The 109,581-nt window shown below is 63.2% G+C and carries 115 protein-coding genes, 1 tRNA gene and 4 pseudogenes (1 of these 120 only partly in view); 64 read left to right on the top strand and 56 right to left on the bottom strand.

What is annotated here, in order from left to right; all coding sequences use genetic code 11:
- Positions 1-99 precede the first annotated feature (99 nt).
- From ACM6UT_RS14705 to ACM6UT_RS14715, 3 genes and pseudogenes are all read left to right on the top strand, one after another.
- Positions 100-387, top strand: a pseudogene (locus ACM6UT_RS14705) (helix-turn-helix domain-containing protein); the annotation flags it as partial.
- Positions 388-466: 79 nt separating this feature from the next.
- Positions 467-733: a type II toxin-antitoxin system ParD family antitoxin gene (locus tag ACM6UT_RS14710; protein ID WP_416798092.1), complete on the top strand. Its 267-nt coding sequence runs from the start codon at positions 467-469 to the stop codon at positions 731-733.
- Positions 730-1,026, top strand: a complete 297-nt coding sequence (locus tag ACM6UT_RS14715) for a type II toxin-antitoxin system RelE/ParE family toxin (protein WP_416798093.1) — start codon at positions 730-732, stop codon at positions 1,024-1,026. The genes ACM6UT_RS14710 and ACM6UT_RS14715 overlap by 4 nt, the downstream gene beginning before the upstream one ends.
- Positions 1,027-1,106: 80 nt before the next feature.
- Here the strand turns inward: ACM6UT_RS14715 and ACM6UT_RS14720 are convergent, their stop codons facing one another.
- From ACM6UT_RS14720 to ACM6UT_RS14785, 14 genes and pseudogenes are all read right to left on the bottom strand, one after another.
- Positions 1,107-1,415 carry a HigA family addiction module antitoxin gene (locus ACM6UT_RS14720; protein ID WP_416798094.1) on the bottom strand — a complete coding sequence of 103 codons (309 nt, stop codon included), beginning with the start codon at positions 1,413-1,415 and terminating at the stop codon, positions 1,107-1,109.
- Positions 1,416-1,423: 8 nt separating this feature from the next.
- Positions 1,424-1,534: pseudogene (locus ACM6UT_RS14725) on the bottom strand (type II toxin-antitoxin system RelE/ParE family toxin); the annotation flags it as partial.
- 130 nt (positions 1,535-1,664) lie between these two features.
- Complete coding sequence (locus tag ACM6UT_RS14730; protein WP_416798095.1) at positions 1,665-2,501, bottom strand: universal stress protein; 837 nt, start codon at positions 2,499-2,501, stop codon at positions 1,665-1,667.
- 500 nt (positions 2,502-3,001) lie between these two features.
- Complete coding sequence (locus tag ACM6UT_RS14735; protein WP_416798096.1) at positions 3,002-3,340, bottom strand: hypothetical protein; 339 nt, start codon at positions 3,338-3,340, stop codon at positions 3,002-3,004.
- 88 nt (positions 3,341-3,428) lie between these two features.
- Positions 3,429-4,091 carry a L,D-transpeptidase gene (locus tag ACM6UT_RS14740; RefSeq protein ID WP_416798097.1) on the bottom strand — a complete coding sequence of 221 codons (663 nt, stop codon included), beginning with the start codon at positions 4,089-4,091 and terminating at the stop codon, positions 3,429-3,431.
- A gap of 27 nt (positions 4,092-4,118) precedes the next feature.
- Positions 4,119-5,156, bottom strand: a complete 1,038-nt coding sequence (locus ACM6UT_RS14745; RefSeq protein WP_416798098.1) for an EscU/YscU/HrcU family type III secretion system export apparatus switch protein — start codon at positions 5,154-5,156, stop codon at positions 4,119-4,121.
- The gene (locus tag ACM6UT_RS14750; protein ID WP_416798099.1) at positions 5,153-6,001 is read right to left on the bottom strand and encodes a tetratricopeptide repeat protein; all 849 of its coding nucleotides are present in this window, start codon (positions 5,999-6,001) and stop codon (positions 5,153-5,155) included. The genes ACM6UT_RS14745 and ACM6UT_RS14750 overlap by 4 nt, the downstream gene beginning before the upstream one ends.
- On the bottom strand, positions 5,998-6,438 hold the full coding sequence (locus ACM6UT_RS14755; protein ID WP_416798100.1) for a hypothetical protein: 441 nt from the start codon (positions 6,436-6,438) through the stop codon (positions 5,998-6,000). The genes ACM6UT_RS14750 and ACM6UT_RS14755 overlap by 4 nt, the downstream gene beginning before the upstream one ends.
- Positions 6,428-7,657, bottom strand: a complete 1,230-nt coding sequence (locus tag ACM6UT_RS14760; RefSeq protein ID WP_416798101.1) for a type II and III secretion system protein family protein — start codon at positions 7,655-7,657, stop codon at positions 6,428-6,430. The genes ACM6UT_RS14755 and ACM6UT_RS14760 overlap by 11 nt, the downstream gene beginning before the upstream one ends.
- A 199-nt stretch (positions 7,658-7,856) precedes the next feature.
- Positions 7,857-10,010 (bottom strand): type III secretion system export apparatus subunit SctV, encoded by a 2,154-nt coding sequence (gene sctV, locus ACM6UT_RS14765; RefSeq protein ID WP_416798102.1) that lies wholly within the window; start codon positions 10,008-10,010, stop codon positions 7,857-7,859.
- Positions 10,007-10,342 carry a tetratricopeptide repeat protein gene (locus ACM6UT_RS14770; protein WP_416798103.1) on the bottom strand — a complete coding sequence of 112 codons (336 nt, stop codon included), beginning with the start codon at positions 10,340-10,342 and terminating at the stop codon, positions 10,007-10,009. The genes sctV and ACM6UT_RS14770 overlap by 4 nt, the downstream gene beginning before the upstream one ends.
- Positions 10,339-10,713, bottom strand: coding sequence for a hypothetical protein (locus tag ACM6UT_RS14775; RefSeq protein WP_416798104.1), 375 nt, complete (start codon positions 10,711-10,713; stop codon positions 10,339-10,341). Before ACM6UT_RS14775 ends, ACM6UT_RS14770 begins: the two co-directional genes overlap by 4 nt.
- Positions 10,714-10,737: 24 nt before the next feature.
- A complete protein-coding gene (locus ACM6UT_RS14780) occupies positions 10,738-11,640 on the bottom strand; it encodes a SctD/MshK family protein (RefSeq protein WP_416798105.1) in 903 nt (300 codons plus the stop codon).
- 121 nt (positions 11,641-11,761) lie between these two features.
- Positions 11,762-11,923, bottom strand: coding sequence for a hypothetical protein (locus ACM6UT_RS14785; protein WP_416798106.1), 162 nt, complete (start codon positions 11,921-11,923; stop codon positions 11,762-11,764).
- 404 nt (positions 11,924-12,327) lie between these two features.
- Here ACM6UT_RS14785 and ACM6UT_RS14790 point away from each other — a divergent pair, with 404 nt between their 5' ends.
- The 13 genes from ACM6UT_RS14790 (at position 12,328) to ACM6UT_RS14850 (ending at position 23,596) form a co-directional block, all read left to right on the top strand.
- Complete coding sequence (locus tag ACM6UT_RS14790; RefSeq protein ID WP_416798107.1) at positions 12,328-12,948, top strand: type III secretion protein; 621 nt, start codon at positions 12,328-12,330, stop codon at positions 12,946-12,948.
- The gene (locus tag ACM6UT_RS14795; RefSeq protein ID WP_416798108.1) at positions 12,949-13,140 is read left to right on the top strand and encodes a hypothetical protein; all 192 of its coding nucleotides are present in this window, start codon (positions 12,949-12,951) and stop codon (positions 13,138-13,140) included.
- A gap of 29 nt (positions 13,141-13,169) precedes the next feature.
- Entirely contained in the window at positions 13,170-13,595 is a 426-nt protein-coding gene (locus tag ACM6UT_RS14800; RefSeq protein WP_416798109.1) for a hypothetical protein, read from the top strand.
- Complete coding sequence (gene sctJ / locus ACM6UT_RS14805; protein WP_416798110.1) at positions 13,592-14,392, top strand: type III secretion system inner membrane ring lipoprotein SctJ; 801 nt, start codon at positions 13,592-13,594, stop codon at positions 14,390-14,392. The genes ACM6UT_RS14800 and sctJ overlap by 4 nt, the downstream gene beginning before the upstream one ends.
- A complete protein-coding gene (locus ACM6UT_RS14810; RefSeq protein ID WP_416798111.1) occupies positions 14,389-15,060 on the top strand; it encodes a type III secretion protein in 672 nt (223 codons plus the stop codon). The genes sctJ and ACM6UT_RS14810 overlap by 4 nt, the downstream gene beginning before the upstream one ends.
- Positions 15,057-15,662, top strand: coding sequence for a type III secretion system stator protein SctL (gene sctL / locus ACM6UT_RS14815; protein WP_416798112.1), 606 nt, complete (start codon positions 15,057-15,059; stop codon positions 15,660-15,662). The genes ACM6UT_RS14810 and sctL overlap by 4 nt, the downstream gene beginning before the upstream one ends.
- Positions 15,659-17,005, top strand: coding sequence for a FliI/YscN family ATPase (locus ACM6UT_RS14820; protein ID WP_416798113.1), 1,347 nt, complete (start codon positions 15,659-15,661; stop codon positions 17,003-17,005). The genes sctL and ACM6UT_RS14820 overlap by 4 nt, the downstream gene beginning before the upstream one ends.
- 47 nt (positions 17,006-17,052) lie before the next feature.
- Complete coding sequence (locus ACM6UT_RS14825; RefSeq protein WP_416798114.1) at positions 17,053-17,484, top strand: type III secretion system stalk subunit SctO; 432 nt, start codon at positions 17,053-17,055, stop codon at positions 17,482-17,484.
- 1 nt (position 17,485) lies between these two features.
- Positions 17,486-18,538, top strand: a complete 1,053-nt coding sequence (sctQ, locus tag ACM6UT_RS14830; RefSeq protein WP_416798115.1) for a type III secretion system cytoplasmic ring protein SctQ — start codon at positions 17,486-17,488, stop codon at positions 18,536-18,538.
- Positions 18,531-19,184: a type III secretion system export apparatus subunit SctR gene (sctR, locus tag ACM6UT_RS14835; RefSeq protein ID WP_416798116.1), complete on the top strand. Its 654-nt coding sequence runs from the start codon at positions 18,531-18,533 to the stop codon at positions 19,182-19,184. Before sctQ ends, sctR begins: the two co-directional genes overlap by 8 nt.
- A 5-nt stretch (positions 19,185-19,189) precedes the next feature.
- The gene (locus ACM6UT_RS14840) at positions 19,190-19,459 is read left to right on the top strand and encodes an EscS/YscS/HrcS family type III secretion system export apparatus protein (protein ID WP_416798117.1); all 270 of its coding nucleotides are present in this window, start codon (positions 19,190-19,192) and stop codon (positions 19,457-19,459) included.
- An 8-nt stretch (positions 19,460-19,467) separates the two neighbouring features.
- A complete protein-coding gene (sctT, locus tag ACM6UT_RS14845) occupies positions 19,468-20,289 on the top strand; it encodes a type III secretion system export apparatus subunit SctT (protein ID WP_416798118.1) in 822 nt (273 codons plus the stop codon).
- A 187-nt stretch (positions 20,290-20,476) separates the two neighbouring features.
- The gene (locus tag ACM6UT_RS14850; RefSeq protein ID WP_416798119.1) at positions 20,477-23,596 is read left to right on the top strand and encodes a LysM peptidoglycan-binding domain-containing protein; all 3,120 of its coding nucleotides are present in this window, start codon (positions 20,477-20,479) and stop codon (positions 23,594-23,596) included.
- Positions 23,597-23,662: 66 nt separating this feature from the next.
- Here the strand turns inward: ACM6UT_RS14850 and ACM6UT_RS14855 are convergent, their stop codons facing one another.
- Together ACM6UT_RS14855 and ACM6UT_RS14860 are read right to left on the bottom strand one after the other, a co-directional pair.
- Positions 23,663-27,250 (bottom strand): hypothetical protein, encoded by a 3,588-nt coding sequence (locus ACM6UT_RS14855; protein WP_416798120.1) that lies wholly within the window; start codon positions 27,248-27,250, stop codon positions 23,663-23,665.
- 112 nt (positions 27,251-27,362) lie between these two features.
- Positions 27,363-28,073, bottom strand: coding sequence for a hypothetical protein (locus ACM6UT_RS14860; protein ID WP_416798121.1), 711 nt, complete (start codon positions 28,071-28,073; stop codon positions 27,363-27,365).
- Between the two features lie 326 nt (positions 28,074-28,399).
- Between ACM6UT_RS14860 and selD the strand changes: the two genes are divergently transcribed.
- Positions 28,400-29,449: a selenide, water dikinase SelD gene (gene selD / locus ACM6UT_RS14865; RefSeq protein ID WP_416798122.1), complete on the top strand. Its 1,050-nt coding sequence runs from the start codon at positions 28,400-28,402 to the stop codon at positions 29,447-29,449.
- Positions 29,450-29,928: 479 nt separating this feature from the next.
- Positions 29,929-30,984 (top strand): transglutaminase-like domain-containing protein, encoded by a 1,056-nt coding sequence (locus tag ACM6UT_RS14870; protein ID WP_416798123.1) that lies wholly within the window; start codon positions 29,929-29,931, stop codon positions 30,982-30,984.
- 28 nt (positions 30,985-31,012) lie between these two features.
- Here ACM6UT_RS14870 and ACM6UT_RS14875 read toward each other — a convergent pair.
- Both ACM6UT_RS14875 and ACM6UT_RS14880 read right to left on the bottom strand, forming a co-directional pair.
- A pseudogene (locus tag ACM6UT_RS14875) lies at positions 31,013-31,246 on the bottom strand (transposase); the annotation flags it as partial.
- A 61-nt stretch (positions 31,247-31,307) separates the two neighbouring features.
- Complete coding sequence (locus tag ACM6UT_RS14880; RefSeq protein ID WP_416798124.1) at positions 31,308-32,069, bottom strand: GntR family transcriptional regulator; 762 nt, start codon at positions 32,067-32,069, stop codon at positions 31,308-31,310.
- 107 nt (positions 32,070-32,176) lie between these two features.
- Here ACM6UT_RS14880 and ACM6UT_RS14885 point away from each other — a divergent pair, with 107 nt between their 5' ends.
- The 11 genes from ACM6UT_RS14885 to ACM6UT_RS14935 all read left to right on the top strand — a co-directional run bounded on the left by ACM6UT_RS14885 (position 32,177) and on the right by ACM6UT_RS14935 (position 41,092).
- Complete coding sequence (locus tag ACM6UT_RS14885) at positions 32,177-33,373, top strand: L-dopachrome tautomerase-related protein (RefSeq protein ID WP_416798125.1); 1,197 nt, start codon at positions 32,177-32,179, stop codon at positions 33,371-33,373.
- Positions 33,374-33,422: 49 nt separating this feature from the next.
- Complete coding sequence (locus ACM6UT_RS14890; RefSeq protein ID WP_416798126.1) at positions 33,423-33,962, top strand: TRAP transporter small permease; 540 nt, start codon at positions 33,423-33,425, stop codon at positions 33,960-33,962.
- Positions 33,959-35,248 carry a TRAP transporter large permease gene (locus tag ACM6UT_RS14895; protein ID WP_416798127.1) on the top strand — a complete coding sequence of 430 codons (1,290 nt, stop codon included), beginning with the start codon at positions 33,959-33,961 and terminating at the stop codon, positions 35,246-35,248. Before ACM6UT_RS14890 ends, ACM6UT_RS14895 begins: the two co-directional genes overlap by 4 nt.
- A gap of 28 nt (positions 35,249-35,276) precedes the next feature.
- Positions 35,277-36,290, top strand: a complete 1,014-nt coding sequence (locus ACM6UT_RS14900; RefSeq protein ID WP_416798128.1) for a DctP family TRAP transporter solute-binding subunit — start codon at positions 35,277-35,279, stop codon at positions 36,288-36,290.
- Between the two features lie 26 nt (positions 36,291-36,316).
- Positions 36,317-37,342, top strand: a complete 1,026-nt coding sequence (locus ACM6UT_RS14905; RefSeq protein WP_416798129.1) for a C-terminal binding protein — start codon at positions 36,317-36,319, stop codon at positions 37,340-37,342.
- A 1-nt stretch (position 37,343) separates the two neighbouring features.
- Positions 37,344-37,994 carry an RraA family protein gene (locus tag ACM6UT_RS14910; protein WP_416798130.1) on the top strand — a complete coding sequence of 217 codons (651 nt, stop codon included), beginning with the start codon at positions 37,344-37,346 and terminating at the stop codon, positions 37,992-37,994.
- 9 nt (positions 37,995-38,003) lie between these two features.
- The gene (locus tag ACM6UT_RS14915) at positions 38,004-38,933 is read left to right on the top strand and encodes a sugar kinase (RefSeq protein ID WP_416798131.1); all 930 of its coding nucleotides are present in this window, start codon (positions 38,004-38,006) and stop codon (positions 38,931-38,933) included.
- A 109-nt stretch (positions 38,934-39,042) separates the two neighbouring features.
- Positions 39,043-39,582 carry a 2,4'-dihydroxyacetophenone dioxygenase family protein gene (locus ACM6UT_RS14920; protein WP_416798132.1) on the top strand — a complete coding sequence of 180 codons (540 nt, stop codon included), beginning with the start codon at positions 39,043-39,045 and terminating at the stop codon, positions 39,580-39,582.
- A 7-nt stretch (positions 39,583-39,589) separates the two neighbouring features.
- Entirely contained in the window at positions 39,590-40,315 is a 726-nt protein-coding gene (locus ACM6UT_RS14925; RefSeq protein ID WP_416798133.1) for an SDR family NAD(P)-dependent oxidoreductase, read from the top strand.
- 84 nt (positions 40,316-40,399) lie between these two features.
- The gene (locus ACM6UT_RS14930; RefSeq protein WP_416798134.1) at positions 40,400-40,816 is read left to right on the top strand and encodes a Na+/H+ antiporter NhaA; all 417 of its coding nucleotides are present in this window, start codon (positions 40,400-40,402) and stop codon (positions 40,814-40,816) included.
- A 90-nt stretch (positions 40,817-40,906) separates the two neighbouring features.
- Entirely contained in the window at positions 40,907-41,092 is a 186-nt protein-coding gene (locus ACM6UT_RS14935; protein ID WP_416798260.1) for a hypothetical protein, read from the top strand.
- A 240-nt stretch (positions 41,093-41,332) separates the two neighbouring features.
- Here the strand turns inward: ACM6UT_RS14935 and ACM6UT_RS14940 are convergent, their stop codons facing one another.
- The 14 genes and pseudogenes from ACM6UT_RS14940 to ACM6UT_RS15005 form a co-directional block, all read right to left on the bottom strand.
- Positions 41,333-41,719, bottom strand: coding sequence for a hypothetical protein (locus ACM6UT_RS14940; RefSeq protein WP_416798135.1), 387 nt, complete (start codon positions 41,717-41,719; stop codon positions 41,333-41,335).
- Between the two features lie 14 nt (positions 41,720-41,733).
- Positions 41,734-41,829 (bottom strand) — tRNA-Sec (locus ACM6UT_RS14945).
- A 66-nt stretch (positions 41,830-41,895) separates the two neighbouring features.
- Positions 41,896-43,767, bottom strand: a pseudogene (gene selB, locus ACM6UT_RS14950) (selenocysteine-specific translation elongation factor); the annotation flags it as partial.
- Entirely contained in the window at positions 43,764-44,558 is a 795-nt protein-coding gene (locus ACM6UT_RS14955) for a tetratricopeptide repeat protein (protein ID WP_416798136.1), read from the bottom strand. The pseudogene selB and the gene ACM6UT_RS14955, both read right to left, overlap by 4 nt.
- On the bottom strand, positions 44,545-45,942 hold the full coding sequence (selA, locus tag ACM6UT_RS14960; RefSeq protein ID WP_416798137.1) for an L-seryl-tRNA(Sec) selenium transferase: 1,398 nt from the start codon (positions 45,940-45,942) through the stop codon (positions 44,545-44,547). Before selA ends, ACM6UT_RS14955 begins: the two co-directional genes overlap by 14 nt.
- A 4-nt stretch (positions 45,943-45,946) precedes the next feature.
- A complete protein-coding gene (gene fdhE / locus ACM6UT_RS14965) occupies positions 45,947-46,867 on the bottom strand; it encodes a formate dehydrogenase accessory protein FdhE (protein ID WP_416798138.1) in 921 nt (306 codons plus the stop codon).
- 37 nt (positions 46,868-46,904) lie between these two features.
- Positions 46,905-47,591 (bottom strand): formate dehydrogenase subunit gamma, encoded by a 687-nt coding sequence (locus ACM6UT_RS14970; RefSeq protein WP_416798139.1) that lies wholly within the window; start codon positions 47,589-47,591, stop codon positions 46,905-46,907.
- Positions 47,591-48,562 carry a formate dehydrogenase subunit beta gene (gene fdxH, locus ACM6UT_RS14975; protein ID WP_416798140.1) on the bottom strand — a complete coding sequence of 324 codons (972 nt, stop codon included), beginning with the start codon at positions 48,560-48,562 and terminating at the stop codon, positions 47,591-47,593. Before fdxH ends, ACM6UT_RS14970 begins: the two co-directional genes overlap by 1 nt.
- Positions 48,559-51,654, bottom strand: a complete 3,096-nt coding sequence (fdnG, locus tag ACM6UT_RS14980; protein ID WP_416798141.1) for a formate dehydrogenase-N subunit alpha — start codon at positions 51,652-51,654, stop codon at positions 48,559-48,561. The genes fdxH and fdnG overlap by 4 nt, the downstream gene beginning before the upstream one ends.
- A 306-nt stretch (positions 51,655-51,960) precedes the next feature.
- Complete coding sequence (dmpG, locus tag ACM6UT_RS14985) at positions 51,961-52,992, bottom strand: 4-hydroxy-2-oxovalerate aldolase (protein WP_416798142.1); 1,032 nt, start codon at positions 52,990-52,992, stop codon at positions 51,961-51,963.
- Positions 52,989-53,933, bottom strand: a complete 945-nt coding sequence (locus ACM6UT_RS14990) for an acetaldehyde dehydrogenase (acetylating) (protein ID WP_416798143.1) — start codon at positions 53,931-53,933, stop codon at positions 52,989-52,991. Before ACM6UT_RS14990 ends, dmpG begins: the two co-directional genes overlap by 4 nt.
- A 17-nt stretch (positions 53,934-53,950) precedes the next feature.
- Complete coding sequence (locus ACM6UT_RS14995; protein ID WP_416798144.1) at positions 53,951-55,234, bottom strand: TRAP transporter large permease; 1,284 nt, start codon at positions 55,232-55,234, stop codon at positions 53,951-53,953.
- The gene (locus tag ACM6UT_RS15000) at positions 55,231-55,713 is read right to left on the bottom strand and encodes a TRAP transporter small permease (protein WP_416798145.1); all 483 of its coding nucleotides are present in this window, start codon (positions 55,711-55,713) and stop codon (positions 55,231-55,233) included. Before ACM6UT_RS15000 ends, ACM6UT_RS14995 begins: the two co-directional genes overlap by 4 nt.
- A 116-nt stretch (positions 55,714-55,829) precedes the next feature.
- Complete coding sequence (locus tag ACM6UT_RS15005) at positions 55,830-56,837, bottom strand: TRAP transporter substrate-binding protein (protein ID WP_416798146.1); 1,008 nt, start codon at positions 56,835-56,837, stop codon at positions 55,830-55,832.
- A gap of 215 nt (positions 56,838-57,052) precedes the next feature.
- Here ACM6UT_RS15005 and ACM6UT_RS15010 point away from each other — a divergent pair, with 215 nt between their 5' ends.
- On the top strand, positions 57,053-58,450 hold the full coding sequence (locus ACM6UT_RS15010) for an FAD-binding oxidoreductase (protein WP_416798147.1): 1,398 nt from the start codon (positions 57,053-57,055) through the stop codon (positions 58,448-58,450).
- Between the two features lie 52 nt (positions 58,451-58,502).
- Here the strand turns inward: ACM6UT_RS15010 and ACM6UT_RS15015 are convergent, their stop codons facing one another.
- The 3 genes from ACM6UT_RS15015 to ACM6UT_RS15025 all read right to left on the bottom strand — a co-directional run bounded on the left by ACM6UT_RS15015 (position 58,503) and on the right by ACM6UT_RS15025 (position 60,599).
- Positions 58,503-59,276: an IclR family transcriptional regulator gene (locus ACM6UT_RS15015; protein ID WP_416798148.1), complete on the bottom strand. Its 774-nt coding sequence runs from the start codon at positions 59,274-59,276 to the stop codon at positions 58,503-58,505.
- Between the two features lie 134 nt (positions 59,277-59,410).
- Complete coding sequence (locus ACM6UT_RS15020; RefSeq protein ID WP_416798149.1) at positions 59,411-60,046, bottom strand: NrsF family protein; 636 nt, start codon at positions 60,044-60,046, stop codon at positions 59,411-59,413.
- Entirely contained in the window at positions 60,033-60,599 is a 567-nt protein-coding gene (locus tag ACM6UT_RS15025) for a sigma-70 family RNA polymerase sigma factor (protein WP_416798150.1), read from the bottom strand. Before ACM6UT_RS15025 ends, ACM6UT_RS15020 begins: the two co-directional genes overlap by 14 nt.
- 217 nt (positions 60,600-60,816) lie before the next feature.
- Between ACM6UT_RS15025 and ACM6UT_RS15030 the strand changes: the two genes are divergently transcribed.
- The 5 genes from ACM6UT_RS15030 (at position 60,817) to ACM6UT_RS15050 (ending at position 63,584) form a co-directional block, all read left to right on the top strand.
- Positions 60,817-61,083 (top strand): BufA1 family periplasmic bufferin-type metallophore, encoded by a 267-nt coding sequence (locus ACM6UT_RS15030; RefSeq protein ID WP_416798151.1) that lies wholly within the window; start codon positions 60,817-60,819, stop codon positions 61,081-61,083.
- A gap of 46 nt (positions 61,084-61,129) precedes the next feature.
- Entirely contained in the window at positions 61,130-61,411 is a 282-nt protein-coding gene (locus ACM6UT_RS15035; RefSeq protein ID WP_416798152.1) for a BufA1 family periplasmic bufferin-type metallophore, read from the top strand.
- Positions 61,412-61,493: 82 nt separating this feature from the next.
- A complete protein-coding gene (bufB, locus tag ACM6UT_RS15040; protein ID WP_416798153.1) occupies positions 61,494-62,348 on the top strand; it encodes an MNIO family bufferin maturase in 855 nt (284 codons plus the stop codon).
- Positions 62,349-62,355: 7 nt separating this feature from the next.
- Entirely contained in the window at positions 62,356-63,120 is a 765-nt protein-coding gene (locus ACM6UT_RS15045; RefSeq protein WP_416798154.1) for an HvfC/BufC N-terminal domain-containing protein, read from the top strand.
- Positions 63,117-63,584, top strand: a complete 468-nt coding sequence (locus ACM6UT_RS15050; protein ID WP_416798155.1) for a DoxX family protein — start codon at positions 63,117-63,119, stop codon at positions 63,582-63,584. The genes ACM6UT_RS15045 and ACM6UT_RS15050 overlap by 4 nt, the downstream gene beginning before the upstream one ends.
- Positions 63,585-63,746: 162 nt before the next feature.
- Here ACM6UT_RS15050 and ACM6UT_RS15055 read toward each other — a convergent pair whose 3' ends face one another.
- The 5 genes from ACM6UT_RS15055 to ACM6UT_RS15075 all read right to left on the bottom strand — a co-directional run bounded on the left by ACM6UT_RS15055 (position 63,747) and on the right by ACM6UT_RS15075 (position 66,368).
- Positions 63,747-64,115, bottom strand: a complete 369-nt coding sequence (locus ACM6UT_RS15055; protein ID WP_416798156.1) for a hypothetical protein — start codon at positions 64,113-64,115, stop codon at positions 63,747-63,749.
- A gap of 124 nt (positions 64,116-64,239) precedes the next feature.
- The gene (locus ACM6UT_RS15060; protein WP_416798157.1) at positions 64,240-64,866 is read right to left on the bottom strand and encodes a hypothetical protein; all 627 of its coding nucleotides are present in this window, start codon (positions 64,864-64,866) and stop codon (positions 64,240-64,242) included.
- Between the two features lie 84 nt (positions 64,867-64,950).
- Positions 64,951-65,505: a cupin domain-containing protein gene (locus ACM6UT_RS15065; RefSeq protein WP_416798158.1), complete on the bottom strand. Its 555-nt coding sequence runs from the start codon at positions 65,503-65,505 to the stop codon at positions 64,951-64,953.
- A 5-nt stretch (positions 65,506-65,510) separates the two neighbouring features.
- Positions 65,511-66,002, bottom strand: a complete 492-nt coding sequence (locus ACM6UT_RS15070) for an RrF2 family transcriptional regulator (protein ID WP_416798159.1) — start codon at positions 66,000-66,002, stop codon at positions 65,511-65,513.
- 93 nt (positions 66,003-66,095) lie between these two features.
- Positions 66,096-66,368 carry a hypothetical protein gene (locus ACM6UT_RS15075; protein ID WP_416798160.1) on the bottom strand — a complete coding sequence of 91 codons (273 nt, stop codon included), beginning with the start codon at positions 66,366-66,368 and terminating at the stop codon, positions 66,096-66,098.
- Between the two features lie 505 nt (positions 66,369-66,873).
- Between ACM6UT_RS15075 and ACM6UT_RS15080 the strand changes: the two genes are divergently transcribed.
- From ACM6UT_RS15080 to ACM6UT_RS15090, 3 genes are all read left to right on the top strand, one after another.
- A complete protein-coding gene (locus tag ACM6UT_RS15080) occupies positions 66,874-67,311 on the top strand; it encodes a CBS domain-containing protein (RefSeq protein WP_416798161.1) in 438 nt (145 codons plus the stop codon).
- 394 nt (positions 67,312-67,705) lie between these two features.
- Positions 67,706-68,131 (top strand): nucleoside diphosphate kinase regulator, encoded by a 426-nt coding sequence (rnk, locus tag ACM6UT_RS15085; RefSeq protein ID WP_416798162.1) that lies wholly within the window; start codon positions 67,706-67,708, stop codon positions 68,129-68,131.
- Positions 68,132-68,292: 161 nt separating this feature from the next.
- Positions 68,293-68,823 carry a GreA/GreB family elongation factor gene (locus ACM6UT_RS15090; protein ID WP_416798163.1) on the top strand — a complete coding sequence of 177 codons (531 nt, stop codon included), beginning with the start codon at positions 68,293-68,295 and terminating at the stop codon, positions 68,821-68,823.
- A gap of 28 nt (positions 68,824-68,851) precedes the next feature.
- Here the strand turns inward: ACM6UT_RS15090 and ACM6UT_RS15095 are convergent, their stop codons facing one another.
- Positions 68,852-69,688: a PfkB family carbohydrate kinase gene (locus tag ACM6UT_RS15095; RefSeq protein WP_416798164.1), complete on the bottom strand. Its 837-nt coding sequence runs from the start codon at positions 69,686-69,688 to the stop codon at positions 68,852-68,854.
- A complete protein-coding gene (locus ACM6UT_RS15100; protein WP_416798165.1) occupies positions 69,688-70,704 on the bottom strand; it encodes a substrate-binding domain-containing protein in 1,017 nt (338 codons plus the stop codon). Before ACM6UT_RS15100 ends, ACM6UT_RS15095 begins: the two co-directional genes overlap by 1 nt.
- Before the next feature lie 360 nt (positions 70,705-71,064).
- On the opposite strand from ACM6UT_RS15100, the gene ACM6UT_RS15105 reads away from it, so the two are divergent.
- The 16 genes from ACM6UT_RS15105 to ACM6UT_RS15180 all read left to right on the top strand — a co-directional run bounded on the left by ACM6UT_RS15105 (position 71,065) and on the right by ACM6UT_RS15180 (position 86,892).
- Entirely contained in the window at positions 71,065-72,324 is a 1,260-nt protein-coding gene (locus ACM6UT_RS15105) for an ABC transporter substrate-binding protein (RefSeq protein ID WP_416798166.1), read from the top strand.
- 63 nt (positions 72,325-72,387) lie between these two features.
- On the top strand, positions 72,388-73,374 hold the full coding sequence (locus tag ACM6UT_RS15110) for a carbohydrate ABC transporter permease (RefSeq protein WP_416798167.1): 987 nt from the start codon (positions 72,388-72,390) through the stop codon (positions 73,372-73,374).
- Complete coding sequence (locus tag ACM6UT_RS15115) at positions 73,374-74,201, top strand: carbohydrate ABC transporter permease (protein ID WP_416798168.1); 828 nt, start codon at positions 73,374-73,376, stop codon at positions 74,199-74,201. The genes ACM6UT_RS15110 and ACM6UT_RS15115 overlap by 1 nt, the downstream gene beginning before the upstream one ends.
- A gap of 11 nt (positions 74,202-74,212) precedes the next feature.
- Positions 74,213-75,238 (top strand): ABC transporter ATP-binding protein, encoded by a 1,026-nt coding sequence (locus tag ACM6UT_RS15120; RefSeq protein WP_416798169.1) that lies wholly within the window; start codon positions 74,213-74,215, stop codon positions 75,236-75,238.
- Between the two features lie 58 nt (positions 75,239-75,296).
- Positions 75,297-76,082 (top strand): ThuA domain-containing protein, encoded by a 786-nt coding sequence (locus tag ACM6UT_RS15125; RefSeq protein ID WP_416798170.1) that lies wholly within the window; start codon positions 75,297-75,299, stop codon positions 76,080-76,082.
- Positions 76,082-77,134, top strand: coding sequence for a Gfo/Idh/MocA family protein (locus ACM6UT_RS15130; protein ID WP_416798171.1), 1,053 nt, complete (start codon positions 76,082-76,084; stop codon positions 77,132-77,134). Before ACM6UT_RS15125 ends, ACM6UT_RS15130 begins: the two co-directional genes overlap by 1 nt.
- Positions 77,135-77,320: 186 nt before the next feature.
- Positions 77,321-77,518 (top strand): hypothetical protein, encoded by a 198-nt coding sequence (locus ACM6UT_RS15135; protein ID WP_416798172.1) that lies wholly within the window; start codon positions 77,321-77,323, stop codon positions 77,516-77,518.
- Entirely contained in the window at positions 77,442-77,882 is a 441-nt protein-coding gene (locus ACM6UT_RS15140) for a Fic family protein (protein ID WP_416798173.1), read from the top strand. Before ACM6UT_RS15135 ends, ACM6UT_RS15140 begins: the two co-directional genes overlap by 77 nt.
- A 233-nt stretch (positions 77,883-78,115) precedes the next feature.
- Entirely contained in the window at positions 78,116-79,429 is a 1,314-nt protein-coding gene (locus ACM6UT_RS15145) for an ABC transporter substrate-binding protein (RefSeq protein WP_416798174.1), read from the top strand.
- A gap of 159 nt (positions 79,430-79,588) precedes the next feature.
- A complete protein-coding gene (locus tag ACM6UT_RS15150; protein WP_416798175.1) occupies positions 79,589-80,461 on the top strand; it encodes a carbohydrate ABC transporter permease in 873 nt (290 codons plus the stop codon).
- A gap of 10 nt (positions 80,462-80,471) precedes the next feature.
- Entirely contained in the window at positions 80,472-81,296 is an 825-nt protein-coding gene (locus ACM6UT_RS15155; RefSeq protein WP_416798176.1) for a carbohydrate ABC transporter permease, read from the top strand.
- 12 nt (positions 81,297-81,308) lie between these two features.
- Positions 81,309-82,307 (top strand): ABC transporter ATP-binding protein, encoded by a 999-nt coding sequence (locus ACM6UT_RS15160; protein WP_416798177.1) that lies wholly within the window; start codon positions 81,309-81,311, stop codon positions 82,305-82,307.
- The gene (locus ACM6UT_RS15165; RefSeq protein ID WP_416798178.1) at positions 82,304-83,080 is read left to right on the top strand and encodes an L-iditol 2-dehydrogenase; all 777 of its coding nucleotides are present in this window, start codon (positions 82,304-82,306) and stop codon (positions 83,078-83,080) included. The genes ACM6UT_RS15160 and ACM6UT_RS15165 overlap by 4 nt, the downstream gene beginning before the upstream one ends.
- A 35-nt stretch (positions 83,081-83,115) precedes the next feature.
- The gene (locus ACM6UT_RS15170) at positions 83,116-84,597 is read left to right on the top strand and encodes a mannitol dehydrogenase family protein (protein ID WP_416798179.1); all 1,482 of its coding nucleotides are present in this window, start codon (positions 83,116-83,118) and stop codon (positions 84,595-84,597) included.
- A gap of 18 nt (positions 84,598-84,615) precedes the next feature.
- A complete protein-coding gene (locus ACM6UT_RS15175; RefSeq protein ID WP_416798180.1) occupies positions 84,616-85,293 on the top strand; it encodes an HAD family hydrolase in 678 nt (225 codons plus the stop codon).
- 18 nt (positions 85,294-85,311) lie between these two features.
- A complete protein-coding gene (locus ACM6UT_RS15180) occupies positions 85,312-86,892 on the top strand; it encodes an FGGY-family carbohydrate kinase (protein WP_416798181.1) in 1,581 nt (526 codons plus the stop codon).
- Positions 86,893-86,929: 37 nt separating this feature from the next.
- Here ACM6UT_RS15180 and ACM6UT_RS15185 read toward each other — a convergent pair whose 3' ends face one another.
- Positions 86,930-87,121 (bottom strand): hypothetical protein, encoded by a 192-nt coding sequence (locus ACM6UT_RS15185; protein ID WP_416798182.1) that lies wholly within the window; start codon positions 87,119-87,121, stop codon positions 86,930-86,932.
- Between the two features lie 221 nt (positions 87,122-87,342).
- On the opposite strand from ACM6UT_RS15185, the gene ACM6UT_RS15190 reads away from it, so the two are divergent.
- Entirely contained in the window at positions 87,343-88,125 is a 783-nt protein-coding gene (locus ACM6UT_RS15190; RefSeq protein ID WP_416798183.1) for an SDR family oxidoreductase, read from the top strand.
- Between the two features lie 70 nt (positions 88,126-88,195).
- On the opposite strand, the gene ACM6UT_RS15195 is transcribed toward ACM6UT_RS15190, so the two are convergent.
- The 4 genes from ACM6UT_RS15195 to ACM6UT_RS15210 all read right to left on the bottom strand — a co-directional run bounded on the left by ACM6UT_RS15195 (position 88,196) and on the right by ACM6UT_RS15210 (position 91,094).
- Positions 88,196-88,477: a type II toxin-antitoxin system RelE/ParE family toxin gene (locus ACM6UT_RS15195; protein ID WP_416798184.1), complete on the bottom strand. Its 282-nt coding sequence runs from the start codon at positions 88,475-88,477 to the stop codon at positions 88,196-88,198.
- Positions 88,474-88,935 carry a hypothetical protein gene (locus ACM6UT_RS15200; protein WP_416798185.1) on the bottom strand — a complete coding sequence of 154 codons (462 nt, stop codon included), beginning with the start codon at positions 88,933-88,935 and terminating at the stop codon, positions 88,474-88,476. The genes ACM6UT_RS15195 and ACM6UT_RS15200 overlap by 4 nt, the downstream gene beginning before the upstream one ends.
- Before the next feature lie 165 nt (positions 88,936-89,100).
- Positions 89,101-90,438 (bottom strand): ATP-binding protein, encoded by a 1,338-nt coding sequence (locus ACM6UT_RS15205; protein WP_416798186.1) that lies wholly within the window; start codon positions 90,436-90,438, stop codon positions 89,101-89,103.
- Positions 90,435-91,094 (bottom strand): response regulator transcription factor, encoded by a 660-nt coding sequence (locus ACM6UT_RS15210; RefSeq protein ID WP_416798261.1) that lies wholly within the window; start codon positions 91,092-91,094, stop codon positions 90,435-90,437. The genes ACM6UT_RS15205 and ACM6UT_RS15210 overlap by 4 nt, the downstream gene beginning before the upstream one ends.
- 151 nt (positions 91,095-91,245) lie before the next feature.
- Between ACM6UT_RS15210 and ACM6UT_RS15215 the strand changes: the two genes are divergently transcribed.
- The 4 genes from ACM6UT_RS15215 to ACM6UT_RS15230 all read left to right on the top strand — a co-directional run bounded on the left by ACM6UT_RS15215 (position 91,246) and on the right by ACM6UT_RS15230 (position 95,465).
- On the top strand, positions 91,246-91,686 hold the full coding sequence (locus ACM6UT_RS15215; protein WP_416798187.1) for a PepSY domain-containing protein: 441 nt from the start codon (positions 91,246-91,248) through the stop codon (positions 91,684-91,686).
- 123 nt (positions 91,687-91,809) lie between these two features.
- A complete protein-coding gene (locus tag ACM6UT_RS15220) occupies positions 91,810-92,280 on the top strand; it encodes a DUF2271 domain-containing protein (RefSeq protein WP_416798188.1) in 471 nt (156 codons plus the stop codon).
- Positions 92,281-92,299: 19 nt separating this feature from the next.
- Positions 92,300-94,516 carry a PepSY domain-containing protein gene (locus ACM6UT_RS15225; RefSeq protein ID WP_416798189.1) on the top strand — a complete coding sequence of 739 codons (2,217 nt, stop codon included), beginning with the start codon at positions 92,300-92,302 and terminating at the stop codon, positions 94,514-94,516.
- Positions 94,497-95,465 (top strand): FAD:protein FMN transferase, encoded by a 969-nt coding sequence (locus ACM6UT_RS15230; protein WP_416798190.1) that lies wholly within the window; start codon positions 94,497-94,499, stop codon positions 95,463-95,465. The genes ACM6UT_RS15225 and ACM6UT_RS15230 overlap by 20 nt, the downstream gene beginning before the upstream one ends.
- A gap of 18 nt (positions 95,466-95,483) precedes the next feature.
- Here the strand turns inward: ACM6UT_RS15230 and ACM6UT_RS15235 are convergent, their stop codons facing one another.
- The 3 genes from ACM6UT_RS15235 to ACM6UT_RS15245 form a co-directional block, all read right to left on the bottom strand.
- Entirely contained in the window at positions 95,484-95,951 is a 468-nt protein-coding gene (locus ACM6UT_RS15235) for a YbhB/YbcL family Raf kinase inhibitor-like protein (protein ID WP_416798191.1), read from the bottom strand.
- A gap of 105 nt (positions 95,952-96,056) precedes the next feature.
- On the bottom strand, positions 96,057-97,166 hold the full coding sequence (locus ACM6UT_RS15240) for a lysylphosphatidylglycerol synthase transmembrane domain-containing protein (protein WP_416798192.1): 1,110 nt from the start codon (positions 97,164-97,166) through the stop codon (positions 96,057-96,059).
- A 213-nt stretch (positions 97,167-97,379) separates the two neighbouring features.
- Complete coding sequence (locus tag ACM6UT_RS15245) at positions 97,380-97,664, bottom strand: hypothetical protein (RefSeq protein ID WP_416798193.1); 285 nt, start codon at positions 97,662-97,664, stop codon at positions 97,380-97,382.
- A gap of 170 nt (positions 97,665-97,834) precedes the next feature.
- On the opposite strand from ACM6UT_RS15245, the gene ACM6UT_RS15250 reads away from it, so the two are divergent.
- Positions 97,835-98,332 carry a DUF4142 domain-containing protein gene (locus tag ACM6UT_RS15250; RefSeq protein WP_416798194.1) on the top strand — a complete coding sequence of 166 codons (498 nt, stop codon included), beginning with the start codon at positions 97,835-97,837 and terminating at the stop codon, positions 98,330-98,332.
- Positions 98,333-98,496: 164 nt separating this feature from the next.
- On the opposite strand, the gene ACM6UT_RS15255 is transcribed toward ACM6UT_RS15250, so the two are convergent.
- From ACM6UT_RS15255 to ACM6UT_RS15275, 5 genes are read right to left on the bottom strand one after another with little or no spacing between them, the layout of a single operon-like run.
- On the bottom strand, positions 98,497-99,456 hold the full coding sequence (locus tag ACM6UT_RS15255) for a glycoside hydrolase family 26 protein (RefSeq protein WP_416798195.1): 960 nt from the start codon (positions 99,454-99,456) through the stop codon (positions 98,497-98,499).
- Between the two features lie 18 nt (positions 99,457-99,474).
- Positions 99,475-99,981, bottom strand: coding sequence for a DUF995 domain-containing protein (locus ACM6UT_RS15260; protein ID WP_416798196.1), 507 nt, complete (start codon positions 99,979-99,981; stop codon positions 99,475-99,477).
- A gap of 46 nt (positions 99,982-100,027) precedes the next feature.
- Positions 100,028-101,893, bottom strand: coding sequence for a glycosyltransferase family 2 protein (locus ACM6UT_RS15265; protein ID WP_416798197.1), 1,866 nt, complete (start codon positions 101,891-101,893; stop codon positions 100,028-100,030).
- Positions 101,890-102,873: a UDP-glucose 4-epimerase GalE gene (galE, locus tag ACM6UT_RS15270; protein WP_416798198.1), complete on the bottom strand. Its 984-nt coding sequence runs from the start codon at positions 102,871-102,873 to the stop codon at positions 101,890-101,892. Before galE ends, ACM6UT_RS15265 begins: the two co-directional genes overlap by 4 nt.
- A 1-nt stretch (position 102,874) precedes the next feature.
- A complete protein-coding gene (locus tag ACM6UT_RS15275; protein WP_416798262.1) occupies positions 102,875-103,867 on the bottom strand; it encodes a UDP-glucuronic acid decarboxylase family protein in 993 nt (330 codons plus the stop codon).
- 410 nt (positions 103,868-104,277) lie between these two features.
- Between ACM6UT_RS15275 and ACM6UT_RS15280 the strand changes: the two genes are divergently transcribed.
- Entirely contained in the window at positions 104,278-104,616 is a 339-nt protein-coding gene (locus tag ACM6UT_RS15280; protein ID WP_416798199.1) for a hypothetical protein, read from the top strand.
- Positions 104,617-104,632: 16 nt separating this feature from the next.
- Here the strand turns inward: ACM6UT_RS15280 and ACM6UT_RS15285 are convergent, their stop codons facing one another.
- A complete protein-coding gene (locus ACM6UT_RS15285) occupies positions 104,633-105,328 on the bottom strand; it encodes a helix-turn-helix transcriptional regulator (RefSeq protein WP_416798200.1) in 696 nt (231 codons plus the stop codon).
- An 880-nt stretch (positions 105,329-106,208) separates the two neighbouring features.
- Here ACM6UT_RS15285 and ACM6UT_RS15290 point away from each other — a divergent pair.
- From ACM6UT_RS15290 to treZ, 3 genes are all read left to right on the top strand, one after another.
- Positions 106,209-106,361, top strand: coding sequence for a hypothetical protein (locus ACM6UT_RS15290; RefSeq protein WP_416798201.1), 153 nt, complete (start codon positions 106,209-106,211; stop codon positions 106,359-106,361).
- A gap of 387 nt (positions 106,362-106,748) precedes the next feature.
- The gene (glgA, locus tag ACM6UT_RS15295) at positions 106,749-108,257 is read left to right on the top strand and encodes a glycogen synthase GlgA (protein ID WP_416798202.1); all 1,509 of its coding nucleotides are present in this window, start codon (positions 106,749-106,751) and stop codon (positions 108,255-108,257) included.
- Positions 108,258-108,317: 60 nt separating this feature from the next.
- Positions 108,318-109,581, top strand: partial view of a malto-oligosyltrehalose trehalohydrolase gene (gene treZ, locus ACM6UT_RS15300; protein WP_416798203.1) — the 5' portion only. The gene runs 605 nt beyond the window's last position; only the first 1,264 of its 1,869 coding nucleotides appear in the window; its start codon is at positions 108,318-108,320; its stop codon lies beyond the right edge, outside the window.

Here is a 109,581-nt window from a genome sequence, read left to right on the forward strand (position 1 = left end):
CGTGTAGATTTCCAGCCAGCGTTGCATTCAATCTGGAACCAGCACTGCAAAGTTGGAATGTCACACTCCCCGGCTCTGGACGGATCTGGGAGATTGCGGATGGGACTGATTGCGATGAGCGAGCGTGACCTGCAGCGGATTGAGGTTTTGTCGAAGGTGATCGACGGCCGCATGACGATGGTGTCAGCGGCGCATGTCCTGGGCTTAAGCACGCGCCAGGTTCGTCGGCTCGTGGAGCGGATCCGGACGGATGGTGCGGCATCGATCCGGCACAGAGCGATCGGGCGGCGGTCGAACAATCGGATTTGCGACGGCGTGCGCGACTATGCCGTGGCGATCGTGCGCGAACGCTATCTGGATTTCGGTCCGACACTGTCGCGCAAGCAGCGGCGTACGATCGTCAGGAGGATTGATAATAGTTGATAAACAACCTATCTTGGCTTCACCACATTCGATGGAGGACAGCATGATCAGTGCCGATTTGGGAAAGCAGTTAGAAAGCTATATCCAGCAACTCGTCGACACAGGTCGCTATGGCTCGAAAAGCGAAGTCCTGCGGGAAGGTGTGCGACTGGTCCAGGACCGCGAGACTCGGCTTGCCGCGCTGGATGCCTCCATTATGCGTGGCGTTGCCGATGCTGACGCTGGCCGAACGAAGCCAGCAAGCGATGTCTTTGAGCGGCTTGAGGCCAAATACAGTGCGATGGCCGGTCAGACCGAAACATCGGCATGACCCTTGAGTTTTCCAATGAGGCGGAAAATGACCTTGAGCAGATCGCCGATTACATCGCTCGGCAGAATCCCCGGCGCGCCCTGTCATTCGTACGGGAGCTGCGGAGCAAGTGCGAGGAACTCGTCGAAAGTCCGAACGGCTTCGGCGTCGTCCCTCGCTACGAACGCCATGGTATCCGTCGGCGCGTTCATGGCAATTATCTGATCTTCTACCGCGTCGAAAACACGAAGGTGGTTATTGTCCATGTCCTGCATGGCGCCACCGACTATGGTGCCATTCTGTTCGGTGATTGATTTCGGTCGATCAATCTGGGGCGATCTCACGTGCGAAACGCCTAGCTCAGCGGCGCAGTCAGCCTGAAGGCGCTTTCGGACTATGCCGCTGTGGCCAGCGGCTTCGCGCGCTCGATCCGCGCTAGTTCCTTTGGGCTGTGCATGGCCTCCCACAAGTCGCTGCGCCGCTGCACGTTGAGCCAGAAGTCCGGGCCGTTACCAAACACGCGCGCCAGGATCAACGCGGTCGCCGCCGTCAAGTTGCGACGGTCGTTGCACAATTCGTTCACATGCTTGCGCTGGACGCCCATCGCTTCGGCCAAGGCCGCCTGCGTCAGGCCAAGCGGCTGCATGAATTCTTCCGTCAGGATTTCGCCGACCGTCGCCGGCTTACGCTTGGTCATCAGCATTTGTCACCTCATCGATAACTATGGTCGTCAAGATAGACCTCGGACGCCTCGCCACGACTGCCGTCCCATCGAAAGACCACCCGGCATTGCTTGTTGACGCGGATTGAATGCAAACCCATTCCAATGTGCGAACAAGGCGGTGGAAGCTGCGGAATACCCGTTATGTGAACCAACCACGCTGATGCGATGTCCATTGAACGCGCAAAGGATTCAGCATCGGGCACTCTGAGCGCGATATTGCCGTCCGCGTCAGCGAGCGAGCAGAACGGGAATCCCTGCCCCACCAATCATCGACTGGGTAACGCCACCGAATACCCTTTCCGTGACACGGGAGTGACCATAAGCACCCATCACGAGCAGGTCGGCGGATAGCTCGGCCGCGCGTTGGAGTAGCACTGTGGCGACTGGCCGCCCGCGGCCCTCCAATCGGTCGACCGTGACCTTGATACCGTGCCGGGCAAGATAGGTGGCAATGTCGGTTCCCGGCGTTTCGTCTTGGTCCTGGCCGCCATCCATCGGATCGACCATGAGCACATGAACATCTCTTGCGCTCTTCATCAGTGGGATCGCTTGCCGGGCAGCTGCCGCAGCATCGGGGCTGGAGTCCCAGGCGAGTACTACCTTGTGGGGTGCCAGCGAGAGTTTTCCGTCAGCAACCGGGAGAAAGATGGGGCAGCTTGCGTGGAAAAGTGCACCGTCAATCGCCGCTCGCCGGAGAGCCTTGCTCACCGTTCCTTCGTCGGCGAGGAGCATGAGGTCGGCGTAGAGAGCACGCGTGCCGATTTCCGAAGCGGCGGCAGACGTCTCGCAATACAGACCATCGACATCCACTGGCGCGCTTGTGTTGGTCAGGATCGAGTTCACCGCGGCAACCTTCTCTACGAGTATTGCATTGTCGCGTTCACGTTCCTCCCACCAGGCATCTGAGATCAAGGCTGCGTATTTGCCAATGGCGGGCGGTGCGGCCAGGACCATCACAAGCAGACTGAGATGTGCATCCGCTTCATATGCCAGCTCCGCTGCCTGCCGCACGAAGCGGTCGGTCGTCTTGGGGCCGATCGGGCAAAGAATTGTCTTCGAGCGCATTTTCGTCCTCTATCTCTTATATCAGCGACCCTAACCGCTCGAAACCATTCCGCCTAGATCTTGGTCAACGAACAGACAGCAAATTGGCGGAATCCTTGACCAAATGGAGCCCCGGCTTGCGCCGCAGGTATCGTTCATCAACAATCAGCTCACTGCTGTTAAGTTATCCGCGGCAATCTAGGACCGGACGACCTCACTGGCGTCGATCAATTCCATCACAACGGCTGCATCGATTATGACGCGGCCATGGCAACTGAATTCCAATCCTCTCACACGCAGGTCGGCGAGAGAGGTAGGTTGCCATTCTGGCGCGGCCGAGGGCACACCCTCGGATTTTATCCGCGAACAGCCTCAGTGCGCGATCATCACGTGGCGGACGGCGGTATAGTCCTCCAGCGCATATACCGACATGTCCTTGCCGTAGCCCGACCGGCGCAGACGCCCGGTGCCCCCAAGCCAATGTAGCGTAGGCGAAGCCGGGTGATAGTCACAAACGGAGTTCAGGTTACAAAAGGCATGATGTCTATGCCGTCACCCGGAAATACGGTGAAGTGCGGGTGGTCCTGGAACAGTCGTGCGGCGGCATCAGCGGTTTCCGCCTCGATGACCAGATAGCCGCAGAACGGATTTACGGCTTCGACCATTCCGTCCTTTGTCACACGCGTAGTCTTGCCGACCATACCACCGCGATCGAGGATGGACGCAGCATTGCGCTGCTCCCACGCCACCCACTGAGGTACGCCCACAGCATCGACCGCATCCTGCTGGGCTTTGGGCAGGCTTCGAAATGACGCGAGGTCTTCGGGCTTCATGGTGTAAACGGCGAGAAATCGGGGCACCGGCATTACCTCCATTGGCTTAGCTGGCTGTCAGTTTACATGACGCGGCGGATCGGCCTCCTGTCGGAGGTGACCGTCGCCGCCGACACTAGAGCACGATCACCTTTGCGCCGATCCTCACCCGCTCGTAAAGGTCGATGACATCGTCGTTCGTCATGCGAAAACATCCCGATGACGAGGACCGGCCGACGCTTTCGGGCTCGTTCGAGCCATGGATTCGATAGAGCGTGTCGCCGAGATAGATGGCGCGCGCGCCGAGCGGATTGTCGGGTCCGCCGGCCATATGGGTCGGGAGGTCGGGTCGCCTCGCGCGCATGTCGGCCGGAGGACGCCATTCGGGCCATGCGCGTTTGCTGCTCACCGTTTGGATCCCGTGCCAGCCATAGCCTTCGCGACCGACGCCGACGCTGTAGCGGAGCGCCTTGCCGGCGGGCATGACGTAGTAAAGCGCATACCGGTCCGGATCGATGACGATCGTTCCGGGCGCTTCCTGCGTGCTGTATTCCACCAGCTGCCGCGGCAGATATGTCCCCGCATCCGGGACGATCAGCACCCCCGGAGCTTGCGGTGGCGGGTATGCGGGCGGCGACATCAGAAACTCGATATAGCCGCTGTCGATCCAGACCTGGCCGGTCGCCTCATCGAGAACCGGTGGAAACGGTTCCTCCGCCCTCGCCTGCGTCATCGTTGATGCCAGGAGGAATGCGGTAAGCACTGGCCTCGACCATTGTTTCGGCGGCAATTCCGACATGTGAAGGGTCCTCCGGCGCTGTGACATTCAAATCAGACCATTTGCGACAAGGGCGTTCGCCACATCCTGGAAGAGCCGGTCCGGAACCGGCGTGCCGACGGGCGTCTTGGCGAGCGCTGCGGCGAGGTCCGGATCGGCGAGGAACGGGATGCCCCGGCTTCGTGCCTGCGCACGCATCGACGTGGCTCCCGGGCCCGTCGCGCGACAGACGACGATGGGCACGGGTGTCTCGCCGCGGACATAGCGAATGCCGACGAACGCCTCCCCCTCCTCTCCGATCAGCAACACGGCGCTGGAGAGACCGGTTTTCGTCGTTCCGAGGAGCCGCGCCAGCTTGCGGCGCTCCTGCCGGATGAGCGGATCGCCTTCCGTGTCCTTGTGTTCGCGCTTGTTCTCCGAGCGGGTCATGCGCATTTCGCGCATGAACAACCAGCGCTGCAGGAAGACGTCGATCACACCCATTACCACGAAGGCAGCGATCGCGATCGCCGCAATGGTCTTCAACATGGTAAGCGATGTCGCGTGCAGGCAGGCAAACCCGCAGGCCGGCGACTGGAACAGGGCTCCCAGTCCCGTATGGAAGACCACGGCGAAAGCAATGGAGAGAGCGGCGACCTTGAACAGGGCCTTGCCGAAGTCGACGACGCTCTTCAAGGAGGCGATCCGTTTCAGGCCCGATGCGGGATTGACGCGGGCGAAGTCCGGTTCGAGCGGCTTGGCCGAAAAGACAAAACCCCTGGTGATTGCGACATTGGTCGCAAGAATGGCGGCGATCGTGATGCAGAGGATGGGCAGCACCGTCGTCAGGAGTGCATCGGCGGCAATCGTGCTCAGGCGGTACCAGACATCGGCGAAAGGACGCGTGTAGATTTGCGCCGCTTCGTCCAGAAGCCGGTCGATCTTCACCTGGAGGTCGGGTGCGACATAGAAGAGAAACAGGGTGGAAAACAGGACGACAATGCCCGAGACCATGTCGGGGCTGTGCAGCACCTGGCCCTTCTTGCGCGCATCGCGAATCTTCTTTTCCGATGCGGGAAGCGTCTTCTCTTCACTCGTCTCGCTCATGTGACACCGTCACCGGCGGAGGAAAGCAGACCGATCTCCCGGGCGCGGCCGGCGGCGTCGGGAATGGAACGCAGCTTTGCCGCCTTCGCGAGGATCTGGTTCTTCTGCTTCGCCGACATATCGGGCACGGCGACCGAGCGTGCCTTCTCGATCTCGCCGGCCATGGTAAGCACGATGAGATAGTTGATGAAGTGCCGTCTTTCGGCGAGCGGTGAACTCACGACGTTCGTCATGTGCGTCACCGCCTGCGCCATGTTGTTCGACAGTGCTTCCGCAAGCGCCAGGTTTGCCGCGGTGTCGAGGTTGGTGGGCTGCAATGACAGGGCCTTCGAAAATGCGCCCTCCGCCCCCTGTCCATTGCCGCTGAAGACCAGCGCCGTTCCGAGACGGTTATAGGCGACGACCGAATTCAGCGCTTGGGCGGCCGGCGCAAGGCTTCGCGCTGCCGATTCGGCCTCGCCCTTCCGCAACTGGGCGGTGCCCAGTCCGAGCAACGCGGCGGCATTCCCGGGCTCGATCTCGAGAGCAGCCCGGAAGGCTTCCTCGGCTGCATCGGCGTCGCCGGCCTTGAGCCGCGCATTGCCGAGCCGGACGCGCATCGACACGTCGTTCGGGGCGTTGGCGGCGGCCCGCTCGTAGAGAGCCAACGCCGTCCCACTTTCGCCCTTCGCCTCAATGCTCTCGGCAACGCTCAAAAGCTTTGTCTGGGCGTTCGCCTGTTTGCCCTTCTCCTTGTCGGCCGGGATCGTCGTGCAGGCGGAAAGCGCCAGAAGTGCAATGAATGCACCGGCCGCCCGACCGACAGCATGCCGGCAACAGCCGGCAGATGAAATCGCCTTCTTCATTGCGCGATCCCCGTCTCGTTTGTTGCAGTGCCCGGCGGGATGACCTGGTCGCCGGTCCCGTCGATATAGCCCTTGGCCGCGCGCGCGACGGGAGCCGCCATTGCAGGCCCCATATCGCGCCCCTGCAGCAATTGTCGTTGGTCTGCCGCCATGAACTGCAAATTCAGATTGTTCGCGCAGCCGGACGGGAGATAGACCGGCTGATCGGCCGTGTCCGGCGTGATGCAGGCGTCCGGAACCAGCACCTGGCTCGTGGTCGTGTCGTAGCCCTTGCGAACGACCTTTCCCTTCGCCGGCGTGGCTCCGGTGGTCGAGAGATACCTGTAGTTCGGTGAATAGGGCTGCGGTTGGGAACCGTTGCAGCCCGACAGGGCGACGAGGCAGGCGAGCATTGCTGCTGTGGGGATTACGGCTCCTGGAAGGCGATCATTCGACATAGAAGCCATATCCCTTGTTGGCTGCGGGTCTTGCCTTCTTGCGCGGCGAAGAAACCGCACCGGCCGGGCTGTCCAGCGGCGTCTTCATGTTCCGCTCCGAGGTCGGCGTCACCAGATATGGCGTTATCAGAATGACGAGTTCCGTCTCGTTGCGCTGGAACCGCTTGGACTTGAACAATTCCCCGAGGATCGGCACGTCGCCGATGACGGGCGTCTTGTTCAGCGTCTGGGACTCCTGCCTCTGGAACAGTCCCGCGATCGCGAAAGTCTGGCCACTGCCGACCTCGACAGTCGTGTCCGCCCGGCGGATGCGCAGCGATGGCACCACCAGCCCGCCGATCGAGACGACGCTGTCCTGCGAAACGCTGCTGACCTCGGGTCGCACCTGCAGCGCGATGCGATTGTTGGGGAGCAGTGTCGGTGTGAACTGCAGCGAGACCCCGAACTGCTTGTATTCGATGCCCACCTGGCCGTTGTCCGTCGGCACCGGCACAGGTATCTCCCCGCCTGCGAGGAAGCTGGCGGTTTGGCCGGTGACGGCGGTGATGTTGGGTTCGGCGAGGATGGTCAGGATACCGTTCGCCTGCAGTGCATCGAGCAGGACGTTGACATTGACATGGTCGCCGCGGGCACCGATGGCGATCCCCGTGTCGTCCTCATCGCTGGCTCCGCCGGTCCGCACAAGGCCGAAAGAGAAGGAGCCGCTGTTGACGAAGAGGCTCCAGTCGATGCCGAAGCGGGTAAGCTCGTTGCGGGCCACTTCGGCGAAGCGGACGCGGATGTTGACCTGGTTTGCGCCGGCGAACGTCGTGTTGTTGAGCGCGGGCCGCTCGGGTGTCGAATAGCTCTGCAGGACGCTTTCCATGTCCATCGCCTCACCGACATTCCGCGTCTGCCCGGTTCCCACATATTGTCCGCCGAACAGGCTGATATCGACGCGGGTGTTCGGCTGCAGCGCGAGCGCCGACTCTTGCGCAGGTCTCGGATTGCCGGAGACATGGACCTGGACGGTGCCGCGCGTCGACTGGTCGGCGCTAAGGGCGATCAGATTGGTGTCGCCGGTCTTCGTCGCGTAGATGTAGACCACGCCCGGCGAGACGACGCGCACGTCGGCGATTGCGGTGTCGGCAAGAAACACCGACTCGACCGGTTCATCGAAGCGCAGGATCGTGCCCTCACCGACGCTGAGGTCCAGCACGTCGCCGTTGGTGGCGTCCACCTTCACCTGCGCGCTGGCCGGTGACGGCGCCCAATGGACCGCGAACGCGGTCAGAAAGACAAACTGAAAGAGTCCCCTCGTCGCCAAGAAGCGAAGGCTTCGTAAAACTTGCATCCCACTCCCTATTCGTTCCCCTCCCCGCGCTCCTCTGCGCGAGAAGGACATGTCTTCTTCTTGTTTATGATCTCGACCGATGCCCTCATGCGCGACCATCGCTCCCGAGTTCCGGCACTCCGGCGACCGGAAGCGCGATATAGCCGAGGCACTGCACGCTGAACTCCGCGGCGATTTCCTGGTACGACAGCACCGGGACCTGGAGGTCGTGGCGCATCAGGAGATTTCGGATGTGCCGGCGGACGTCCATGGACGCAAGAATTGCAGGGTGTGGCTGCTGTCCCGGCGCCTGTTCCCCCCTCGCCTTGAATTCCGCGACGATCTGCGCTGCCAGCCGGTCCGGGACCGTGGTCGCCGGACCGCTGTTTCTGTCGACCGCCGCTCGCAGTTCGTCCTCGAAAGGCCGTGTCAGAAGGTAGGCGGAAACGACCCGGTTGCGGTCGGCGAGCCGGAAGCAGATCTGCCGGCCGAGGCTCGCGCGCACATGGTCGGCCAGCGCCTGCAGGTTCTGGATCTGCGATGCGCGCTCGGCGACCGTCTGGAGAATGATGCGCATGTTGGTGATCGGAACATCTTCCTCGACGAGCCGGCGCAGCAGTTCGGCAAGCTTCTGCACCGACACCACTTCCCGGACTTCCCTGATCAGGTCGCCGAGGGGCTCCTCCAGCCGCGCGAGAAGTGCACGCACCTCCTGCGCATCAATGAAATCGGGTGCATAGCGGCGCATGACACGTTCGACCAGCGTCATCACCACGTCCGCCGGCTCGCAGTAGCCGACACCGGCGGCGTCGAGGGGCGCTGCGTGCGACCGGTCGACCCAGACGAGCTTCAACCCCATGAGATCGGGCTGGGTCACGTAGGGAATCGACATGATGTCGAGGTCGACAGCCTCTTCCCAGACCATCAGATGATCGAGCAGGAGCACGCCATCGACCACGGGAACGGCCTCGAAATCGATACGGAACTCGGCCGAAGCGAGACTCGGATCCACCCGCCATCCGATTGCCGGGACCGCAATGCCGAGATCTTCCAGGATGGACGCGGCGAGCCCCTCCGTCCGCTCGGCAAACAACGGCTGCGGCAGGTGTTCGGCGAGCCCCTCCCCCATCGTGAGGGTCAGTCTTTGCGCCATTTCCGCCCGTTTTCCGGCGTCCGGCAAGGTCCCTGCAATATGATCGACGACCCGTCCGCCCGAGGAAACGGGAGTGTGTGCCGTCTCGCGTCGTGGCGAACCGGCGCCGGCAAGCTCTTCGCCATGCTGGCGTCTGCGCGCCACATAGGCGAGCAGTCCGGCCAGGCCCGCCAGTGCCCAGAAGACAGCGAGCGGAAAGCCGGGGACAAGTCCGAAGCCGAAGAGGATCGCCGCTGCAAGCGCCAGCGCGCGGTCGCTCGCGGCGAGTTGCCCGAGGATTTCGCTGCCGAGGTCCTGCGGGCGCTCGGCGGACGGCACACGCGTGACGACGGCCCCCGCCGCCACGGCCATCATCAGTGCCGGTATCTGGGAAATGAGGCCGTCGCCGACTGTCAGAAGCGAATAGGTGTGCGCTGCCTCGCCGACCGTCAGGCCGCGCTGAAACGACCCGATCGTCAGCCCGCCGATGAGATTGATCGCGATGATGAGCAATCCCGCCACGGCATCGCCCTTGACGAATTTCATCGCACCGTCCATCGCGCCGTAGAACTGGCTCTCCCGCTCGAGGGCGTCGCGTTTCCGGCGCGCTTCCTGCTGATCGATGTCGCCGCTGCGCGCCTCGTTGTCTATGCTCATCTGCTTGCCCGGCATTGCATCGAGCGCGAAGCGCGCGCCAACCTCGGCGACGCGCTCGGCGCCCTTGGTGATGACGACGAACTGGGCGATGGTGATGATCAGGAAGACGATGAGCCCGACGAGGACGTCACCGCCGACGACGAAGGATCCGAAGGCCGCGACGATCTGCCCGGCATCCGCCTGGGTCAGGATCAGCCGCGTCGTGGTGATCGCGAGCGCCAGCCGGAAAAGCGTTCCAAGAAGGATGATCGAAGGCAGCGAGGAGAACTGAGCCGGGCTGGAAATATAGAGTGCGCCGACGAGAATGAGCAGGCTGTAGAAGAAGTTGAAGCCGATCAACAAGTCGACGAGCATCGTCGGCATCGGGACGATCATCATGGTGATCGCCAGCATCACCACGGCGGCGACGACAATGTCGGACCGCCTTGATGCCGCCCGGGCGAACTGGTTGACGGCCGCGATCGCGTTCATTCTGCCGCCCTCGCCTGAAGAAAGGCCTCGAAGGCGTCACGGGCCTGTTCCTTCTCGCCGCGCTCCCATCGCGCATGGCTCTTCAGCCGCAGAATGGCGGGGTTGATGTCGTCGGAGATATCTTCGATCCGCTCGATGGCTGCGAGCGCGCGTGGGACAGCGCCGGTCGCGACGAACGCTTCGGCCAGCGAGTGCAGTACGGCAACATCGTTCGGCGCCATTCTCGCGGCCAGCAGAAGGAAGACCAGCCCACGCTTGTGGTGCCCGGCCCGACAGTAGAGCGAACCGAGCGCATGGAGGAATTCGAGGCTGTCCGCGCGGCTTTGCGTCAACTGCGTTGTGCCTGCATGAGCCGATGCTGGAGATCGCGTCTGCTTTCGATCTCGTCGGTCAGCATCGATACGGTGAGTTTGGCGATGTCCTCCTCGAGGTCCAGTCCGGGCACGACCTCCCGGACGATGTAGGCAAGTAGCTCCTGGGAACGCGACAGGTCGAACAGTGTCGTGCTCGAAAGCCTCGCCCGCTCGCTCGCCTCTGTCCCGACTTTGCCGGACGATGTCTTCCGGCGGGCCTGACGGATCGACTGCAGGAGCTTCGCATCGAACTCCTGCGACTGGGCACGGCCGACGGCTTCCGGTCGCAACGACACCGCCTGTGCCTGGCCGCGGCTGCGATTGTCGTGTCGGCGGACGTCGATGCTCATCTTGCTGTCCCTCTCCTCGCGCCGCTAGAAGCGCAGGACGAATTCTTCACCCTGTCGCGCGGCCGTCAGGCTGCCGTCCCGGATGTCCTTGATGTACCAGCCGTCTTCGAGTGCCGCCCCCTTGTAGAGGCGAGCGCCGTCGGCGCCGATCGCATACGGCGTCTCCCCGAACCAGATCGCCCGCAGGTGGAATTTCGGGGCGCTCCGCGGCGCCGCCTCTCCGACCAGGCTGGTGAGGACGTAGCTTGTGCCGTAGGAGCGATCGAACCACGCCTGGACCTCGCCCCAGTTCTTGCGGGCGCCGTCGTCGACGGCGCCGGAAACGGAAAGCCGCGATCCGTCGGCCTCGATCTTCAGGTCCGGCAGGCCGGCCTCGCGCAGTTTTGCCGCAAGCGCCGCCGAAACCTCCTGAGACGAAGCCGCCGGGGACGCGATCGTGCCCGTCGTCACCGCATTGTCGTTCAACACCGCCATCGAAGGCCCGTGGTCGAGCTGCGCAACCCCGGCCTGCACGGCGGCTATGGTCAGAAGCGAAAAGGCTGCGACGCCCCCGAGCATCCAGCCGTGCGAGGATCTTTGCGCTCGTCCGGCCGGCTCCCGCATAGCCCGCGAGAGGTTGAGGCGCGCGCTGCCGAGTGTCACGGTCACGGGGACCGGCACCTGAAGACCGTGCCCGACGGGAACGGCGGTGTCATCCACCATGAGATCGGCTCCGATCGCCTCGATCATTACCTCGGTTCCGGCGAAGTGCAGGCGCATATGATGTGCCGACACGTCGCGGTCGCTGAGCGTCAGATCGCAATCGGTTGCGGAGCCGACCAGATAGGCACCCCTTTCCAGGGGCAGAGAGACGCCGCTGTGAACGCCCTTCAGGACATCGAGCGTCAGGGATGCGGCTGAATTCCTGAGGACCAGACTGGATGCCATGGAACTATCACCTCGCTCGCCGGATAGCCGAGACACCGACGCTGCGCTGAGCGCGCCGCCGGTCTAGCTCGTATCTTTGCAACGGGGATGAGGGGCGGCCGAGGCCACCCCTCGGGCTTCGTCAGCCGTTCGGACGCTGCTTTGCGGCGTCGAGGGCGACCTTCTTCTCGGTCGTGATCTTGGTAATTTCTGCGGACTTCGCGATAGCCTTGTCGAAGGCATCCGTCATGGTCTTGATCGAATTGTCCGAGGTTTGCGTACCGCTTACACCGGAAACAGCCATTCTCTTCTCCTTGACAAGTTGAGGCCGGTTCCGGGCAATGCCCGGCGCCGGATTGCAGTCCCTATCTAAACGTACACCCATCGCAGGGTGTATTAATGGTTAAGGTCGAAGCTTGAGAATGACAATTTGCATGCTCATCACATAATGTTGCACAATGTAATCATGCGTGAGATGAACCGATTTAAATTGCGTTCTGGTAAGGTCGTCGAGCTCTATGCGAGCGAAGGAACTACCTTGTATTGAAAGCATTTTTCGCTTCTGCGCGCGCCGCGTGCAACGGTCCCCTGCATTTTTACTGAACCTCGAGTTGCACCTCTCGATCCAGTGTTATAGCTTTGGCCGGCTTGATGCGAACAATCGGAGCGCTTGACATGAAGGACGTCATGCTCAGCGGGAGGTTCTGCATGTTTGCCATCACCCTGTTTGCGGCGACGTGTCCGGCTCATGCCGGAAATCCAGGCTGGTACGACAGCCGGTACAGCTATGTCCTGATCGATCAGGACGTTCGCGACGCCCTGCAGGAGTTCGGCCGCAACCTTTCCGTTCCGGTCCTTCTGTCCGACAAGATTCGCGGTCAGGTGCGCGGTGAGATTCGCGACGAGACGGCGGGCGGCTTTCTCGACAAGCTGACGCGAGCAAACGGCCTCATCTGGTATTTCGACGGTTCGGTCCTGCACATCAATACGAGCGACGAAGTCTCGACACAGATCATCAACATCGGCAGGGCGAACGGAGAGGCGGTGATTGCTGAGATCCACCGGCTCGACCTCATGGACGACCGCTTTTCGGTGCGCGCCACCGCCAACGCACCGGTGCTTCGGGTGTCGGGCCCTCCCCCTTTCATTGCGATGGTCAAGCAGGTCGCCGCGTCAGTCCAGCCGTCCCCGACCGCCCAGATGGACGACCCGCGCGTGCGCATCTTCCGCGGCGGCCAGCGCGAGGAGGTCGCCGACGATCTGACTGACAGCGGAGCGAAGACCGCCGCCAATGGCGCGACAAACAAAACAGCAGCAGGAGAGCAGTAGATGACCGGTTCGGTAAACGCGACCACGCAGGCATCCACCCCGACCCCGACCCCGACGGTCGATCCCTCCCAGGCGCAGTTCGAGGAGGCGCTGCAGCAAGCGGTTACAAGCGGCGGCAGCCAGTTGATCGGGCAGGAGATGATGAAGATCGCACAGGAAGTGCTGAACGAGGCCTTGTCCGACGAAGAGTAATTTCGCTTTTCTCAACAGGAGACGGAATCATGACGATTGTTCCGCCAGTAGAGACGCCCACCCTGCCGATATCTCCTGCGCCGCAGGAATCGATTGTTTCGCAGAATCTCTTCGAGCATTCGGCGCTGAACACCACGACGCTGCCGCATGGCGCGAGCCCCGCGGATCTCGGCCGGACGATCATCGACAATCTCGAGGGTTTCGTAGAGCGGGCCGGGAAGTTCGCCGCCAGCGCCGCATTTCCCGCTTCACCCGGCGCGTCGACGTCGGCGACGTCCTTCGCGCCGGACGCGCTTCCTGCCGAACCGAACGTCCCACGCACACCGGACAGTGACGCGGGACGGCTCGTCGAGTCCCTCGGCCGGATATTCGACCATGCGATCGAGACGCAGATGGTCGTCCGGGCTCCGACGCAATTCACCAGCGCGACGATGACGCTTACCAAGGGTCAATGAGAACCTTGCGGCATTTCCCGGCAGTCGGACGCGGGCTGGCGCTCGCGTTGATGGTCCTGGCGCTGCAGGCCTGCAGCGTCGACCTTTACACGAATCTCGATGAGCGCGAGGCCAACGAGATGGTCGCCATCCTGCTCTCGAAGGGCATACCGGCGAGCCGCGTCTTGCAGAAGGACGGCAAGCTGACGGTGACCGTCGACGAGGATCAGTTTGGGCAGGCGGTGTCCGCACTCAACATGGCGGGCCTTCCCAGGGAGAAATTCGCCACGCTCGGCACGGTTTTCAAGCAGGAAGGGCTCGTCGCCTCTCCCGTGCAGGAGCGCGCGCAGATGATCTATGCCCTTAGCGAAGAGCTTTCCCGAACCGTTTCCGAAATCGACGGTGTGCTCTCCGCACGCGTTCACGTTGTTCTGCCCGATAACGACCCGCTGCAGCGCAACGCCATACCTGCCTCGGCTTCGGTGTTCATCCGGCACGAGGCCGATCTCGACGTCAACCCGCTGATCCCGCGGATCAAGACCCTGGTGGCCAACGGCATTTCGGGCCTCTCCTACGAGAAGGTCTCGGTCGTTGCGGTCGCCAGCCAAAGGTCGAGCGAGCCGCCCCGCGCCCCGGAACTGACCTCGTTCCTCGGAATCTGGATGCTGCCGTCGAGTGTCGCCAAGGCCCGGCTGATCTTCGGCGGCCTCGTCTGTGCCCTCGCCGCCGCGCTCGGCGGTCTCGGCTATCTCTTCTGGCGCAGGCAGAGCAGACGCCGGAAGATCTATCCGCTGCAACCCTATGGTCCGGCGAAATGACAAATGCTTCGCGCTCAGAGGAATCCGCGGGCGACGGTCCCGAAGACGTCTGGACAGGTTTCCAGACGGCACCGGCTCGCCTCGTTCACCCGCGCTGTATCGTGCAGGCCTATGACGGGGTGATCTCCATCGAGACTGCATTGAGGCTGCAGCAGTCGAGCCGCGTACAGCGGCCGCTTGCACGCCTGCTTTGCGAACACTATCGGCTTCCGCCCGCCTTCTCCTGTGCCCGCCCGTCAGACGAAGACCTCGAGCTCCTGGCATTGCCGCGAGAGCAAATGGGTCACTACTGCCGCGCGGCCGGTGCGGTGTTCTGGGGCGAAGTCCTCGCCGGCGAAATCCGCAGCCGCGAGGTCGCGGAGATGAAGTCGCGGATCGGCGAGGACGCCTTTCGGCTCGCCATCCACAATCGCGACCTGGCTGCCGGTCGTCCGCCGCCGGACAATCTCGACCAACTGGTGCAGGCGATCGAGGCCGACGGCCGAAAGTGCTGGGCAAGCTGGCAGGCGGCCCTGCCGGAGCCGCTGGCGGCATGGCTGCGTCTTCGTCAGGAGACGGAGGCGGACGCCGCGTTTTCCGAGCCGGACGACGCCGGGCGAGGCGCTGCGATCCTCAGGCGCCTTGCACGCGAGAAGCTTGGCGGAGCAGCCTCGAAGGAGGTCACATGAACGAGTTGCCTTCAAGCCCGACCGCGAAGATCCTCCGGCAGGGGCAGGCAGAGCCCTGGCTCGAAGGCTTCGCCTTCCTGGAAGCCGCCAAGGCGGAGGCCGAGCGGCAACGTGCCGAGATGCGCCAGACCGTCGAGAAAGGCAGGCGCGAGGGATACGAAGCCGGCCGGCTCGCCGGAGAACGCCAGGCGGCGGCGCTGCTTTTGAAGACCACCGCCGATGTCAATGCTTACATGGCCGGACTCGATCGGCAGATCGCCGAACTCAGCCTGGCGATCGTCGAGAAGCTGCTCGGCGGCTTCGATCAGGCCGAACTCGTGGCGAGGCTCGCGCAGCAGGCGCTCCAATCCTTCCAGCATGAGCGTGACGTCACGATCACCGTCGCACCGGCGATTGCCGAACGCGTCACCGAGCTCGTGCGCCAGCGTCACACCAATCAAGCATTGAAGATCACCGTTCTTGCCGATCCGCGGCTCGACGGCAGCAAATGCGTTCTCGCCAATTCCATCGCCGTGGTCGATGCCGGACTCGACACGCAGCTCTCCGTCATCCGCGACGCCCTGGTTGGCACGCGGCCCGCTCGTCCGGATGTGCCGGCATGAACGAACACCTGCTGACCGACCCCGGTGATATCGTCCGAAGGCTGCGCGAGCGGGCGCTCGGCAGCGAGACGCGGCCGGTGCACGGCCGTGTCCGCCGCATTACCGGGATCATCGTTCACGCGACCGCCCCCATGGTGCGGATTGGCGAACTCTGTCACCTGCGCGATCCCGTTTCCGGTGCGACGGTGCCTGCGGAGGTTGTCGGCTTCGAGGACGAGGAGGCCGTCTTGACGCCGATCGGCGATCTCGACGGCATGTCGACGCGCGCCGAAGTCATCGCCACCGGCAAGACCCTGCAGGTCCCCGTCTGCGACGACCTCCTCGGCCGCGTCCTCAATCCCCTCGGCGAAATTCTCGACTTTTCCCGGGACGGTGTGGTTCCGGTCGTCACCGACACCTACTACCCCACGCACCGGCCGCCGCCGCACGCATTGCGACGCGACTTGATCAGCGAGCCTCTGCAACTCGGCATCCGCGCGATCGACGGATTGCTGACGGTCGCGCGCGGTCAGCGCGTCGGCATTTTCGGCGAGCCGGGTGTGGGCAAGTCCTCGCTGCTTTCGGCCATCGTCCGCGGCACCAGGGCAGACGTCATCGTCATCGGGCTCATCGGCGAACGCGGCCGCGAGGTGCGGGAATTCATCGAGGGCCAGCTCGGTGAAGCGGGGCTCCGGCGCTCGGTCGTCGTGGTCGCGACCTCGGACCGACCGGCGATCGAACGGGTAAAGGCCGCCTATGCTGCAACGGCGATCGCCGAGTATTTTCGCGACCAGGGTCGCCACGTCCTGCTTCTGATGGACAGCGTCACGCGCTTTGCCCGCGCACAGCGCGAGATCGGCCTTGCGGCCGGCGAACCACCGACGCGACGCGGTTATCCTCCGTCGCTCTTCGCCGCCCTGCCCCGCCTGCTCGAGCGCGCCGGACCTGGGCAAGGCGGCTCGATCACCGCCCTCTACACCGTGCTGACCGAAGGCGACGGAACACTGGACCCGGTTGCCGAGGAAACCAAGGCCATCCTCGACGGTCACATCGTGCTCAGCTCCGATCTCGCCGAGCGGAACTTCTTCCCGGCGATTGACGTCCTGAAGAGCCGCAGCCGGTTGATGGAAACGGTCGCCGGCAGGGCGCACCGCGACGACGCAGCCCACGTCCGGACGCTGCTTGCTCGCTACCAGGAGATCGAACTCCTCCTGCGGGTCGGTGAGTATGAACGCGGCGCGGATGCCCGCTCGGACGAGGCGATCGACAAGCATGACGCCATCGAAACCTTCCTACGGCAGACCGGCGAAGAGTTCTCGACCTTCGAGGCGACCATTGAACAACTGGGGAGGTTGGCCGGGTGACACGAAAAGGCAATCTTCGACAACTCGTCGAACTGAGGGCGATGCGGATGCGGAAGGCTGACGAAAAGGCCCAGCGCCAGCACAACCGGCATGTTCAAACCGTCCGGGCACTGGAGGGCGCGAAGGCCGAATGCGTGGCGCATGAGGTGCAGCGACGGCAGGAAGAAGAGGCTCTCTACACCAACCTCGCTCAAGGCCCGGTCGGCCGGCGCGATCTCGAACGATACCGCGACGCACTGCTGGGTCTGGACCACCGCGCCCGCGCGCTGGAGGAACAGATCCATCAGGCCAAGCGCCGCGAAATTCAGGAAGCTGAAAAGAGGGCGGAGCTTGCAACCGAATATCGGCTCAAACACAGGCATTACGAACGGATACGGTCCCTCACCGCCGACAAACAGCAAAAGGATGAAAAACGCGCCGGCCTCCTCGACGAAATCGAGGACGAGGAGGCGATCCGTCCGAGGAGCAGGAAACGGTAGAATGAGGTCGACCGCACACGCAAGTTCCGCTGCTGCCGAGCTCCGCCCGCATGCGGAGGATACCTTGTGGCTGCCGGACGTGGCCGCGGCGCATGTGGACCTCATCAACCTGCTCGTCGGCGTTCGTGTCGCCTTCCGTCTCTCGCTGCCGCCGGCCGAACTCGCATTCGTGCCGGCCGACGGCGCGGCGTGCCTGACCGATCCGATCGAGGTCGCCTTCCTCATCGGCACCGCGCCGGGCCGCTGGATGATGCCCGCCGCAGCGCTCGACGGGCTCTCTGCCGCACTCGGGGTCCGGGGTAACGTCTCGCGGCTCACCGCCCTGCAGCGCAACATTCTCCTGGAGGAGGCCCTTGCCCCTTCTCTCGAAGCACTGGAAACGCATCTCGGCGAACCACTGCGGCTCGGACCACCCGAAACGGTTGAGAGCTATCCCATAAAGCTCGTCTGGTCGGTCGATGGCGGCGACTTTCCACTCCCGGCGGAACTTCAGCTGAGCGCCGCGGCGGCGATGAAGATCGGAACGTCGCTGGATACCGGCCGGCGCCTCCCATCCGGCTTTGCCGGCAGTCTCGTGCAGCCGGTGCAGATCCGGGCGGGCACGCAGCAACTGAGCCTCGGGGAGTTGAAAGGTCTGCGCCCGGGCGACGTGATCCTGGTCGAGCGATACGGTCCCCACGATACCTTCGCGACACTCGGCAATCACCTCGCAGCCGCGCTCGATCGCCGCGAAGACGGCTTTGTCTTCGCCTCCGGCTGGAAGCCATTGAAAACAAGTTGGGAATTTTCCGCCATGACACAGGAGACGCCTTTATCCGACGAGCTCGAACCGCTCGCCGATCTGCCGATCGAGCTGGTCTTCGAGATCGGCCGCGCCGAGTTCCCTTTGAACGAGATCGCCGCGATGGGCGAAGGTACGGTGCTTCATGCCAATCCGAGCCTTGCAAGCCCGGTCAACATCCTGGCCAACGGGCGGCTCATCGGAAAGGGAGAGCTGATCCGTATCGGCGAAGGTCTCGGCGTGCGCGTGGTGCGGCTCTCGACCGATGGGTGAGACGACGACCAATCTCATTCCGATCATCATCATCGTCTCGACGATCGGGCTCATCCCGCTCGCGGTGGTGACGATGACCGGCTTCCTGAAGATCTCGATCGTCCTCTTTCTGATCCGCAACGCGCTCGGCATCCAGCAATCACCGCCCAATCTGGTGCTCTACGGCGTTGCGCTGATCCTCACCGTCTATGTGACGACGCCACTCGTCGGCGAAATGTACCGGACGCTTTCGACCGAGCAGATCGACATGCAGTCGATGGACAGCATGATGCGCGCCGCCGATCAGGTCCGGGCACCGCTCCAGGTACACCTCACCCGCTACACGGACGAGAACGAGCGACAGTTCTTCCTGCAGGCGACGGAGCGGATCTGGTCGGAGGAAGCAAGAGCTGCCGTGAAGAGCGACAGCCTACTGATCCTCGTTCCGGCCTTTGTGAGTTCCGAACTCACCCGCGCATTCGAGATCGGTTTTCTGCTCTACCTGCCGTTCCTCGTCATCGATCTCATCGTCTCGATGGTGTTGATGGCCATGGGCATGATGATGGTCTCACCGACGCTGATCTCCATACCACTGAAGATATTCCTCTTCGTCGCCGTCAACGGCTGGTCGCGGCTGATGCACGGCCTGATCCTCAGTTACGGGTAGCGCCCATGGATCAAACCGCCTTCCTCGCCCAGACGCAGAAAGCCATGCTGACCGTGCTGATCGCCTCGGGTCCGGCGCTCGCCATCGCGATCGTCATCGGGATCAGCGTCGGCCTCATCCAGGCGCTCACGCAGATCCAGGACCAGACGCTTCCGCAGGCGGTCAAGCTGGTCGCCGTCATGCTGGCTCTGATCGTGCTCGGCCCGACTCTCGCCATGCAGGTCGCAGACTTCGCCAGCAACACGCTCGACGTCTTTCCGGCGCTCACGCGGTAGGGGGCGGCGTGGACGTTCTCTCCGCCACCTCCTCGCTGGTCGATATCGTCTATCCCGTGCTCGCAGCGGCGGCGATCGCGATGGCCCGCGCGCTCGGCATGATCGTGATCACGCCGGCCTTCGTCAGGCTCGGGCTTACGGGCCTGATCCGCTCCGGCGTCGCCATCGCCGTCGCGCTGCCGCTGATACCGGGTTTTGCGGCGACATTAGCGCAAGGGCAGAGCTTCTCGAGTCTGGTCGTGACCGGCCTCGTCTTCAAGGAACTCATTCTCGGCATCATCCTCGGCGTGGTGCTCGGCATCCCCTTCTGGGCCGCCGAAATGGCCGGCGATCTCGTCGACCTGCAGCGCGGCTCGACCTCGGCGCAGCTCGTCGATCCCCTGCAGGCGACCGAGACCAGTATAGCCGGGACGTTCTTCGTCCTGGCGCTGGTTGCGCTCTTCTTCAAGTCAGGCGGTTTTTCGCTGCTCGCCGACACCTATTATCGCAGCTATGAGATCTGGCCCGTGACCAGCTTTTCGCCCGCGCTCGGTTCCGGCGCAGGTCTTGCCGTGCTTGGGATTCTCGACCGCGTCATGCAGATCGGTGTCCTCCTGATCGCGCCGATCGTGCTTGCGCTGCTCATTGCCGATCTGATGCTCGCTTACCTTTCGCGCATGGCGCCGCAGTTTCACGTCTTCGACCTGTCGCTGGCCGTCAAGAACCTGATTTTCGCGATCCTGATCGTGCTTTATCTCACCTATATGCTGCAATACATGGTTGCGGAGCTCGCGCTCTTCAAAGAGGCGCCGGCTGTGTTGCGTGACCTCCTTGGGCCGGCCTTGCAATAGTATCCCGTCCGTCCGGCCGAGTATCCCAGCTCCTGTCATCAAACCATTAACAAGGCCCGCCATAGTGGTGCCCGCGCCCACGCGCGATCGCCTAGCACCTTGAATTGATGTCTCGTTCTTCGCTTTCCGTGCCACGCCACGGAATGGGCAGCCTCGAATGCTGCGCAGAGCCAGGGAGATCCAGGCCATGTCCTACCGCATCGACCTCGACGGCAAGAGCCGCCACGACGCAAGTGGCCGCACCACCGCCGTTACCGACGAGCAGCGCCGCTTCTTCATTGAACAAATCAACCAGGCCGTGCACGAGAGGGCTGCGGCAGGCGGTCCGAAGACGATCGACCCGATGACGGAAAAGGCCTTCGTCGTCGAGAAGGGCGACAGTCTCTGGGAGATCGCGAGCGAGAACCATGTCAGCCTCGAGGATCTCGCAGCATCGAACCGCATCCGGCTGACCGGCGGTGGAACCGTTCAGCCGAATGACGTGGTGATCGTGCCCCTCGCCTCCCCCGCGCTTGTCGCCAACGGTCCCGTCGACGGCAAGGGCGTGCCGAGGGGTGAAGCTGCATTCGTCGACGATCTCTATGACCGCGGCAACAAGCTCGCCTATGCCGACAATCCGTCCGGCACCGATTATGCCGACGCAGGCCGGGACATGCAGCGCGACGTCGGCATCTATCTCGACAACCTGCCGCCCGCCGGACGACAGGCGGCAGCCCTTCGGCTGATGAACACCGACTGGCTCGATGCGGGCCCCGCCGGTAGTGCGGTCGAGGCAGCGATCCGGGAGCGCGGCCTGAAGACGGACGGGGAAGACGTCATCGCCGACGAGATCTATGATCGCGGCAACCGTATTCAGTATTCCGACGATCCGAAGATCGACTATCGAGCGGCGACCGCCGAGATTTCCACGGATGTCCGCGCCTATGTCGAGACGCTGCCGGAAGAGCAGCGGTCCGCGGCGCTGCAGCGTCTCTACGACCGGGACTGGACGGATGCGGCGCCCGCAGCAATAGCGATCGAAGACACGGCGAAGGCGTTGAATATCGACCTGCGTGCGTCGACGCATGCCGGCGGCGACGTCGAGGCCAAGGCGCGCGCGATAATCGACGATGCGAACGCCTCTCGCAGCCCGGAAGAGGCTTTCCGCAAGCTTTCCTCGGCCTTTGCTTCGGCTGCGCCAGAGGTCCGGCACGTTCTTCTGCGCTCCGCGGACGCGCAGGCTCTCATCGACAAGGCGGCGAACTGGGCATCGAAACCGCTTGCCGACTATCAGCCGGAGCACGCATTGAGCGAACAGGGCGATGCGGCAACGACGATGAGCAACCTCGGGCGGCTGACGGACGGCGCCGATCCTCGGCTCTCCGTGTCGCTCCTCTCTTCCGCCATGCCGGTGATCGAGGCGGCAGACAGCCGGAAACAGGAGAAAATCGGTGGCGACCTGATCGGAACGAACGGCCAGACAAACCTGATGACGGTCATCGACCGCATAAGCGGCAGTCCGGGCGCCGATGCGATCACCGAGCGTTTCGCCAGGCTCGGTGGCTATGGCCCGAACTCCATACCGATGGCGATCGCCAATGGCTCCCGTCTCGACTATCCGATCGCCGTGGCCGTCGAAAGTGCCCCGGCTTCTTCCGATTTCGTGGTCCGGAACATCGTTCCGCAGGTAAGGCAATATGCGTCCGCCAGGGTCAACCAGGACGTAGTCGCCTACTCGACCCATATGCAGGAAATGCAGTGGCTGATTTCGAACCACGGCGGCACCATGAGCCCGGAGCAACTCACGAAGGCGATTGACGATTACAAAAAGGAGAAAGGTCCGGAATGGGCTGCAACGGAGCAGCGCCTCGAAGACAATATTGCCGCAAGCGGCGAAAAACTGCTGCAGCAATTGACGTCGCTCGGCAACCTGCCGCCTGAACTGGCGTCTCAACGACAGGCCGTCGACGACGAAATCGGCAAGATCCTCTCGGACGAAAAGACTGCCATGGCGGTCGAGATCGCGATGAAGAAGAAGCCGGCTTTGCTCGACAGCCCGGCTGTGGTCAGGCTCATGGGCTATCAGGCTCGCCTCACCGATCGCGGCCGGAAGCTCGCCGAAGAGGCAACGACGCAGATCATCCGCCACAAGGTACTTCCTTCCTTCACCGATCTGCAAACCGGCGATCCGGCGGCCCTCGGGAAGGCGAAGGCCAGCTTGCAAGGGCTGAAAGACGGCGGCCTTTCACGGATGCTCGGCATTCCCGAAGCCGACATGAACCGGGCGATTGACGCGGTCGGCAGGTCGCTGCCCGAGCCCGGCGAAACGATCGAGCAGGCCCGCGTAAAAATGGCAGCCCTCGACGGCGAGCTGAATGGGCTGAAGAGTTCGAGCGGTGTCCGCTCCTTCGCGAACACGACCGGTCCCGGTCAGATGCTCCGGTTGATCGGCCTTGCAGCGACCGGGGCGAGCGTTGCCAATTCCGCAAATGCGGCTCAGAACAGCCCAGGCCTCAGAAACAACCTCAAAGTGGTGATCGATGCGGTCGGGCTCGGCCAGCGGACGACGGAGCTCCTCGGCGGCATGGACCTGCTCAGCTCCAACTCCACCGCCGTCAGGCACTTCGGCAGCAGCAGCCGGCCGGCGGTCAAGTTCCTCGGGGCGCTGAGCGGCGGCTTCGACGCCTGGATCGCCTTCGACTACTTCAAGGGTGGCGACCCGCTGATGGGAAGCCTCTCGGCTGCGGCGGCGGGGGGAACGATCATGGCGGCTCTCGGCACCGGCACGATGTTCGGACCGGCGGGTCTGGTCATCGTCGGCGCCGCGGTGATCGCCCAGATGATCGTCGCGGACACCCGCGACTCCAACCGGTACATGACCGATACGTCGAAACGCTTCCTCACCCATTCCAGCCTGAGCGAGACGACCGCCGGCGTGCTCGTCGACCAGAGCGGTGACGGTCACAGCCCCGTTCCGATCCTCGCCAGATACGCGGAACTTAAGGGCTTCCAGCTCGAACAGCCGGCCGACCGTCAGCGGTTCATCGACTGGCTGAACGGCATTTCCAAGGAGGAGCTGGAGACGCTGCGCGACAACCTGCACCACACGCTCGACGAGATCGGCGGCGATCTCACGAAGCTGCCGGCAACCGCCGGCTCGGACGGCCGCTATACCGACGCACAGCGTCTGAACGAGCGGTATGTCGGCGGTCAGGTCTATATTCCGAGCCTCGCGGACCAGATCCGGAACGGCGACGCCGCTCCTGCCTCGATCCGTCAGATCGACGTGGTCCTTGCCGAATTGGGCATCGGGATTCCGGTAGCATGATGCCGTCAGGACATTGCCGGAGCGACCGCGCCCGTCGACGAACCGACGGGCGCATCGGAGGCGATGCTATTCCAGATAGCCCCTCCTCCTGAGCCATGCCTTCAACCCTTCGGTGCTGCGCGGCTCTACATAGGAGGCATAGGCGTTTTCATGCATCAGCGTGCCGTCCGAGGGGCGGTACCACAGGGGATCGTCGCTCGGAAGCATTGCCCCATTGGCGGAGACCTTTTTCGGCGGCATCCACCACTGGTGACCGTCCCAGTACATCGTCGTCTCTGAATCCTCGTAGCGCTTCTGCTCGGCGTTGTACTTTACCGTCGGATATTTGGTCAGATCCACCTTTGTGGGGTCCTCCGGCAGCTTGAGATATTTCAGATCCTCCTGGGTTTCCGGGAGTTTTCCGTCCTTGTCTGCCGTCATGTCGCGAATGGTCTCTGACAATTCGGTCGCCTGCTCCGGCGTCATGCGATTGAAGACCTGCCCGAGGCGCGCCCGCGTATAGCCCTCGTCTCCGTAGGTCCCCGTCAGAACGGCGTCGGCGCTGCGGGTCCCCTTGTCACCCCCCATCAGATGCTCGTCACCGGGGAATACCGTTTGCAGGATGCCCATGACCCCTTCATCGAGGAGGTCGTTGTGCTCCGCCAGTGCTTCGGCGACCTTACGATCCTTGACGCCGAACATCACCTGAATCGCGTCGGCATCGGCCTTGTCGTAGGTGTGGGCGGCGTTATAGGCGCTCCGCCCCTGGACGATGCCGGCGCCGGCAACCTGCAGGACCGCCGCGACGCCGGACACCTTCAGCGGGCCCAACCGGCTCATCAGGCGAACCAGGCCGTTGTTCGCTGCCTTTGCCTCCAGGGCGCCGGCCCCGCCAGCGGCCGCGAACATGGCGTCGCTTACGGTCGCGATACCGTATCCGGTCGCCTTTACCCCGTCCGCCCTGTCTCCTACGATCCAGCCAGTGCCCTGCATGATGGCGTTGCTGAGGTCAGCGCCGACATAGAGAGCATCGATACCACCACCGCGGAGGAAGTGCCCCGAGTTCAGGGCTCCGCTCCAGAGCTTCTTCTCTCTTGCGGAAAGGCTGTGGCTAGCGTTCACCCGCTCCTTCAGCGCATCGATCTTTGCTTCCGTGGTCGTCGGCCCTTTGGGTTCATCGAGAAGCACGTCGGCTGGCAAGGGCTTCAGGGCGGTCTTCGCCGCCGACATGAGCATGATCGTATGCGGCACGTAGTAGACCATGTCGTCGCCAGTCGTGCCGAGCGCATCGAGGTTGCGACCGAACAGGATCGCACTGCCGCCGCCGGAGAGCCGCCCGATCGCATTTGTCCCGACCTTGAGCCGCTTCATCTGCTGTATCTGGGTTCTCTCGGCATCGGTCGGCTGCACCCGCCCGGCCACGATGTCCTTGAGACGTGCCTCACCGATCTTTTCGGTCACGTCCTTCACGAACTTGTTGAGTTCCGGATTCCTCTGATCTGCCGTTCCGTCGATATATTTCATGACGGCGTCGACCTCGGACCTGCTCAGGCCGGCCCCGCCATTCAGGAAAGCAGACTGGACGCGGTTTTCTGCAAGCGCCGTCTGGATGTCGCCGACCCGGCCCTTGAGGGTTTCGGTGACGGCGAAGGTCGCCAGCGCGCGCGCCGAACGCTGGACCCAGATCGTACCGGTCGCTTCCGGGTCGGTGCCCTTCTCGACATTGGCGTAGGGATCCGGCCCCTCGGTCTTCGGCATGTCCGGCAGACCCTTCATCGCTTCACTGATCGACTTCGACTTCGTCATCATGATGCCGGTGCCGAACAGCGAGGGGATCGGGGCTTCCGTCGTGAGGCCCTCGACCTTGCTGAGGGGGGTCTCGTAGATCTTCAGCGCCAGATCGATGCTCTCCTGCTGTTCCCAGAGCCGCTGACGGACCTGTCCTTCCTTCACGAGATCCTGGGATTTCTGTTTGTTCTCGGGGCTCAGATTGTCGATCGCCTCCATGTCGCGGGCGAGCTGTGTGGCACGCGAGACCGGATCATCGAGCTTGGTGCCGTTCCACCCGGAAAGGCCATGGTAGAGCTCGTTGTAGAGCGTTGTGATCTTCTCATCCTGCGCCTTCGAGACATTGCCAGAATTCTCGATGCTGCGGCGAACGGCCCATTGGGCGTCGGAGTTCTGCGCCAGGTAGTCGTTGTAGCCGAGCTCGCCCTTGGCCTTAAGTTCCTCACGCTTCTGACTTCCAAGCTCCGCCGTGCGCGCCGCAATGGCGGTCAGCAGTGCCGTGCCGCCGCCCTTCGCGTCCTCGCTGCTGAGAATGCTGAATATCCGCTGATGCGACAGGACGTTGAGCCCCGGCAGTTCGGTGTTCATCTTTTCGACGAGGCGATTGGCGACGTGATCGACAAACTCCTTGCCCGGCCCGGCCTTCTTGCCGTCGCCGTAGAGAATGTTCTGCGAGGCGACGCCGAGATCCTGTATTGCCTTGATCTTCGCTTTGGTGTCCCCCTTGCTTCCGGAAGCGCCGATGGCGTCGATCGACTGGTCGACCATGTTGCGGACCCGGGGATCCGATGCGATCAATGCTCCGGTCGATTGGTCGAGCAGCTTCTTGATGTCCCCGGTCGCCTTGCCGGACGTGTCGAAGCTCGGAAGCGCGTGAGCCGGATCGGTCTGCTCCTTCAGCTTGGCAAGGAACTTCTCGGCGCCCTCGACGCCTCCCTCTCCGTAGGCGGCCTCTAGATCGCGGACATGGCGATCGACGCGCACTTCTTTCAGGGCATCCGCGATCCCTGCCTTCAGGGCGGCGCCGTATTTTTCCGGATCACCGGCCGTGTAGCCGGCAAGGATCGACGCGCGGTTCGTCAGCGCAGTGATCTGCGCGCCCTCCTCGCTGCCGGCGGCAAGAGCGATGTCGACCAGTTGCTTCTTGGTCTCCCTGGTGACCCCTTCATAGTCTTTCTTGTCGCCGAGGCTGGCGATCCGCCCGAGCTGGTCGTCGGTTCTGCCGTCTGCCTTCCATTCCTTCTCCTTCATGTCGCGCACCTGATTGAGCGCGTCCATGAAGGTGGGGTCGTCCGGCGCTCGCTCGGCGATCGGACGGATGAGATCGCTCACCTCTCCGGCATCGAGCTTCTTGTCGCCGTTCCTGTCGGCACCGAACTTCGGCGTGCCGAGACTTTCCGAAGCGAGATCGACCTCCTTGGAGATGGCGACAACGAGGTCGTCCTTGGCCTTGTCGCGTTCGGCCTCGCTCTTGGTCTTGTCGTTGGCCGTGGCGAGGGCCGTTCTCTGCTTTTCCAGGAGGTCCAGCCGTTCGGGGCTCAGGACGAAGACCGCGTCGCCGTTTTCGAGCGCCCTGTCTGCCTCCTCTGCCGCCGACGGCCTGTTGCCGAAGGGCTTCCGGTCGAGCTCGGGCGTTGCCGCCAGTTGCTCGTTGAGAGCCTTGTTGTCCTTGGGGTCGATGCCGGCCTGCTCATAGATGCGGAAAGGCCAAAGCCCGGGCTCGACCTGTCGTTCGACGATGCCGGAGGGACCGCCGTTCCAGGGCAAGGCCGGCGGCGGCTCGTTCTTCTTGCTGTTCTTCTTGGTCTGATCGATGACCTGCTCGAACGGCTTCGTCGTATCCGAGCGTTCGGAACGGTTGCGTGCGAAGAAATTGACCAATGACATCAGCTACTCCCTGCTCCGTTTTCAAGATTTCGAACCGGCAAGATTGCCGCGGAATGCAAAGCGACGGGCGGCGCTGCCGCCCCTCGTGAGTGTCAGAATTCGGGAACCTGCCCTACTGGATGCCGTAGGCGGCGCGGGCATGCCCGCTGATCAGCGAGTCGACCTGCTTTTCGTCCAGGCCCTTGCTGTCGGTCGACGACCAGGAATGCTGCTTGAGCGCCTCGATAATGCCTTTCCGGGTCGCCTCGCCCTCATAGGGTTCCACAAGGACATCCATGATCTCCTTGAGACGCGCTTCCTGCATCTCGGGCGAACCGAAATCGGCGCGCGAATCCATGAGCGCAGCGGCGGCGTTCGTGCGTTCTTCGACATTGCCGGAATGCTGGCCGAGATAGGTCCTGACGGCGGCCTTGCGGTGATCTGCCGTCGACGAGGGCGCCTTGAGCGCGTCGATTGCGGTCGGCGCTCCTTCAGGCTTCATGGTCGGGACGAGGACGAAGTCGGGCTTGAGGCTTCCCTCATGATAGGCGTTGATGAGATCCGGATTGGAAAACTGGACGTTGCCGTCGATCATCAGCATCGTATCGGCGTCGCTCAGGTTGTTTTCCTTGCCGATCTTGAACTGCGAGTCGCCCGCCTCAGGAACGGCGATCTTCACGTTTGCCAGCAATTCCTCGGAGTTCTTGAGCCCCTGCTCGCGTGCGCGTCGATCGAGGATCTCCTGCCACGCCTTCGCCTGTGCCGGCGACACGTCAAATTCCCGCTTGTTGTCAGCGCTTTTCAGCCGAAACCCTTTGCCGACAACCTCCAAAGTCAACGCCATGCCTACCTCCCTGCGTGTTATCGTCGGTGGTGGAGTCGCGCCTCCTCAAAGGCATTCAGTTTGCTCGGCAGGTCGCTTTCGCCATCCTCCACGCGAAGGGGCTGCCGAGGTAAAAGGACGTCACCCTAATACTAAAGATTGCAAAAAGCCGCAAACACTCATTTAGTGCTCTCTAAGATTGACCGGTGTTCGCTTGGTCGCTGCGTGTGCGGCCGCGAGCGACCGTTCAGATCGTCGTCCGGCGCGAGGTGGTTTGACCGCCGGGAGGAGCCCATGCGATGCTTTGGGATCATTTTGCGCAGGCCGTATGGCCCGATGGAGGAATGATGGACGCTGCCGGTCCCCGTCTCACCGAACTCGCCCACGGCGGCGGTTGCGGATGCAAGCTTGCCCCCTCGGTCCTGCAACAACTTCTCGGAAACTCAACAATCGCATCTCCGTTTGCGCAACTGCTCGTAGGCAACGAGATGGCGGACGACGCAGCCGTATGGCAGATCGATGACAACACCTGTATCATCGCGACCACCGACTTCTTCATGCCGGTGGTGGATGACCCGCACGATTTCGGCCGGATCGCTGCCACCAATGCCATCTCGGACATTTACGCCATGGGAGGCAGGCCGATCCTCGCGCTGGCGATCTTGGGCATGCCGATCAGCAAGCTCGCGCCCGAAACCATCGCGAGAATACTGGATGGCGGAGCCGCCGTCTGCGCCGAGGCCGGCATCCCGATCGCCGGCGGTCATTCCATCGATTCGGTCGAGCCGATCTACGGCCTCGCCGTCATCGGCATCTGCCACCCTGACCAGGTTCGCCGCAACAGCGGCGCGCGCGCAGGCGATGCACTGATCCTGACCAAGGGCCTTGGTGTTGGGATCTATTCCGCAGCCATCAAGAAGAACGCCCTGCCCGATGGCTGCTACGAGGAAATGATCGGCACCACCACCTTGCTCAACCGGATCGGCGCCGAGCTTGCCGCCGACCCCGACGTGCACGCTCTGACCGATGTCACGGGCTTCGGCATCCTCGGTCACGGGCTGGAAATGGCGAGGGCATCGGGCCTCTCCCTTGTCCTCAATCTTTCGAACATTCCGTTTCTGTTGCAGGCCGAGGCGCTTGCAGAGCAGGGTTTCATCACCGGCGCCTCGGGACGCAACTGGGCAAGCTACGGCGCCGACGTCGCTCTTCCCTCGGGCCTGCCGGATTGGCAACGCCTGCTGCTTGCCGACCCGCAGACCTCCGGCGGCCTGCTCGTCGCATGCAGACCGGAAAAGGCCGAAGCCTTGCTCGACCGGATCCGGGGTGCCGGCTATTCGCTGGCGCGCATCGTCGGCGCGGTCCTGCCGGGGGAACCGAAGATCACTGTCGTCCCCTGACCGGAACAAGCGGGGTTGATCGCCGTTGATGAGGATTGCAAGGAGACGGCCATGCACAACCTCACAGTCCTGCGATCTTTCGCACTCGCCTTGACAACCGCGTGCGTGCTGGCGGCGCCGCTTACCCGAGCGTCGGCGCAAACACCTGCCCAGCCGACCGATTGCGTCGCCGCTGCGGGGAAAGCCGAACCGGCAACGCCACCGGCACCGGCTGCAGACGGAACAGCGCCCGGGAACACCGGCTCCACCGGCTGGACGGGTGGCACAGGCGGCGCGTTCATCGGCACCAATCCCCAGGGCGCAACCATGAATTCCACGACATGGCAACCGCCCACCGCCCGCGGACTGGACCTTGCAGGGAGACCCGAGCTGGCCGCAGGCGGGTGCTGACTCCCCTGCCTGGCAGTTTCCAACACCGCGCCGTCATGATAGCTTTAGAGGGAGGTTATATTCGCGGCCACTCAAGGGGAGTTGAGAGCATGCTGAATCGCCGCCTTTTTCTGAAATCTGCATCGACTGCCGCTCTCGCTGGCGCCTGGCTCACAGCAGGTGGAAGCCATGCCGCGGAAACGGCGGAGGGTTGGCGTCGTTTCGAAGTGACGACCAAAGTCAATCTTAAGCCGAGCGAAGGCCCGGCGCAGCTTTGGCTACCCGTCATACAGACGGCTGCCGGCTACCAGAAAGCCGAAGCACCCCGCTCGGTTTCCAACAGCAACGACATCCGTATCGAGAAGGACCATGCCTCCGGCGCCGATATCCTCCTTGTATCCTGGCAAGGCGAAGTTGAGCCCCTCATCGAGGTGAGCCAGCGGGTCGCCACGCGTGACCGGCGGATAACGGACACGGTGGCCGCGACCCCTGAGGAACTGCGGCATGAACTGCAGGGCACGCCGAGCATGCCGGTCGACGGGATCGTCAAAGAGACTGCCATGCGGATCGTTGAAGGGCGGGAGCGAGCCGAAGATCGCGCGCGTGCAATCTATGACTGGGTTATCGACAACACTTTCCGGGACGCCAACATCGCGGGTTGCGGTGTGGGAAATGTGAAGGACATGCTGGAAAGCGGCTATTTCGGCGGCAAGTGTGCAGACATCTCCAGCCTGTTCGTAGCACTGGCCCGGGCCGCTGGTCTCCCGGCGCGGGATGTCTTTGGTATTCGTGTCGCGGACTCCGCCGACTTCAAGAGCCTCGGTCGCTCCGGGGACGTCACAAAGGCACAGCATTGCCGGGCAGAGGTCTATCTGGACAATCGCGGTTGGGTCGCAGTCGATCCGGCGGACGTGCGCAAGGTCGTGCTGGAGGAGAAACTGCCGCTCGATCATCCCGCTGTACGCGCTTTCCGCGAGAAGGCTTATGGCAACTGGGAGATGAACTGGGTCGGATACAATACGGCCCGGGATCTGGTCCTGCCGGAAAGTGAGATGAAGCAGGGCTTCCTGATGTATCCAGCCGCCCTCACCTCGCGTGGAGAGCTGGATTGCCTCAACCCGAAGACCTTCGCCTATTCGATCACGGCTCGGGAGATATCGGCCTAGGCACCCGGTCATCTAGAGCGTGCTGCTTTCATACGGAAGCATATTCTGAGTTTCTGAGATAGTTGGCACATTCGGCCGGTGAGAAGGCGTCGAGCAATTCACCGGTCTTGCGCCATGTTGCCTCGGCGGTCCGTGGGGCGGCTTTTCTGATGAGATGCTTGAGCTTGGCAAAGACCTGCTCGATGGGATTGAGGTCTGGGCTGTAGGGCGGCAGGAAGAAGAGGTGTGCGCCTGCGGCCCTGACGGCGCAGCACACGGCTTGTCCCTAGGTAGACGTGGGCGGTAGCAATCTCCGTTGCTGCGGAGGCGGCTAAATTCGCGAACTAATCTTGACCGTTTTTGCCTGTAAATTTTGGAAGGCGCTGCGGGTTTTCAGAGTCTAAATGCTCCCAATAGGAACCCTCCTTTCGAGCAATATGCCGCATGAGTATTTCAATGGCTCTGTTGAGATCTTTCACTCGAACGGCCTCGGCTATTTCTAAATGTTCGTTTTTTGACTTCTCCATGTGGTGCGGATCTCGGCCCAAGCGGTTGCGTAGCGCGGCCATCTTTGCACTGATCAACGCGTAGGCACTTGAAATATAAGGGTTGTTTGCAGAGGCGATAATCGTCTCGTGAAATTCCGTATCGAGCGCCAGATAGTCCTGCACTCGCCCTTCTGACTGCGCATCTTCCATCCGTCGCACGATTACCGCCAACTTATCGGCCAATTGTGAGGACGGGTCCTCCAGTGCAAGCTGAATCGCGGTTGGCTCCAACGCAAATCGTAGTTCGCAGAGCTGCCCCAGTTCGCCCGGGCGGAGATCGAAGACATAGGTTCCAGACTGTGGCTGGACTGCGACGAGCCCTTCTTGCCTCAGAAGAGCGATCGCCTCGCGAACCGGGGTCGTGGACACGCCGAGTTCCGCTGCGAGCGCATTTTCCGACAGGCGTTCGCCCGGCAGGACCCGCCCCTCAACGATCATTGCGCGGAGAGTTCGAATGACCTCGTCAACGAGCAGTTTCGGGCGCGCTATTCCCGCGCCGGTCCTGTTTCGCTTCGAGCCCGATTTCGCTTTGACAGATGGGTTTTCAACAGAGCTCATCTAGCCCCCTTTACAACGTCGATCAAACTGCTACCTTAGTTCAACTGCCGCCTAAGGTAGCAGTTTTTCATCTTGAGAGAAAGATGTCTCCTGGGGAGGGGAAAATCATGAATGCTTACAAGATGGCGCTTATCTCCATACTCGCCTTGAACATCGCGGGCAACGTCCTTGCCGCGGATAACACGCCCAAGTCCGTGGCGCGCTGGAACAGCCTGCCCTACAAGCTCGACGACAGGCAGGCCGCGGAGAAGTGGAAGGCAAGCCCGTTGTTCGGCAAGACGCTGGCTCAGGGTCTCAAGTTCGATTCGGCCGGATCCATGTATGTCACGACTGCCCGCTGGGGAGGCGCCGACATGCCGGCGACCGTCTCCAAGATCGTCAAAACCGGCGACAAATACGAACTGGCGCCGTTTCCCTCGGCCAGCTTGAACGACATCTCCAACCCGGATGGCCTGAAGGCGGTGCTGGGTTTCGAAATCGATGAAAAGAACGTGATGTGGCTCCTCGATCAGGGCCATGTCGCCGGTCAACCATCCGGCCCCAAGGACGAGAAGCTCGTTCTGTGGGACATCAAAGCGAACAAGGAGATCCAGCGTCTCGTGTTTGGCCCGGAAATTTCCGACAAGAAATGTTCCTTTCTGAACGATGTCGTCGTCGACAACGAATCCGGGTTTGCCTACATTGCCGACAGCGGCATCTTTGGCGATCCGCTGTGCGGGGGCCTGATCGTATACGATCGCAAGACCAACAGCGCGCGGCGCGTACTCAACGCCACCAAGTTCACCAATGACGACAGCAATTTCAGCTTCGCGATCAACGGTCGTCAGGTGCTGAAAAGCGGTCGCATGCGCACCGGTGCCGACGGCATTGCGCTGTCTGGTGATCGCAATACCCTTTATTGGACCAGCCTGACAGGAAATACCCTCTATTCGTTGCCGACGGTCCTGCTGCGCGATTCAAAGGTCTCGGAATCAGAGTTGGAGGCTGCCGTCCGGATGGAGACCACATTGCCGTCCAACGCGGACGGTCTGGCTGCTGACAAGGAAGGTAATGTCTATCTGACTGCGCTTCAGCTCAACGGTGTACTGAAGTGGAATCCCGCCACCCGGCAGCTGACGCAGGTCGCCTACGATCCCGAAATGGTCTGGCCGGACACACTGGCCTTTGCCCCGGATGGAACGCTGCACGTTCTTTCCAACCATCTTCATCTCTGGGTCGATGGCGACATGGATTTCACCAACCCCCGCGTACCTAACTTCACCATATGGAAACTGCCGGTGAAGGCGAGATCCTATCTTAACTGATCTTTGTAACCAGGCGCCTTCGGGAGGGTGCCCGTCTGGAGGAATTTCAATGCTTTCGCGAATAGACGGGGCCTTGATATGGCTCAACCAATTTGTGCTCGGTGTGCTCGTGCTGATCATGACCGTGCTCGTCTTCGCCAATGTGGTGCTTCGTTATGTTTTGGGAGATTCGCTCTCCTGGGTCGAGGAACTGACCCGCTACATGATGATCTGGGCCGCCTATCTTGGTGCCGGTCTTGCCCTTCGCAACGGTTCGCATGTGGCGGTCGAGTTGGTGCAAGATGCTCTGCCTGTGCGCGCCATGCAGTCGGTCCGCTTCGCTGTCGCGATCGCGATCCTGGTCTTTCTTGCGATCGTCGCCTGGTACGGCTTTGCCTATTCAAGCATGACCATGATGCAGTCCTCCGCCGTCCTGAACCTGCCGCTCGGCCTGGTCTATCTCGCCGTGCCGGTCGGCTGCGTCCTGTCGATGCTGCACCTGCTGCTCGGCTTCAGGAATTACATAACGCGTCAGTTTGACTCTGGCGAAGAGGCCGAAGCGTTTGGCGAGGCCCCTGCCATCACTGCGATCGAAAGCCGCTTAAGATGACTGCAGTCCTCATTATCGTCTTTATTGTCACACTGCTTGCCGGCGTTCCGGTATCCATGGCCATGGGCGGTGCCGGCCTCGCTTCGCTCCTTTGGGGCGGGCACGTATCCCCCATGCTGGTCGCACAGCGGCTTTTCAGCGGCCTCGACAGCTTTCCGATGATGGCCATTCCGTTCTTCATCCTCGCAGCGGAGCTGATGACGGGTGGACGGATCACCGACCTTTTGGTGAAATTCGCCTGTCAGCTAATCGGCAATGTCCGTGGCGGTCTCGGTTACGCCAACGTCATCATGGCGATTTTCATGGCCGGCATCAGCGGTTCGGCGCTAGCGGATGCCGCGGGGCCAGGTTCGGTCATTATCCGGATGATGCGTCAGGCAGGCTATCCGCTTGGCTATGCCGCCGGTCTGACGGCGGCCAGTTCGATCATCGCACCAATCATACCGCCATCGATCATCATGGTCGTTTACGCACTCACCGATAATAGCGTCAGTGTGATCGGCATGTTCATGGCGGGGATCGTCCCGGGCCTGCTGCTCGGTGTATCCCTGCTCGTCCTGAACTGGTGGATCGCCAAGCGCGAGAACTTCACTTTCCCGCTGCCGAGACCGTCCTGGGGTACCTTCCTTCTCTCATCCTGGAAGGTTTTCCCCGCTGCCCTGATGCCGCTCATCATTCTCGGCGGCATCCATAGTGGTCTGTTCACGCCCACTGAGGCATCAGCCGTCGCCGCGGTTTATGCCTTCGTTGTCGGCCGCTTCGTCATCGGCACACTGTCGATCAAGCAGATCCCGCAGATTCTCGTGACAACCGCGCTGATGTCGTCGGTGGTGATGATCGTCGTCTCGATGGCTACAATCTTCGCCTACATGCTGACGGTCCTGCAGATCCCGCAATCGGTCAGTCAAGCAATCGTCGCCCTTGATCTTCCGCCGCTTGGCCTCCTGATCGTCGTGTCGCTATTCCTGCTCATCTGCGGCCTGTTCCTCGATACGCTACCGGCCGTCATCATTCTTGTTCCGATCCTGGCGCCTGTCGCCCAGGCTGCGGGCATCAACCCATTGCACTTTGCCATGGTGGTCATTCTCAACCTGACGATCGGCATGATCACCCCACCCGTTGGCGGCGTTCTGTTCGTCGTCTCGGTCGTCACCAAGATGCCACTCTTCAGCCTGGCGCGTTCGATCGTGCCGATGCTGATCGCTGAACTCGTGGTCTTCTCACTGATCGTTCTGTTCCCCGGATTGAGCACCTGGCTGCCCAATCTGTTTGGATACAGTCGCTGATACCCAGAGCTATATGGAGGATTAGAATATGCTCAGGAAACTTGCCCTGCTGACCTCGGCCCTCGTCTCGCTTGGCGTCATGCCGGCGATGGCCAGCCCCAAAATTCTCAAGTACGAACATTTTCAGCCCGCACGCGACGATCAACCGATGCACGCCGGAGCTTCAAAATTCAAGGCCTGCGTCGAGAAGGCAACCAGCGGCTCGATCGAAGTGCAGATCTTCCCGGCCGGTCAGCTCGGCAACGCCACGAACGCCCTGGAAGGCCTGAAGTTTGGAACGATCGAAATGGTCGTCTCGCATGACGGCGGCATCTCAAGCGTCTACCGTCCATTCGATCTGTTCGCCATGCCTTACCTGTTCCCGGACCACGCGACCGCCTACAAGGTCCTAGACGGCAAGTTCGGCAAGGACTTCGCCGACGAGATGCTGAAGCAGACCGGCATTCGCCTGCTCGCCTATGCCGACAACGGCATTCGCCACTTCACAAACAGCAAGCATCCAGTCAAGACGCCTGACGATATGAAGGGCCTAAAGATCCGTGTGCAGCCCGCACCCGTCTTCCTCAGCTTGGTTCAGGCACTTGGCGCCAGCCCGTCGGCGATCGACTGGGGTGAACTGCCGGCGGCGCTGTCGCAAGGCACCGTCGACGGACAGGAGAACGGCGTCACCAACATTATGGCCGCCAGCCTCTACCAGAGCCAGAAATACGCAACCCTCGACGGTCACGTCTACAGCCTGCACGCCTATCTCATCAGCGACACGTTCTACCAGTCGCTGACCGATGCCGAAAGGAAGGCCGTCGACGACTGCGTCATCCCGGCTCGCGACATCCATCGCGACATGACCCGCGCACAGGACCTGGCCGCCAAAAAGGTGCTCACCGATGCTGGCATGGAAGTCTATGTGCCGACCCGGGACGAGATCGAGAAGTTCCGCGAAGCCACCCAGCCGGCAGTCGCTGAACAGCTAAAGAAGTCCGTCGGCGAGAAGTGGGTCAACGGTCTGCTGCAGGCCGTCAAGGACGCTGAAACCCAGAAGTAAGCAATCGAAGAGACGACGCGCCCATCATGACAAAGACAACAATTCCAGAAAGCCCGCTGATCGTCATACTAGACGAAGGTTATGGCGGGACCGATGTCGAAGCAGCGGTGCTTGCTCCGTTTGGTGCGCGCGTCGTCGAGATTCCCTGCAATGGCTCGGCGGATGCCGTCCGCAAGGCGGTCGCCGGCGCCGATGCAGTGCTCGTCCGCGAGAGCCCCGTCGATGCCGCTGCGATCGACGCCATGCCTACCTGCCGCGCGATCGTGCGCTATGGCGTGGGTGTCGACAATATCGACCGCCCCCACGCGGCATCGCGCGGCATCTATGTTGCCAACGTCCCGGACTACGGCGTGGAAGAGGTGAGCGATCAGGCGCTGGCGCTGCTGTTTGCCGTAGCGCGCCGTATCGTCTCGCGCGACAGGGCGGTGCGCCAGGGCGCCTGGAACGTCGCCCGCACGGAGCCGATGTATCGCCTACGGGGCGGCACGCTCGGACTGATCGGCTATGGCCGCATTGCCAGCGCCTTCCATCGCAAGGCGTGCAGCATCGGCTACGACAGGTGCCTGATCTTCGACCCCTATCTGAGGGAGGCGCCGGAGGGGGCGGAGCTCGCCGATCTCGACCGGCTGGCGGCCGAGGCCGACGTCGTCTCGCTGCATGCGCCGCTGACTGCGGACACAAGACATATCGTCGATGCCGGCTTCATCGCCCGAATGAAGCCGACCGCGATCGTCGTCAACACCTCCCGCGGCGGCCTCATCGACAGTGCGGCGCTGGCTGCAGCCCTTCAGGAGAGCCGGATCTTCGGTGCCGGTCTCGACGTATTCGAGCAGGAGCCGCCGGCCGCCGACAACCCGTTTTTCGGGCTCTCCAACGCGGTCGTCAGCGATCACACCGGCTGGTACTCGGAACAGTCCGTCGACGACCTACGACGCAAAGCAAGCGAGGAGATCGCACGCGTATTCTCGGGGGAAACTCCCCGGAACTGGGTCAACCGCTGGGAAGGTGGTGAGGCCAGACCAGAGACCGTATATGCAAACAGGAGTGCTTGATATGACGTTGGAAGAATTGATCACCGGCTTTCGCGAAGTGGCCACTGCATCTGTCGCGGATGCCGTGGACAAGGTCGCGGGCAAACGCGGGTTCATGGACGAAAGCGTGAAGCCGCGAATCAACGACCGAAAGATCGTCGGTCCTGCGGTCACCATTCTCGAAGGCCCGAGCGATGAATTCCTGCCGCCACAGCACGCGCTGGACGCAATCGACGAAAGCCCTGCCGGTTCGGTCATCTGTATCTCGGTCGGTGAAGAGACCAATGTCGCTGTCTGGGGTGGGTTGATGACGGCCGGCGCGGTTGCCAATAAGCACGAGGGTGCCATCCTCGATGGAGGCGTGCGCGATATTACCGAGATTAGGCGAGACTATGATTTCCCGGTCTTCGCACGCACTGCAAGCCCGGGGACGACGCTCGGCCGCTTCAAGACGCTCGCATCGAACGTGCCGGTCCAGATTGGCAGCGTCATGGTTCATCCGGGCGACATCATCGTTGCAGATATCGACGGCGTCGTCGTCGTTCCACGTGCCCATGCCGAAGCGGTGCTCGCGATGTCGAAGGACATCGACATGCGCGAACTCGAGCAGGCAAAGCTCATTATCCAGGTTGGTTCGCTGCGCGAGGGCCTCGCGAAATACGGCCGGATCTAAGGACTGATCATGGCTTTGGATCTCATAGCGTTCGGAGAGCCGCTGATCGAGCTCAATCAGAGCGGGGAAAGGACTGACGGGACTTTCTATCGCCTCGGCTTCGGCGGCGACACTTCGAACACCGCGATCGCTGCCGCCCGGCAGGGCATCAGCGTCGGGTACGTCACCGGTCTCGGTCAGGATGCTTTCGGTGACATGTTCATGACCCTTTGGGCGGAGGAGAACGTGAATACAAGCCACGTCATCCGCAGTGGCGAGGCCCATACCGGCATGTATTTCGTGACGCATGGCCCGACCGGGCATGTGTTCTCCTACATGCGTGCGGGCTCGGTCGCCAGTCGGCTGGCGCCGGACAGAATGCCACTGGATCATATCCGGACAGCAAAATATCTACATGTGTCCGGGATCAGTCAGGCGATCAGCGACGCGGCCTGCGACAGCGCCTTTGCTGCAATCGAGGCTGCTCGAGCTGCCGGTGTGAAAGTGTCCTACGACACCAATCTACGCCTGAAGCTGTGGCCGCACGCGCGCGCACGGGCCGTCACCCATGCGACAATTCCGCTCTGCGACGTGATCTTCCCGAGCCTTGAAGATGCCACGGTCCTCACCGGGCTCACCGATCCGCACGAGATCGCGGACTTCTACCTCGATCTCGGCGCGCCCCTGTGCCTCCTGAAACTGGGCAGGGAAGGCGTCTTGGTTGCAGATCGGAGCGGCCGCCGGACTATTGCCGGCTTCAGGGTCGACAGTGTGGACGCTACTGGTGCCGGCGACACGTTCGATGGAGCTTTTCTGGCGATGTTGGTCGAGGGCAAATCTCCGGTGGAGGCGGCGCGCTATGCCAATGCGGCCGCGGCGCTTTCCACTTGCGGATATGGAGCCGTCGCCCCAATTCCCACGAGATCGGAAGTCGAGGCATTTCTCAACGCCTCAGATTGACGATCGACACCTGCCAGGGTTGCGGCTTTCCAGCCCCGGAACCGTGTCCGGGCTGTGGTGTCAGCTGCGGCCCGGCAGGTCTTCTTTGGTACAGCATGGAGGTGAAGACATGGAAAGCGAACAGAAACTCCCCGATCTGGAAACGCAGCGGCGCATGCCCTACCAGAAGCCGCAACCGGCCGAAATCCTGCCGGATCTCGTGATTCCGAATGTCGTGCCCCTAGATGAGCGGATATGGGTTCCACAAGCCGAGCACGTCTGGTTTCGCCCACTTTGTCTCAACCGGTCCTCGGGATACTGGATGAATCTTCTGAGGGTTCGAAAATCCGGCGTGCTGTCCAGGCATCGCCATCCCAATCCCGTCCATGCCTTCGTCATCAAGGGAAGCTGGCGCTACCTTGAACACGACTGGGTGGCCACTGAAGGGTCCTATGCATTCGAGCCTCCAGGTGAGACCCATACCCTTGTTGTCGATGAGGGCGTCGAAGAGATGATCACCCTGTTTCAGGTGAACGGCTGCATGTACTACGTCGATCCATGGGGCAACAACAACGGCTTCGAGGACGTCTTCACGAAGATTGACATGTGCCGGAAGCACTACGAAGAAGTCGGTCTCGGTGCCGACTATGTCGATCAATTCATTCGGTAAGATGGTCATGAGCTTCGATAAGAACATGCTCGCCGGCCGGACTGCCTTGGTGAGCGGTGGAACCACCGGCATCGGTTCCGCCATCGCAATGCATCTCGCTCGACTGGGTGCGAACGTCGTGACGGCAGGGCTCGACGCCGGTCAGTTCGCCGTGCCTGATGGCCTTTCCGTCATCGCGCGCGAACTCGACGTCCGCGACGAAACCGCTGTCGGGGCTCTCGTGAGCGACTTCGGCGAGCTGGACATCGTGGTCAATTGCGCAGGCATCATTCGCCGCAGAGAGGAATACAGACTCGACGTGTTCGAACAGGTGCTCGACATCAATCTGACGGGCACAATGCGGGTCTGCACCGCAGCCCGGGAGAAGCTGGCGAGAGCCGGAGGTACGATCGTCAACACGGCGTCCATGCTGTCCTTCTTCGGCGGCGCACTGGTGCCGGCTTACAGCGCAAGCAAGGGAGGGATTGCCCAGCTGACGAAGTCCCTGGCGATTGCATATGCGGTCGACGGCATCCGGGTGAATGCCGTGGCACCCGGCTGGATCGCGACGCCATTGACCAAGGCTCTGCAGGACGACCCAGAAAGGTCCGGTCCGATTCTCGATCGCACCCCGCTGAAACGCTGGGGCAGGCCCGAGGATGTTGCAAATGTCGTGGCCTTTCTTGTCAGCCCCGCAGCCTCCTTCGTCACAGGCGTCATCATGCCCGTCGATGGCGGATACATGATCACTTGACAGTCCAGGGCTACCCTTAGCCGAGGTCGCCCCTGCCTTCGCCGGGCGGCCGTGCATCCGGTTTGCCAGTCTCCTGGCAACCGGATGTCGGAGTGGCAATATCTATCCGGCCGCTCCTCACAACGCGTTTTGCGAGAATGTGGCACGTATCGCGTTTGGGCAATTTTCGAAGAATATTCCCTGCTCCTCATCCTTGGAGCCTCGATAGCCCTGACCTGGGCAAACATCATGCCCGCGACCTATGCCCATCTCATTGAGTATCCACTCTGGGACGATGGCCTGATCGGTCACCTCGAGAAAGACCGAAGCAGCTTGACGGTGCACTACCTCGCAAATGATGTCCTCATGGCATTCTTCTTCGCCTGGGCCGGAAAGGAGGTCTGGGAAGCAGCTGCGTTGAGACACGGCGCACTGCGCGGAAAGAGAGCGGTGACGCCTCTCGTCGCGACCGCCGGAGGCATGATTGGCCCGATGCTCGTGTATCTGCTCGGGCGTACATGATCGGGAAATTTGCAATTTTGGTGAAGGGCTGGGCCATCCCACCGCGACCGACATTGCGCCGTCAGGGCCGCAGGCGCACACCTCTTCTTCCTGCCGCCCTACGGCCCAGACCTCAATCCCATCGAGCAGGTCTTTGCCAAGCTCAAGCATCTCATCAGAAGAGCCGCCCCACGGACCGTCGAGGCAATATGGCGCAAGACCGGTGAATTGCTCGACGCCTTCTCACCGGCCGAATGTGCCAACTATCTCAGAAACTCAGAATATGCTTCCGTATGAAAGCAGCACGCTCTAGTGAAGAGAGACAGCGGCATCTGGCCGCTGTTGCCTTGGCGAGCGCAACCGGCCAGTAAGTCAGTGCGCCGCCCTGACTTCTTCGATCGTCAGCCTGAGCCCGTCTTCATTGAAGAACTCGCCCTCGCGGATGAGGGAGCGGTCTTCGTGGAGCTTGCGGACCAGNTGAAGAGAGACAGCGGCATCTGGCCGCTGTTGCCTTGGCGAGCGCAACCGGCCAGTAAGTCAGTGCGCCGCCCTGACTTCTTCGATCGTCAGCCTGAGCCCGTCTTCATTGAAGAACTCGCCCTCGCGGATGAGGGAGCGGTCTTCGTGGAGCTTGCGGACCAGCGAGGCAAGCCTCGACCGTGCATCGGCATCCTCCACGAGGCCCTCCTGGTCGGCGCGAAAGAATACCACAGCGGACCAGTCGACCCCCGCACCAGCAAAAAGGCCTAGCATTTCGGGCCAACGCAGCTCGTCGCCGACCACGTGCAGATAGGCCGACCGCAGCAGGTCCACCTGTCTCTCCCCGATGCGCACGAGCACGAACAGCATCGTGAAGGGGCCGGTTTCGCCATAGGTCGTGACGACCCAATCGTCGAAGTCGGTTTCACACGGGATCGGCCTCACGCGGACTCTCCCGATGGCGGAAGAGAATGGGAGTCGAACCCACCCAAGGCAGCCTGGCTGCCCCACCCGGATTTGAAGTCCGGACGCCCCACCGGGGACGAATCTCTTCCTTCACCGCCCTCGGAGACAGGCTCGGCATAAAGATCGAGCCTCTTGGGATTGACCCGCCGGATGTCACCGCGCCGCAACGTGATCCCCTGGCGATCGAAGAACTCGAGGATCTCGATTGCGACCTTTCTACCGCTGTTGACACGGTCGCGGAAGAGACCTGCGGGAAATTCTCCTCCCGCCGCGCGTGCAACGTCCCGCACGATTTCCACCATCTCTGCGGTCGTTTGGCGAAGAAAAAAGTGGTCGTGCCGGATCTGGTCGACGCGTCCGAGCCGGGCGGAGAGCTTTAATACCCGGCGAACCTCCCGCTCGTCTCGCCCGAGCATCTCGGCAAAGTCGCGCACGCGCGGCGGGCGGAATCTCTCCTCGCCCTGAAGATGAGGCTGGAGGAGTGCGAAAAGCTGCTCCTCGGCGTCACTCAGCCGAACCTCGTGCTCCGGCGAGCGGACGAACGCGCCGTCGAGCACGAGGCTTCCCGCTTCCTGCTCGGCGCGGAGCACAACCAGAAATGCGGGCGGCGGAAGCCGCGGTGTCAGTTGGAGCCGCAGGCGCTCGCGGCCGATACCTTGCAGATCCGGATTGTCTCCATGGAAGGCGTCGAGCACCTGCCTTATCTGTGAAGAGAGCGACAACCGCCGTCCGGCCGACAGTCCGAAGCGTCCCGGTGCCCCGGTGATCACCTCGGCGTCGGCGATCTTCAAGGCGCGCTGCAGCTCAGGCTCGGCCAGTACTCTGTCGCGGGCGAATGCATCGAGGTCGATGAAGAACGGTGGCGCTTCGAGCATCGCCGCAAGGGCTTCGGCGGCGTCGTGCGATGACATCGCGTCGAGAGCGGACAGACGCTCGGGGGAACGGCGCTTGCGCATCGGGGCGCGCAGATCGAGCAGGCGACCTCCCCCGAGCGTGCGCCGGGCGGAAACATCCCGCAGGATGAACCGGTCGCCGACTGCGGCGGCAACCGGAGTATCGAGGACCAGTTGAACCTTGCCGGTCTCTCCGGGCAGGAGCGGCCCCTCGAGCGGCACGAGCCGGGCGCCGACCTCGGCGCTGCCATGATGGAAACGGGCGGAATGCCACTCGCCGAGCGGCCTGGACTCACTCGGGAGCACCGAAAGCTCTGCATCAATTCGCTCGGTGGGCGCGTGCAGGAAGGGATCCACAACCATGTCGCCGCGGCGGAGCGCGTCCTTCGAAATGCCCTCGCCCGCAAGATTGAGCGCGCAGCGCTGCCCGGCAAAGCCGCGGTCGGCTTTCTGGTTCTGTGCATGGATGGAGCGGACCCGGGCGGTGAGCCCGGAAGGGGAAATGGTCACCTGGTCGTCGAGGCCGACAGACCCCGAAAGCACGGTACCGGTCACGACCGTCCCGGCACCGGCAAGGGTGAAGCTACGATCCACCGCCAGCCGGAAGCGGCCGTCGGCGCTCGATCTCACCGTCTCCTGTTCGGCGGCGGTGAGCCGCCGTTTCAGGGCATCGATACCCTCACCGGTCGCTGCGGAAACGGGCAGTATCTCCACGCCCGACAGGCTTGTCGTGGAAAGCAGGACGGCAATTTCGGCAAGCAGGCTGTCCAGGCGAGCCCTATCCACGAGATCGGCCTTGGTGATGGCCACCAGTCCACGAGGGATGCCAAGCAGATCGAGGATGGCAAGATGCTCCTGCGTCTGTGGCATGATGCCATCGTCGGCGGCGATCACGAGCAAGGCAAAGTCGATGCTGCCGGCGCCGGCGAGCATCGTGTGGACGAAGCGCTCATGGCCAGGCACATCGACGAAGCCCGTGACCGCGTCTCCCGCGAAGCGCGCATAGGCGAATCCGAGATCGATGGTGATCCCCCGCGCCTTCTCTTCCTTCAGGCGGTCGGTATCGACGCCCGTCAGCGCCTTGACGAGCGTCGTCTTGCCGTGATCGATATGACCGGCAGTCCCGACGATCATGGTGCCTCCGCCGAAAGTGCTTCTGCGGCCCGGCGCTCCGCCTCAGCGATCTCGGGCGCCGAGAGACTGTCCCGGACCGGCCCGAGAAACGGCTTCGCCAATGCGCTCCCGCCCTCCGTGGCGCGAAGCAGCCAGGCGAGTGCCTGCACGTCGTCGCGGACGATACCGGTGCCTGTATGGCAGGCCGCTCCCAGCATGGCCTGCGCATCCGGATCTCCTGCAAGCGCGCCCTTGCGCCACCAGTAGACTGCTTTCTCCGGCTGGCGTTCCACAGCGATGGCGTTGTGATAGAGCATGCCGAGCCGCGTCATGGAGGTGGCAATGCCGGCGGTGGCCGCGCGCTCCGCCCAGGCGAACGCCTCCGCCGGGTCGGCGGGAACCACCTCCCCCTCCAGGAGCATCCAGCTCAGCATGTCCTGCGCAGGCGCATCACCCCGCTCGGCCGCCCGACGGTAGTATTCGGCGGCGATGCCGTAATCAGGGTCGCTGCCGGTTACGCCCTGCATATGAAAGGCCGCATAGTTGCGCTCCCCCACCGGATCTCCCGCCGCCGCCGCAAGCCGCAGCCACTTGAGCGCCAACTCGCGATCCCGAGGCACACCGAGCCCTTCGGCGAAGCAGGCACCGATATTGTTCTGCGCCCGTGCGACGCCGGCACGCGCCAGTGGCTCCCAGATCTTCAGCGCCGTCTGGTAGTCGCCGGCAGTCGCCGCGGCGAGCGCTTCGGTCATCGGATCCGGATCCGGTTCGGTGTCGGTCCTTGGACCCCTGAGGCGCTCAAGCCAACGCATCGGCGCCTCCTTCCGCCAGGCTCTCCAAGAAGGCCGCCTCGTCCGTCAGGCAGCGCAGGTCGAGAATGAGACCGCCGTCCTGAATGCGGCCGATGATCGGACGCGGCAGCGACCGAAGCCGAGCTGCGAGCTCCTCGAGAGCCGTTCCGCCGGCGGCCGTGAGCTTCAATCCGGCACTCGGGATGGTGTCAACCGGCAGCGCCCCGGATCCGATCTGGCTCGAACAGTCGCAGAGCTCCACGGCATGCGCCGGCGCAAGAATTGCCGCCATGTAAGGCGCCAGTCGCTCCGCCTGTGCCCTTATTTCCGGCTGGCGGCGCGACAGCATTCTCAGCGTCGGCAGGCGCGTGGCCAGCCGGTCGGGATCACGGTAGAGCTTCAGGGTGGCAGCCATGGCCGCAATACGAATCTTGTCCACCCGTAACGCACGTTTCAGCGGATTGCTGTTGACGCGGGCGATCAGGTCCTTGCGACCGACGATGAAGCCTGCCTGCGGCCCGCCGAGAAGCTTGTCGCCCGAGAAGGTCACGAGGTCTGCGCCTTCCGCGACCGCCTCGCGTACGGTTGGCTCGCGCGCCAGCCCAAAATCCGAGAGGTCCACCAGCGTGCCGGACCCGAGATCGTTGAGGAGGGCCACGCCCGCCTGCCGGGCGATCGTCGCAAGCTCCCGCCCCTGAACTTCGGCCGTGAACCCCTCGATCCGGTAGTTCGACGTATGCACTTTCAGGATCAGTGCCGTTTCCGGACCTATGGCGCCGATATAGTCCTTCGCATGGGTGCGGTTCGTTGTGCCCACCTCGACAAGACGAACCCCGGCGCGCTGCATGATGTCGGGCATGCGGAACGCACCGCCGATCTCGATCAGTTCACCGCGGGAGACGATTGCCTCGCGGCCGGCGCCGACGGCGTTCAGGGCGATGAGGACCGCTGCCGCGTTGTTGTTGACGATCGTCGCGTCCTCGGCGCCGGTCAGCTCGCAGAGCAGCTCGCGCAGATGGCTGTCGCGTTCTCCGCGCCTGCCGGTTTCGAGATCGAACTCCAGGGCGGCTGCGTTGCGCATTGCGTCGACTGCGGCGGCAATGGCTTCCTCGGCGAGAATGGCTCGCCCGAGATTGGTATGAAGTACCGTCCCGGTAAGATTGAACAGGGGCCGAAGGTTCGAGCGGTCGCGAAAGGCAAGCCGGCTCAGGAGGGAGGCAATGATGCCGCCCGCATCCGGCATTGCCCTGCCCCCGCGCACCGCGGCGCGGATTTCGGCAAGCGTCGCCCGCAGTTCGTCGGTCACGACGACCCGACCATGCTTCTCGACGAGCGGGAGGACATCCGGTGCTTTCAGCATCTGATCGACGGAGGGCAAAGCCCGCAGATCGGCCGAGGCATCCATCGGATCAATATCCTATGAGAAACGGATCGAAACCGGCGCGCCTGTAGGGTGTGTCCTTCATCAGAAGATCGAGCCCCAGACTTGCGACATCGTCGGCGATCACCTCAAGGGACGGGTTCTTGTTCTGGTAGAGGATCTTCACCCAGCTGTTGCAGCCGTCGCAGACTTCAGCCTTGATCGTCGCCTCCTCGTCCCACGTCTCCACGGCACGGTAGCCGATGCCCTTGGTGGAGCCGCAGGCAAGGCATTTCACGCGGACCTCGTTCCACATCGTCGCGCAGCAGGAACAACAGGCGTAGCGGACACCCTCCGCCCCAGGTATTCCGACAACGAGCGAGGCAGAAGGCCGGCCGCCACAAGCGGGGCAGACACCGGTTCCAACCGGTACGAGCTGCGAACCATTCAGGCCGGCGGCGAGGCGCGCCGCGTATATCTGGACTGCCGCGGCAAGGTAGAGATGCTGCGCAAGACTCTCGCTCGGCAGGCTTTCTGCCGCGACGTTGGCAACCATCGCCGAGAGCGTCTCCTCATCCGCTGCCCGCAGGGCCGTCAGCGCCTTGGCCGCCGCAGCCGGCTTTTCGAGTAGCTCCGCCTCCTCCAGAAAGCGGTCACACACCTGACGGAAATCTCGTGACGAGGCAAACGCCGCCCGGTCGATCGGCGGCATGGCATTGGCGCGCGCCCGCTCGACCTGATCGGCGGAAACCGGTTCGGGAGGCGGAGTCGTCTCCACAAGCTCATGCTGGATGCGCGCGATGCCCGCCAGGAACGTCAGGTAGGGAGCAAGTCGGCTGTCTGCAGCGAGAAACGCAAGTCTCTTGGCGCGATCCGCAAAGAGTTGCCCCGGCCTCGGCATCAGGGCAAACGGTGCCTTCGGAACTCCGCCGACCGCTGACGGATCGGGCTCTATATGCGACAGGGACATTTCACCTCGCGGACCGACCGGCCACAGCATTCATCGCTTACTCTGCAGAATCAATCCGGCCGTGTCCAGCCAATTCCCTGAGCCATCTGCGGTGGTGTCTCCAGGCCCATCCACCGGTGACCGAACCGCGCGTCATCGCCCGGATGGTGCCGCGCGTCCAGAAGGCAGCGTAGACGTGGATGATGAACGCGCACACGATGAGTACCGCCGCCACCGCATGGGTGAGGACCGCGATGCGCTTCGTCTCGATGGCGGTGTAGGTGTAGAAGTATTGATCCCAGATCATCAGGCCGCTGACGATCAGGGCGACGATCAACAGGGCCATCGCCCAGAAGATCAGCTTCTGGCCCGGATTGTATTTGCCCATTTCCGGCAGGCGTTCCTCGTGTCCGCCGATGACGTCATTGAAATTGGTGAACCATCTGAAGTCGTCGCGAATGAAGAGATTTGCCTTCCACAACTGGAAGAACAATATGTAGAAACTGATGAAAAGCACCACGCCGAACCAGGGATGCAGCATCCGGGTGTTCTGGCCGCCACCGAACAGTCCGGTCAGGAAGAACAACGTCGGGTGGAACAGCGCCAGGCCGGAAAGCGCCAGCAAAATCAGGCTGAATGCGGTGATCCAGTGATTGACGCGCTTGGCCGGCCCGTAGCGACTTACGGTGACCGGCGGTCCGCGGTGAATTGTGTCTTCCGAACCAATCTCTCTCGCGCCCTTCATCAAGCGTCCTCCCTGGGTCCGGTCGTGCCTTCTACCAGCTTTTCCGCACTCGCCTCATCTTCGCGCGTGACACGGTTGGCGCGGCCGAAGGCACCGTGAAGGATCGCCCCGGCGGCCACGAGCCCCATCACGGCAAGACCCGTGTACTTGGTCACGCCCTTCCAGGCGTGGACGATCTTCGAGATTTTCGGGTCATCCGGCAGATCGGAGTATATGTGTGGCTTGTCGTTGTGGTGCAGCACATACATGACGTGCGTGCCGCCGACACCCGGTGGATCGTAAAGGCCGGCGTTGTCGTAGCCGCGTGATTTGAGGTCGGCAATGCGCCCTTCCGCATGCTTTTTCATATCCTCTTTCGTGCCGAAGACGATTGCCTGCGTCGGGCAGGCCTTGGCACAGGCAGGGCCCTGGCCGACCGCAACCCGATCGGAGCACAGGGTACATTTGTAGGCGCGGTGGTCGGTCTTGGAGATACGGGGAATATTGAAGGGACAGCCCTTGATGCAGTAGCCGCAGCCGATACAGTTCTCGTGGATGAAATCGACGATCCCGTTCGAGTATTGGACGATCGCGCCCGGCGCGGGACAGGCCTCGAGGCAACCCGGATCGGCGCAGTGCATGCAGCCATCCTTACGGATCAGCCACTCCAGATTGTCCGTGTCCGGGTTGACCCATTCGGTGAACCGCATGAGCGTGAACATGTTTTCCGTGAGGTCATGGGGGTTCATGTAGATCCCCACATTCTCCTCGATGTCCGGATAGGTATCGTTCCACTCGATGCAGGCAGATTGGCACGCCTTGCAGCCGATACACTTCGAGACGTCGATCAGCTTTGCGACCGGTGTCAGCTGTCGCTCCGGCGGAGCAAGTTCGCCGGTTGCGGAACGGCGCACAAGGTCGCGCTCGGTCAGGTTCGCCTCCGCCGCTTGGACCGGCGGATTGCTTACGGCGGTGCGAGGGCTGTCCATCATGAGGAAACCTCCCTGTCCTTCGGCGCCGTGGTCGGTTCCAGGTTGACCAGGAAGGCCTTCGATTCAGGCGTCTCGATATTGGCATCCCCGACAAAGGGCACGAGGGAGTTCGGTCCAAAACCCTTTCGCGCCGAGCCGGTGAAGCCCCAGTGCAAGGGTATCCCGACGACATGGACGAGTTTGCCGCCGCAGTTGAGGGGGCGGATGCGTCTCGTGACCAGGGCCTTCGCCTTGACGGATCCCCGTTTCGACCAGACGCGCACCCAACTGCCGTTCTCGACCGCCTTTTCCTGGGCGAGCTCCGGCGAGATCTCGACGAAGAATTCCGGCTGCAGTGCGGAGTTGACACGGTTGTGCTTGGTCCAGAAATGGAAATGCTCTGTCAGGCGATAGGATGTTCCGGCATACGGGAACTCCTCCGATGTACCCAGTTGCTCGACATCCGTCACAAAGATGCGTGCCGCCGGATTCCCGCGCATCTTGGGATTGAAGACATTCGCAACCGGTGACTCGAACGGCTCCATGTGCGCGGGGAACGGACCATCGCGCATGAGGCCACGGGTGAACAGGCGCGCCGTACCCTCCTGGTTCATGATAAACGGACCCACATCACTCGGTTTTGCCGTGGGTGCGATGTCCGGCACGTCGTAGCCCGACCACTTGCTCCCGTCCCACTCGATAAGCTTGCGGCTCGGATCCCAGGGCTTGCCCTCGAGGTCGGCCGAGGCGCGATTGTAGAGCGTGCGCCGGTTGAGCGGCCAGGCGAAAGTCCAGCCGAGGTAGGCGCCGGTCTCGTCCGGATCGTTGTTGTCGCGGCGGGCCATGTTGTTGCCCTGCTCGTTGAAGCAGCCGGAATAGATCCAGCAACCGCACATCGTCGACCCGTCGTCCCGCAATTGCGAGAAGTTCACCACCTGCTTGCCCGCCGCGACGACGATCTTGGTGGGGTCCGTGGTGTCCATCACATCGGTGAGCGCACGACCGTTGATCTCTCTCGCGAGCTCCTCCGGTGTCGGTTCGTTGGGGTCCTCGTAATCCCACGAGAGATTGAGGATCGGATCCGGGAATGCTCCTCCTTCCGTGCGATAGAGTTCCCGCAGCCGCAGGAAGATCTGGGCAATGATATAGGTGTCGTGTTTGGCCTCGCCCGGAGGCGTGGCGCCTGCCCAGTGCCATTGTATCCAGCGGCCGGAATTCGTGAGCGAGCCTTCGTCCTCGGCAAAACAGGTCGAAGGAAGCTGGATGACCTCCGTCTGGATCGACGCCGTGTCGACAGGATTGAAATCGCCGTGGTTCTCCCAGAAGCGTGAGGTCTCCGTTTCCAGGGGATCGATCGTCACCAGCCACTTGAGCTTGGAGAGCGCCTGCGTGTTCTTTTCCCGGTTCGGGAAGGCAAGCAGCGGGTTGAAGCCCTGGCAGATATAGCCGTTGACCTTGCCCGCATACATCAGTTCGAACATCCGCAGGACGTCGTAGGCCGGAACGTCGAGCTTTGACAGGTAGTCGAAAGCCCATCCGTTGTCCGCCCGGGCGGCATCGCCCCACATCGCCTTCTGGAAGGAGACCATGAACTTGCGGTAGTTCTGCCAGTAGCTCGTCTGGCCCGGACGAAGCGGCTTGAACTGCCGCGTCGACATGTAGGTTTCGAAGTCGGCCTCCTTCTCCGACGGCATCGTCAGATAGCCGGTCAGGAGGTGCGACATCAGGCCGAGGTCGGTCAGGCCCTGAATGTTGGAATGCCCGCGTAGTGCGTTCATGCCGCCGCCGCGCACGCCGATATTGCCGAGGATGAGCTGCAGCATCGCCATGGCGCGGATGTTCTGGGAACCATGCGAGTGCTGGGTCCAGCCGAGGGCGTACATCGACGTCATCGTCTTGGTCGGCGACGAGCACTCGGAGATCATCTCGGCAACCTTCAGGAACTTGTCCGTCGGCGTGCCGCAGATGCGCTCCACCATTTCGGGCGTGTAGGGCGCCAGGTGTTCCTTCAACAGGTTCCAGACGCAGCGCGGATGCTCAAGGGTGGGATCCGTGACGACGAAGCCGTCATCGCCGATGACATAGTCCCAACTCGACCGATCGTAATCCCGCTTCTCTTCGTCGTAGCCGGTGAAGAGCCCGTCCTTGTAGCCGAAGCCGTCCTTGACCAGATAGGAGGCGTTGGTGAACGCCTTCAGGTATTCCCACTGCACCTTGTCGTTGTCGATGCAGTATTTCATGACGCCGTTCAGGAAGGCGATGTCGGTTCCCTGTCGCAAGGGTGCGTACATGTCGGAAACGGAAGCGGTACGTGTGTATCGCGGATCCACGACGATCAGTCGGGCGCCCCGGTGAGCCTTTGCTTCGGTCACCCATTTGAAGCCGCAGGGATGCGCCTCCGCCGCGTTGCCTCCCATGACGACGACGAGGTCGGTATTCTTGATATCGGTCCAGGAGTTGGTCATTGCTCCACGGCCAAATGTTGGGGCGAGACTCGCCACCGTTGGGCCGTGTCAGACGCGTGCCTGGTTATCGAAACCGACTATTCCGAGGCTCTTGGCAAATTTGAAGGTTGCCCAGGCCGTTTCGTTCGTGGTTGCCGATGCTGCGAGCATGCCGACGCTTGCCCAGCGATTGACCGGCAGACCGTTGGCATTTTTGGCAATGAAGTTTGCGTCGCGATCGTCCTTCATCAGACGCGCGATCCGATCGAAGGCATCTTCCCACGACATTCTCTCGAACTTGTCGGATCCGGGCTTGCGGATCATCGGATATTTGAGCCGCGTGGGCGACTTCACAAATTCCTTGAGCGCCGCTCCCTTGGGACAGAGCGTTCCGCGGTTCGTGGGATGGTCGGCATCACCTTCGATGTGAACGATGTCCGCCTTCTCACCCTTTCGGGGATCGCCTTTGGAATAGATGATGATGCCACAGGCAACCGAGCAATAGGGACAGGTGTTGCGTGTCTCGGTGGTCGTCGTCAACTTGAATGGTCTGACGTGGGCCTGTTCGGCGGCCTCTGCTTCGTCAAACCCCATCACTCCGAGAGAAGTTGCCGCGACACCTGCACCCGCCAGTTTCATAAAGCTACGGCGAGAGAGGTCTATGTTCATAGGACCGCCTCCATCTTCCACATGCTTGAGAAACCAACTCTATTACGGTCGATGGTCAAGTCAAGATATTCTTATATAAGAGGTTTCTTGAGTATCGCGGGAAGCGGGCTGTCTGGTCGTGCTGAGATGGATTTTTCAGCCGGTCTCTTGTCCCGCGGGCTGGCTTGGACGTGAAGCGTGGCGCGATACCGCCGCACAGCCCCGGCTCGCAGCCGCTGCGTCGATAGAACTGTATCCCTCGCCGGTGTCCGCAAAGTCTCGGGACGGAGATCCTGCCGGCCGTGCCGGCAGGATGGTGCTGGCGGATCAGGCTGCCGTGCCTTTTCCAGCCAGATCGAGAGCGACGTCGACGATCATGTCTTCCTGGCCACCGACCATGCGGCGGTTGCCAAGCTCGATGAGGATCTCGCGGGCATCGACCCCGTAGACCTTCGACGCATTCTCCGCATGCCGCAGGAAACTCGAATAGACTCCTGCGTAGCCGAGCGAAAGGCTTTCGCGATCGACACGTACCGGGCGGTCCTGCAGCGGTCGGACGAGATCGTCCGCGGCGTCCATCAGCCGGTACAAGTCGCAACCGGTATCGATATTCATGCGATTGAGGACGGCGACAAGTGCCTCGAGCGGTGCATTGCCCGCCCCTGCCCCCATGCCCGCGAGCGACGCGTCCACGCGAACTGCGCCTGCCTCGATGCCAGCAACAGAGTTGGCCACGCCAAGCGTCAGGTTGTGGTGGGTATGGACGCCGATTTCGGTCTCGGGCTTGAGGCCATCACGCAGGATCTTTACCCGCTGTGCATACTGGTCTGGCAGAAGCGCCCCGGCTGAATCGGTCACGTAGACGCACTCGGCACCATAGGCTTCCATCAGCTTAGCCTGTTCCAGGAGTTTTGCCGGATCTGCCATGTGCGACATCATCAGAAACCCGATCGTGTCCATGCCCAGGGACCTGGCCGCCTCGATATGCTGGCGCGAGACGTCCGCTTCGGTGCAATGGGTCGCGATACGCACGGAACGGGCGCCGGCCTGGTAGGCTTCTTTCAGATCGTGGACGGTGCCGATGCCTGGAATGAGCAGGACGGTAACGACGGCATGCTTGCAGACATCCGCCACCGCCGAAATCCACTCAACGTCGTCATGCAGGCCAAAACCGTAGTTGAATGTCGATCCGGCAAGTCCGTCGCCATGGGTCACCTCGATGGCGTCGACCTTGGCGGCATCCAGGGCCGCGGCAATCGCCTTCACTGCATCGAGGCGATACTGATGGCGAATAGCGTGCATGCCGTCACGCAGGGTCACGTCCTGCACATAGAGCTTGTTCGGATTCGGGCGGGTCATTCGGCGGCCTCCGTGGCAAGAAACTTCGCGGCCCAGCGATCGGCGCTTACAAGGGCGGCTGATGTCATTATGTCGAGGTTGCCGGCATAGGCCGGCAGGTAGTGCGCAGCACCCTCGACCTCGAGGAAGACAGTCGTCTTCAGGCCTGTCGAAGGCCCGATGCCCGGTATGCGCACTGGCGCGTTGTCGCCGATAACCTCAAACTGCACCTTCTGTTTGAGGCGATAGCCTGGCACGTAGGCCTGAACTGTCTTGACCATGTCGGCGATCGATTTTTCAATCGCCTCCGGCTCTGCGCCCTGTGACAGCACGAAGACGGTGTCGCGCATGATGAGCGGTGGCTCGGCCGGGTTGAGAATGATGATGGCCTTCCCGCGCTCGGCACCGCCGAGGAGTTCGATCGCCTTCGATGTCGTCTCGGTGAACTCGTCGATGTTGGCGCGTGTTCCAGGACCTGCCGACCGCGAAGATATCGACGCGACGATCTCGCCGTAGATCGTGCGCTTCGACACCCGGGCGACTGCGTGGACCATGGGAATCGTCGCCTGACCGCCGCAGGTCACCATATTGACGTTCGGTTCATCCAGATTGGCATTGCCGTTGATGGCGGGAATGGTGAAAGGACCGATCGCGGCCGGCGTAAGGTCGATGACCTTCTTGCCGTCCCTTCCAAGAATTGCATTGTTTGTGACGTGGGCCTTAGCCGAGGTTGCATCGAAGATCACCTGGATGTCCCGGTATTCCGGAAGCTGCAGCAGACCTTCAATTCCTTCATGGGTCGTGGTTACGCCCATGCACTTGGCCCGAGCCAGGCCGTCGGACGTCGGATCAATACCAACCATCGCACCCATTTCGATGTGCTTCGACGTCCTCATCACCTTGATCATCAGGTCGGAACCGATATTCCCCGAACCGATGATCGCGCATTTGACCTTTCTCATTTTCTGGTCCCTTTTTTCTACATTCCGAAGAAGGCTGGCAGCGCCAGCGAAAGCGCCGGCACATAGGTGATGACGAGGAGCACGGCGATCATGACCAGCATCGGCGTGATCGCGCCCTTGACGACCGTTTCGAGCGAGAGACCGGAGACGCGCGAGGCAACGAAGAGGTTGACGCCGACTGGCGGGGTGACCATGCCGATCGCCAGGTTGACGATCATCACGATGCCGAAGTGTTCGGCGTTGATGCCGAGGGCCGTCACGAGCGGCAGCAGGATCGGCGTCAGGATGATGATCGCGGCAATCGTCTCCATGAAGGTGCCGACGATGAGAAGAATGACGTTGATCGCGAGCAGGAGCAGCCAGGCTTGATCGACCGCCGAGGTGATTGTGTTGGCGAGCATCACCGGCACACCCTCGATTGCAAGCGCCCGGCCGAAGATGGTCGCCGTGCCGACGATCAACATGATGGTGGCGGATGTCAGGGCCGAACCGGCAAAGATCTTGTAGAGATCCTTCAGCTTCAGTTCGCGATAGACGAACGTGCCGACGAAGAACCCGTAGATGACGCCGACGGCCGCGGCCTCGGTGGGGGTAAAGATGCCGCCGTAGATGCCGCCGAGAATGATGACGGGGACCATGAGCGCCCATTTGGCATCGTTGAGGACGGCCAGCATCTCACGGCCCGAAGGGCGGTAGTCGCCCGGCTTCTGGCCGTCCTTCTTCGACTGCAGCCACGCATAGGCAATGAGCGCGAAGCCGATCAGCAGGCCGGGAACTACACCGCCCATGAACATCTTCGACACCGAGACGTTTGCCGAGGTCGCATAGATGACCATCGGAATGGACGGCGGGATGATGACGCCGAGCGAGCCGGAACAGGCGACCAGACCGGACGAGAAGCCCTGTTTGTAGCCGTCCCTGGCCATGGCCGGCAGCAGGATGGTGCCGACGGCTGCGACCGTTGCCGGGCCCGAGCCGGAAATGGCGGCGAAGAAGATGCAGGTGACGACGGCGATGATCGCCATGCCGCCGGTATAGCGGCCGAAGAACATGCGGCCGACATTGATGAGGCGCTGCGACAGACCACCCTGGCCCATCAGGTCGCCGGCGAGGATGAAGAAGGGAACCGCCATCAGCGGGAAGCTGTCGATGGAGGTCACCAGGCCCTGCGGGACATAGGAGCCGGACACCTTGCCCGACACGATGAGCGCAACCGTCGAGGCGATGCCGAGCGAAATCGCAATCGGAACGGAAAGCAGCAGGAGAAGCGCGAGAAGGCCGAAGAGGATGAGAGAAATCATCGAGCGGCTCCTTGTGCGACGGCACGCAGGTCGATGACGACAGCCTGGATCAGGCGCAGCACGACCAGCAGGAAACCGGTGAAGGGCGCCAGATAGATGATGCCCATCGGAATGCCGAGAGACGCGGACTTCTGGCCGAAGCGGAAGGTCTTCTCGACCATGAACCAGCCCTGGTACATGACGAAGAGCGCGAAGGCGCCGAAGATGATGTGAGTGAGGATGCGCATGAAGGCCTGGCCCTTCGGAGACAGAAGGTCGGTGGCCATGGTCACACGGATATGGGCATCCTTGCGCACGGCATAGGCGATGCCGACATAGGTCGCCCAGATGAAGAAGTAGCGCGACAGCTCTTCCGACCAGGACAAGGAAGCGCCCATCACGTAGCGCATGAAGATCTGCACGCCGATGAGGACCGACATCATGGCCATCAGCGCCACGACGATCGCCTCCTCGAAATGCTCATCGATGAGTTTGAGCATGGGTTTCTCCCGCGCCTCGCGCATTGGCATGCGGGCGCCAGTTCGAAATACCAGTGTGACTGGGTTGAATTGGAAAAGCCCGGCGGGGTACCCCGCCGGGCTTGAACAATGGGCAGTTACTTACCGGCGGCAGCCAGAAGACGATCGACGAGGTCGGCGCCAGCCTTCTCCTTCACCAGATCGACGATCGGGGCAACCTTGTCGGAGAAAGCCTTGAGCTCTTCCGGAGTGAGCGTCGTGAACTTCACGTCGGTCATGGCGGCTTCAGCCTTGTCGTCCGCGGCCTTGGCAAGACCACGCTGGTAGTCGGTGGCAGCCTTCACGGCCGCGTCGAAGATCGCACGGTCTTCATCGGAGAGGCTTGCGAGCTTGTCCGGGTTGGCAAGCAGCGGCCACGGCGAATAGATATGGTTGGTCTTCGAGATGAACTTCTGCACCTCGTTGAACTTCATGTCGTAGAAGAGATTGATCGGACCTTCCTGCGCGTCGAAGGTGCCCTGCTGGAGCGCGGTGAACAGCTCGTTGAAGGCGAGCGGTGCCGGGTTTGCGCCCTCGGCGCGCCAGGCGGCGATGTGCACTTCGTTTTCCATCGTGCGCATCTTCATGCCGGCGAGATCGCCCGGAGAGCGGATTTCCTTCTTGTTGTTGGTGAGCTGGCGGAAGCCGTTTTCCCAATAGGCCAGGCCGACCATGCCCTTCTCGTTCAGCGAGGCGAGGATCTCCTTGCCGACGTCGCCGTCGAGCACCTTGTAGGCCTGCTCGCGGTCCTTGAACAGGAACGGAACGTCAAAGGCGAAGAACTGCGGCGCGAAGGACGCGACCGGCGCCGAAGACACGAAGGTCAGGTCGACATTGCCGAACTGGATGTTCTCGACCAGCTCGCGCTCGCCACCGAGCTGCGAGTTCGGGAAGATTTCGAGCCCGATGCGACCGCCCGACTTCTCGCGCAGCTCCTTGTCGAGGAATTCGAACGCCTTGTGGCCGGTCGATGAAGGCGTCGATGAATGGGCAGCGCGGAAGGTGATTTCCGGCTCTGCGGAAACGGTGGTGCTGAAGAGTACGGCCGATGCGAATGCGGCAACGAAACCTGCGCGCAGCGTGTGCGCGGCCTTTGTAAGCGACATGTCTGTCCTCCCTGTAATGCAAAAACCGTTGCCGGTCTTGGTTCTGGCTCCTGCCGGGCTTTGTCGTGGACCCGAGCGCAAGGCGGGTGCCTCGGCTCCTCCCCCAGCGCGGCCGAAATAAACAGAGGCACCGTTCGTTGTCAAATAGTAAAATCAATTTGCAATATGTGCAATTTTCCGGCAAATGCGGCTCGAGAATAGACCGGGAGGACCCCATGAACTTTGAGAGATCAACCGCAGGCCTCCTCACCGCGCTTGAGCGCGCCGTGGGAGAAAGCAACATGAAGCGCGGCGCGGACGTACCCGAAGCGGTGCTGCGCGACTGGAGCGACGAGCGCGGCGGAACGCCTCTCGCCCTGGTGACGCCGCGCGACACGGACGCGGTGGCGGCGGTCCTGCGGGTCTGCCACGACTACGACACACCGGTCGTGCCGCAGGGCGGCCGCACCGGCCTTGCCGGCGGCGCGGTTCCCTCGGAAGGCGCCGTTCTGCTGTCGATGGCCGGCCTGGACCGCATCGAGGAAGTCGATAGCGCATCGGGCCTGATGGTCGTCGGCGCCGGCTGCATCCTGCAGCGCATCCAGGAAGCGGCGCTCGATGCCGGCTTTTCCTTTCCCCTCGACCTCGGGGCCCGCGGCTCCTGCCAGATCGGCGGCAACATCGCGACCAATGCCGGCGGCAACCGCGTCATCCGCTTTGGTATGACCCGCGACCTGGTTCTGGGTCTCGAGGTCGTGCTGGCCGACGGCACGGTTCTTTCGATGATGAACCGCATGCCGAAGAACAATGCCGCCCTCGACCTCAAGCACCTGTTCATCGGCTCGGAAGGCACGCTCGGCGTGGTGACACGCGCCGTCCTCAAGCTGCATCCAGGTGTCGGCGGCGCCAACGCCGCGCTGGTGGCGGTCGCCGATTTCGATGCGGCGGCAGGTTTGCTCCGCCATGCGCAACGCGCGCTCTCCGGGCGCGTCACCGCCTTCGAACTGATGTGGAACGACTATTACCGGGCTGTCCTCGCCGAGACCGGTGTTCGCGCACCGGTGGAACCCGATCATGGGATCTACGCCCTCATCGAAATGCAGGGTGCGGACGCCGATTCCGAGCGGCCGGCCTTCGAAGCCATGCTCGAGGCCGCCTTCGAGGCGGGGCTTGTCGCCGATGCGGCAATCGCCCAGTCGCAGCGGGAAGTCGAGGCCTTCTGGTCGCTGCGTGACGGGATCGCCGAAATCCTCTCCCGCCGGGCGCCGACAATCAATTTCGATGTGTCCGTCCCGCTCGCCCGGATCGGCGCCTGCGTCGACGAGATCCGCGCCGCACTGGAAACGGCCTTCCCCGCTCTCCAGGTCATCTTCTTCGGCCATGCCGGCGACAGCAATATCCATCTGGTCGCGGGCCCGATCACCGATATCGATCCCACCGGTCATGGCATCGAGACGATCGTCTACGAGATCATTCGTGCCTATGGTGGTTCGGTCTCGGCCGAACACGGCATCGGGCTGCACAAGAAGCCGTGGCTCGCCTACAGCCGATCAGAAAATGAGCTCGCCATGCTGCGCCAGCTGAAGCGGAGCCTCGATCCTAAGGGCATTCTCAACCCGGGCAAGGTTCTCTGAACTCTGCCCGACCGTCGCGCGCGGGCGCGGCTATGACGAGAGAACGCGCGGCTCAGCGAGGCCGCGCGCCCAGATCGGCGGAGATCGCCGCGGCGACCCGCTGGACCTCGGGCACCAGATCGCGCATGCGATCGGGCGACATGTATTCGACAGTCGAGGAGACCGATACGGCAGCAATGATCCGCCCGGTCGCGTCTCGGATCGGCGCCGCCACGCAACGGATCGACGGCTCGTCCTCACCGAGGTCGTAGGAATAGCCGCCGGAGCGATAATCGGCCATCATGCGCAGCCAGTCGGCCTCGGTCATGTTGCCGGGCAGGAGATGGTGGTCTCGGTGATAAAGCCTGGATAACGTCGCCTCCGGCTCATCAAGGATCAGTGCCTTGCCGACACCGGTCGATATGACCGGCTTTCGACCGCCAATGCGAGAACTGATCTCAACCGGCCGCGCTCCGCGCAATTTGTCGAGATATGCGACTTCCCAGCCGTCAAGCTGCGCAAGATGAACCGTGTCACGCGTTTCACGCGACAGATCCTCAAGCCACGGACGGGCGATCCGCACGAGATCGGTTCGAGAATAGGCGGCAAAGCCGAGCTCGATCAGCCGTGGTCCGAGTGCGAATTCGCGCGGATTGTCCGCCTTCAGATAGCGCCGCTCCAGGAGAACCGAGACGATTCGATGGACGGTGCTGTAGGTGAGCCCCGTCATCGCGGCAATTTCTGCTATTGTGCGCGAACGATCCGCAACGGCATCGAGGATCTCGAGACCGCGCACGAGTGTCTGGCTGCGCTGCCGCTGCGAATCCGACTCATCGGCTTTCGTCATCTTGTCCGTAAAACTCCATTTCCTACCCGCATAGCTAGCGGTCACGAGGCGGGAACGCCAGAGGCTGGGCAACGGGCGTCGTGGAAAAGCTCTTCGGCGCGCCGGCTCACCGCTGAGGGCCCACCAGGTTCGGCCTACCAGCGCAAAAGCCGCCGGCCGAGAAATGCGCCCAGCAGGACGACGAGCGCGATGGCCAGCATGTACCAGGTGGCGCCGAAGAGCGGGCTGTCGTCCGGGCAGTGCCAGGCATAGATCGCCGCCGCGATCGAGCCGGAGGCGAGACCTGCCGCCGCACCCGCGAAGGTCGGATTGTCCGGCGCTCCCCGCCTGAGGGCAGCCATCAGGCCGACCAGCGGAGCGGCCGAAAGCACCGGGATGAAGAAGAGGCAAAAGGCGGCGTTCTCGCCGACCAGCTTGCGGCCCCAGGTGCTTGTCGGTGATACGTAGAGCTCGGCGCCGACCGCACCGGCGAGCAGCAGGAGCGGCAGGAGCAAGGCCCACAACTGCGCGACGAGCGAGGCGCCGGGCCGTCCGACGCGGAAGACGAGAACCGTCGAAAGGGCAGCGAGCAGCAAGGTCATGCCGATCTTGAAGGCGACCCGCGCGGTTTCGATTGCCGTTCCGATGTCGTCCCGGGGGCCGATCGTGCCAAGCATCAGAAGCAGCGAAACGCATATCCCCGCAGCAACGGCCAGTCCCACGGCGCGGCCGAGCGGGCGGACGCTCGGCGCATCGGCTGCGATCAGGGAGATGAGTTCACTCGTCTTCATCGGCATCACTCCGGTATAATTTCGCGAGCGTCTTCAGCGCCCGGTGCAGGGCGACGCGCACGGCCCCTTCCGACATGTCGAGCCTGCCTGCCATCTCCCGGGTATCCTTCCCCTGGAGCGACAGCCGGACGATCTCGTCCTGCGGCGGCCGCAGCCGCGCAATCAGCCGTTCCGCATCGCCGAGGTCCGTCGTTGCGTCGGCAGTCTCGTTTGCGGTCAGAATGTCCGTCACATCCTCAATCGGCACGCTCGTTCGCCTGCCCCGTCGCCGTAGGGCGTCGATCAGCTTGTTGCGGACAATCGCCGAAAGCCAGGGACCGATCGGCCGGTCCGGATCCCACGTCCCGCGCTTCAGGTGCACGGCCAGCAGCACTTCCTGCACGACATCCTCGGCCTCACCCTTCGGCGCACCGAACCGGTCGCATCCGTTGAGTGCCAGCGCCCTCAGATGCGGGGTGACGCCCGTCAGGAATGACTGGTACGCGCGACTGTCGCCCGCAATCGCCGCCCGCATCCATTCCGCCCATTGCTCTTCTCGCGTTCTCGCTGACAAGCCTTCTCATTCCCCTACGCACCGGCCCGCGCCTTTATTACAGGCAGAAAGAAAAAATTCGTCAATTTTCCTCTCGTCCTGGTCAACTTCCCGTGCACTGCCGAAAACTTCACGCCTGCGATGAAAAAACATCGGGGCCCTGTAACAAAGCGACGAACGGTTCCGTAGTCCCTTTCGCAGCCGATCCTCGGCGAGCAACCTCAAAGGAGACAGAACCATGAACAAGTCTATCGTAACACTTGCACTGACCGGCGCGATTGCTTCGGCGCTTGCATCGATTTCCGTACCGGCCTCCGCCGCCGAAACCAAGGAGAAGTGCTACGGCATCGCGCTCAAGGGTCAGAACGACTGCGCCGCCGGCAAGCACGATTGCGCCGGCCACCAGACGATCGACTACGACAAGGCGTCCTTCAAGCTCGTGCCGGCCGGCACCTGCACGACGATGACGACTCCTGCCGGCATGGGTTCCCTCACCCCGGCCTGATCGGCCGCCGGCAAATCAGACGACGCACCAACAAGGACGATCCGAAATGAACCTGCTTACCCCCACGCTTCTCGCAGCCTCCGTCGCCGCCGCCATTGCGGCCGCGTCCGCTGCACCGGCGGCGGCCGCCGACGCGAAGGAGAAATGCTACGGCGTCGCCCTCAAGGGCCAGAACGACTGCGCCGCCGGCCCCGGCACCACCTGTGCCGGCACATCCAAGGTCGACTACCAGCAGAACGCCTGGAAGCTCGTTCCCGCCGGAACCTGCGAGACGATGAAGACGCCCAGTGGTCACGGCATGCTGACCCAGGGCCCTGCCCCCGTCTGAGACCATCCGCCTGTCCCTCGCCCGTTTGCCGGCAAGGCGGTGGCCGGGGGGCAGGCTCACCGACAGCAAAGGAGAATGCGCGATGCGAGCGTCACGCCTGCCGTCCCGACCCGGCGTCGGCTTCAAGCCGGAGCACTTTCACGAGATCGATGCGGCCCCGCAGCCCCTCGGCTTCTTCGAGGTCCATGCGGAGAACTACATGGGTGCCGGCGGACCGCCGCATGCCCGTCTCGGCAAGCTCAGGGCCGACTACGCCCTGTCAATCCACGGCGTGGGTCTGTCGATCGGCGCGATACAGCCGCTCGACCGCGACCACCTCGCACGCCTCAGGTCACTCTGCGACCGCTACGAGCCGGAGAGTTTTTCCGAGCATCTCGCATGGTCGAGCCATGGCGAGAACTTCTACAACGACCTCCTTCCCCTCCCCTACACGGAAGCGACGCTCGCGACCGTCGTCGAACACGTCTCGCAGGTGCAGGAGGCGCTCGGGCGCCAGATGCTGCTTGAGAACCCGGCGACCTATCTCCTCTTCGAAGAGAGCACGATCGAAGAGACGGCCTTCCTCGCCGAAGTGGCGCGCCGCACGGGCTGCGGTCTCCTGCTCGACATCAACAATGTCTTTGTCGCCGCAACCAACCACAATCTCGACGCACGGGAGTATCTCGACCGCTTTCCGCTCGCCCATGTGCGCGAGATCCACCTGAGCGGCCATTCCGCAACCGTCGACGATCACGGCGCGCCGCTGTTGATCGACAGCCACGACACGCCGGTCCACGATCCGGTCTGGGCTCTCTATGAGCGGACGATCGCCCGCACGGGGCCCGTCGCGACCCTCATCGAATGGGACAACGATGTGCCGGACTGGACGACCCTGCGGGCCGAGGCGGACGCGGCTGGACGCATCCTCGACCGTGCCGTGCTCGCCAGGGCGTCATGAGGCTGCCATGACGTCACAAACTCTCTTTTCAGCGGCGCTGGTTTCGGACGATCCCTCTCCACCGCAAGGATTGACCGCGTGGAACGGCGCGCCGGACCGTCGCTTCGGTGTCTATCGCAACAATGTCATGGTCGGTCTCACGGCGGCCCTGCAGAGCCGTTTCCCGGTCGTCGAAAGACTTGTCGGCGCGGATTTCTTCGCCGCCATGGCGCGTGCGTTCATCATCACCCATCCGCCGCGAAGTCCCCTTCTGCTCGCCTATGGCGATGAGTTGCCCGCGTTCCTCGAAGGCTTCGAACCCGCAGCGTCGCTGCCCTATCTCGCGGATGTTGCGCGGCTGGAGATCGCCCGCTCGCGCGCCTATCACGCGGCGGATGCCGCGCCTCTCGATCCGGCAGCACTGGCTGCGATCCCGCCGGCAAGTCTGGCCTCGTTGCGCTTCCATGCTCACCCGTCGCTCACGATCCTCCGCTCCTCCCATCCGGTGGTCACCATCTGGGCGATGAACGTGAGAGAGGCCGAACCTACGCCGATTGCCGACTGGAACGGCGAGGATGCCGCGATCGTCCGGCCGCAGATGCTCGTCGAGGTGCGACGATTGCCGCCCGGTGGTGCCGTCTTCCTGCAAAGCCTCGCGGACGGTTTCCCGCTCGGCGAAGCGGCGGCCCGAGCGCTGCAGACGAGCGACGCCTTCGACCTTTCCATAAATCTCGCCGGTCTGTTGGAAGCCGGTCTCTTCACCGCCATAGAGGCCCCGGAGGAACAGTCATGACATTCGTCACATCTACCGGCGCGCTCCATGCGCGGGCGGTCTCTCTTGCCGAGATCTTTCCGAACTGGTTGCTTGCCCTGATCGCCCGGGTCTCGATCGCCGGCGTGTTCTGGCAATCGGGCCAGACCAAGGTCGACGGCTGGACGGTTACCGACAGCGCCGTCTACCTTTTCGAGGATGAGTACCGGCTGCCGTTGATCGACCCCTGGCTCGCCGCCCATCTCGCGGCGGCGGCAGAACATCTCTTTCCCCTGTTGTTGGTCATCGGCCTCTTCACTCGGCTCTCGGCGCTTGCGCTGCTCGCGATGACGGCGGTGATCGAGATCTTCGTCTATCCCGATGCCTGGCCGACGCACGGAACCTGGGCGGTCTGCCTTCTGGTGATCCTCATCCGCGGCCCGGGTCTTGTCTCGCTGGACCACGTGCTCATGCGGTCGCGTCAGAAGTCTGAGGCACGGCGATAGGCGGGATTTCCTGTTGTCTTCGGCCAGGAAGACGAAACGGGAGATGGCATGACAAGACGATCGCGCCGGAACCACGGCGCGAACCGTTTAGTCTGGGGTTTTGGAGCGCTCTCGTACGGCGGCGAAGATCTGGCAGATATCCCCGACGAACTGAGTTGGCGATCACTCGGCCCCTTTGTCGATCCGGTGCTGTGAACGCTCGTAGAATTCGAGCACGCGCTGAAATTCATTCGCATGAAATGCATGCGCTTCCGGACCTGAGGGATCGCCTGAAAAGATGCCCAGTAGCTCGGCCTTTGCGAAGAACCCACGTCCCGGCAGGTTCTGGCCCAACCGGCTGACGCAGAGTGCCGCCAGCAGCGGCCGGTGCGCGGCCCTATCCTCCTCCATGAGCGACTCGAGCGCCTGCGTCACGCGGTGGATTGTCTGTGGGGGCGTCAGCCCGAGCCGGTCAGCAACCTCCTTATAGGTCACAGGCCGCCCGGTCTGCGCCTGCTCGATGAGAACGCGGCGCAACGCTTCCTTCAGCATGCTGCCGATTGAACCTCCATGCTTTCGCAGGCAATGGGCGAGTGGCCGAAAATGCATCTGGTGCCAACAGGAAATGGTGAGACGAAGTGATCTCGTCGTGAGATGCCTCGCGTCGGATCCTTGCTCATGCCGCAGTTTCCCACTCCCTGACTCGGACAAGTGCAGGATCTTCGGCATGCTGAATCAACATTCTCTCGACACGGGACTGCCATAGCTCGGCAAATTGAGCCCGATCGACGTCCTCGGCCTGCTCCGCCAATATGCGCGGGAATAGCTGCTGCATCTCGCGCGCCGGCGGCACGACCGATGTGTCGACATCAAGGAGCACGCCGCGGCCATTGTCGAGGCGTCGCAAGGCCATGAGGGCTGCAATCGGAGCTTCGAAATGCAGGAGGTCGCGGCGCGCAAACCGCCGGGCCGGGCCGATGCCGCCGAAGCCGGTTTCGGGCGCAGCGCCGGTGAGGAGCGTTGCCACGGAGGCGATGACACCGGTGGTACCGTGGTCGCGCGGGTCACGCATATGGACTTCGAGACCGCCGCGTTCTGGCATGTCATCCCCGTAGAGATGCCTGAGCCCGTGCCGCACCATCAAATAGGCAGAGGCAACCGTCGGGCAGGAGTGTCCTGCAAGCTTCACCGCGTCGGCATAGGTGTAGGTCATTACCCCCAGTTTCGATGCACCCAGGAAGACTGCCAGGGGATCGCGCAAGGAAATGGTGGGGGCATCAGCAAAGAAGTCGGGAAAGTCCATCCTATATCTCCGGGTCATCGAAACCGCGCGCTCGCGCGGAATTGGAATTCTGCCTCGCAATGTCGCCAGATCTCTCGAGGCTCATCACGTCCTGCGATCACGCGTTGCCGGCCCCCGGGAAGTCTCGTCTTTGGGAGTGTCGTGGCTGGTGCTTCCGACGCGCGCCGAGGGATTGGTCACGGCAACCGGGTCGCTCGCGGGAAAAGTCTCCTCCAATCCTTCTTCAAGCAGCATGTCCAGCTCGTCTTCGGTCTGGGGTTCCCGCACTGGTGCGGGCAAGTTTTTTTCGGCAGGGTCTGTCTCGTTCGCCTTCGCGGCAAAGACGATCGTCAAGAGCAGCGACGAGTCTTCGATCGCCTTGATCGAGTGAGGAACACCTCCTTCGAGATAGACCCATTTGGCTGCGGACAGCTCCAATGACTTGCCAGGCAGGTTGACCTGCACTCGACCTTCCAGACAGTGGAGCGTGATCGGGCCGTCTACCTTGTGGGCCTTGATGTCCGCGCCGGCGTGGGCGACGAGGCGCACGGCTTCAAAGGCATCTGTCTTGACGATGGCCCTTGTGCGAGCGGCCTTCAACCCGGAGGCCAGCGGCGCCAGATCAAAAATCTCGCCGGATGCCGTGTGGTGCTTCGCCATGACTGTCACCTCTCTTCCCGTTCCGTCTGGTTCGAATTCCACTCTATCTTCGGGCCTCGGAGCACCTGACTGATATCGTCAGGTGGCACAAAATTGCGAACTGCAAGGGGCAAATCCGCGAGCGTGTAGCGATCGAATACACTGACGAAAGCGGACAGCGCTTCATTCAAGATATTGGGCAAGCGACAATCCCGACTGATGACGCATTTGTTGTCGCGGCCAAAGCACTCGACAAGTGCAAAATCTGGTTCGGTCGCGCGGACAACGGCGCCAAGCTCGATTTCCCCCGGTGGTCGTGCGAGCATAAATCCCCCGGACCGTCCCCGTACCCCGCGAACGAAACCCGCCCGGGTCAGGATATTCACCACCTTCATCAAGTGACCGCGCGATATGTTGTAGAATTCGGCGGTCTCTTCGATCGTGATCAGCCGGTCCTTGTGCGAGGCAGCATACATCAGCACACGCAAGGCATAGTCGGAAAATGTCGTCAGTCGCATGTGATCGTCCGGGGTTGCGAGACCGCGTTGGCTGAGCGACGGTCCTGTTATGTGTTCACTGTGCCGGCGGGCGTGCGCTCGCCCAGGATGGCCTCAAGCCGCCCTTGGTGGAACGGCGGCCTGCCGCTTGTCGCGCTCTGCAGCTCTCGCTGCCGCGATCGTCATCCACTCCCGGAGGAGCCCCATGTCTTCTTTCGAAAAGCGTGCTCGGTGCTTGAGATCGCCGAAGGTTTCACCTGGATGGCAACGCTCGTAATCGGCCTTGACGAGCGACTCGTGATAGGCCCACTCCCGATCCTCATCCGGTCCGACGCGGGTCGTAACTCCATTCAATCCGATATAGAACTGGTTCGTGGCGGACGTCATCTTATGCTCCTTTCACGCGAACGGCCTGATTCAAAAATGTCTATGGCGGCGATGAGGCTGGTCAGACATTCGCAGGATACGTCGCCCGTGACTGTGCAGCAGACAATCTCGAGGAGTTCGTCGCGTGAGCGTGGCCATTCCTCTGCTCTCGGCAGTGCGTCAGGTCGCAACCCCGCGGACCTCTTGATCTGAGCCCCTTCCATGGTGTGCATCATATTCAACTCCAGACCCGACGCCTCTGCCTTGTAAAAGATATAGATTGCATATATCTTTTTCAAGGAGAGATTTTCGAGTCCCCGCCAGACAGGCGGATTCGCTTGTTGCAAGCGACGACTGTCCCGTCCCTCGCGGCCAATGAACCGTGTCGGACAGAAATTGGAGATCACCGATGGAAAACGCGTGCCATGTCGAAGAGACAACCAGCCCAAACCTATTGTCGGCGCCCCAGGGCAACGGCCGGTACGATGGTCGGGTAGGCTCAAGCAAAGGGCTCGGCATTCACCGTGTGGAACAACTGCTGTACAGGGCGCGGGATCGTCTCGTTGCGATCGCGGCCTGCGAGCCGCTGACCAAGGTCGCGGACTTGCTCTTCGAACCGGCACGTCGCATGGTCGTCGTGCACAATTTCGAGGGAGAGATGATCGGTGTCGTGACGCGAACCGACATCGTCCGCCAGATCCGTCACTGCCATGGATGCTCCTGTGCTACGGCATGCAGCGATGTCATGACCGGCGCGGTGATATCCTGCCGTGTCGAGGACCGTCTCGACGACGTCTGGAAGATCATGACGGACCGGGGCCTGCACAACATTCCGGTGGTGGATCGGCAACAACGGCCAATCGGCGTTCTTTCCGCGCGCGATGTTCTCGAGGCTCGTCTCGCCTCGGTCGAGTACGAAGAGGACCTGCTGAAGGACTACGTGATGTGCGTTGGATATCGCTGAACGTGTCGCTGCCCAACGGCCTCTTTGGCTGGCTCGCGGCACTTCGTGATGCTCGTGATCCTCGCGGTGGTCTAACGATTTCAGCTGCGGCTTCTCACATGCCGACCGCTGGAGCAGTTGCGGCGGGGCCCGCGGCTTGACTTCCCCGCAGACGCTCCCCATCATAAATGGCATCATGGCAACGAACGACCTCGCCCGATTTCTGAAACGGCTGTTTCCTCTCGCAGGATACTGACCCCCGGCCTGGTCGCGTCGCGCCCCGGCCGTGGGGCGACAGCGGTTCCGGCATCACATGGGAACTGCGCCAGACCAGCGCGACATCATCAACGAAATCCCTTTTCCCGATTCTGCGTGTGTCTTTCGGCTCACGCGGAACCTTGCCCGTGAGGACACCATGACTGTCGACACCAAGAGCGGTCGCCTGCCTGCCATCGTCATTTCCCGCTCCGAGCATGAACGCCTGTCGAAGCTTGCGGACATGCTGGATGAACGCGATCCCCATGCCGCCGAGCAGCTTGCGGCCGAGCTCGATCGTGCGAGCATCGTCGAGGACGTGAACATGTCCCCGGACGTCGTCCATATCGGCTCGGTCGCCGAGTTTCAGATCGACGGCGAGCCCTCGCAGACCGCCGAACTCGTGTTTCCGGGCGACGCCGATATCTCCCGCCAGCGCATCTCGGTCCTGACGCCCGTCGGTGCGGCGCTTCTCGGGCTTTCTGCCGGCCAGACCATCGAGTGGACAGCCCGCGACGGCCGGATGCGGCGCCTCACCATCCTCACGGTGAAGAACGCCGCGCCAGACGTCGCCCGCTCCGCCTGAGGCCCGGCGATCATGACGCTTCTTTCGTTCACGCAGTTCGGACGTATAGGAGGTTGCCTCATCGCAGGATCGTAACCCCCTGCGCCGTGTGTACGGCCAGGGGGCTTCTCCATAGGACCTCGAAAGCCCGCGTGCGACGCCGGGCAGGATGGAGAATGACGATGGGACAGAATCCCGGAATGCTCGCGCCGCGAGATCGTTATGTGCTGGAAAGACTGCTGCAGGACCGGCCGTCAGCGGAGAAGGAATGGCTGGCGCTTCTTCGCCGCAAGCTTGCTGCCCGCCGCCTGCCCGCTGACGGGCCGGTGCCGGCGGGCCTGGCGACGATCGACTCGCGCGTGTCGTTCCGTGCAGCGAATGGGTTCGTCGGCACGCGCACACTCTGCCTTCCCGGCACCTGCGCGCCTGGCAGTGCATTCCTGCCGGTCACGACACTATACGGTTTGGCACTGCTTGGTCTTCGGGAAGGCGAAGTCATGGGCTTTGACCGTCCGAATGGCGGACAAGACTGGGTCATGTTGGAAAAGCTGCACTTCCGGCCGGCCGTTGGCCCCAAGCTTACAAAGACACCGGCGCGACCGTCTTCGCTTGCCCTGCGTATTGCAATCGACGGACTGTCCGAGAGGGCCTTCGCCCCGGCGAACCAGAACGGCACGGGACCGGGAGAAGGTCCGGGACCGCGGGTCGCATGAGAGTCCAGGGCGCGCGACAGGTCAGGACTCAAAGGCCGGGACTTCGGGGCGGAGTGCCGTCTTCTGCGTCACGCCGCCGCAGCCAGTCGGCGGTCGCCTCAGCCGCCTCGGCAGTGGCGTCGCGCATCGAGCGGCCGAGCAGCAGTGAGTGCAGGAGCGCACCGCTGAAGCTGTCGCCGGCGCCGATGGTATCGGCGGTGCTCACCGCATCCGTCAGGTGGACCTCGGTCATCTGCCGCCCGTCGTGCAGGGTGATGCTGTTCGGACCGTCGGTGAGCAGGAGGCTGTTCAGCCGATCCCCGGCGATCTCCCGCGCTCGCTGCCAGATCGCGTCGGGGCGCTCACCCGGAAAATCGGCAATCGAGCCGACCATGACGTCGGCGGGACGCGGCGTCACTGAGCGGAGCGGGAACTGCGACACGACGAGCGGCGCCTGCGTAAGCGCGGTAACCAGCGCCTCCGGCAATTGCGTGCCGTTGACGTAGAACGCATCCCCCGAAACCGGCCCGGAGAGTTCGACGGTGCGCGCGGCCTTGTGGATGCTGCCGAGAATGGTGCGCTCGCCCGCCGGATCGAGGAGGATCTCGGCGAACTCGGTCCTGCCCTCCGTCAACGTCACATGGTCGGTGACGAAGCCGAGCGCTGCGAGCTCCCGAAAAGCATCGAGACCGTGCGCGTCACGTGCAAGCGAGGCGACCAGCGTCACCCGGTGGCCGAACTCGATCAGCCGCCGCCCGGTATAATAGCCGCCGCCGCCGAGGCGCAGGACACGGTCGCTGTAGGTGATCCGACCGCCGGGACGCAGCGGCTCGGTGATTCGCCAGATGTGGTCATGGTTGACGTGGCCGACGACGACGATGTCCATCAGGCGGTCCTCGGCCTTGTTGATTGCCGCAGGATAAGCTCGACCGGCCAGAGCTCGTGGATGTCGGTCGGCGCGCGCCCGCCGAGCACCTGGAGCAGGAGGTCGGCGACGCGCGTGCCGGCCGCCCGGATCGATGAGCGGGTGGTCGAGAGCGACGGAGACATGTTGTCGGCGGTCAGATAGGGAAAGACGTCGTCATGGGCGATGACGGAAATGTCCTCGCCGATCCTGAGGTTCAGCGAGCGCGCGGCACGGTAGACGCCCAGCGCCGTCATCATCGACCCGGCGACGAAGGCGGTCGGGCGCGGCGTCTGTTCGAGTGCGGAACGCGCGAAGCGGAAGCCCACTTCGTCGGTGAAGATACCGTGCGACACGAGCTTGGGGTCGAAGGCAATCCCCCGCCCCTCGAGTGCCTTGCGGTAACCGGCGTCGCGGTGGAGCGTGAAGGTGAGGCCCTCGCGGCCGTTGATCATGGCGATCCGCCGGTGCCCGAGGTCGAGCAGATGCTCGGTCGCCCTGTGGACGGCGCCTTCGTTGTCGATGTCGAGCCAGGCATGCGGCACGGTCGTCTCCGATCGCCCGTGCACGATGAAGGGCATCTGCATCTTGTGCAGCAAGGCGATGCGCTCGTCCTTCGGCCGCGGCGCGTGGACGATCACCGCGTCGACGCGCCGGCTTTCGGCAAGCCGCCGGAAAACCTGCAGCTCGCTCTGCAGATCCTGTTCGGCCATCGGCGTCACGAGAATGTCGATGTCCTCGTCGCTCAGCCGTTCCGCAATCCCGCTCATGAATTCGGTGAATTGGTATTCGCCGGTCTTGCTCATCACCACACCGATCGCGCCCACCCTGCCTGTCGCGAGCCGGACGGCGTTGATGTTGGGGCGATAGCCGAGCCGGGCGGCCTCCTCGATGACGCGCGCGCGGGTCTCCGCGTTCACCTCCGGGTAGCCGCCGAGCGCCCTGCTGACGGTGGTTGGCGAAAGCCCTATGTGTTCGGCAAATTCCTTGAGCTTCATCCTGCGGCGGGTTCCTCCGGAGACATTGCGTCGGTGCCGATCGCATCGGCGTCCGTCAAACGGCTTATCCCACGCTCGCGCGGGCACTTGCAAGATGGCGCCCCCGGAAATCGAAAGCGCTTACAAAAGCCCATATAAACGGATGGGGAGCGGTGTCCGTAGCGCCTCGATGGGAAAGACTTCCACAGCGCTGATCGTGAGAAAACCTGCGCGAAATCAAGCGGATATTTGGATCATGACGTTCGACGCCTCTCGTCGTTTGACTCCCGTCAGGTTTTTTGCCACAGTCGCGGAACCAAAGCGCTTTCAATTTTATTTGGGATCAGCCTTGGTCTCTGGTTTTTCTGGGAGGAGAGACGCATGAAGAAGCTGTTGAGTGCCGCCATGATCGCCGCCATGGCCCTGTGCGGTTCCGTGCAGGCGGCCGAGATTTCGATCGCGGCAAATTCCACCGGCAAGAATCTCGATTTCTTGCGCAAGATGTTCGGGGAGTTCGAAAAGCAGACCGGCCACAAGGTCACGTTGGTGACCATGCCGCCGTCGAGTACGGAACAATTCGCGCAATACCGTCTGTGGCTCGCCGCCGGCAATTCCGATGTCGACGTCTACCAGACCGACGTGATCTGGGCACCGCAGCTCGCCGACCAGTTCGTCGACCTCAAGGAGGCTGCAAGCGACGTCGTCGACCAGTTCTTCCCCTCCATCATCGCCTCGCAGACCGTCGACGGCCGGCTCGTCGCCATGCCGATGTACACCGATGCGCCGGCGCTCTACTATCGCAAGGACCTGCTGGAGAAATATGGCAAGGCCGTCCCCAAGACCTGGGACGAACTCGCCGCCACCGCCAGGGAGATCCAGGACAAGGAGCGCGAGGCCGGCCAGAAGGATATGTGGGGCTTCGTCTTCCAGGCGAATGCCTATGAAGGTCTTACCTGCAATGCGCTGGAATGGATCAAGTCCTCAGGCGGCGGTCAGATCGTCGAGCCAGACGGCACCATTTCAGTCAACAACGAGAAGGCAGCGGCCGCCCTCGGACAGGCGAAATCGTGGATCGGCACCATTTCGCCGCCCGGCGTTCTCTCCTATCAGGAGGAAGAGTCCCGTGGCGTCTGGCAGACCGGCAATGCGGTCTTCATGCGCAACTGGCCCTACGCCTATTCGCTCGGCAACGGTGAGGACAGCGCAGTGAAGGGCAAGTTCGACGTTGCTCCGCTGCCGGTGGCGGCCATTGGCGACAAACCGTCCTCCGCTCTCGGCGGCTGGAATCTCGCGGTCTCCAAGTATTCCGAGGAACAGGAGGCGGCGATTGCGCTCGTCAAGTTCCTGACCTCGTCGGAGACGCAGAAGCGCCGCGCCATCGAGAACTCCAATCTTCCGACCCTGCAGGCTCTCTACGACGATCCGGACATTGCTGCGGCCCAACCCTTCATGCCGAACTGGAAGCCGATCTTCCAGGACGCCGTTCCGCGGCCGTCGGCGGTGACCAAGGTGAAGTACAACGAAGTCTCCTCGCGGTTCTGGAGCGCGGTCCACAACACGCTCTCGGGCTCAGGAACGGCTGCGGAAAATCTCGAACTGCTCGAAGTCGATCTCACGGAACTCATGGGCAGTTCCTGGTGATGCGCGGACCGGGCGGCCATTCCCGCCGCCCGGTCTGACTTTGGTTGTTCCCGAGGATCGCTCATGACCAATCTCACGCTCGACCGTCCCGCCCTGTCTCGGCCCGCCAAGGTGGCCGCCGGTTCCGATCTCAGCGCCCAGCGCATCCGTTCCGCATGGACCTTTCTTGCGCCGACCCTTCTGGTGCTTGCCCTCGTCGCCGGCTGGCCGCTGATCCGGACCATTTCCTTCAGCTTCACCGATGCCACCCTCAATAATCTCGGCGCGGCGGAGTTCGTCGGCTTCGACAACTACCTGACCTGGATCACCCTGAAGAGCGGCCGCACGGTGTATCGCGGCCTGCTTGCCGATCCCGCCTGGTGGGGGGCAGTCTGGAACACGCTTCGCTTCACGCTGATCTCCGTCACTGTGGAAACGATCCTCGGCCTCGTCGTCGCCCTGGTGCTCAATGCCCGATTTCCCGGACGCGGCATCGTCCGCGCGGCGATCCTCATCCCCTGGGCCATTCCGACGATCGTCTCGGCGAAGATGTGGGCCTGGATGCTCAACGACCAGTTCGGCATCCTGAACGACATCTTCCTCAGCCTCGGGCTGATCAGCGAAAAGATCGCCTGGACCGCCGATCCGCAGACGGCGATGACCGCGGTGCTGATCGTCGACGTCTGGAAGACGACGCCGTTCATGGCGCTCCTGATCCTCGCCGGCCTGCAGATGGTGCCGCAGGACATCTACGAGGCGGCGAAGATCGACGGCGTTCATCCGGCCAAGGTCTTCTGGCGCATCACCCTGCCGCTCATCCGCCCCGCGCTGATGGTCGCCGTCATCTTCCGCATGCTCGATGCGATGCGGATCTTCGACCTCATCTACGTGCTGACGCCGAACAACGCCCGCACCAAGACCATGTCGGTGATGGCGCGCGAGAACCTCTTCGAGTTCGACAAGTTCGCCTACGGCGCGGCGGCATCGACCATGCTCTTCCTCATTATCGCGACGATCACGGTGCTCTACATCCGCTTCGGCCGGGTCAATCTGTCGGGAGGTGAACGCTGATGCCTACCGTCGTCCGGCAATCCGCCTTCTATCTTCTCGTCGCCGTCATCGTCGTGGTCGCGGTCTTTCCGTTCTACTACGCCGTCATCACCAGCCTCAAACCCGGCAGTGCCCTCTTCGACGTCAGCTACTGGCCGCGAACGGTCACGTTTTCCAATTATGTTGCCGTGCTGTCGCGGGGCACCTTCCTGCGCAACCTCGGCAATTCGCTGCTGATCTCGACGCTGGTGGTGATGATCTCGCTGCTGCTCGCCATCACCGCGGCCTATGCGCTTGCGAGGGTCAGGTTCCGCGGGCGCGGGCTGTTGCTGCTGACCATTCTGAGCGTCTCGATGTTCCCGCAGATCGCGGTGCTCGCCGGTCTCTTCGAACTCATCCGCTGGTTCGGCGTCTTCAACACGCCGGTTGCGCTCATCTTCTCCTACATGATCTTCACCCTGCCCTTCACGGTCTGGGTGCTGACCACCTTCATGCGCGACCTGCCGATAGAGATCGAGGAGGCGGCGATCGTCGACGGTGCCTCGTCATGGGTGATCGTCACAAAGGTCTTCATGCCGCTGATGTGGCCAGCGCTGGTGACGACCGGATTGCTCGCCTTCATCGCGGCCTGGAACGAATTCCTGTTCGCGCTCACCTTCACCTCGTCCAACAGCCAGCGCACGGTGCCGGTCGCCATCGCGCTGCTCTCGGGCGACAGCGACTTTGAAATTCCCTGGGGCACCATCATGGCCGCCTCGGTCATCGTCACCCTGCCGCTGGTCGTGCTCGTGCTGATCTTCCAGCGGCGGATCATCTCCGGCCTCACCGCCGGCGGCGTCAAGGGATAGGAGGAGAACCCATGGCCCATATCCAGCTTGCCGATGTCCGCAAGTCCTTCGGCGCGCTCGAAGTCATCAAAGGTGTCGACCTGGAGGTCCGCTCCGGTGAATTCATGGTCTTCGTCGGCCCGTCCGGTTGCGGCAAGTCCACGCTCTTGCGGCTGATTGCAGGGTTGGAGGACATCAGTTCGGGCACACTTTCCTTCGACGGCGAGGTGATGAACCGGCTGCCGCCGGCCAAACGCGGTATCGCAATGGTCTTCCAGTCCTATGCGCTCTATCCGCATATGACCGTGTTCGACAACATGGCCTTCGGCATGACGCTCGCCGGTCAGGACAAGTCCGAGCGGGACCGCCGGGTGCGCGAAGCCGCCGAGATGCTGCAATTGACGCCCTATCTCGAGCGCCTGCCGCGCCAGCTTTCCGGCGGCCAGCGGCAGCGCGTCGCGATCGGCCGGGCGATCGTGCGTGATCCCCGCGTCTTCCTGTTCGACGAGCCGCTCTCCAACCTCGACGCGGCCCTGCGTGTGGCGACCCGTCTCGAGATCGCGAAACTCCATCGCAGCATGCACGGCACGACGATGATCTACGTGACCCACGACCAGGTGGAGGCGATGACGCTCGCCGACCGCATCTGCGTCCTGCGCGACGGCATCGTCGAGCAGATCGGCACACCGCTCGAACTCTACGAACGCCCGAACTCGCTCTTCGTCGCCGGCTTCATCGGCTCGCCGAAGATGAATTTCCTCTCGGGACGCTTCTCTGAGGACTTCGGCGTCCCCACGATCGGCATCCGCGCCGAGCACATGTCGCTCGCCCAGGAGGGCCGCTGGCGGGGATCGGTCGTCCATTCGGAAATGCTCGGATCCGACAGCTACGTCTATGTCGACATCGGCGCTGCCGAGCCGCTGGTCGTGCGCCAGGAGGGCACCCTCACCCCGAAACCGGGCGAGACCGTCGCCATCGCCCCGCAGGAGAGCGAGTTGCACCGGTTCGACGCGAATGGCCGCGCCCACCACCGCGCCCTCATGAAGGGCGCTGCCTGAACGGCAAGAGAGCAATGCCGGACGCCACGGCGGCGTTCGGGAAACAAGGAGAAGTCACGTGACGATCAGGACAGTTGTCTGGGGAGAGAATATCCACGAGCGCGTCAATGAGGTGGTGCGCTCGATCTACCCGGACGGAATGCATACGACCATTGCCGCGGCGCTGAATGCCGACGAGGCGATCACGGCGTCGACGGCGACGCTGCAGGAGCCGGAGCATGGACTCACGGAAGCCCGGCTCAAGGAAACCGATGTGCTCGTCTGGTGGGGCCACAAGGACCACGGCGCGGTCGCTGACGAAGTGGTCGAGCGCGTCGCCAGACGCGTGTGGGAAGGCATGGGGCTCGTCGTTCTGCATTCCGGACACTTTTCGAAACCGTTCAAGCGGCTGATGGGAACCCCCTGCGCCTTGAAATGGCGCGAGGCGGGCGAGCGCGAACGCCTATGGACGGTCAATCCGGGCCATCCGATCGCCGCCGGCATTCCTGAGAACTTCGTGCTGGAGAACGAGGAGATGTATGGCGAGTTCTTCTCCGTGCCGGAGCCGCAGGAAACGGTGTTCATCTCGTGGTTCGCCGGCGGCGAGGTCTTCCGCTCGGGCCTTACCTGGCGGCGCGGGGCCGGAAACATCTTCTACTTCCGACCGGGTCACGAAACCTATCCCACCTATCATGATGCGACGGTGCAGAAGGTGATCCGGAACGCGGTGCGCTGGGCCTACAATCCGCAGCCGGCCTTCGCCGGAATCCACGAGGCGCCGAACGTGCCGGTCGACAAGGCGCTCGAACCGATCACCGAGCGCGGCCCGAGACTCCACAAGGCCGGCGAGGAAGGATACCGGTGATGGCTCCCGTTCGTCTTCTCGTCCTCGGAACCGGCGGCATGGCCAACACCCATGCCATGAACTTCGCGACGATCCCGGACGTCCAGCTCGTTGCGGCGGTCGACGTCGATATCGCCAAGGCGCGTGCCTTCGCCGCCCGCCACGACATCCCGAACACCTTCACCTCGCTGGAGGAGGCCCTTGCCTGGGGCGAATTCGATGCGGTGACCAACGTGACACCGGATCGTGCCCACCACCCGACGACGCTTCCGCTGATTGCTGCCGGCAAGCACGTAATGTGCGAGAAGCCGCTCGCCGAGACCTACGGCAAGGCCGACGAGATGGCGACGGCCGCCGAACGCGCCGGTATCGTCAATGTCGTGAACCTCACCTACCGCAACGTTGCGCAGGTGCAGAAGGCCCGCCAGATGGTGCTTGCCGGTGAGATCGGCAAGGTTCGCCATATCGAGGCCTCCTACCTCCAGAGCTGGCTCGTCTCGAAGGCCTGGGGCGACTGGGCGACGGAAAGCCAGTGGCTATGGCGTCTCTCGACCAAGCACGGCTCCAACGGCGTGCTCGGCGATGTCGGCATCCACATCCTGGATTTCGCCGGCTATGGCGCGGCGACCGATATCGACCACATCTTCGCGCGGCTGAAGACCTTCGAGAAGGCGCCCGGCAACAGGATCGGCGAATACGATCTCGACGCCAACGACAGCTTCACGATGACCGCCGAATTCACCAACGGAGCGATGGGCGTCATCCATGCGAGCCGCTGGGCGACGGGCCACCTCAACGAGTTGAGGCTGCGCGTCCACGGCGACAAGGGCGCGCTCGAGGTGATCCACCGTCCGGATCGCTCGGTTCTGCGTGCCTGCCTGCAGGAGGATGTCGAACTCGCCGTGTGGAAGGAGATCGAGGTCGATCCGGTCGCGACGAACTACCAGAAGTTCATCGCCGCAATTCAGGAAGGACGGGGCCAGGAACCGAATTTCCGGCATGCCGCAAACCTGCAGAAGATCCTCGACCTCGCGATGGTGACCGAGCTCGAACGACGCGAACTAACCGTCTGACACACGCCGGGTCGCGGCGCCCCCGTCGCGATACCTGCGCAGCGAGACCCCGCGGCCGTCTCCCCCGCGGGGTCTCTTTCTGTGTCATTGGCGGTCACGCGGGCTCCGCAGGCACCATGGTACGCGGCGCCTGTGGCGTCGGAAGCCCCGTTGGTCCCTCACGTACAGATGTGATAGGCTTGCACCATGATGAACCGATCTGCCAACTCCATGATGAAGCTCAAGCCAGGCCGCTTGACCCGCGAACGCGCGGAGAAGATCACCTCGGTTGAGGGGCTGGCGCTGACCCCGCGCATAAAGCGGATTCTTGACGCAGCGTCTGGCAAGACCGCCGACGAGCAAAGAGCGCTGGTCCGCGCCCAGTTCGCGAAAATATCAGCCTAGCCCTTGGTCTACACCGCCGAACGCGAACTGGTTCCCTTATCCCGAGTACATCGACAAGGAGATGAACCGGATATTTGCCGATCTTGCGGCCCGGGACCATCTGCAGGGCCTTTCCCCCGCGGCTTTTGCAATCGAGGCCGCCCACACGCTCGCCGAGATCAATGCGGTTCACCCTGTTCGTGAGGGAAATGGCCGTATGCAATTGGCCTTCATGAGCCTGCTGGCCGAGAACGCAGCACTACCGTTCAATCCGGATGTCTTGGAGCGTGACCGCGTTCTTGGGGCCATGATCGAGAGCTTTAGCGGTCACGAAGCGCCCCTGGCTGAGCTTATCCTCGATATTGTGAGCGCACAGCCCGAATAGAACGCATTGTTTGCAGCGGTGCGTTCCGGTTTTGCCGACCCGCTGATTAGTCCGACGTCCATGTGCATGCCAGTGGCAGCTTCCCCTGTGTGTCAGGGGAAATTTCTCCCCGTTCAGACAAAGACTTAGTCAGTTCATGCGGCGCCGCAGCATGGAATCCGCATTGACATTCTTCGTCGTCAAATCGAGTATTTGCTCATTAAGCGCGCAAATGCTCACATTGGGAGGAAGACATGACATTGAAGACCTTGTTGCTGGGCGCCTGCTCGGCCCTTGCGCTCGCCGGGATCGCCTCGGCCGAGACGCTGACGATCGCGACCGTGAACAACGGCGACATGATCCGCATGCAGGGACTGACGGACGATTTCACCAGCAAGAACCCCGACATTAAGGTCGAGTGGGTGACGCTCGAGGAAAACGTTCTGCGCGAGCGCGTGACGACGGACATCGCCACCAAGGGCGGGCAGTACGACATCATGACCATCGGCACGTATGAGGTTCCGATCTGGACCAAGCAGGGCTGGCTGCTGCCGCTCGACAATCTCGGCGCCGACTATGACGTCGACGACCTGCTGCCGGCGATCCGCTCGGGTCTCACCGGCGACGACGGCAAGCTTTATGCCGCGCCCTTCTACGGCGAAAGCTCGATGGTCATGTACCGCAAGGACCTGATGGAGAAAGCCGGGCTCACCATGCCCGACGCCCCGACCTGGGACTTCGTGGCCGATGCGGCCCGCAAGATGACCGACCGTGAGCACGGCATCAACGGCATCTGCCTGCGCGGCAAGGCCGGCTGGGGCGAGAACATGGCCTTCCTGACGGCGACCGCCAACGCCTTCGGTGCCCGCTGGTTCGACGAGAACTGGAAGCCGCAGTTCGACCAGCCGGAATGGAAGAACACGCTCGACTTCTACGTCAAGCTGATGAACGACGCCGGCCCGCAAGGCGCCTCCTCGAACGGCTTCAACGAGAACCTCGCGCTCTTCCAGCAGGGCAAGTGTGGCATCTGGATCGACGCCACGGTCGCCGCATCCTTCGTGACCAATCCGAAGGATTCAACCGTCGCCGACAAGGTCGGCTTCGCGCTTGCCCCCGACACCGGTCTCGGCAAGCGCGGCAACTGGCTCTGGGCCTGGAACCTCGCGATCCCGGCAGGCTCGCAAAAGGCGGAAGCCGCGGAAAAGTTCATCGCCTGGGCGACCGGCAAGGGCTATCTCGAACTCGTCGCGGCCAAGGAGGGCTGGGCGAACGTTCCCCCCGGCACCCGTACCTCGCTCTATGAGAACCCGGAATACCAGAAGGCGGCGCCTTTCGCGAAGATGACGCTCGACTCCATCAACGCGGCCGACCCGAAGAACCCGAGCGTCAAGCCGGTGCCCTATGTCGGCGTTCAGTTCGTGGCGATCCCCGAATTCCAGAGCCTCGGCACCTCGGTCGGGCAGCTCTTCTCGGCCGCCCTTGCCGGCCAGATGTCGGTGGATGACGCGCTTGCCCAGGCGCAGAGCCTCTCCGAACGCGAAATGACCCGCGCCGGATACATCAAGTAGCTCGACCTCCCGAACGCAACGCCGCCCGGACTGCGGTCCGGGCGGCGCGGACATCGGCATCGTTCTCTCCCGCCAGGCTGGGGAGAGCAGTCCGATGGAGGATCAACGACCGACGGATAGGCCCCTGCCCTCTCCCTCACAATTCAGGGTGGCTGCACCATGGCAACGGAAAACACACGGGGACTGGCGCGCATGATGATGGCGCCGTCGGTCGGGCTCCTGCTCATCTGGATGATCGTGCCGCTGGCAATGACGCTCTGGTTCTCGTTCCAGAACTACAATCTCCTGAACCCGGCCAATGTCAGCTTCGCGGGCCTCTTCAACTACCGCTATTTCTACACCGACCCGGCCTTCTTCCAGTCGCTGTGGAACACGCTTCTGATCGTCGGCGGCGTGCTCCTCGTCACGGTCATCGGCGGGATCTCCGTCGCGCTTCTGCTCGACCAGCCGATCTTCGGCCAGGGGCTGGTGCGGATCATGGTCATCTCGCCGTTCTTCGTCATGCCGCCGGTCGCCGCCCTCGTCTGGAAGAACATGATCATGCATCCGGGCTACGGCGTGCTCGCCGACATGAGCCGGGCGCTCGGGCTCACGCCGGTCGACTGGTTCGCGCAATATCCGCTGGTGTCGATCATCATCATCGTCGCCTGGCAGTGGCTCCCCTTCGCCACCCTCATCCTGCTCACCGCGCTCCAGTCGATGGATGCGGAGCAGATGGAGGCCGCCGAAATGGACGGCGCCAATGCGCTGAACCAGTTCATCTATCTGACGCTGCCGCATCTCGCCCGCGCGATCACCGTCGTCATCCTGATCCAGACAATCTTCCTGCTCGGCGTCTATGCGGAAATCCTGGTCACCACCAACGGCGGGCCGGGCTACGCTTCCACCAATCTCGCCTTCCTGATCTACCGCACGGCGCTCCTCGGCTACGACGTCGGCGGCGCCTCGGCCGGGAGCATCATCGCCGTCGTGCTCGCCAACGTCGTCGCCTTCTTCCTGATGCGCGCCGTCGGCAGAAATCTCGACCGCTGAGGAGACGACCATGGCACGCAGCATCACCACCCGCCGCAAGATCGCCGTCACTGCCCTCGCCTGGGTCGTCGCGCTGCTGATCTTCTTCCCGATCCTCTACACGATCATCACCAGCCTGAAGACCGAGACCGAGGCGATCCAGGGCTTTGACCTCGTGCCGTCCTTCACGCTCGAAAGCTACGTGACGGTCCAGACGCAGCGCGACTATCTGAAACCCTTCATGAACTCGGTGGTGCTCTCGGTCGGCTCGACGCTGCTTGCCCTTCTCGTCGGCATTCCCGCCGCCTGGGCGATGGCCTTCTCCCCGACGAAGCGGACCAAGGACATCCTGATGTGGATGCTTTCCACCAAGATGATGCCGGGTGTCGCCGTCCTCGTCCCGATCTATCTCCTGTTCCGCGATTTCGGCCTGCTCGACACCCGCATCGGCCTCACCGTCATGCTGACGCTGATCAACCTGCCGATCGTCGTCTGGATGCTCTACACCTATTTCCGGGAAATCCCCGGCGAGATCCTCGAAGCCGCCCGCATGGACGGAGCAACGCTCTTCGGCGAAATCGTCTACGTGCTGACGCCGATGGCGGTTCCCGGTATCGCCTCGACCCTGCTCCTCAACATCATTCTCGCCTGGAACGAGTCCTTCTGGACCATCCGCCTGACCACAACCAACGCCGCGCCGCTCACCGCCTTCATCGCCACCTTCTCGAGCCCGCAAGGCCTGTTCTGGGCCAAGCTCTCGGCCGCCTCGACGCTCGCCATCGCGCCGATCGTCATTCTCGGCTGGTTCAGTCAGAGGCAACTGGTGCGCGGGCTCACCTTCGGCGCCGTCAAGTAAGGAACGACCATCATGGGAAGCATCAGGCTCGAACAGCTCTCCAAATCCTTCGGCGAGCACGCGGTCATCCCCTCGATCGACCTCGAAATCAACGACGGCGAGTTCGTCGTCTTCGTCGGCCCGTCCGGCTGCGGCAAGTCCACGCTGCTGCGGCTGATCGCCGGGCTCGAGGACGCGTCCGGCGGCAGGATCATCATCGACGGCAAGGACGAGACGGCAACGGCGCCGGCACGGCGCGGGCTCGCCATGGTCTTCCAGTCCTACGCCCTCTATCCGCATATGAGCGTGCGCTCCAATATCGGCTTCCCGCTCAAGATGGCGAATGTCGACAAGGCCGAAATCGACCGCAAGGTCGAGGAAGCCGCGCGCATCCTCAACCTCGGCGACTATCTCGACCGCAAGCCGCGCGCGCTCTCCGGCGGCCAGCGCCAGCGCGTCGCGATCGGCCGGGCGATCGTCCGCTCGCCCCGCTGTTTCCTCTTCGACGAGCCGCTCTCCAACCTCGATGCGGCACTGCGCGTCGCCATGCGCCTCGAAATCACCGAACTCCACCACAAGCTCGGCGCCACCTCGATCTATGTCACCCACGACCAGGTCGAGGCGATGACCATGGCCGACAAGATCGTCGTGCTCAACAAGGGCCGCATCGAACAGGTCGGCTCGCCGCTCGACCTCTACCGCCGCCCCGCCAACGTCTTCGTCGCCGGTTTCATCGGCTCGCCGAAGATGAACCTGATCTCCGGCCGGACGGCGACCGACGAACGTGCGCACACGATCGGCATCCGTCCGGAACACCTCACCCTTTCGACCGAAACGGGTCGCTGGAAGGGTAAGGTCACGGTGGCCGAACATCTCGGCTCCGACACCTTCCTGCATGTCGATGTTCCGGGCATCGGCACGCTCACCACCCGCACCGGCGGCGACGTCCCGGTCCGGCACGGCGACGAGGTCTTCGTCACCCCCGAGCCCGGCCATCTCCACAAGTTCGATACGAAGGGACTTGCCCTATGACGGGACGACTGCAAGGCAAATCGGCCCTGATCACCGGCTCGGCCCGCGGCATCGGTCGTGCTTTCGCCGAGGCCTATGTCCGCGAAGGGGCGACGGTCGCGATCGCCGATATCGATCTCGACCGGGCGACACGCACCGCCGAAGAGATCGGCCCCTCGGCCTATGCGATCCGCCTCGACGTCACGGACCAGGCCTCCATCGATGCCGCAGTGAAAACCGTCGAGGATCGAGCCGGCGGGCTCGACATTCTCGTCAACAACGCCGCTCTCTTCGACCTCGCACCGATCGTCGAGATCAGCCGGGAAAGCTTCGACCGGCTCTTCTCGATCAACGTCGCGGGCACGCTGTTCATGCTGCAGGCGGCGGCAAAGTCGATGATCGCCAAAGGAAAGGGCGGCAAGATCATCAACATGGCGAGCCAGGCCGGCCGCCGTGGCGAGGCGCTTGTCGCCGTCTACTGCGCCACCAAGGCCGCGGTCATCTCGCTCACGCAGTCGGCCGGGCTCGACCTCATCAAGCACGGCATCAACGTCAACGCGATCGCCCCCGGCGTCGTCGACGGCGAGCACTGGGACGGTGTCGATGCCCTGTTCGCGAAATACGAAAACCGCCCGCTCGGCGAGAAGAAGAAGCTGGTCGGGGAAGCCGTGCCTTTCGGCCGGATGGGACGCGCCGAAGACCTGACCGGCATGGCGATCTTCCTCGCCACCGCAGCGGCCGACTACATCGTCGCCCAGACCTACAATGTCGACGGCGGCAACTGGATGAGCTGAACGCTCGGCCGGCGCATCAATCCGAGGACTTCCCCATGACCTTCAAACTCTCGCTCGCCAACCTGCCCGCCATTGCCGCGAGGGCCTCCGTTCCCGTCTATGACAGGGCGAGCCTCAAGGCCGGCATCGTGCATTTCGGGGTGGGCAATTTCCACCGCGCCCACATGGCCGTCTACCTCCACGAACTCTTCAATCGCGGGCGCGATCTCGATTGGGCGATCATCGGCGCCGGCGTCATGCCGTCGGACCAAAAGATGCGGGACACGTTGAAGGCGCAGGACTATCTGACCACCGTGGTCGAGCAGGATGTCGCCCGTTCTGCCGCAACCGTCACCGGCCCGATGGTCGACATCATCACCGCGCCCGACTTCGACCGGATCGTCGCGACGCTCGCCGATCCTGCCATCCGCATCGTCTCGTTGACGATCACCGAGGGTGGCTACTTCATCGACCCGGCGACGGGCAAGTTCGACCCCACCCATCCCGCGATTGCGGCAGACGCTGCCGACCCCGATCATCCGAAGACCGTCTTCGGCCTCATCATCGCCGGGCTGAAGGCACGCGGCGCGGCCGGTCTCCCGCCGTTCACCGTCATGTGCTGCGACAACATCCCCGGCAATGGCGAGGTGACGGAAGCGACCGTCTGCGGGCTCGCCAGGCTCTCCGACCCGGCCTTCGCCCACTGGATTCACGAAAACGTCGCTTTTCCGAATGCGATGGTCGACCGCATCACGCCGGCGACCGGCGAGCGGGAGATCGCCATTGCCCGCGACACCTACGGCATCGAGGACGGCTGGCCGGTCTTCTGCGAGGAATTCAAGCAATGGGTGCTGGAGGACAGGTTCCCGCTCGGGCGCCCGGCGCTTGAAGAGGTGGGCGTCACCTTCGTGCCGGATGTCGCACCCTACGAGCTGATGAAGCTTCGCATCCTGAATGGCGGCCACGCGGCAATCGCCTACCCGGCGGCGCTGATGGACATCCACTACGTCCACGAGGCCATGGAGAACCCGCTGATCCGCGGCTTTCTCGCCAAGCTCGAGAACGACGAGATCATCCCCGTCGTGCCGCCGGTTCCCGATACCAGGCTCATCGACTACTATGCGCTGATCGAACGCCGCTTCGCCAATCCGAAGATCGGCGACACCATTCCGCGGCTTGCCCAGGACGGATCGAACCGCCAGCCGAAATTCATCCTGCCGTCGACCGCCGACCGCCTGGCGAAAGGGCTCGACGTTACCGGGCTCGCCCTCGTCTCGGCTCTCTGGTGCCGGTATTGCGAAGGTGTTTCGGACAGTGGCAAGGCGATCGCATTCAACGACGTAAACGCCGAGCGGCTTCAGACGGCCGCCCTTGCCGCCCGGCAGGATCCGAAGGCCTTTCTCGCCCTCGGCGACATCTTCGGTGACGTCGGGACAAATCCGCGTTTCGTCACCCGATTCACCGGGGCGCTCGCCAGCCTCCGGCAAAACGGAACCGCCGCAACCCTGCGGAAATATCTCGACGGTCAGCTTGCCTGAAACGACAGAGGAGACCCGATGGTCCCGGAGAAGAGGCTCGTCATCTTCGATTGCGACGGCGTCCTCGTCGACAGCGAGCCGATCTCGATCGAGGTGCTCGTCGCCTCCTTCGCACGCGCCGGCGTATTGATCGACGAGGCCGGCGCCTATCGTCGCTTTCTCGGACGGAGCCTCTCGACCGTCATTGCCGCCGCCCGCGAGGAATTTGGCCTCGACATGGACGAGGCCTTCCTCGAACGGCTGCGCCAGGACCTCTTTGCCCGCTTCCGGGCGGCTCTTCGCCCAATCCCCGGCGTCATCGACGCCCTCGAGGCGCTGCAGGCCCACGGCATCGGCTGGTGCGTCGCCTCGTCGAGCCACATGGAGCGCATCCGCCTCTCGCTCACCGTCACCGGACTGATCGACCGCTTCGACCCGAACATCTTCAGCGCGGCGATGGTCGCCCGCGGCAAGCCCGCGCCTGACCTCTTCCTCCATACCGCCGAACGGATGGGCCGCACACCCGGCGATTGTATCGTGATCGAGGACAGCCCGGCCGGTATCGAGGCGGCCAAGGCCGCCGGCATGACCGTCTTTGCCTTCACCGGTGGCTCGCATACGCATTTCGCGTCCTACCGTGCGGCGCTCGAAGCACTGGCACCCGACGCCACGTTTGACGCCATGGCCGATTTGATCCACCTTGTCGCAAAAGAATAGGGACGGAAGCGGGCCAGAATGCGCGATCACGTGATTGCGGTCGACGTGGGGACCGCCAGCGCGCGGGCCGGTGTCTTCGATGCGGCGGGCAATCTGCTGGCGCGGCGCGAACATCCGATCCTGCTCCGCCGTCCGGGCGCCGAGCGCGGCGAACACGATTCCGAAGACATCTGGCAGGCGAGCTGCAAGGCCGTGCGCGAGGCGCTCGCCGCCTCCGGCATAGCGGCCGAAAAAGTTGCAGCGGTTGGCTTCGACGCAACCTGTTCGCTGGTGCTGCGCGCGGAAAACGGTTCGAAGATCGCGCTGGCCGAGGAAGGTGGTGTCACCTTCGACACTATGTCCTGGCTCGATCACCGGGCCTCGGCGGAAGCGGAGGAATGCACCCGCACCGGCCACCCGGTGCTCGCCCATTGCGGCGAGGTCATGTCACCCGAGATGCAGCTTCCCAAACTGATGTGGCTCAAGCGGCAGAGGCCTGATCTCTGGGCGAGCGCCGGGCTCTTCTTCGACCTCGCGGACTTCCTCACCTGGCGCGCGACCGGCTCCCCTGCCCGCTCGCTGTGCACGCTGACGGCAAAATGGAATTTCCTCGCCCATGAGGGGAAGGGCTGGCAGCCGGACTTCCTCTCGGCGATCGGCCTTGATGATCTCGTCGCCCGCGGCGGTCTGCCGGAAGAAGGCGTTGCCGTCGGCCGCCCGGTCGGCGTTCTCTCGCCCTGGGCGGCGGCGGAACTCGGCCTCGATCCCGGCATCACGGTCGCCGCCGGCATGGTGGATGCCTATGCCGGCGCCCTCGGTGTTCTCGGCCCGGTGGCGGCGGAACCCGGCGAACTGTCGCGGCAGGCCGCGCTGATCGCCGGCACGTCGAGCTGCCTCGTCGGCTTCGCCCCGTCCCCGCTTTTTGGACGCAGCATCTGGGGACCCTATTTCGAGGCGATCTTTCCGGGCCAGTGGCTGATCGAGGCGGGGCAGTCGGCGACAGGGGGGCTCCTCGGCCACATCCTGCTTGCCCATGTCGAGGGCGGTGGTGCGACAACTGCAGCGCACCAGCGGGTGATAGCTCGCATCATGGAGATGCGGGCGGAAGAAGGTACAAACTTCGGCGAGCGGATCAACATTCTGCCCGACTTTCACGGAAACCGGTCGCCGTTTGCGGATGACAGGCTGACGGGAACGATCGCCGGCCTGACCCTCGACGCCTCCTTCGACGGGCTGTGCCGGGTCTACTGGCGGGCCTGTGTGGCGATCGCGCTCGGCCTGCGCCAGATCCTCGAGACCTTGGAAACGAGCGGTTTCGCTCCGGAACGGCTGCACCTGACCGGCGGGCATGTCAGGAATCCGCTTCTCGTCGAGCTCTATGCCGATGTCACACGGCGCGAGATCGCTGTCGCGCAGACCGAAGACGCCGTTCTCCTCGGCACGGCGATAAATGCGGCGACCGCCGCCGGCCTTTTTGCCACGCTCGCCGAGGCGGGTGCGGCGATGGCCCGTCCCGTCACCGTCATGCGTCCCAACCCGGCAACCCGCTCGCTTTACGATCGGGACTACACACGATTCCGCGCGATGCAGCGGCACCGCGCGGAGCTGGACGCGCTCTGAGAAACCCGACCCGAGTGCCGCATGAAGCGGCGGTGACTTACCGGTATTTCGGCGGGCGGGCCACGGCGTTCATCGTCAGTTCGTGATGGGTCGCAAACTGGCCGAGCGCCTTTATAAGTTTGCGGGCTTCGGCCTTGTCGATGCCGTTGCGCCGGCAGTATTCGGAGACGTCATAGACAGGCTTCTTGCCGGGTACGCGTACCTGGCGATTGTGAACGTGATGGGTCATCTTCTCCTCCCGTATGAAGGCTAAACGACGCTGGCTCACGAAAGGTCCGCCGCTATTTTAGCGTAACCTGAAATTGCTGAGAGAACAATCTCGCAAACGCTCTCCCGTCGCCGGCAGACCGGTCCCGAGGAACCTTCCGGCAGCGTTCCGGGTTCAACCTTCGCCTCACCGGCGCCACCAGTGGCGCGGCGCGGCATGGCGGAACCGGCAGGAGGACGATCATGGATTTTCAGGGAAAGACCGTTCTGGTGACGGGAGCCGGCTCCGGCATCGGCAGGGCGACCGCCCTGCAGTTCGCCGCGCTCGGGGCATCCGTCGGGCTCCTCGGCCGGACCAGGGACGAACTCGAAGACGTGCAGGAAGAAATCGAACGGCGCGGCGGGCGTGCAGTGGCGCTTGTCGCCGACGTGTCGGACGAAGACCAGATGCGCGCTGCCGTGCGCGATCTCGTCGACCGCTTCGGCCCACCGGACGTTGTCGTCGCCAATGCCGGCATCAACGGCGTCTGGGCGCCGATCGACGAACTCCAGCCACCGGAATTCGACCGCACGATCGCCGTCAACCTTCGCGGCACCTATCTGACCCTGCATTTCTGCGTGCCGCATATGAAGGCGAACGGCGGCGGCGCGATCGTCGTGGTTTCCTCGATCAATGGCACCCGCACCTTCAGCTCGCCCGGCGCGTCGGCCTATACGGCGACCAAGGCCGCCCAGGTCGCCATCGTCCAGCAGACGGCATTGGAGCTTGCGCGCCATCACATCCGGGTGAACGCCGTCTGCCCCGGCGCCATCGCGACCAGCATCGAGGAGAACACTTCGATCCGCCATCCGGAAGAGACGGCATTTCCCGTGGAATATCCCGAGGGCAAGGTGCCGTTGAGCGACGGCCGGCCGGGCACAAGCGGAGATGTCGCTGACGCGATCGTCTTCCTGTCGTCGGATCGGGCGCGCCACATCACCGGCACACCGCTCTGGATCGACGGAGCGCAGGGCCTCTTGCTGTGAGGCTTGACATCAGGACGCAGCGACAATGCCCCAAGCGGGCCCCAAGCCAACCAGTTGCCGATCCCCTCCTTCAGGGCCACTTTTGTGCCCCATGGAGAAGGCGCAGGATCTCGACACGCTCTACTCTTGCGCGTACGCGATAGACAAGAATGACGGGCGTGCGACTTATGACCAGTTCGCGAGTTCCGCGTCGCCGTCCGACACGACCGATCTCTGGATGATCCGCCAGCATGTCACTCTGCTGCTCGATCTCCAGGAGTTGATCGATCGCAGCGCGGGGGTTTTCCTGCGCGATGTAGTCTACGGCGTGGACGAGACCTGCTTGCGCCTTTGGCAACCAGACGATGTTCACGCGTCATCGCCGTTGATGCGCGCCAGCAGTTTGGCCCGCTGGCGAGCCATGCCCTGCTTGACCACCTCGTGGGACACCCATTTCGTATTCGGGTCGTCGGCTTCGCTCATGGCGTCCTCGACCTGCGCACGAAACCACTTGTCGTGTGCTGCAGCTTCGTGCGCGCGGCGCATCGCCTCGGCCCGATCCGGCCGCGACTTTCCACCCTCGGCCTCATAATCAGCTGCGTCTACGTCGAAGCGTTCAATTCCCAAGTCTTTGAGATAGGAAACAAGGGTTTCCATACGCCGGAAAATACGCACCTGCCGACTGCGTTGTGCAGCAAGCATACGCTCTGCCGCCCCGTATTTTACCCTGAGCGACCAGCCGCCGGGCTGCCCGACAACATGCGCAGCACGGACTGCCCCAGCCTCCGCCAATTCGGCAAGCATGCCATGGTCAATGGTTTCAGCCGCCATAGTCCAAATCCCTTGCACTCTTCTGTTCTTAGAATATGCAGTTTATTATAAATTGCAAGACGGCAAAGTATCGACAAAAACGGTGCATGGGTGCGTTGGTTATTCATCCTCCAGAGGCATGGCTGAGGACGGTTGCCCATACCGGAACTCTGACGCTTCGAGAGCCTACGTCTGGCCCTGATCCAGATAGACCCTCGCCTCGAACCCGTCCTCCCGGCCGCTCGCCGGCGAGAGCAGTTCGAGCCGCGCGCCCGCACCGGCGGCAATGGATTCCGCGATCGCCAGGCCGAGCCCCGTTCCGTCGGCCGAGGTTTCGCCGCGGGCGAAACGCCGCGTCAGCGTCTTCAGCACCTCCGGGGCGACCGGCGGCCCGGCATTGCTGACGGAAAACACCCGTTCCGACGTCAGGGACACCTCGACCCGCGTGTCGGCGGGGGCGTGCTTCAGGCCGTTTTCGATGAGATTGCGGGCGAGGATCGCGAAGACGTCCGCATCCATGCGCGACATTACCGGCTCCTTCGGCAGCTGAAGGTTGAGTCGGCCCGCCGTCGTCGCTGTCCGATTGAAGTCATTGGCGACGAGCGAGAGGATCGGCACCAGGTTGTGGGGCGTCGCGGCAATGAGGCCGCCGCCTTCCGCCTTGGCGAGCTGCATCAGCTTTTCTCCCAGCCGGGCGAGTGAGTGCAACGCCCCCTCGATGTCCCTCGCCCGGTCCTGCAACGGGCCGTGTGGCGCCTCGGCGACCAGCCGTTGGGTCTGCGCCAGGGCGGCGGCAATGGGGGTGCGCAGCTCGTGCGCGCTGTTGGCGGTGAAGGTCCGCTCCGCCTCGAGCGCCCGCCGAAGCCGCTCCATCAGCCGGTTGACGCCGTCTGCAATCGGCGTGATCTCGCGCGGCAGCGACGCCGTGTCCACCGGCGTGAGATCGCCGCTGCCGCGCCGTTCGATCTGGTCGCCGAAGACATGGACAGGCCGCATGCTGCGCCGGACCAGCCACCATACGCCGATGATGCTCGCCGGGATCAGCGCGCCGAGCGGCAGTGCAAGCGCCATCGCGGCGTCCACCGTCGCCTGGCGCCGGTCGCTGAGCGGTTCGGCGATGGTGATGGTGACAGTGCCGCGCACGGCGGACTCGGAGTAGAGCCGGTGTGTCTCGGTCGTCGTGAAGCCGGTCTTCTCGAAGGGCGGGAAGATGTTGAGCTCTGCATCGTGCGAGCGCATCAGGACATTGCCCTTCTCGTCGCGCACGACATAGTTCAGGTGCTCGTCATGCTTGCGGATCGAGAGAATCCGTTGCGGAGGACGTTCCTCACCCTGGCTGATGATGTCGATCACGGCAAGCGGCAGGATGCGCTGGGCGGTCTCCTGCATGGCGCTGTCGAAGACTTCGTCGAGTTCCGCGCGCACGACGAGCGCCGCAGCCGCCGTCGCGGCAATCCACATCACGCTCACGCCGATCGCCAGCCCGATCGCCAGATGTCGTTGAAGGCTCGCCCGCTTCCTCATGACTGACGCAACCGGTAGCCCATGCCGCGCACGGTCTCGACCACGTCGTGCCCGAGCTTGCGGCGAAGCCGGCTCACATAGACCTCGATGGCGTTGCTCTCGATCTCATCGTCGAACGAGTAGAGCCGCTCCTCGAGCTGCGGCTTGGAAAGCAGCATGCCTGGATGCTGGAGGAAGGCCTCGAAGAGCACCCATTCGCGGGCCGTCAGCGACACGGGTTTTCCTTTGCGGGTGACGCTGCGGGCGGCGAGATCGACCTGGAGCTCACCGATGGTGACGAGCGGATTGGGGTTGCCGGTATAGCGGCGCGCCACCGCCTTCACGCGGGCGGAGAGTTCGCTGAGGTCGAAGGGTTTCACCAGATAGTCGTCGGCGCCGGCGTCCAATCCCTCGATGCGGTCTGAAATCTGGTCGAGCGCGGTCAGGATGATGACCGGCGTCGCATCGCCACCGCCCCGCCGCGCCCGCAGGAAGGGAATGCCCCGGCCGTCCGGCAGCATCAGGTCGAGGAGGATCAGGTCGTAACCGGTCGTGCGCAGGTAGTCCTCGGCAAGATCGAGGCGCCGCGCCCAGTCGACGACATGTCCGTCGGCGGCGATCTGGTCACGCACCGCCGCACCCAGCCCACCGTCATCCTCCACCAGCAGCACGCGCACGATTCCCGGCCCTTTTTCCACCTTGATATTTACATGAACGCGCTATCAGCCAAAGCTGACAACAAGCTGAAAGAAAATCGTTCCGCCTTTCAGGTCGCTGTCAGGATGACCATGCATGGTCCGCCCAGACAATAGTCAGAGGACACCGAGAATGAAATATCACGCCCTTGCAGCCGCCCTGTTTTGTGTCGGTCTCGGCGGCGTCGCGCTTGCGGACGACGACTGCGACGTGCCCATGGCCGACTGGCAGCCGCGGAACGTCATCCAGAAGATGGCGGAAGAGCGCGGCTGGACCGTCCGCAAGATCCGCACGGACGACGGTTGCTACCAGATCTTCGCAACCGACGCCTCCGGCCGGCAGATCGAGGTGAAGGTCAATCCTTCGACCATGGAGATCGTGGAAATGGAAGACGAGAGCTTCCGTGACCACAAGCGCGAAAGCCATCACGGCGATCACGAAGACGAGGACGACGATCACGACGGCCGCCGCAGCACCGCAGCCAGCGAGGCCGTCCCGACCCCGATCACGGCAACGCCCCCGGCAAACGGCCTCTTCAAAAACGGGGCCAGGCCGAAGGTGACCATCCAGTAACAGGCCGCACCCCATTCGATTTCCCCAGCCGGCGGGCCACTTCGGTGGTTCGCGGAACGGCATCCCCTGCCTGCGGCGGTCACACGCCATCACCCCTTCACGATCCATCACTGGAGACAAGACATGAACAAGATTGCATCCGCGCTTGCCCTCGCCGCCGTCGTGGCGGCTCCCGCCGTGGCGGAGGCCCGCCAGGTCACCTTCAAGACGCAGCTCGCCGATTACGGCGGCGACGGCGCCTATGTCGTCATCTACGTGACCGACGCCTCCGGGCAGTATGCCGGCACGTTGTGGATGGCCGGCGGCAAGTCGAAATACTACCGCCACCTCACCGACTGGCGCCGTCTGAGCGGCGGCAACAGCTCCGAGATCGACGGCATCACCGGCGCGAGCGTCGGCAGCGGCCAGACCCTCGGAATTACGCTCGACCTCGCCGACACGCTGATCGACGCCGGCTACGAGATCCACATCGACACCGCCGTCGAGGACATGCGCGAAAACCCCTCCGACGTGACCGTGCCGTTGACCTCTGCCGGGGCCGGCAAACCCGTGCAGGGTCGCGGCTATGTGGAAGCCTTCACCTACGACATGTAACAGACCGGAAAGTCTCGCAATGCTCCGCCACCTCCATTCCATCCCCGGCCTGATCGTCGCCCTCGTCGTCACCGTCATCGCCGCGACGGGCGCAGTGCTGGCCGTCCTTCCCGCATGGGAGCAAGTCCAGACGACCGGATCCTCGGCCGCGATCAGCGTCGCCGATCTGGCCGGGGCGGTGGCGGAGAAATATCCGGGCGTCGAACGCATCGAGCGCAAGCCGTCCGGCACGGTCGTCGTCTACTATTTCGATGGCGACGTCCCGGGCGCCGATATCGTCGACTCCGCGACGGGCGACAAGGTCGGGCCTTACGCGCCGTCTGATTTCGCCCGGACCCTGACCCAGCTGCACCGTAGCTTCTTCGCCGGCGATGCCGGCCGCGTCGCCGCTGGCGTCGGTGCCGCGATGATGCTCCTCTTGAGCCTCACCGGCATCATGCTGCTTGCGAACCGGCTCGGCGGATGGCGCAAGCTCTTCTCGCCGATCCACGGCGACGGCATCAAGCGCTGGCACGCCGAACTCGGGCGCCTCGCGCTGCCCGGCCTTACCGTTTCCGCGCTCACCGGTCTCTACATGTCGCTCGCGGCCTTCGGCATGATCTCCGACGGTTCGGACGCGGAACCCGACTTCCCCGATGCCGTCGCCGGCACGGAAGCGATGGCGATCGGCGACATCGCCCCGTTCAAGGAAACGAACCTTGCCGACCTACGGGAACTGCGCTTTCCCTATCAGGGCGACCTGAACGACGCCTTCACGCTGACGACGGCCGACGGCATGGGCTATGTCGACCAGGCGACCGGCGAACTCATGAACTACATGCCGAACGGTATGGTGAAGTCGGTCTACGAGACCATCTTCATGTTGCACACCGGCCAGGGCCTCTGGTGGTTCGCCCTGCTCCTCGGTCCCTCGGCGCTTGCCGTTCCCTTCTTCGCCGCGACAGGTATTATGATCTGGTGGCGGCGGCGTGCCGCGACCCCGAAGATCGCCGAAAATCACGGCGCCCAGTCGGCCGACACCGTCATCCTGGTCGGCAGCGAGGGCAACACCACCTGGGGTTTCGCCAAGACCCTGCACGAAGCGCTCGCCGCCGCCGGTCACAAGGTCCATACCGGCGCCATGAGCGACCTCGCCAGGTCCTACAAGCAGGCCGAGCGGATGTTCGTGCTGGCCGCCACCTATGGTGACGGCGCCGCCCCCGCCTCGGCACGCCAGTTCCTCGACAAGCTCGAGGCGATGCCGGCGGCTCCCCGGTTTCCCGTCGCCATCCTCGGCTTCGGCGACCGCCAGTTCCCCCGCTTCTGCGGCTTCGCCCGCCAGGTTGAGGACGCGCTCGTCGCGAAAGGCTGGCGCCAGCTCGCTCCGATCGCCACGATCGATCGCCAGTCGGCGCAGGAATTCGCCCGCTGGGGCGGAGAGATCGGCGCCCGCATCGGCACCCCGCTCTCGCTCGTCCATGTCGCCACCCGCCCGAAGACCGCGCACATGGTCCTCGTCCAGCGCGTCGACTACGGCACCGAAGTGCAGGCTCCGACCTCGGTGCTGCGCTTCGCCGCGGCCGAAGGCGAGAGAAAAGGGCTGTTTGCCCGCTTCTTCCGCCCGTCCCTGCCGCGTTTTCTTGCCGGCGACCTGGTCGGCATCCTGCCGCCTGGAAGCGACCTGCCGCGCTTCTATTCGCTCGCCAGTTCCTCGCGCGACGGCGTGCTGGAAATCTGCGTGCGCAAGCAGCCCGGCGGCCTCTGCTCCGGCTTCCTTCACGGCCTGCGGCACGGCGATGCCATCGAGGCCTTTATCAAGCCGAACCCCGCCTTCCGTCCGCGCCGCGGCAAGGAGCCGTTGATCCTGATCGGCGCCGGCACCGGTATCGGCCCGCTGACCGGCTTCATCCGCAACAATAGCGGCCGGCGTCCGATCCACCTCTATTTCGGCGGGCGCAGCCCGAATTCCGACTTCCTCTACCGGGAGGACCTCAGGATGTGGCTCACCGACCGCCGTCTCTCTGGCATCCGGACCGCATTCTCGCGCAGCGAGGAGCCCGCCTATGTCCAGCACAAGCTCGCGGCGGACGCCGACATGCTGCGCCACATGATCTCGCGCGGCGCGCAGGTCATGGTCTGCGGCGGCCGCGACATGGCCCAGGGCGTCGTCGCGGCACTGGAAAAGGTCCTCCACCCCCTCGGTCTCGATGTCGGGACCCTCAAGGAGCAAGGTCTTTATGTCGAAGACGTCTACTGACACGATCGTGGCGGCCATCCCCCGCCGCCACGTGCTGAACGGCACGACCATGGGAACGCGTTATTCGGCGATCTTCTACGGCCCGGACCGCGTCGATCCCGCCCTGCCCGCGGCCCTGTTTGCCGCCGTCGACGCCGTCGACCGGCAGATGTCTAACTGGAAATCGCAGTCCGACCTCTCCCGTCTCAACCGTGCGCCGGTCGGCGAATGGATCGAGGTGCCGCCCGAGATGTTCGAGGTCCTGAAGTCCGCGCTACACATCGGCAAGCTCTCCGGCGGCGCGTTCGACATCGGCGTCGGCGATGCCGTCAACGCCTGGGGCTTCGGTCCCGGTGGACGGCAGGCGGCCGATGCGGGCTCCGCACCAGCCTCCGGCCAGCGGCCGGACACCGGCGGGATGCTGGAGCTCGATGCCGCCGCCTCGCGTGTGCGCAAGCTCACGCCGCTCACGCTCGACCTCTGCGGTATCGCTAAGGGTTTCGGCGTCGACGAGATGGCGCGCTGCCTCGACCGCTTCGGCATCACTTCCTACCTTGTCGGCATCGACGGCGAGATGCGGGCACGTGGCGAAAAGCCCGGCCGCGAACCGTGGTCGGTCGCCGTCGAACGGCCCGATCGGCAGAACCGCGACATCCTCGGCGTCATGACGCTTGAAGACGGCGCGATCGCCACCTCCGGCGATTACCGCCACTTCGCGGAAGTGAACGGCGAGATGGTTTCGCACACCATCGATCCGTCGAAGGGCCGGCCGGTGACGAACCCGGTCGCCTCCGTCACCGTGCTTGCCCGCACCTGCATGGAGGCCGATGCACTCGCGACCGCGCTGATGGTGCTCGGAGAGAAGAAGGGCGTGGCATTCGCCCTTTCCCGACACCTCGACGTGCTCTTCGTGCTGCGGAAGGACGGAAAGCTCTCCGAGATCGGCCTCGGCCGTTTCGGCGGCGCCTGAGGAACGAGACGGCGGGCCTCAGCCGGCCGTCTCGTAGGTGCCCATCACGCTCGCCTCGGCGAGTGCGTGCTTCTTCGCTTCCCGCCAGAGCTCGCCCACCTTCACCGTACTCAACGGCGACAGCGTCGGGATGTCGAGCGCGGCCAGCCGGAAGAAATAGCGGTGGACGCCGTGACCCGCCGGCGGCTGCGGCCCGTCGTAGCGGGCATGGCCGAAGTCGTTGGCGACGAAACGGGGCCGCCCGCCGGGGGCGGTGTCGGCGCTCTCCTGCAAGGAGACCCAATCGGCGGGAATGTTGAACATGCCGAGGTGGTGGAAGGTGCCGTTCGGCGCATCGGGGTCTTCGATGATCAGCACGAAACTGCGGGTTCCTTCGGGCACCCCGCTCCATTTCAGGGGCGGCATGATGTTCTCGCCGCGTCGGGCATATTTCTCGGGGATTCGCTCGCCGTCGGCAAAGGCGGGGCTGATCAAGGTGAGAGGCATGAGGACACTCCTTTCCATCACTTGCGAGGTTCGCCGGTCGCCCGGCACCCGCGGAGCCACCGGTTCTCACCGGGCCGAACAATGCTCCGCCCGGCCATGTTCCTTCTACTTCGCGGGGCCTGCCGGGCCGGTGCCTTCGGCCGCCGTCAGGTCCTTCCCGTTCAGTTCACGCCTGATCAACCACAGCCCCGGCACCATCGGCAGCCAGAGCGTCAAACCCCGCAGGATCAGCGTGGCGGCGAGGCTGCCTTCGATGCTGTTTCCCATGATGTGCAGCAGCGCCGTGCACGTTCCTTCGAAGGTTCCGAGGCCAAGCGGGATGAGCGAGATTGTAGCCACGGCTGACGCCAGCACAAAGCTCGAAAAGGCACTGACGAGATCGATGTCGAGGCCGATCGAGCGAGCGGCAATCCATAGCGTCGCCGCATCCAGAACGAAGATGCCGACTTGCAGCAGGAACGCTTCGAAGATCAGTCTCCAGTCGCGGAGCACATCCGCGCGAGCGCTGCCGAGAATTTTTGCGAGCTTCTTCGCCGGCGCCCATCCGCGTGCGGCCTCCGGAATGATCCTCCCTTGCCGGCGGACGAGCAGGAGCGTCACGCCGGCCAGAGCAAGGAGAACCATGAAGAATGCGGTCGCGAGCGGTATCCAGGCGGCACCGAGATCACCGCTGTGCCACAAGATGACAAACGCCGAAAGAGCGACCGCCAGGTAGCTTGCGTAATACGTAAACCCGCTGACGAGAATCGCTGTCGTGACCAGCGAAACGGGAACATCGCGCTTGACGAGCCCGCTTGCGACCATCGCTGCTCCGCTCAGGCCACCGGTGGGCAACGCCTGGTTGGCAAAGAGCTGAAGGATCGCCAGCCTGAAAAGACTGCCGAACGGCAAGGGCGTCTTTGCGCGCGAAAGCACCCTGAGCCAGACGGAAGCGGCGCAGGCATAGGTTGCGGCCTGGGAGACGACCGCTGCGAAGAGCCAGAGCGGATCGGCGGATTTCAGCTTGGACAGGAAAACCGTGACATCGCCGTGGTGGAGCACGAAAGTGACCAGGCCGCCCAGGAGAACGAGCCCGGAAAGCCAACCGGCGACGATCCCGATCGCGGGTGGCCTGACCTGTGCCAGCTTGGGCAGGACGTCGCTCTCCGGGCCTTCACGCCCCCTGGCGAAGGCTGGAGGTTCCGGGCGAGTCTGCCCCGACGCCTCACGGTTCAAGTTGATCCAACTTCGGGCAAGGAAGCGCCTCCTGGCGGACTCTTGTTCGTGTCGCACATCTTCACCCTTGCTTCGCAAGATCAAGCCGGATTTGCGAGACGGCCGGACGCTCGACGGCATTCGCGGCAATCGGCCGCATCGGTGCCGGTGCCCGGCCCCGGCGCCTGTCGTCACAGAACCGGACGTGGCGCGCAAAGGCCGACGGAACGCATCTCAGCCACGGCGGCCGATCTCGCGGGTGAGTTCGTGAAAGCTCGGGACCTCGCCGCGCGCCGTGCACTTGCTCGCAAGAAGGAGGAAATGGATCGGAAAGGCGATGGCCTTCCGGCGCGAATCTGTATCTCCGTCGACATGGCTCCCGGCAACGGCGGTTCTTTCAGCCTTCTGCAATGCGTCGTGCAATTCCTCGCGTTCGACGACGCCCTTCTCGACCAGCAGGTCGCAAAGAGCAGACAGGGCCAGGTAGAGGCCTTCGAGCTGCGGATTGGCGGTGTTCATCCTGTTTCCCCTTTCGTCCTGGCGTCGTCCGGCGGGCGGACCGATCGATCATGGAAGGCAAACGACAAATGCGGCTCCGATCCCTCCGGTTCCCTTGGACATTGCGCCGCGACAGCCGGCGGAACAATGACCGGATCGTCTGGTTCGGTCCGTGGAAGGAGTACTATATCATGAAAACACGGACACTGATCCTCGCGGTGCTTCTATGCGGCAGCGCGGCGCTGGCCCAGGACAATCCCGCCCGCCAGACGGCGGAGGGCTTCGCGACCAAGGCCGCGACGGCCAACCTCTTCGAGGTCGAGGCCGGCAAGCTGGCGCTTCAACGCGGAAAGGATCCGAAGGCGCAGGAATTCGCACAGCAAATGGTCACCGATCATCAGGCAGCGGGATCGAAGATGCAGGAGGTCGCGACGGCCGACGGCATATCCCTTCCGCAGGGGCTTGACGACGAACACAAGGAGAAGCTCGATGCGCTGAAGGCGGCGTCTGACGCGGACTTCGATCAGGCGTATCTCTCGACGCAGCTTATCGGTCACCAGCAGACAGTCGCACTGTTCGACGACTATGCGAAGCACGGTCCGGAGGGAGAAGTCCGCGATGCCGCCAAGGCGCTGCTCCCGACCCTGCGGATGCACCTGGCCCATATCGAGGAACTGACGGACGAGTGACGAGCAGTGACCGGAGGTCGGCTCGCGCTCGGGGACGGGGCATTCTCCCGAGACGTGAGGCCGCCTCCAGTCGCCGCAAGAAAGCCGGCGTCGAAGGTGGGAAGAGCCGCCGGCTTCCACTGTGCCCCGGCTGCTTGCCGAGCCGGGGCCAGTTCGTTCGACGCCTAGTTGACGGTCGGCTCGCGCACGACGCGCCAATCCGGGCGTCCGAGATCATACGGCCAGGGATGGACCTCCTTGTCGTTGAAGTAGACGACCGCCTCGAGCCTCGGGAATTCCGCACGTTTGACCGTCGCGTCTTGCATCCACGAGCGTAGATAGTTGTCTCCGCCCTCATAGCCGAGCTCGGCGACCCAGACGGGCTTTCCATAGCCCTGGACGAGGTCGTAACCCTGCTGCAGGCGCTGCGTGAAAGTCTGCGGAGCGCCGTAGGCACGCTCGTCGTATGCCTCAAGCCCGAAGACCGACAGCCCGATATAGTCGGCATAGTCGTCGCCCGGGTAGTACTTCTTGAGGTTGGGCAGGCCCTTCGGCGACCACATGAGCTTCGCCTGGGGTGCCTCCTTGCGGACGATGTCCATCATCCGGTGATAGGCGGTCAGGTAGGACTGCGGATCCCATCCGGCCCAGGAGAAGCGACCGGAGGTGTCCTCCATTTCCTGTCCCCAGCGGACGATCACCGGGCTTTTCATCTGCCCGATGATCGCGGCGATGGTCTGCATGTTGCGGTCGTAGTCGCCGTTGAGGATTTTCGTCCGCAGCTGATTTGACGTCAGCCGCCAGCCGACGTCCCATGACCACGGCTCAATGGTGATCAGCAGCGTGCGGTTGCGCGCCATTGCATAGCCGTCCGCCGCCCTCAGTGATTCCAGGTCGACGTCTTCCCAGGGCAGGAAGAGGCCTTCGACGCCGAGATCCGTCTGTTCGGCGAAGTCGCCGTGGGGATCATAGGCGCCGAAGGTCAGCCCGCCGGGATGGACGGCCGGCCGTTTGTCCATGATGGACTGCACGGCACTGCCCGCCATCCCGCCGGCATTCTGTGCCTGGCTCATCGGAACGGATGCGCCGGCCAGCAGCAGCACCATGGCGGTTGCTGCGAGTGCCTTCTGTTTCAGCGTTTTCATCGTGTTGTCCTTTCTCGTTCATTTCGTCGCGACGAGGGTCTTCTTCAGCCGGGCGGCCTTGGAACCGACCGTGTCTGCATCGACGAGCTTGCGGAACTCGTCGCTCGCGCGAGGGTTTGCGTGACGGAAGACGTACCAGTGGCCGAACGGGTGACGCCGCTGGTAGACGGTGTCACCGACCTTGACATGGCCGAAGCAGGTGGCGGCGCGTCCGGCGCCGTCGGCGGCCGTCCACTTGGCGAAGATGCAGAGCTTGCCGTTGTCGTCGACAGCCCAGCGGCCCTCGCCGAAGGACGGATTGTTCTTCTCGTTCGTCCAGGCGACGAAACCGTGCCTCTCGCCGTTGAAGCGGCCGCCTCCCGTATTCCAGATCCAGGTCTTGTCACCGTAGATCTGCGTGAGTTCGCGCGCGGTCACCGGCTCGACCTTTATCTTCGGTGCCCGCTCGCCCGCCGACACGGCCGAAGGCGAGACGAGGCCGAGCAACAGGCACGCGACCGTTGCGGTTTTGATAAATCCTTTCATTTGCACCCTCCTTTGAACGCGACACACGGAGCGGCATTGCCCGGTGCTACACATCGGATTTCTCGACGCCCGCGGCCGGCACGGGCTCGAAGCCCTTCCAGCGAATGCGCAAGCGCGTTACGGTTGTCTTGCCGCCGAAACCGGCTCCGGCGACGGTGAAACGGGTTTCGGTGAAGCTGACGACGTCCTGCCCGGCGGCAAGCGCCTCGATCGAGCCGACGCCATGCCGGCCGAGCTCGGCGCCGCCGATGAAGACGGCGAAGACCGTGCTTGCGAGCGTCACGGCGAGCCCGCGGGAAACGGGGATGGCTTCAAGTCCGTTCTCGATTGCATGGCGCACCATGACCGTCAGCCCGAGCAGCGCGTAGAGCGCGACGTTGATCCCGACGAAGAGATAGAAGCCTGCGGCCGAATTCTCCTGCGGCGCGAGTGCGATCGCCGCCGCCGAGACCACCGCCAGCAAGGCGTAGGGAGTGAGCACCCGCACCGGCAGCAGGGCGCGCCCCTGCTTTCCCTTCGGCGTGATGCGGAAATCGACGAAGGTCCTGGCGACCGCGTCGCGGACGGCGGCGATGACGCCCGCCAGCGACCACGGCCAGCGCAGGAGGATGAAGGCGATCCCCTCCCAGCCGAAGAGCTTGGCGTCGTGCGGGCGGTAGGTCTCGGTGCGTCTCCAGAAGAAGGCGAGCACGATCAGCACCAGCGACAGCGGCGCGAAATGCAGGAGGAAGTCCGGATAGGTGACGTTGACGAAGACGCGTCCGTCGACAAGCGCGACGAGCGGCAGCAGGAACATGACCGCCATCATACCGGAGAAGAGCGGATACCAGAGCTGCGAGAACAGGAACTGGAACTTGAGCCGCAGCGGCAGGGGCCGGACCAGCGGACGGGAATACTGCAGCAGGATCGTCACGAGGCTTCGCGACCACTGGAATTCCTGGACGGCGAGGTCGGCGAAGGTCGCCGGTCCGTCGCCGTGGGCGATCGCATCGAGCGCATGGACGCCGCGCCAGCCGGCCGCATTCATCATCAGGGTGGTCGAATGGTCTTCGGCGAGTTCCGGGCCGAGGCCACCGATCTCCTTCAGCGCCGCCGTGCGTACCGCATAGTGCGAGCCGATGCAGAGCGGCGCCCAGCCGTTGTTGTAGCCGGCCTGCAGCGAACCGTGCAGGCTCGCTTCGGCATAGAGGCGTCCGCGCGCCGCCCAGCTCCGGGCTGCATTGGCGTCGCAGATGCTCGGCGCGGAGACATAGCCGACCCGCGGGTCGCAGAAGGGTCGGATCACCTCCCGCAGGTAGGTGGGATCGGGCACGTGGTCGGCATCGAACTGGGCGACGAAATCATAATCGTCATAGCCGTACTGGTCGTAGAAATAGGCGAGATTGCCTTCCTTGCAACGCGTGCGGCGCGGCCATTCGCTGCGGTGATAGGCCTCGACGCCCTTGCGGCTCGAAATCCGGATGCCGTTCTCCGCGCACCAGCGCCGGGTCTCCTCGTCGGGATCCTCGTCGGCGAGCCACACGTCGAAGGAGAGGCCCTCCTGCGCCAGCATGGCAAGCAGCGTCTTCTGGACGACCTCCAGCGGTTCGGAGGGCGCCTTGGTGGCGACCATTGCCACCCGCCCCTGCGGCAAAGGTGCCGTTCGGCTCATCCGTCGGGCGCCGAGAAAGATGAAGATGAAATAGGCCGGCAGCAGCGTCACCCAGGCGACGGCCAGCGTGACAACGAACCAGGTGCCCCATCCGATCACATGGGCGGGATCGAGCCACCACGCCCAGAAATAGCCGAGCGCAGCGAGCCAGGCGAGAATGCCCGTCCAGTAGCCCAACCGGCGGCGGCCGGTGAAGATCGGCTCCAGCATCGTTGGCCCTGCCGGCACCGCCGTTCTGGCTCTCGTCAGTTTCCCGTTCATAACCGTGCCTCCAGGCCGAAGGTCGGACAGGCGGTCCGGATGATCGTGTCGATGTCGGAGAGCTGCGGCCGGAAGCCGAGGCGCTCGCTCGCCCGGCCGGTCTTGGCAAAGAGGATCGGCGGGTCGCCCGGACGGCGCGGTCCGTATTCGACCGGCACGTTGCGGCCGGTGATGCGGCCGATCGCCTCGATGATCTCGCCGACGGAAGTGCCCCGGCCGGAGCCGAGGTTGAGACGTAGCGTCTCACCGCCGAAGAGAAGATGATCCACCGCCGCGACATGGGCCTCCGCAAGGTCGCTCACATGAATGAAGTCTCGCACGCAGGTGCCGTCCGCGGTCGGGTAGTCGCGACCGAAGACCTCGAAATGCGGGAGATGCCCGACGGCGGCAAGCAGCGCCCGCGGGATGATGTGGGTCTCCGGCTTGTGGCGCTCGCAAAGCTCGCCGTCCGGGTCGGCGCCGGCGGCATTGAAGTAGCGGAGTGCCACGAAGCGGAGGCCGTGCGCGGCGGCGAAATCCTCGAGCATCATCTCGAAGATGAGCTTGGTGCGGCCGTAGGGATTGATCGGCACCTGAGGGCTTTCCTCGTCGATCGGCAGGCGCTCGGGCACGCCGTAGGTCGCACAGCTGCTCGAAAAGACGATATTGGTCAGCCCCATATCGAGGGCGGTCCCCAGCAAGGTGAGGCCGCCTCCGACATTGTTGGCGTAGTATTTGCGCGGGTTCTCGACGGACTCGCCGACATAGGCGTTGGCGGCGCAATGGACGATGCAGGCCGGGGCGAAGTCCTCGATCGCCCGGCGGAGGGTTCTCACATCGGCGACGTCGCCGAGCACCAGAGGGCCCCACCGGACTGCATCGGCGTGGCCGGTGGAGAGGTTGTCGTAGACCACGGGCTGGTAGGCGGCGCGGAAGAGCGCCTTGCTGATGTGGCTGCCGATGAAGCCGGCTCCGCCGGTGACGAGAACATTCCGCGACATGTCAGACGGTCTCCATCTTTTCCCGAGCGTGCGCTTCGCTGCGCGAGAGCAGTGCGTCGAAATAGCGGATGGTCTTGGCAAGCCCGGCCGTCAGCGGCACACGCGGCGCCCAGCCGAGCTCTTCCGCCGCGCGGCTGATATCGGGGCGCCGCTGCTTCGGATCGTCGATGACGGCCGGCAGGTGCACGATCCGCGACCGCGACCCGGTGAGTTCCCGCACCAGCTCGGCCAGGTGGATGACCGGGATCTCCGCCGGATTGCCGAGGTTGATCGGACCCGTTGAGTGGCCGTCGGCGCGGGCAAACCGCATGAAGGCTTCGACCAGATCGTCGACATAGCAGAGCGAGCGCGTCTGCTGCCCGTCGCCGTAGACGGTCATGTCCTTGTTCTGCAGTGCCTGGACGATGAAGTTCGAGACAACCCGACCGTCGTCGAGGCGCATGCGCGGGCCATAGGTGTTGAAGATGCGGCCGACGCGGATGTCGACGCCGTATTTGCGATGGTAGTCGAAGAACAGTGTCTCGGCGCAACGCTTGCCCTCGTCGTAGCAGCCGCGCGGGCCGATCGGATTGACGTTGCCGAGATAGCTCTCCCGCTGCGGATGCTGGAGCGGATCGCCATAGACCTCGGAAGTCGATGACTGCACGACGGTCGCGCCGGTGCGGCGTGCGAGATCAAGGGCGTTGACCGCGCCGATGACGCTGGTGAGCAGCGTCCCGACGGGGTCGCGCTGGTAGTCCGGCGGGGAAGCAGGAGAGGCAAAATTGAAGATCAGCGAGACGTCGAAATCATAAGGATTGCGCACGTCCTGCTCGACGACGCGGAAACGGCTGCCACCGGTCAGATGCGCGACATTCTCGCGGCGTCCGGTCAGGAAGTTGTCGGCACAGATCACAGTGTCGCCGGCGGCGAGCAACCGTTCGCAGAGGTGGGAGCCCAGAAAGCCGGCCCCGCCATTGACCAGGACCACGCGCGGAACGGCTGTCGAGGCCATATCGAGCGCCGGGGAAATACTCGGAAACAACTTGCGCATTGCACACACTCCCTCCGTCTGCGCTCTCGATGAGAGTGCAGCGTCAAAACAACATCTTTGGAAAGGAAAGGGATTGGGGAAATTGCGCGAGATGAGTTCCTATTGCTCACGCAGAATTCTTTTCCACACCTCTCGTTTCATAGCAATTACGCGCTGGATTTAATAAATCGTCAATCTTTTTTAAGCATAAAGTACGAATTGATTACGAGTATTACTTAATGATTATACCTAGTTGCTAACCCATCTAATCCCCAACCGCCCCTAGCGACGCAGGGGGTTATCCACCCGAATTTTCTAATATAGTGATATTTGGTAACCTTTGGATCGGATAGTTAGTCCGAAAGGAATATCATCAGCATCGGAGGAACGAGGTGACGACGAAATTCTGGACCGGCCTGAAGTGCCGCGGCCGCGGCATGGGGCTCATCGCCACGGTGCTCGCGAGCGTGACTTTGCCAACATCCTGCGCCGTTGTGACGGACGAAGAGGCCCCGCGTGCGCCGCTGGCACAGCGCGGGGTAACCCCCGGCCTAACCCCGGTGGCGAAGGCAAGCTATGGCTATGCTGAATCCATTCCCCTCGGACGGACGGCCGAAGCACCAAGAAAGCCTGCTCCGGCAAAAGTCCGCATGACGAGCTATCTCGGCTCCGCTCCCTACATTTGTTCGGCGAGCGGCTTCGGACAGAAGTCTCGTTGCTTTACGCGATAAGGAACTGATTATCCGGCTAGTTCTGCCGTGCTGCGGCGCCGGAACGGCCGTTGCTGAAGAAATGGGATGCTGCTTCCGTGCGGTTCCGGACCTTCATCTTCTTGTAGATGTTGCGGATATGGACCTTCACCGTGTTCTCGGACAGGCCCAGACGGTCGGCGATGATCTTGTTCTGCCTGCCATCGCAGATGAGATCGAGGATCTGCACCTCGCGGATGGTGAGGGCGGATGTATAGCCTGTCGCCGCTCCTGCCTGGGCCGGACGGGCGGTGGCGACGAGCGGGCTGTCGAACCCGTCATTGACCGGAGACTGGGGTTCGCTGCTCAGCAGATGCAGCAGCGCCGAGGGAAAATGCTCTCCCCCCTTCACCAGCAAATCGACGGCCGCCACGAACACGTCCAGGCGCAGATTAGCCGGAAGAATCCCGGAAATCTCGTGCGTCTCCGCAAGCGTCGCCAGATGGCACTCGAGCCTGCTGATCGATTCCACGACGATCCCGACGGATGTATCCGCATTCCTGATCTTCAGACGTTGCAGGACCGCCCTGATATCGTCGACCGGAAGACGGTAGAGAAGGATCAGTGTCGCACAGTCCTCGACATCCTTCGTGACCGCCTCGTCGCGCTCATGAATAACCACATCATAGGTCGGAAACTTCTTCGAAAGAACTTCTGCCAGGCATTCGGACAGAAGGTCTTTCTTGGCGATCATGAGTATCTTCTGCGTACGAAGCTCACTCTTTGGAATATGCGCGGGGTGAACTGACCGCGTCTCTATCATCTGCATCTGGTGCTCCCGTTTTACACACTACTCGGTACTCGCGGGCCGTAGGGGTGCGCAGGCAGCTCCCCCCGGCTCTCTTATATTAGCAACAGACAATAATATGAATTATCGCTAAAGAAAACGACTATATTGGGTTATTTATTCGATGGAACTAACCCGGCCGGGTGAGGCGAATACTGCATCGGGATCACATGCCGATATCAACCGAGACAGCATAACCCCGGAAACCCCCAAAAGAACGCGGGCGAGTTATACATAAGTTGACAAAACGCAACTCGAAATAACCTGAAAGAGGTTGTCGCGCGCGGGGAGCGGAAAAGCAGAAATCCGGCGCTTGGCCGGCGTCACTCAGTATTATACCCTGAAAATTTGGGGATTTTTTTTCCGAGAGTGGATCAGAAGCAATGTTGCCGGCCGATTTCGGCGCCATGGGAGAGAAGAAATTACTGCCTCACATCGGAACAAAAGCGCGTAAAGCGGGGCATTGTGTTCCAATAGTTCTGGAACAGGTCATCAGCGGATGAACATATACCAGTACTACTCTGAGGTAACATTCGTCCACCTATACCTTTCCTGCACTCTCGACTGCCCCGCGCCCTGGCCGAGGTGTGGGCGCTGTGCGGCGAGCGCCCTTGAAGGGCCGTCGGATTGCGGGCCCCCTGCAGACCCCGTCCGGTTGCATGCATCGGTCCCGATCATCTCAAGGCTAAGGAACAAGCCTTCGGCTGAACGGTTAGAAGATCGCCGGGTCCGTGGCGATACGGGCGCCCCGGAGCCGTGATCGAGGCGACCGCGCAGGAGGCGGATGATGACATCAGGGACCAAACGCACACGCACGGTCATCGGCCTTCTCGTCGCCGCCCTCGCGGTCCTGCTCCTGGCCTGGCTCTTCCTCGGCGAGGAAGGCAACACGACCAGGACAGATCAGGGCAATTATCCTCCGCACGCGATCGAGCAATAGCACCATTCCAAGCCACACCAGCCAGCGACCATGCTCGCTCCTGCGGACACGCTGCGCGCAGACCCGAACGGAAAAGTTTGGCCTGGAGGAAACATCCGTGTGATCCCCGTGTTGTGAGAATGCCGGAGCGGACACGCAGCGCCCGGCACGATCCTCCCGAGGCCCCGTCGCCGCCAGGCGACGGGGCTTTGGCTTCGCGGAGACAAACATCGCCGATGCGCGTCCGAGGCTGGAACTTTTGTCACACGCTTACATTATTCGATGGATCCGGGGCACGACGTTCATCCTCGCGGCGGACGTCCGGGCCACCCCCGACGCGCAGCATCAGATAGTCGACATTCATTGATCTTTGTCCGACGCGAACCGGAGAAGGCACGGGAACTCGAAATGAAGGTTCTGGCGGTAACCTCTGAGGTCTTCCCCTTCGCGAAAACCGGAGGGCTCGCGGACGTAACCGGTGCGCTTCCGAAGGCGCTTTCGAAATTCGGGGTTTCCACCACCACGCTCCTCCCGGGCTACGGCACGGTGCTGGAGCGGCTCGAACGCGTGCTCGTCCCGGTCGCCGAGATGAACCTTCTCAGCGAACCGGTCACGCTGAAGAAGGCGAGGACCGGCGCCGGCGAGATCATCGTCCTCGATGCGCCTTCCCTGTTCCGCCGTGCCGGCGGCCCCTACAGCGACGAAAACGGACAGGACTTCGGCGACAACTGGAAGCGGTTCGCGGTGCTGTCGCTCGCAGGCGCGGAAATCGCCCGCGGCGCGCTCTCCGGCTGGAAGCCGGACGTCGTCCATGTCCACGACTGGCAGGCGGCGCTGACTCCCGTCTACATGCGGCATCGCGGCTGCAGCATCCCGACGGTGCTGACCGTCCACAATCTCGCCTTCCAGGGACAGTTCGACGCGAGTCTCCTGCCGTTCCTCGATCTGCCCGCTTCCCATTACCGGACCGAGGTCATGGAGTATTACGGCGGCATCAGCTACCTGAAGGGCGGCCTCCTCCACGCCGATGCGATCACCACCGTCAGCCCGACCTATGCGCGCGAAATCCTGACCCCGCGCTTCGGCATGGGCATGGACGGTGTCTTGCGCATGCGCCGCGACGATCTCCTCGGCATCGTCAACGGCGTTGACGAGGAGGTGTGGGACCCGGCCACCGATCCATATCTCCCCTACAACTACGGAGCGACCAATCCGCGGCAGAAGGAAAAGAACAAGAAGATCCTGCTGCAACGCCTCGGGCTCGACACCGATTCCGGCCCGCTGTTCGGCGTCGTGAGCCGTCTCACCTGGCAGAAGGGCATGGACCTGCTCGCCGCGGCGGCACGCGATTTCCTTTCGAAAGGGGGAAAGCTCGTGGTCTGCGGCCGCGGCGACCGGGCCATCGAACAGCAACTGGAGTCGGTCGCACACGCCCATCCCGGCCGGATGTCGGTCCATATCGGCTACGAGGAGCATCTGGCGCACCTCATTCATGGCAGTGCGGACGCGATTATCCAGCCGTCGCGCTTCGAGCCGTGCGGACTGACACAGCTCTATGCCCTGCGCTACGGCTCCGTTCCGATCGTCTCCCGCACGGGCGGCCTTTCCGAAACGGTCATCGACGCCAATGTAGCGGCGCTCTCCGCGCGTGTCGCAACAGGCTTCCAGTTCCATCCCGTGACCGTGGATGCGCTTCGTCATGCCCTTAATCGGGCGCTTCACGCCTATGGCGACGGCGACCGCTGGGCACGACTGCGCAGTCAGGCCATGAAGGCCCGCTTCTCCTGGGATCGGAGCGCCAGGGAGTATGCGGCACTCTACGGACGGCTGGCGGGAACGACCATTGGGCAGGCAACGGACGTGCAAACGTCCGAGCCGCCGCCGAGCCGTCGTTCCTCCCGCCGGCTGGCACGTTGAGGTGGAACCTTTTCGTAGCGCGCGCTGTTACTGGCGCAGCAGGATACGAAGGGGCGAAAGATGGAGGGGCGGCACCACACGTCGCGACAGGTGAAGGCAAATGTCTTTCCCGGCGAGAGGCGCTTTTTCCGAAAGAGTTGGGGCGCTGAGATCATCTCGCCGGGCGAGGTCTGCTTTCGCATCTGGGCGCCGGCATGTTCCGGCATGCGCCTGCGGATCGAAGGACACGATGACCGCGAGATGACGCCTCACGCCGGCAGCTGGTTCGAGCATGTCGCGCAGGACGTGCCCCCCGGCACCCGCTATTCCTTTGTGCTGCCGGACGGAATGGCGGTGCCGGATCCGGCCTCCAGGGCCCAGGTCTCAGGAACCGAGAGCCCGTCACTTGTCGTCGATCCCGCCGCCTACACCTGGAGGAATCCCGGCTGGCGCGGCCGGCCATGGCACGAAGCGGTGTTCTATGAACTTCATGTCGGAACGTTCACCCCCGAAGGAACCTTCCGGGCCGCTGCCGAACGACTGCCCGAACTTGCCGACCTCGGCATCACGGCTGTGGAACTGATGCCGGTCGCCGCCTTCCATGGCGAGCGCGGCTGGGGCTATGACGGCGTGCTGCAATACGCGCCCCACGCCGCCTATGGTGGTCCGGACGACATGAGGCACTTCATCGACACGGCCCACGGTCTCGGGATCATGGTGGTGCTCGACGTGGTCTATAATCACTTCGGCATCTACGGGAATTATCTCACGCTTTACGCGCCCGACTTCTTCGATCCGGAGCGGGAGACCCCCTGGGGGCCGGCGCCAGACTTCGGCACGCAGCCAGCCCGCGAACTCGTCGTCGAGAACGCGCTCTACTGGCTCGAGGAATACTTCGTCGACGGCCTGCGCCTCGACGCCGTCGACCACTTCGTCGACAAGCCCGGCAAGCCGCCTCTGCTGACGGAGCTCGGAACCCGTGTCGCTTCGAGCTTTCCCGGCCGCCGGGTTCATCTGATCATAGAGGACGCCCGCAATGTCACCGGCCCGATGGAAGTGCAGCCGGACGGGACGAGGCTCTTCGTCGCCAAGTGGAACGACGACTTCCATCACGTGGCTCATGTCATCGCCACCGGCGAGACGGCAGGCTACTATCTCGACTTCTCGGACGAACCTTTCCGGCTCGTCCGGCGCTCGCTCGCCGAAGGATTCGTCTACCAGGGAGAGCCACGCCCCACGCTCGACGGCAAGCCGGTCGGCGAGCCCAGCAGCCATCTGCCGCCGGACACCTTCGTCAACTTCCTGCAGAACCACGACCAGATCGGCAACCGCGCCTTCGGGGAGC

The organism is Ciceribacter azotifigens, assembly GCF_048159625.1.
GTDB classification, from domain to species: Bacteria; Pseudomonadota; Alphaproteobacteria; order Rhizobiales; family Rhizobiaceae; genus Allorhizobium; species Allorhizobium azotifigens.

What these genes read in the sequence shown, in the direction of transcription:
- ACM6UT_RS14710 (WP_416798092.1), top strand. Translation starts at nt 467, where the DNA reads ATGATCAGTGCCGATTTGGGAAAGCAGTTAGAAAGCTATATCCAGCAA.
- ACM6UT_RS14715 (WP_416798093.1), top strand. Translation starts at nt 730, where the DNA reads ATGACCCTTGAGTTTTCCAATGAGGCGGAAAATGACCTTGAGCAGATC.
- ACM6UT_RS14720 (WP_416798094.1), bottom strand. Translation starts at nt 1,415, where the DNA reads ATGCTGATGACCAAGCGTAAGCCGGCGACGGTCGGCGAAATCCTGACG.
- ACM6UT_RS14730 (WP_416798095.1), bottom strand. Translation starts at nt 2,501, where the DNA reads ATGCGCTCGAAGACAATTCTTTGCCCGATCGGCCCCAAGACGACCGAC.
- ACM6UT_RS14740 (WP_416798097.1), bottom strand. Translation starts at nt 4,091, where the DNA reads ATGTCGGAATTGCCGCCGAAACAATGGTCGAGGCCAGTGCTTACCGCA.
- ACM6UT_RS14745 (WP_416798098.1), bottom strand. Translation starts at nt 5,156, where the DNA reads ATGAGCGAGACGAGTGAAGAGAAGACGCTTCCCGCATCGGAAAAGAAG.
- ACM6UT_RS14750 (WP_416798099.1), bottom strand. Translation starts at nt 6,001, where the DNA reads ATGAAGAAGGCGATTTCATCTGCCGGCTGTTGCCGGCATGCTGTCGGT.
- ACM6UT_RS14755 (WP_416798100.1), bottom strand. Translation starts at nt 6,438, where the DNA reads ATGTCGAATGATCGCCTTCCAGGAGCCGTAATCCCCACAGCAGCAATG.
- sctV (WP_416798102.1), bottom strand. Translation starts at nt 10,010, where the DNA reads ATGAACGCGATCGCGGCCGTCAACCAGTTCGCCCGGGCGGCATCAAGG.
- ACM6UT_RS14775 (WP_416798104.1), bottom strand. Translation starts at nt 10,713, where the DNA reads ATGAGCATCGACGTCCGCCGACACGACAATCGCAGCCGCGGCCAGGCA.
- ACM6UT_RS14780 (WP_416798105.1), bottom strand. Translation starts at nt 11,640, where the DNA reads ATGGCATCCAGTCTGGTCCTCAGGAATTCAGCCGCATCCCTGACGCTC.
- ACM6UT_RS14785 (WP_416798106.1), bottom strand. Translation starts at nt 11,923, where the DNA reads ATGGCTGTTTCCGGTGTAAGCGGTACGCAAACCTCGGACAATTCGATC.
- ACM6UT_RS14790 (WP_416798107.1), top strand. Translation starts at nt 12,328, where the DNA reads ATGTTTGCCATCACCCTGTTTGCGGCGACGTGTCCGGCTCATGCCGGA.
- ACM6UT_RS14795 (WP_416798108.1), top strand. Translation starts at nt 12,949, where the DNA reads ATGACCGGTTCGGTAAACGCGACCACGCAGGCATCCACCCCGACCCCG.
- ACM6UT_RS14800 (WP_416798109.1), top strand. Translation starts at nt 13,170, where the DNA reads ATGACGATTGTTCCGCCAGTAGAGACGCCCACCCTGCCGATATCTCCT.
- sctJ (WP_416798110.1), top strand. Translation starts at nt 13,592, where the DNA reads ATGAGAACCTTGCGGCATTTCCCGGCAGTCGGACGCGGGCTGGCGCTC.
- ACM6UT_RS14810 (WP_416798111.1), top strand. Translation starts at nt 14,389, where the DNA reads ATGACAAATGCTTCGCGCTCAGAGGAATCCGCGGGCGACGGTCCCGAA.
- sctL (WP_416798112.1), top strand. Translation starts at nt 15,057, where the DNA reads ATGAACGAGTTGCCTTCAAGCCCGACCGCGAAGATCCTCCGGCAGGGG.
- ACM6UT_RS14820 (WP_416798113.1), top strand. Translation starts at nt 15,659, where the DNA reads ATGAACGAACACCTGCTGACCGACCCCGGTGATATCGTCCGAAGGCTG.
- ACM6UT_RS14825 (WP_416798114.1), top strand. Translation starts at nt 17,053, where the DNA reads ATGCGGAAGGCTGACGAAAAGGCCCAGCGCCAGCACAACCGGCATGTT.
- sctQ (WP_416798115.1), top strand. Translation starts at nt 17,486, where the DNA reads ATGAGGTCGACCGCACACGCAAGTTCCGCTGCTGCCGAGCTCCGCCCG.
- sctR (WP_416798116.1), top strand. Translation starts at nt 18,531, where the DNA reads ATGGGTGAGACGACGACCAATCTCATTCCGATCATCATCATCGTCTCG.
- ACM6UT_RS14840 (WP_416798117.1), top strand. Translation starts at nt 19,190, where the DNA reads ATGGATCAAACCGCCTTCCTCGCCCAGACGCAGAAAGCCATGCTGACC.
- ACM6UT_RS14850 (WP_416798119.1), top strand. Translation starts at nt 20,477, where the DNA reads ATGTCCTACCGCATCGACCTCGACGGCAAGAGCCGCCACGACGCAAGT.
- ACM6UT_RS14855 (WP_416798120.1), bottom strand. Translation starts at nt 27,250, where the DNA reads ATGTCATTGGTCAATTTCTTCGCACGCAACCGTTCCGAACGCTCGGAT.
- ACM6UT_RS14860 (WP_416798121.1), bottom strand. Translation starts at nt 28,073, where the DNA reads ATGGCGTTGACTTTGGAGGTTGTCGGCAAAGGGTTTCGGCTGAAAAGC.
- selD (WP_416798122.1), top strand. Translation starts at nt 28,400, where the DNA reads ATGGACGCTGCCGGTCCCCGTCTCACCGAACTCGCCCACGGCGGCGGT.
- ACM6UT_RS14870 (WP_416798123.1), top strand. Translation starts at nt 29,929, where the DNA reads ATGCTGAATCGCCGCCTTTTTCTGAAATCTGCATCGACTGCCGCTCTC.
- ACM6UT_RS14880 (WP_416798124.1), bottom strand. Translation starts at nt 32,069, where the DNA reads ATGAGCTCTGTTGAAAACCCATCTGTCAAAGCGAAATCGGGCTCGAAG.
- ACM6UT_RS14885 (WP_416798125.1), top strand. Translation starts at nt 32,177, where the DNA reads ATGAATGCTTACAAGATGGCGCTTATCTCCATACTCGCCTTGAACATC.
- ACM6UT_RS14890 (WP_416798126.1), top strand. Translation starts at nt 33,423, where the DNA reads ATGCTTTCGCGAATAGACGGGGCCTTGATATGGCTCAACCAATTTGTG.
- ACM6UT_RS14895 (WP_416798127.1), top strand. Translation starts at nt 33,959, where the DNA reads ATGACTGCAGTCCTCATTATCGTCTTTATTGTCACACTGCTTGCCGGC.
- ACM6UT_RS14900 (WP_416798128.1), top strand. Translation starts at nt 35,277, where the DNA reads ATGCTCAGGAAACTTGCCCTGCTGACCTCGGCCCTCGTCTCGCTTGGC.
- ACM6UT_RS14905 (WP_416798129.1), top strand. Translation starts at nt 36,317, where the DNA reads ATGACAAAGACAACAATTCCAGAAAGCCCGCTGATCGTCATACTAGAC.
- ACM6UT_RS14910 (WP_416798130.1), top strand. Translation starts at nt 37,344, where the DNA reads ATGACGTTGGAAGAATTGATCACCGGCTTTCGCGAAGTGGCCACTGCA.
- ACM6UT_RS14915 (WP_416798131.1), top strand. Translation starts at nt 38,004, where the DNA reads ATGGCTTTGGATCTCATAGCGTTCGGAGAGCCGCTGATCGAGCTCAAT.
- ACM6UT_RS14920 (WP_416798132.1), top strand. Translation starts at nt 39,043, where the DNA reads ATGGAAAGCGAACAGAAACTCCCCGATCTGGAAACGCAGCGGCGCATG.
- ACM6UT_RS14925 (WP_416798133.1), top strand. Translation starts at nt 39,590, where the DNA reads ATGAGCTTCGATAAGAACATGCTCGCCGGCCGGACTGCCTTGGTGAGC.
- ACM6UT_RS14930 (WP_416798134.1), top strand. Translation starts at nt 40,400, where the DNA reads ATGTCGGAGTGGCAATATCTATCCGGCCGCTCCTCACAACGCGTTTTG.
- ACM6UT_RS14955 (WP_416798136.1), bottom strand. Translation starts at nt 44,558, where the DNA reads ATGCGTTGGCTTGAGCGCCTCAGGGGTCCAAGGACCGACACCGAACCG.
- selA (WP_416798137.1), bottom strand. Translation starts at nt 45,942, where the DNA reads ATGGATGCCTCGGCCGATCTGCGGGCTTTGCCCTCCGTCGATCAGATG.
- fdhE (WP_416798138.1), bottom strand. Translation starts at nt 46,867, where the DNA reads ATGTCCCTGTCGCATATAGAGCCCGATCCGTCAGCGGTCGGCGGAGTT.
- ACM6UT_RS14970 (WP_416798139.1), bottom strand. Translation starts at nt 47,591, where the DNA reads ATGAAGGGCGCGAGAGAGATTGGTTCGGAAGACACAATTCACCGCGGA.
- fdxH (WP_416798140.1), bottom strand. Translation starts at nt 48,562, where the DNA reads ATGATGGACAGCCCTCGCACCGCCGTAAGCAATCCGCCGGTCCAAGCG.
- dmpG (WP_416798142.1), bottom strand. Translation starts at nt 52,992, where the DNA reads ATGACCCGCCCGAATCCGAACAAGCTCTATGTGCAGGACGTGACCCTG.
- ACM6UT_RS14990 (WP_416798143.1), bottom strand. Translation starts at nt 53,933, where the DNA reads ATGAGAAAGGTCAAATGCGCGATCATCGGTTCGGGGAATATCGGTTCC.
- ACM6UT_RS14995 (WP_416798144.1), bottom strand. Translation starts at nt 55,234, where the DNA reads ATGATTTCTCTCATCCTCTTCGGCCTTCTCGCGCTTCTCCTGCTGCTT.
- ACM6UT_RS15000 (WP_416798145.1), bottom strand. Translation starts at nt 55,713, where the DNA reads ATGCTCAAACTCATCGATGAGCATTTCGAGGAGGCGATCGTCGTGGCG.
- ACM6UT_RS15005 (WP_416798146.1), bottom strand. Translation starts at nt 56,837, where the DNA reads ATGTCGCTTACAAAGGCCGCGCACACGCTGCGCGCAGGTTTCGTTGCC.
- ACM6UT_RS15010 (WP_416798147.1), top strand. Translation starts at nt 57,053, where the DNA reads ATGAACTTTGAGAGATCAACCGCAGGCCTCCTCACCGCGCTTGAGCGC.
- ACM6UT_RS15015 (WP_416798148.1), bottom strand. Translation starts at nt 59,276, where the DNA reads ATGACGAAAGCCGATGAGTCGGATTCGCAGCGGCAGCGCAGCCAGACA.
- ACM6UT_RS15020 (WP_416798149.1), bottom strand. Translation starts at nt 60,046, where the DNA reads ATGAAGACGAGTGAACTCATCTCCCTGATCGCAGCCGATGCGCCGAGC.
- ACM6UT_RS15030 (WP_416798151.1), top strand. Translation starts at nt 60,817, where the DNA reads ATGAACAAGTCTATCGTAACACTTGCACTGACCGGCGCGATTGCTTCG.
- ACM6UT_RS15035 (WP_416798152.1), top strand. Translation starts at nt 61,130, where the DNA reads ATGAACCTGCTTACCCCCACGCTTCTCGCAGCCTCCGTCGCCGCCGCC.
- bufB (WP_416798153.1), top strand. Translation starts at nt 61,494, where the DNA reads ATGCGAGCGTCACGCCTGCCGTCCCGACCCGGCGTCGGCTTCAAGCCG.
- ACM6UT_RS15045 (WP_416798154.1), top strand. Translation starts at nt 62,356, where the DNA reads ATGACGTCACAAACTCTCTTTTCAGCGGCGCTGGTTTCGGACGATCCC.
- ACM6UT_RS15050 (WP_416798155.1), top strand. Translation starts at nt 63,117, where the DNA reads ATGACATTCGTCACATCTACCGGCGCGCTCCATGCGCGGGCGGTCTCT.
- ACM6UT_RS15055 (WP_416798156.1), bottom strand. Translation starts at nt 64,115, where the DNA reads ATGCTGAAGGAAGCGTTGCGCCGCGTTCTCATCGAGCAGGCGCAGACC.
- ACM6UT_RS15060 (WP_416798157.1), bottom strand. Translation starts at nt 64,866, where the DNA reads ATGGACTTTCCCGACTTCTTTGCTGATGCCCCCACCATTTCCTTGCGC.
- ACM6UT_RS15065 (WP_416798158.1), bottom strand. Translation starts at nt 65,505, where the DNA reads ATGGCGAAGCACCACACGGCATCCGGCGAGATTTTTGATCTGGCGCCG.
- ACM6UT_RS15070 (WP_416798159.1), bottom strand. Translation starts at nt 66,002, where the DNA reads ATGCGACTGACGACATTTTCCGACTATGCCTTGCGTGTGCTGATGTAT.
- ACM6UT_RS15075 (WP_416798160.1), bottom strand. Translation starts at nt 66,368, where the DNA reads ATGACGTCCGCCACGAACCAGTTCTATATCGGATTGAATGGAGTTACG.
- rnk (WP_416798162.1), top strand. Translation starts at nt 67,706, where the DNA reads ATGACTGTCGACACCAAGAGCGGTCGCCTGCCTGCCATCGTCATTTCC.
- ACM6UT_RS15090 (WP_416798163.1), top strand. Translation starts at nt 68,293, where the DNA reads ATGGGACAGAATCCCGGAATGCTCGCGCCGCGAGATCGTTATGTGCTG.
- ACM6UT_RS15095 (WP_416798164.1), bottom strand. Translation starts at nt 69,688, where the DNA reads ATGGACATCGTCGTCGTCGGCCACGTCAACCATGACCACATCTGGCGA.
- ACM6UT_RS15100 (WP_416798165.1), bottom strand. Translation starts at nt 70,704, where the DNA reads ATGAAGCTCAAGGAATTTGCCGAACACATAGGGCTTTCGCCAACCACC.
- ACM6UT_RS15105 (WP_416798166.1), top strand. Translation starts at nt 71,065, where the DNA reads ATGAAGAAGCTGTTGAGTGCCGCCATGATCGCCGCCATGGCCCTGTGC.
- ACM6UT_RS15110 (WP_416798167.1), top strand. Translation starts at nt 72,388, where the DNA reads ATGACCAATCTCACGCTCGACCGTCCCGCCCTGTCTCGGCCCGCCAAG.
- ACM6UT_RS15115 (WP_416798168.1), top strand. Translation starts at nt 73,374, where the DNA reads ATGCCTACCGTCGTCCGGCAATCCGCCTTCTATCTTCTCGTCGCCGTC.
- ACM6UT_RS15120 (WP_416798169.1), top strand. Translation starts at nt 74,213, where the DNA reads ATGGCCCATATCCAGCTTGCCGATGTCCGCAAGTCCTTCGGCGCGCTC.
- ACM6UT_RS15130 (WP_416798171.1), top strand. Translation starts at nt 76,082, where the DNA reads ATGGCTCCCGTTCGTCTTCTCGTCCTCGGAACCGGCGGCATGGCCAAC.
- ACM6UT_RS15135 (WP_416798172.1), top strand. Translation starts at nt 77,321, where the DNA reads ATGATGAACCGATCTGCCAACTCCATGATGAAGCTCAAGCCAGGCCGC.
- ACM6UT_RS15145 (WP_416798174.1), top strand. Translation starts at nt 78,116, where the DNA reads ATGACATTGAAGACCTTGTTGCTGGGCGCCTGCTCGGCCCTTGCGCTC.
- ACM6UT_RS15150 (WP_416798175.1), top strand. Translation starts at nt 79,589, where the DNA reads ATGGCAACGGAAAACACACGGGGACTGGCGCGCATGATGATGGCGCCG.
- ACM6UT_RS15155 (WP_416798176.1), top strand. Translation starts at nt 80,472, where the DNA reads ATGGCACGCAGCATCACCACCCGCCGCAAGATCGCCGTCACTGCCCTC.
- ACM6UT_RS15160 (WP_416798177.1), top strand. Translation starts at nt 81,309, where the DNA reads ATGGGAAGCATCAGGCTCGAACAGCTCTCCAAATCCTTCGGCGAGCAC.
- ACM6UT_RS15165 (WP_416798178.1), top strand. Translation starts at nt 82,304, where the DNA reads ATGACGGGACGACTGCAAGGCAAATCGGCCCTGATCACCGGCTCGGCC.
- ACM6UT_RS15170 (WP_416798179.1), top strand. Translation starts at nt 83,116, where the DNA reads ATGACCTTCAAACTCTCGCTCGCCAACCTGCCCGCCATTGCCGCGAGG.
- ACM6UT_RS15175 (WP_416798180.1), top strand. Translation starts at nt 84,616, where the DNA reads ATGGTCCCGGAGAAGAGGCTCGTCATCTTCGATTGCGACGGCGTCCTC.
- ACM6UT_RS15180 (WP_416798181.1), top strand. Translation starts at nt 85,312, where the DNA reads ATGCGCGATCACGTGATTGCGGTCGACGTGGGGACCGCCAGCGCGCGG.
- ACM6UT_RS15185 (WP_416798182.1), bottom strand. Translation starts at nt 87,121, where the DNA reads ATGACCCATCACGTTCACAATCGCCAGGTACGCGTACCCGGCAAGAAG.
- ACM6UT_RS15190 (WP_416798183.1), top strand. Translation starts at nt 87,343, where the DNA reads ATGGATTTTCAGGGAAAGACCGTTCTGGTGACGGGAGCCGGCTCCGGC.
- ACM6UT_RS15200 (WP_416798185.1), bottom strand. Translation starts at nt 88,935, where the DNA reads ATGGCGGCTGAAACCATTGACCATGGCATGCTTGCCGAATTGGCGGAG.
- ACM6UT_RS15205 (WP_416798186.1), bottom strand. Translation starts at nt 90,438, where the DNA reads ATGAGGAAGCGGGCGAGCCTTCAACGACATCTGGCGATCGGGCTGGCG.
- ACM6UT_RS15215 (WP_416798187.1), top strand. Translation starts at nt 91,246, where the DNA reads ATGAAATATCACGCCCTTGCAGCCGCCCTGTTTTGTGTCGGTCTCGGC.
- ACM6UT_RS15220 (WP_416798188.1), top strand. Translation starts at nt 91,810, where the DNA reads ATGAACAAGATTGCATCCGCGCTTGCCCTCGCCGCCGTCGTGGCGGCT.
- ACM6UT_RS15225 (WP_416798189.1), top strand. Translation starts at nt 92,300, where the DNA reads ATGCTCCGCCACCTCCATTCCATCCCCGGCCTGATCGTCGCCCTCGTC.
- ACM6UT_RS15230 (WP_416798190.1), top strand. Translation starts at nt 94,497, where the DNA reads ATGTCGAAGACGTCTACTGACACGATCGTGGCGGCCATCCCCCGCCGC.
- ACM6UT_RS15235 (WP_416798191.1), bottom strand. Translation starts at nt 95,951, where the DNA reads ATGCCTCTCACCTTGATCAGCCCCGCCTTTGCCGACGGCGAGCGAATC.
- ACM6UT_RS15245 (WP_416798193.1), bottom strand. Translation starts at nt 97,664, where the DNA reads ATGAACACCGCCAATCCGCAGCTCGAAGGCCTCTACCTGGCCCTGTCT.
- ACM6UT_RS15250 (WP_416798194.1), top strand. Translation starts at nt 97,835, where the DNA reads ATGAAAACACGGACACTGATCCTCGCGGTGCTTCTATGCGGCAGCGCG.
- ACM6UT_RS15255 (WP_416798195.1), bottom strand. Translation starts at nt 99,456, where the DNA reads ATGAAAACGCTGAAACAGAAGGCACTCGCAGCAACCGCCATGGTGCTG.
- ACM6UT_RS15260 (WP_416798196.1), bottom strand. Translation starts at nt 99,981, where the DNA reads ATGAAAGGATTTATCAAAACCGCAACGGTCGCGTGCCTGTTGCTCGGC.
- ACM6UT_RS15265 (WP_416798197.1), bottom strand. Translation starts at nt 101,893, where the DNA reads ATGAACGGGAAACTGACGAGAGCCAGAACGGCGGTGCCGGCAGGGCCA.
- galE (WP_416798198.1), bottom strand. Translation starts at nt 102,873, where the DNA reads ATGTCGCGGAATGTTCTCGTCACCGGCGGAGCCGGCTTCATCGGCAGC.
- ACM6UT_RS15275 (WP_416798262.1), bottom strand. Translation starts at nt 103,867, where the DNA reads ATGGCCTCGACAGCCGTTCCGCGCGTGGTCCTGGTCAATGGCGGGGCC.
- ACM6UT_RS15285 (WP_416798200.1), bottom strand. Translation starts at nt 105,328, where the DNA reads ATGATCGCCAAGAAAGACCTTCTGTCCGAATGCCTGGCAGAAGTTCTT.
- ACM6UT_RS15290 (WP_416798201.1), top strand. Translation starts at nt 106,209, where the DNA reads ATGACATCAGGGACCAAACGCACACGCACGGTCATCGGCCTTCTCGTC.
- glgA (WP_416798202.1), top strand. Translation starts at nt 106,749, where the DNA reads ATGAAGGTTCTGGCGGTAACCTCTGAGGTCTTCCCCTTCGCGAAAACC.